The sequence below is a fragment of the Sulfurimonas sp. NW15 genome, from assembly GCF_051132285.1.
Taxonomy (GTDB): Bacteria; Campylobacterota; Campylobacteria; order Campylobacterales; family Sulfurimonadaceae; genus Sulfurimonas; species Sulfurimonas hydrogeniphila.
In genome coordinates this window covers 115,344-226,219 of record NZ_CP093237.1, presented here as the reverse complement: position 1 = coordinate 226,219, position 110,876 = coordinate 115,344, and the positions used below count along the sequence as shown (strand labels likewise).

Here is a 110,876-nt window from a genome sequence, read left to right as displayed (position 1 = left end):
AGTATGCAAAGTCTACACTGGAGAAAAAACGTGTTTTTATTCAAGAGATGTACGACAGAGGACTTTTCCCTTATACAAAAAGATATCTGCCCGGGTTTAGAAACCACTTTTCTACCATCGGGGTCAACGGGATGAATGAAATGATTTTGAATTTTACCGGAGGAGCTTATGACATCAGTTCCACACAAGGCATTGACTTTGCCACTGAGATATTGGACCACATAAGAAAAAGAATGGTCGAGTTTCAGGAGAAAACAGGCAATCTTTACAACCTTGAAGCCACACCGGCGGAGGGAACAACCTACCGGTTTGCCAAAGAGGACAAAAAAAGATACGGTGACAAAATCATACAGGCCGGTATGGATGAAAACATCTACTATACCAACTCTTCACAGATTCCTGTGGGTCTGACAGATGACCCTTTTGAAGCACTCACTCTGCAGGATGAACTGCAGACAAAATACACCGGTGGCACCGTTTTGCACCTTTACATGCAGGAGCGTCTCAGCTCAACCGAAGCCTGCCGCAGACTGGTCAAAAATGTCATCACAAATTTCAGACTGCCTTACATTACGGTAACACCGCTCTTTTCAGTTTGTCCAAAACACGGCTATCTCTCAGGAGAACACGAATACTGCCCAAAATGTGACGAAGCACTGATACAAGAATATGAAAACAACAAAAAGGAAGCATCATGATAAATAAAAATAAAATCTTAGAAGAACTTAAAGAACAGAGACAAAAATGTATAGTATACACACGCGTCATGGGATATCATCGTCCTGTTGAAAGCTTCAACCTAGGAAAAACCGGTGAACACAGACAACGCAAACAGTTCAAAGAGTAAAAAATGCATTTATGATATCACAAAGTTTACCCATTTGGACTACCCTGATCATCTAGCCTGCATCATATGGTTCAGCGGATGCAATATGCGCTGTGATTTTTGCTACAACAAAGAGATAGTCTTTGCAAAAGAAGGCAGTTACAGTATGGAAGATGTGCTGAAGTTTTTGCGAACAAGAGTCTCTTTGCTTGATGCTGTCGTTCTCTCAGGCGGAGAAGCCTCTTCCTATACCCTCACTGACTTTTGCAAAGCAATCAAAAAGCTCGGATTTTTAATCAAACTTGATACCAACGGTACAAACCCTTTACATGTAAAGGAACTCCTCGGTCTGGACCTGCTTGATTATGTCGCGCTGGATTATAAAGCCCCCCAATATAAATTCACATCTGTAACACACTCCGGCAAATTTCATGAATTCAGCCAAACACTTGACCTGCTTATCCGCAGTGGTATTGATTTTGAAGTACGTACCACACTCCATACCGATTTGCTCAATGTAGATGACATCAACTGCATTCTGTCAGATTTAAAAGAGAGAGGCTATAAGAACATCTATTATATTCAGGAGTTTGTCGAAGCAAAAAGTACTGTAGGCGGACTGCAAAAACCTTCAAAACCTTTCAACAAATCCCTCTTAAGAAGTAATTTTCCTGTTATTTGGAGATAAATTCCTTTTTCTTGACGTAAATCAATTTTTTACTGCCGTTTATAAGTTATCATTCTGTGAAATTTAAATCAGACAAAATTTGTCTTATTTAAAAAAACTGAGTATTTGTATACTCTTCACAAGGAAATATCATGACAAAAGTTATACTGACATTTACATTGGCAATGGTTGCACTACAGGCACAGGACACAGTACACTACGACAAAAAAGAAGTGAAAAAACCGGCTATTGCAAGACCATACCATCCGGGTCAGAATTAATCCGAGGCTATTGATTAAACGCTATCTGATAGCCAAGTCCTTTTACATTTATAAGGAACTCTTTGGAGGTTTTTTCTCTAAAGCGCCTTATAAATGTTCTCAATCTTTCATCACTTACATCTTCCTTCCAAATCATGTTTTTGATTGTTGCATACTCCAAAATACCTCGGTTCCCCTCATAGTTTTTGACTAACGCCTGCAAAAACAGAAGTTCCTTTTTTGAAAGTGCGATATATCTGTTGTTTTTGTATAGACTGTTGGTGGTTTTATTAAATACAAATCCGTCCAAAAAATTTAAAAGCTTTTTACCAATGCTTGCTTCGAGTGAGAGAATATACTGTAAAACCTCATCCGGATCAAAAGGTTTTATAAAGTACTTAACGACTCCGGTATCTATTGCACCCAACAATTTTTCCACATCGCTAAAAGCACTCAGTATTATAATTTTGCTCTGTGGATTTATACGTTTGATCTCCTGAGCCATCTCCAGTCCGCTTTTGTTTGGCATCATAATATCGGTAATCACAACGTCCGGAAAAACCTTCTTGTATATATGTAAGCCCTCATCTCCGTCTTTTGCCAGTAAAAAACTGTGAAAATGGTCTCCGATAGCATTTTTCAGCAACAGTGAAAGTTTTTCTTCATCTTCAACAAATAAAACTTTCAGACTTTTTAAAAATTTATTTCTCATTATCTTTTCTCTCTGTTTTGCAGCGGAATTTTTATACTGAAAGTTGTAGAACCGTTTTTGGATTTTACATCTATGGAACCGTTCAAGCCCTGTTCACAAATCATTCTCGACATAAACAGCCCAAGTCCTGTACCCGAAGAGGAGTGCTTTGTCGTAAAATAGGGTTCAAAGATTTTATAAATCTCTTTTTCTTTGATACCGCCGGCATTGTCACTAAACTCTATAAGTGCAAAATCTTTTTCTTTTTTTACACGTATATGTATCTCTTTTATCAAAACAGACGACTGTAAAAAAGCATCTTTTGAATTTTGGATAAGATTGATAATCACCTGTGTCAACTCATTTGAAATGCCTAAAATTTCCACATCTTCAAACTCGGTATGCACACTGATCATCTCTTTGATTATAATTTTTTCTAAAATGTTTAATGATTCATTGATACTGTCTGCTATTTTGAAATAGTTTTTCTGCTTTGTCGGTTTAAAAAAGTTGGTAAAATCATCAATCGTCGTCGACATATTCTGTATAATTGCCTTGCTCTCATCATACAGATTCTGCACTTCCTCTTCTTCGTTGTTAAGCGCTGCTTTTTTTAAACTAAAGAGTGTCAGACTGAGTTCTGTGAGCGGTTGTCTCCACTGATGGGCTATGTTTGCAAGCATCTCGCCCAGACTTGCAAGCCGTGACTGCCAAAACATCACTTTTTGCTTTTGTTCATTTTTGGCTATCTCTTCTTGCACCCGAAGCTCAAGCGTTTCATTGAGTTCTTTAAGCTCCTGTGTCTTCTCCTGCACCCTTTTTTCAAGATTTTCATTGAGTTCCTGCAGCTCTTTTTCTTTTTGCTCCAGACTCTTTTTGTAAAACACCTCTTTTGTAACATCATAACGAATCGCCACAAACTCTTCAATGTTGTTTTGTTTGTCAAGGATGGGAATGACGGTGGTATTGACATAAAAAGTTCTCCCGTCTTTTGCTCTGTTTTTTACGGTGGCCTTATATGTTTTTTTTGCCTTGATTGTCTCCCACAATTTCTTAAACACGGAGGTTGCGACATCAGGATGTCTGACAATATTGTGGTTTTTCCCGAGCAGTTCCTCTTTTGAATAGCCCGAAATTTTGCAAAACTCCTCATTGACAAAGGTAATGATGCCGTTGACATCCGTTTTTGAGATAATATTGCTTTTTTCAATCGCTTCTTTATACTGTTCTAACATAGTTTAATTTTAGCCAAACTAATCCCAAAGTACACTTACGCCATACTCTTCATTCAAAATTATATTTTTTGTATAGTAAATCTTTTTGCCGTATTTTTTACTGAGCAGTTCCACTTCGAGTTCCCCCTCACTTAAAAGTTCTCTGACCTCCTTGTAACCCAGCCATTTACCGTATTTTGCCAAAGAGTTCTGCCAGATTCTGAAGCTGCATGTAGATTCCGGCGTCACTTCAAACATCTCTCCGTCTTCTGTCTGCCAGTGGGCGTTTGAACAGGCATAGAGTTTTACTTTTTTTCCTCGCACCTCTTTGTCGCGTACTTCAATTGCACCGTCATCGCAATATGGGCATTTTCCTAAAATCATCATCTCACTCCTGATTTTTATGCTATTATTATAAGGCTTTTCAACCACTGCTTCGCAATTTATTGCAATTTGACATATTATAAGGATACAACAATGCAAAACAAATTTATGGATGCGATGAACTTTCGCCATGCCTGTAAAATATTTGATGAAACCAAAAAGATAAGTGATGAAGATATGCACTTTATTCTTGAATGTGGCAGAAAATCACCCTCCTCTTTCGGTATGGAAGCCTGGAAATTTTTGGTCATTACAAACGAAGACCTCAAAGCCGAGCTGAGACCGGCATGCTGGAACCAGGTACAAATCACTTCCTGTTCGCATCTCGTTGTTATTCTTGCCGGAATAGAGAGTCTCAAACCGGAGTCAGGAGAAGTCAAAAAAAGATTTTCAAGGCGTGATATGCCGCAGGAATCACTTAATATGTATATGGACCTCTATGCCAAACATTTGGAAAAAACGCTTAGCAGCGATGAAAATATTTACTGCTGGAGTGCAAGACAGACCTATATAGCTGCTGCCAACATGATGACCGGTGCTGCCTATACAGGAATAGATTCCTGTCCTATAGAAGGATTTGAAAAAGAAAAAGTCGAAGATATTTTAGGTCTTGATACTAAAAAATTTCAAGTCGCAATGGTGCTTCCTTTTGGATACAGACTCAATCCGCAACCAAAACAGATCAGACTGCCGTTCGACGAAGTAGTGGAGTTTATACTCTGAGTGTGGCAGTCAACCGTTTAGGATAAATGAAAAGTTCGAGTGCTTCGGTGACAGACTTGCAGACTATATCCGAAGCGAGCAGACTTTTTGTGCTGCAGCCCTCATCACCAAGTACACAAATGCCTATGTGCGCTTTTTGCAGCATTTTCATATCGTTGTTTCCGTTACCAACAGCCGCACATTCACTTGCATTTAATGCAATAATGTATGCCTCTTTTTCCAAAGTATGGTTTGCACTCTCCAATACCTTTACATGTAAAGCATACTCTTTTAGCTCATTTTTGACACTGCCAAAGGTGTCTGCCGTGATTACATGTAAGGTATACTCTTTGGCCAAAAGCGGCAGCAGTCTCTTTGCCTCTTCCAGTAAAATACCGTCTTTTGCAAGCGTACCGTTATAATCCAAAATAATATGTTTTATATTTCTCTGCATTTTTTTCCTTCCTGTTTTGTATAGTTTTCAAGTCTAAAGCCCGCACTGAAGTACGGGTTCCGAGAAAATCACTTAACTTTAAAATATCGTCTTTTACTACAGTACTGTTATAATCAAGAACAAATTGTTTTGTGTAGTTTTCAAGCCTGAAGCCCGCACTGAAGTACGGGTTCCGAGAAAATCACTTAACTTTGAAATATCGTCTTTTACTACAGTACTGTTATAATCAAGAACAAATTATTTTGTGTAATTTTCAAGCCTAAAGTCGGCACTGAAGTACCGATTCCGATGGATAGTACAGTTTTTCACAACCCGTACTTCAGTGTCAATGCCATTAAGTTAAGCATCTTTTTCGGAACCGGTACTTCAGTGCCGGCTTTGTTTTTTTGAAGACTAAAGCCTGGGTTCCAGGAAAATCTCAGTTTTTGTCTTAACTTAATGGCATTGATGCTTCAGTACAGATTCCTGCATACTTCTTAATCTCTCTTTTAGTCAAAGAAGACTAGTATATGAAAAAATATTTAGGACATTATACATTATGAAAGGTATAAAACTCACACAATACAGTCACGGGGCGGGTTGCGGCTGTAAAATTTCTCCAAAACTGCTTGATACTATTTTAACAACCACGAGAGAAACGATTGCTTACCCTGATTTGCTTGTCGGCAATTCTTCAAAAGATGATGCCGCGGCTTTTGATTTGGGCAACGGGACGTCTGTTTTAAGCACGACTGACTTTTTTATGCCCATAGTCGATGACCCGTTTACTTTTGGGCGCATAGCTGCCACCAATGCCATCAGCGATATTTACGCTATGGGCGGTAAACCGCTTATGGCCATTTCCATTTTTGGCTGGCCGATTGACAAGCTTGATGCGGATGTGGCACGCGAAGTTATTGACGGCGGCCGCTCAGTCTGTGAAGAAGCAGGTATTCCACTGGCAGGCGGGCACAGTATAGATTCTCCCGAACCTATATTTGGACTTGCAGTTACAGGCATAGCACAAAATGAACATCTTAAACGCAATGATACTGCCGAAATCGACTGCGAACTCTACCTCACAAAACCACTGGGGATAGGCATACTGACAACGGCACAAAAACAGGGAAAAATTGCCGAGGGCGACATAGATATTGCCGTAGAAGCCATGTGTACCCTGAACAAAATCGGTGCAGAAATCTCCGCATTAAAAGGCGTGACCGCACTTACCGATGTGACAGGTTTCGGACTGCTTGGGCACTTAAGCGAAATATGTGAGGGAAGCAGTATCAGCGCTGTTGTAGAGTTTGACAAAGTACCGACACTCAAAAATGTCAAAAAGTATCTGAAGATGGGCTGTGTTCCGGGAGGCACACGCAGAAACTTTGAGAGTTACGGAAATAAAATTTCTCCGATGTCCCAAGAACAGCAGGACATTTTATGTGACGCACAAACCTCTGGCGGACTGCTGTGTGTGGTGAAAAAAGATACAAAAGAAGCCTTTTTGGCACTTACAAAAAATGCAGGGCTTTGCCTGGAACCAATCGGATTTACATGTAAAGCAAGCAAATATCTTGTAGAGGTAGTCTGACTTTGCCCAATAATATTACAAATGTAACAGATGATTTTTTATCTATTGTCCTCAATGAAACACCTCTGCTTGATGTCCGCGCCCCTGTTGAGTTTGAAAAAGGAAAGTTTATCAATGCAACAAACCTGCCTATACTTGATGATGAAGAACGCAGACTTGTCGGCATACGGTACAAAGAGGCCGGAAATGACGCAGCCATAAAGCTGGCCGAGTCTCTTATTCAAAATGAGGGAAAAGAGAAAAGAGTCCGCCTCTGGCAGGACTACCTCAAAAAAAATCCCGAGGCAAAGCTTTACTGTTTTAGAGGAGGACAACGCTCAGGGATTGCGCAGGAGTGGCTCAAAGAGAGCAATATTGATATTACCCGACTCAAAGGCGGATACAAGGCTTTTCGCAATTTTTTGATGCAACAGAGTGAAGACATCAGTACGCAGACACCCACACTAATTTTAGGCGGCAGAACAGGCTCGGGAAAAACCATTCTTTTAAATAAACTGCCAAATGCCATTGACCTTGAAGCCGTTGCCAATCATCGCGGCTCTTCATTTGGAAGTTTTGTCAACGCACAGCCCTCGCAGATTGATTTTGAAAACAATCTTGCCTACAAACTCATACAGTTTCATCATAAAAATTTTACCCATCTTGTTTTGGAACATGAAAGCCATAATATCGGCAGAACATTTATTCCAAAACCCGTATATGACAATTTTATGCAGGGACAGCTTGTATTGCTGCAGACTCCGATTGAAGTTCGCGCACTCATAACGTATGAGGAGTATGTTCTTGGCGCACTCAAAGAGTATACATTACAATACGGGGAAGAAGGTCCGCAAATATGGGCACACAATGTACAATCAGGGCTCAAAAGAATCCAAAAACGTCTGGGTGACCAGCTTTACAGACAACTTGCACAACTCTTTGACGAAGCCTGTTCCCAAGATACCCAGGCAGAGGCAAAAACATTCTACTTGGAGTGGATTACCCTTTTGTTACAAAGATACTACGATCCGATGTATGATTACCAGATTAAAAAGAGTCCCATACCTGTTGTTTTTGAGGGAAATGCTTCTGATGTGTTGCACTTTTTACAACACCAGTTATGAAAATATGATACAATTTCCTCATGCAAAACAATTCAACACAATTAGAGCTTTTAAACAATACAAATAAAACCTTTGAAGAAGAGTTTTTCCGATATGCCAAACCTTTTGAGTACGAAAAAGGGTCTTCGCCATTTTATCCGGATGATCTGCTCAAATATTTTTATATAGTCGTTAACGGCAGAGTCAAAACATATCAGATAAACTTTCAGACAAACAAAGAACAGACTCTCTTCATCTATAAGCGCGGAGATATGTTTGATGTCATCTCCCTGCTTGACGGCAAACCGCATGAGGTTATTTATGAGGTTATCGAAGATACAAATATTTTACGCCTGCCGATTGAAAGAGTCCGCTACTGGCTTGAAAATGATGCTACTTTTAACAAAAAGTTCTTTCCCTACCTTGCTGCGCATATGCGCTATACGGAAGAACTTGCTACCGAACTTGCCCTGTATGATACAAAAGAGCGTTTTTTAAATCTTTTAGTACAGAATTTAAACCCCAATCACAGATTCCGCTACCAACTCCTGCAAAATCTCTCCAACAGTGAAATAGCAAAACTGCTCGGAACGGTCCGTCATGTTATAGAGAGAAGCATCAAACAGCTCAAAGCCGACGACATCATAGAAACCAGCAGACGCAACATAAAAGTAAAGAATCTTCAAAAACTTTTAGACAAAACCTCCCAAATGCTACTTAAGTAGCAAAAGAATTTTTCAAAACAGACTATCATTTCTTAAATAAAAATTTAAGGAGTGAGACATGTTAGTGACAAGACATAGAAATCCGATACAAAATACAAGAAGATTTGATTTGATTAACGAATTTTTTAATGCACTGGAAACACAAAGCAGCGAAGAGCCAAGAGAGGTTTTTGACTTTGTACCGGCTGTCAATACGAGAGAAGGGGACGATGCCTACTATATTGAGCTTGATCTGCCGGGTATAAAAAAAGAGGATGTGGAGATCAGTGTTGACAAAAACATCTTAACCATCAAAGGCAAAAGAGAAGTAAAAAAAGAAGAAGAGAAAGAGGACTACTACAGAATAGAGAGTGCCTACGGTACTTTTTCAAGAAGTTTTACGCTCCCTGAAAAAGTAGACAGTGAAAATATCCGTGCAACCGGAGAAAACGGGGTGGTCGAGATTACCATACCAAAACTGAAAGTCGAAAAAGATACAACGAAAAAAATTGAAATCGAGTAAGGAGGATTATCATGGATATCGTACAAACATCAAAAGAGTTAGTGGAAAAAGCGGAAGAAAAAGTTGAAAAAGGTTTGGAAGTTGTCAAAGATACATTTCACAATGTAGCATCACATCTTCCTCTGGCAAACCTTGCAAAACATCGTAATGACACCTTCACAATCGAAGTTGATTTACCGGGTGTTAAAAAAGAAGATATAGAATTAAAAGTCGAAGATGACTATCTGACTGTTACAGCGGTCAGAAAATTTAAAAACGAGGTCAAAGAGGATGATTACTATCTCTGTGAATCAAATTTTGGCGTCATCTCAAGAAGTTTTATCCTGCCTGACAATATAGACAGAGATAAAATTCAGGCAAAATTTGAAGACGGAAGACTGTACCTGACTCTTGAAAAACTCGAATCCAAAAAGACAAAGAACATCAGCATCCAATAACAAAGGGTGCTGACACAAGGAGTTAGCCATGAAAAAACTAGTAAGCAGTCTGTTGCTTTCATCTTTGCTGACCGGATCTGCATTCGCGAGTATGGATGCAATGAACCCCTATGATGCAGATTTTGCAAGAATGAACCAGTATTTCAACTCTTTAATAGAGTCACACTTAAGCAGTTCGGCATTAAATAATTTCAGTTATCCGAGAACGGACATTCAGGATGCAAAAGACAAAATAGTATTAAAGTTTGATTTGGCGGGAGTTGACAAAAAAAATATTAAACTTTCCATTGATGACAATAAAATTTTGACTGTAAAAGGTGAGAAAAAAGAGTCCAAAGAAGAAAAATCCAAAGATTTTGTCAAAAAAGAGATTTTTTACGGTGAGTTTCAAAAATCAATTCAACTGCCTGAAAATATTGATGAAAGCAAACTTGCAACAAAATTTGAAAACGGTATTTTAACCGTCACGATTCCTAAAACAGAAGTTAAAAAACCAAAAGCAAGACTTATCCCTATAAAATAATTAATTTTTTCTGCTAGAATTCCTCTATGAATTCATACGCAGAAAAATTTACCAACGCTATAAAAAACAGTTTTTTTAATAAACTTCCCAAACATGAACAGGAGTTTATCAAAGAGAAATCCTTTGAGTACAAATTTTCCTATCAGGAAATCAAACAGATAATCAATTTCGCGCGAGATCTGGGGATGTGGGATGAGAAAAGAATCACTGCAGTATTTCCCGAACATCCCCAAAGAAAAGTTGTTTTCTCCAGGCTTAAAAAAGCCTATGAAAATATACGCAACAAACCAAATTCCTACAAAAACTTTACCCTCAAAAATATCCCCCAAGAACAAAAATATACCTTTAAAACAGTACCAAAAGAAGGTTTTGGCCTTGGACTCTGCCCTGTGGCAAGTGAAAAGACACGCTGCTGCAATCTGCTCACGCTTGATGCGGTTGAGAGCTGCGGGTTTGACTGTTCCTACTGTTCCATTCAGAGTTTTTACAATCAAAATACCATTACCTTTGACAGCAGTTTTGCAGACAAACTCTTAAATCTGCAACTTGATCCAAACAAGACCTACCACATAGGTACCGGTCAGGCATCGGACTCACTGATGTTTGGCAACCGGGAGGGTGTTTTGGATGCTCTTTTTGCCTTTGCAAGAAAAAATCCCAATGTCATTTTAGAATTTAAAACAAAATCGGACAATATAAAATATCTGCTTGAAAATGAAGTGCCGAAAAATATACTCTGTACCTGGAGTCTCAATACCCAGACTATTATTGACAATGAAGAACATCTCACCGCTTCGCTTGCAAAACGTATAGTAGCCGCTCGAAAAATGGCGGACAAAGGGGTTAAAGTCGGCTTTCATTTTCATCCCATTGTAGAATACGAAGGCTATCTTGACGAATATCAAGAAGTATATGAAGAACTTATACTAAAATTCTCTCCACAAGAGGTTGCGCTTGTCAGTTTTGGGACATTGACTTTTATCAAACCGGTGATTAAACAGCTGCGCGAACGCGAGTTTAGAACTAAAATCACACAAATACCGCATGAAGACGCCAGCGGAAAGACATCGTATCCAGACAGTACGAAGGTTGAAATGTTCAAACATGCCTACACCAGCTTTGCTCCATGGCGCCGCCAGGTATTTTTCTATTTGTGCATGGAAGAGCATCATATGTGGGCAAAAACATTCGGCTACCAATACTCTACAAACAATGACTTTGAACACGCTATGCTAGGGGCATACTGTGAAAAACTCGGTCTAGATTTTTTATTATAAAAAGGAATAGTTTTATGCAAACAAAAGAAAGTTATTTTTTATCACAGCCGCATCAGCCGTTTTTTCTTTTAGGTATTATCAATGCAATCATTATGATGCTTATTTTTGCGTTAAATTATAAGGGAATCTTCTCTTTACATGCAGACTCGCTGACATTTCACAGCTACTCTTTGATATTTTTGGTTTTTACAAATTTTTTTACAGGGTTCTTATTTACAACTTTTCCGCGTTTTAATCAGACACAGGTGATAGCAAAAAAATACTATTCCAATATTTTTTATGCAAACACGCTTGCATCACTGCTTTTTCTTATCGGTATTTTCAGCTCTGAAACCCTTTTACTCGGGGCAATGGTTATAAGTCTGACAGCTCAGGTTTTTATAGTATTGAAACTAAAAAACATCTATGAAACAGGAATGGCAGCGGACAAATCAGACTCATTTTGGATACTCAATGCAAACTACTTTGGACTCTTTGGCAATTTTCTTTTTATACTCTCTTTATTTATACCGGAAATTTTACCAGTTGCCATCAGTATCTCTTTTTACATGTACCTTATTTTTCTTGCTTTTAGTGTCGGACAGAGAATGATTCCTTTCTTCTCCCATTCATTTGCGCCAAAAAATGAAAATTTTGTCAAAATTGTTTTTGTTTTGTTTATTTTAAAAAGTATCTTTGTTTCTGCAGATATAAAAAGCTTGCAGATAGTTATAGATTTACTGCTTGCCGGTTATATGTTTTTTGAGTTTAAACGCTGGGATTTACACCCTTTGCAGTCCCCTCCTATTTTATGGGTACTGCATCTTGCACTTTTTTGGCTGCCTTTGTCTTTCTTTCTTTCAGCGCTCAGTTTGGGTGCGGAGATATTTTTAGATACCTCTTTTTTCTTTTTAAATATTCATCTTCTGGCAATAGGTTTTTTAACAACACTCCTTATAGGCTTTGGAACACGTGTGACACTCGGTCACTCGGGACAACCGCCGCAGGCAGATACATTGGCAACAAAGATATTTTTGTTTATACAGATTGTTGTGTTGTTCCGTGCGCTTTACAGTATCAATATAGCTTTTGGATGGGGGCTTGGATTTTTGTTTGACATCTCTTTTACTGCCTGGCTCTTGCTCTTTTTGATTTGGGGAGGGAGATATTTTCAAGTATTGGTTTTTGGAAAGAAATTGTAGCATTGTTTTGCAAAAAGCAAAATTTTCAGATCGGGCTGGCACTTCAATGCCAATGCCATTCAATCAAGCGGTTTTTTCGGAACCCGTACTTCAGTGCGGGCTTTGCATCTTTTAAGACTTATTCCTGGGTTACAGAAAATATTTAATTTTCTCACAAGCCACGCTTTGGCGCCGGAAAACCCGGGTTCCGATAAATACGTGACTTTTACTGCATTTTGATTATAAAAGTATTGTCAGCTTCTTCAACTTTAAACTTGTGTTTGCCGCAGAATTCATCATTCATATGGTTGACCATCTCCAATGACTTCATCAACGCCTCATCTTTTGATGCTATTTCCGTACTACTTTGAAGATTACTTCTTTTAAAACAGCCACATTCTCTATCTACTATTATTTTAAACATATTCTCATCCTTGTTAAGTTTTTATGCAATAATATCACGTACAACTTGTTCTACTCTTATTCATAAATAGAATGAAATTTTTACATTTTCATCTAAGATATGCTGCTCCTTGGTTGGGATTGGTATTATAATACTTTGAAACTTTTTCTATAGCCTGGGTTTTAATTTCCAAGACACACAGCCCGCACTGAAGTACGGGTTCCGAAAAAACCGCTTGATTGTATGGCATTGGCAATGAAACATAAATTTTAAAGGAAATAACTTCAGAACCGGTCAGTGCCGTTAAGTTAAGCGGCTTTTTTAAAACTACTCCTTCATACAATTTAGACTTTTGCACCCTAACAGTCGGCACCAAAGTACCGATTCCGATTAAGCGGCTTTTCGGAACCCGTACTTCAGTGCAGGTTCCGGTAAAACAGTTGATTGTATGGCATTGGCACTGAAACATAAATTTTAAAGGAAATAACTTCAGAACCGCTCAATGCAGTTAAGTTAAGCGGCTTTTTTAAAACCACTCCTTCATACAATTTAGACTTTTGCACCCTAACAGTCGGCACCAAAGTACCGATTCCGATTAAGCGGCTTTTCGGAACCCGTACTTCAGTGCGGGCTTTGTGTTTTGTCAGGTTACACTATAGCGTTCAAACCCAAGTTCTTTGGAAACATCAAGTTTTTTCTTAACCGGATTATTTAAAGAAGAGGGAAGAATTAATGCTATAATGTCACCATATTAACACAACGGAATTACCATGAAAAAAGAGACAAGCCCTTACCTGGAACTGGGCAAAATGAATACCCTGCGTGTCGATAGAGACACAACACCCGGCCTGTACCTTATGGCTGAGGACGGCAATGATGTCCTTCTTCCCGGACAGTATGTCACAGATGATATGTGCGAAAATGCTCTTGTAGATGTTTTTTTATACACAGATTCTGAAGACAGACTGGTAGCCACTACCGACAGACCCCTTGCAATGCTGGATGATTTTGCACTCCTGGAAGTCGTGGATGTGGCTCCTTTCGGTGCTTTTATGAACTGGGGACTGCCAAAAGATTTACTTGTCCCTAAGATGTTTCAAAAAACACCTTTTGAAATCGGCGAAAAAAGATTTATTCGCATCATATATGACGAACGGACACACAGACTCGTCGGCACAGAAAAACTCGGTGATTTTTTTGATCGTAAAGTCAAAGACCTTGCACAGAACAAAGAGGCAGAAATATTAGTCATTTCCAAAACGCCGCTTGGCTTTAAATGTATTGTCAATGGTAAATATGAAGGACTGATATATCACAATGAAATATTTGAAGAGATAAAACTGGGAGACAAAAAGACTGCCTATGTCAAAACAGTGCGCAAAGACGGCAATATCGACCTTACACTCCGGCGTCCCGGCAGTAAAAAAGACGGCTCCTCTGCCCAAAAAGTTCTCAATCTGTTAGAACAGAACAAGGGTATTATGCCTTATAACTACAAAAGTGATGCCGAGCTGATTAAAAATGTATTTGGTCTGAGTAAAAAAGAGTTCAAACGTTCCTTGACACAACTTCAGGATGACGGAAAAATTACGGTCAAAGATACCGGTATATATCTCAAGGCAAAGTAATGGCAAAAAAGAAACAAACACATGATTTAAGTAAAAAAAATGTAGAATACATACAGGACAATATCTTTTACAAAGTTTTACGTTTTAACCCTTCAAATATGACAGTGGATGTAATAAAGATAGAAAAGAATGAAAAAACAAATACTGAAATGCCTTTTGCACATTTGCCTAAAGCAGTAAAAAAGAGTATAAAGCCCAATTAATCCTGGGCTCTATGGACGCATATCCATAATGAATCATGTTAAAGATATACAAGGAGAATCGCAAGTAAGATTATATACTTAAATTGTTACAATAGTGTTAACAAAACTTGAAAAAGGAGTAAAAATATGAAAAAATGCAATACACTGCAGGAAGTAAGAGACGAAGTGGATATTATTGACAAAAAACTTGTTGAACTGATATCTGAGCGCAGCCATTTAATTCGTCAGGCAGCCGGTTTCAAAGAGAGTGTGGCAGAGGTAAAAGCCCAGGACAGGATTGATGATATTATGCAGAAAGTAAGAAAAAAGGCGATTGAACTCAATGTCAATCCGAATATGATCTCTGAACTCTTTAAAATAATGATTGATGAAATGGTTGAAACGGAAATAAGTGAGTTAAGAAACGCCGGGAATTTTTAAAATTAAAAAGAGGCCGGGACCTCTTTTGCCTATTTGTATCTGTAGGTGATACGCCCTTTGTCCAAAGAGTATGGTGTCAACTCAAGTTTCACTTTGTCTCCTGGAAGTATTTTAATATAGTGCATACGCATTTTACCTGCGATATGACACAGTATAACATGTCCGTTTTCTAATTCAACACGAAAAGTTGCGTTCGGCAAAGCCTCTATAATCTTGCCGTCAACTTCAATAACATCTGCTTTAGCCATTTTAGTCCTTTATAAAGAAATTTCTTACTTTAACTCTCACGCAAGAGATAAAATTTCAGCTTTACCGTCAACAACTGCGACAGTGTGCTCATAGTGAGAACCGCGTAAACCGTCGGTACTGACAACATCCCACCCGTTATCCAAGATAACAGGTTTTGGCTCTTTTTGACATATCATAGGTTCCAGACAAAAAACCATTCCGTTTTTTATTTTCGGTCCGGATTTCGCATTTCCGCCCGCCAAATAATTAGGAATTTCAGGTTCTTCATGAGGTTTTCTTCCTATTCCGTGTCCACAAAAATTACGTAAAGGAACAAAACCGCGCTCCAATATGAACTGTTCCATTAAATAGGAAAGTTCTTTAAAGCGCATTCCTTCTTTGATATTTTCAATAGCATAATACAAAGTATCTTTTGCACAGGCTATTAAATCTTCATCTTCTTTGCTGATTTCTCCGACACCCATGCTTATTGCGGCATCACCGAACCAGCCATCAAGTTCTGTTCCAATGTCATACCCTATAACATCTCCTTCCTGGAGTTTGTAGTCACTTGGAATGCCATGAATAATAACTTCATTGAGTGAGGTGCATACCGCATTTGGGAAGCCGTACAATCCTTTAAAAGAGGGTTTTGCACCATGAGAGCGAATATAATCCTCTGCCATGGCATCCATCTCTTTTAAACTCATACCGACTTTGGTATTTTTACGAAGAAGGTCTAATGTGCCGCCGACAATTTTGTTGGCGGCACGAAGTTTTTCAATTTCTTGAGGTTTTCTAAGCGCAATAGCCATTGCTACAGACCAACTGCACTGAGAGTTTCATATTTACTCATGTATATCTGAGCTTCTATCTTTCTCATTGTGTCAAGAGCAACCTGCACAACGATCAGCACGGCAGTACCGCCAAAGAAGAACGGTACCCCCATCCCTTTTATAATCATAAAAGGCAGAGTCGCAACGAGTCCAAGATAGAGTGCTCCGGTAAATGTCAATCTGCTTGCCGTTTCATTCAAGAACTCTCTCGTAGCATCACCGGTACGGATACCGGGAATAAACCCGCCTTGACGTTTGAGATTATCCGCAATATCTTTTGCGTTGAATGTGATTGAGGCATAAAAGAATGCAAAAAACACAACAAACACAAAGGTCAAAAAGTTAAAAAAGTAACTGTTTGGATTCAGATAATCTGCAATAGCCTGCATAGCCGGATTTGTACTGCTTGAAAGCACGGTCATCGGAAACATTAAAATTGCCGAGGCAAAGATAACCGGGATAACACCCGCCAGATTCACTTTAATAGGAATATAGTTCATTACACGTTTGTTTTGGTTTTGCATCATCGTCTTTTTCGCATAGGTTATAGGCACACGACGCTCACCAAGCTCAACATAAATGATAATTCCTACCGTTGTCAGAATCAAAGCAAGAATTGCTATGACAGTAATAAAACTCATTGCACCGGTATTTACCATTTCGATTGTTTGACCAATTGCTCTTGGAATTGCCGAAACAATACCTGCGAAGATAATAAGAGAGATACCATTACCGATTCCGCTTTGTGTAATCTGCTCACCAATCCACATTAAAAGCATTGTACCTGCAAGCATTGAAACAGCAGAAAGCATGATAAATGTAGTGTGATCGGCAAGAATTGCAGAGTTGCCCGTAGGTCCGGTTAAGCTTTGCAGTCCTACACTGACACCGACAGCCTGAATTAATGTTATAACGATAGTCGCATAACGAATAATCTGCATATATTTCACCATACCGTCACGCTCTTTTTTCATTTGACCAAGTGTCGGAAATGTTGCAGCTAAAAGCTCCATAATAATTGAGGCGGTGATATAAGGCATAATGCCGAGTGAAATAATAGAGAGTCTCTGTACAGCATTTCCGCTGAACATGTTAAACAATCCCAATGCGTCTGATTGATGTGAGTCGAAGAAAGAAGCAATAACAGCTGTATCTACGCCAGGAACCGGCACATAGGCCAGTAGGCGGTAGATAAATAAAAAACCGATAGTAATAAGTATCTTATTTACTAGATTTTTATTCACAACTAGTTACCTGTTGTTGTAACGTTTTCGTCTTTAATTTTCGATGCCAAATCTTTTGCTTTGGCACCTACTAGTTTAATTTTAGTCACTGAAGAAGCAACCTTGTGAACTGAACGGATTGATTCCATTGTAATTTCACCAAGTTCTGCTACAGCTTTGATTTTTTCAACGTTTATCACATACGGTTTGATCACTTTCGAGTGAAAACCGATTTTTGGCAAACGTTTTGCAAGTGGCTGTTGCCCACCTTCAAAGTTTCTTTTTCTTTTGTAACCTGAACGAGATTTCTGACCTTTTTGACCACGAGCGGCAGTCTTACCAGTACCAGAACCTTGACCACGTCCAACACGTTTGCGAGAATGTGTTGAACCCGGAGCAGGTTGTAAATTTTCAATACCCATTTTCCTATCCTTTTATACGAGAAAGTGCTTCAATTGTAGCACGTACCAGTGTGTTTGGATTGTTTGAACCGATTGACTTTGTAAGGATATCTTTAATCCCTGCAAGTTCAAGAACAGGTCTCGCTGCTCCACCGGCAATAACACCGGTACCTTCTGATGCCGGCTTTAATAAAACACGACTGGCATTGTACTTGTGCTCAATGTCATGTGCTATTGTAGAACCTTTTATCTTAACAGTTGTTAAATTTTTAAAAGCATTGTCTACAGCTTTGCGTATAGCATCAGGAACCTCTTTTGCTTTACCAACACCATAACCTACAGTACCGTTTTTGTCACCAACAACGATAAGTGCAGTAAAACGAAAACGTCTACCACCCTTAACAACTTTTGTTACACGACCAATATTTACTATTGATTCTTCAAAATCATCTCTATTGATTTCCATCTGTGCTCCTAGAACTTGATTTCGTTTGCACGAATTGCGTCACCAAATGCAGCAATTACGCCGTGATATTGGTAACCATTACGGTCAAATACAATCTCAGAGATGTTTGCTTCTTTGAGTTTGGCAGCAAATGCCTCACCAAGTGCAGCAGCACCTTCTTTATTAGCTTTGTGACCAGTAGCCTTTGAGTGTAGTGAACAAATTGTTGTTGCAGTTGCATCATCAATTGCCTGTACACTTAAGTAACGGTTTGATTTAAATACAGAAACACGAGGAAGTTCAGCACTACCGGATATTTTTGCACGGATACGACGCTTACGTTTTAAACGATTCGCAATTTTGCTTTTTAATACTTTAGCATTCATCTATCTTCCTCCCTTATTTCTTAGCAGTTTTACCGGCTTTACGCACGATATGCTCATCTATGTATTTAACACCTTTACCTTTGTAAGGCTCTGGTGGACGGAATGATCTAATCTCTGCAGCTGCCTGACCCAACATTTGTTTGTCATGGCTTTTAAGAGTTATCACATTCTTTTCAACGCTTGCTTCCAAACCTTCAGGTAACTCATAATTGATATCATGAGAAAAACCAAGCTGAAGATTTAAAACTTTTCCTTTAACGGCTGCTCTGTAACCAACACCGTTAATTTCAAGTTTTTTCTCATAACCGGTAGTCAAACCTGTTACGATATTTTGGGCCAATGCTCTGAAAGTTCCCCAGAAAGCTCTATGCTCACGAGAGTCTGAAAGATTTTTAAAAGTTAAAGTGTTTCCTTCTACTTCGAAAGTCACATAACCTTTAGTATCTAAATCAACACTGTTTTTGCCTTTAGCAAAAGTTATAACATTTCCATTTGTAGTAACAGTAATGTCACTGGCAAATTCTACAGGATTTTTTCCAATTCTTGACATGCTATACTCCTACCATACCGTACACATAACTTCACCACCAATGCCAAGCTCATATGCTTTGTCATTTGGTAGTACGCCATGTGATGTACTTACAATAATAGTTCCGTAACCATTTTTGAAACGTTTAATATCTTCTTTACCTTTATAAACACGACGTCCAGGCTTTGAAACTCTTTTCATTTCATTGATTACAGATTTTCCATCTTCACCGTACTTCAGTACAACTTTGATAGTTTTTTTCACACCGTCTTCGATTACATTACAAGACTCAATGTAACCTTTGTCTACTAAGATATTTGCTACTGCTTCTACACTTTTAGAGTGTACCAAAGTAGTAACCGGTAATCTTCTCATACCGGCATTACGAATACGTGTTAACGCATCTGATACTAAATCATTAATTGCCATTTATATTTTCCTTGTTTGTAGTTATTTTGTTTTTGCAAAATAACTGCTGACTGCTAGCAGTTTCCTCTTGGCTTACCAAGAAGACTTTCTAACACCTGGTATTAAACCTTCATTTGCCATTTTTCTAAAACAGATACGACAAATTCCAAAATCTCTCAGTACAGAGTGTGGACGACCACAAATCTGACAACGTGTATAACCACGTACCTTAAATTTTGGAGTACGTTTTGCTTTAGCTATCATTGACTTCTTAGCCATTAGTTGCTCCCTTTACTAAAAGGCATTCCCATTTTCTCTAAAAGAGTAAATGCCGCCTTGTCTGAATCTGCAGATGTTACTATTGTAATATTCATACCATGAATCTGCATGATTGAATCATAGCTGATTTCAGGGAAAATAAGTTGTTCCTGAAGACCGAAGTTATAGTTACCGCGACCGTCAAAACCATTTCTCGGAACACCACGGAAATCTTTCACACGAGGAAGTGCGATAGAAACAAGGCGATCGAAGAAGTTATACATATTTTCACCACGAAGTGTTACACGAACACCTACAGGCATACCTTCACGTACTTTAAAACCTGCAACAGATTTCTTCGCAATCACAGTAGAAGCTTTTTGACCGGCTATAGTAGTGATAGTATCTTCAATATTTTTAATGAGTTTGTTATCTTTCATAGCAAAACCTGCACCGACAGAGATAACAATTTTGTCAAATTCAGGAATCTGCATTACATTTTTAATATCTAAAGCTGCTTGAATTTCCGGCTTAAGCGCTAAATATTTTTCTTTTAAACGAGCCATCTATTATGCCTCCACTTTGCGTACGTTTGAAACATCGATTGGCATCTCTTTTTTGATATGCCCGCCTTTTGTATTCTCTTCAGTTGGTTTAACAGCTTTTTTCGCTATTTTACAACCCTCAACGATTACTTTGTTTTTCTTAGGAAATACCGCAAGTACAGCTGCTTTTGTACCTTTGTCATCTCCAGCGATAATTTCTACAATATCGCCTTTTTTAAACTTAAATTTTGCCATTACACAACCTCCGGAGCAAGAGATACAATTTTCATGAATCCTGCGTAACGTACTTCACGACCGATTGGTCCAAAGATACGAGTACCGATTGGTTCTCTCTTGTCATCAAGTATAACTGCCGCATTGTCATCAAAACGGATTAAAGAACCGTTTTCACGTTGGACTTCTTTATGCGTTCTAACAACAACAGCTTTTACAACTTTACCTTTTTTAACTTTGGCAGTCGGGATCGCTTTTTTTACAGAAGCAACGATAACGTCACCCACTGATGCATAACGACGCTTGGAACCGCCAAGTACCTTAATACACATAATCTCTTTAGCACCTGTATTATCAGCTACATTTAAACGAGTAAAACCTTGTATCATACTACTACGCTCCTTTTACAACTGATTTAAGTCTAAAAGATTTAGTCTTAGAAAGCGGACGACACTCGATTGCAATAATCTCGTCTCCGACTTTTACTTCATTACGCTCATCATGTACCAGGTACTTTTTGAAACGTTTTACAACTTTATGATAACGAGGATGCATTACACGACGTTCAACAAGTACAGTGACTGTTTTATCGCCTGCAATTTTAATTACGTTACCTTGAATTTCACGCTTATTAGCCATCGCCCGCCCCTACTTTGCTACTGCAGCAAGTGCAGTATTGATTCTAGCAATATCTTTTTTAGCAACACGAAGTTCGCTAGTATTTTGTAATTGCATCATTTTTTGTTTAATTTTTAAAGTAAACAGTTCTGTCTTTTTCTCTTTGAGCATCGCCTGAAGCTCTGCTGCATTTTTATCTGCTAAATCAGAATATTTCATTGTTCATCTCCGCAGTAACAATTTTACATTTGAATGGAAGTTTGTGCATAGCAAGAGTCAATGCTTCACGAGCAAGCTCTTCCGGTACACCACCCATTTCAAAGATTATACGACCTGGTTTAATGTTCATTACCCACTGATCAACTGCACCCTTACCTTTACCCATACGAGTTTCAAGAGGTTTTGCAGTTAACGGCTTGGCAGGGAACACACGAATCCAAATCTTACCTTGTCTTTTAATGTGACGTGTTGCAGAAATACGAGCCGACTCAATCTGACGAGAGTTAATACGACCGGCTTCTACCGCTTTGAATGCGATGTCACCAAAAGATAATTTATAACCAGAACGAGCGTAACCTCGGTTACGTCCTTTCATCACTTTACGATATTTTGTTCTTTTTGGCATTAACATGATTATTCAGCCTTTTCACTATTTTCACGTCTGGCTGGTTTTCTGCCACGACGCTCTTTTTTCTCTTCTTTCGCTTCTGCAGGAATACCTTTAGTCAGTACTTCCCCTTTGAAGATCCATACTTTAACACCGATAATACCGTATGTTGTATGTGCCTCGGCAAAACCGTAATCAATTTTTGCACGAAGAGTATGAAGAGGAACACGTCCTTCCAAATACCATTCAGTTCTTGCCATTTCAGCACCGCCTAAACGACCTGCAACTGCAACTTTGATACCTTTTGCACCAGAACGCTGCGCACCCTGCATAACTTTTTTCATAGCTCTACGAAATGCAACACGACGTTCCAGTTGAGTCGCAACATTTTCAGCAACCAATTGTGCCGAAGTCTGTGCTTTTTTCTCTTCTTTGATATTGATAGAGATTGACTTACCAACTAACTTTTGAACAGCAGTTTTAAGTTTTTCGATATCAGCACCTTTCTTCCCGATAATGATACCAGGACGAGCAGCAACGATAGTTACACGAAGTCTTTTCACTGTTCTTTCAATGATGATGTTGGAAACACCAGCATAGTAAAGCTCTTTTTTCAAATATGTTCTTATCTTGTGATCTTCACCCAAAGCAGCAGGAGCTGTTTTAAAGTTAGGAAACCATCTTGATTCCCAGTTACGGTTGATTCCAAGACGTAAACCAATAGGATTAACTTTTTGACCCATACTATTTACCCTCTACTTCTACTAAGATATGTGCTGTTGGTTTACGAATACCAGACGCCATACCACGAGCACGTGGACGGAAACGTTTAAGTACTGGACCATTGTCAACACGACATGATGTAATTACACAATCTTCAGCTTCACTACCGCTGTTCGCAACTGCAGACGCAATTACTTTAGAGATAATTTTTGCCGCCTTGTTTGGAGTGAATTCTAAAGCTGCCATTGCCTCTTCAGCATTCATACCCTGCACTTCACGTGCAATAAGACGAGATTTGATAGGTGATACACGGATAAATTTTAGTAATGCTCTAGCCATGACTACCCCTTCTTCTGAACAGAGCCCTTGTGGCCCTTGAATGTACGAGTTGGTGCAAATTCACCAAGTTTATAACCAATATGGTTCTCTGTAACATATACAGGAACGAACTGGCGACCATTGTGAACATTTATTGTCAAACCAACCATGTCAGGAAGAATCATAGATCTTCTTGACCATGTCTTAATAGGTTTTTTCTTCGCTTCGGCTTTCATAGCCTCCACTTTTTTCATTAAATGATCATCTACGAATGGACCTTTTTTTACTGAACGAGCCATTATTAACCTACCCTTTTAGCATTTGGTTTACGGCGAGTAATAATTAACTTATCACTAGCTTTCTTACGACGAGTTTTAGCACCCTTCGTTGGTTTACCCCAAGGAGTAACCGGATGACGACCTGAGTTCGTTTTACCTTCACCACCACCATGCGGGTGATCAATCGGGTTCATCGCAGAACCACGAGTCTGTGGACGAATACCAAGGTGACGCTGACGACCGGCTTTTGCTATAACAATGTTAGCAAATTCTTCATTTCCAACAATTCCTACAGTAGCTAAACACTCACCAAGCACTAAACGCATTTCTGATGAAGGCATACGTAAAGATACATATTTGCCGTCACGACCCATAATCTGAGCTGAAGTTCCGGCTGAACGAACCATTTGTCCGCCTTTGCCCACTTTTAACTCAACATTATGAACAAGTGTACCGACAGGAATGTTTTTGAGTTTCATCGTATTACCCGGTTTAACATCCAAACCAGACTCTGCAGCTTCAACTGTATCGCCAACATTTAAACCTTTTGGTTGCAAGATGTATCTTTTTTCACCGTCTGCATATGTAATTAATGCGATACGACAGTTACGGTACGGATCATACTCAATAGTAGAGACTGTACCCGGTACACCAAACTTGTTTCTTTTAAAATCAATAATACGGTAAAGCTTTTTCGCCCCAGCCTGTTTGTGACGAGAAGTGATACGACCATTGTTGTTACGACCGGCAGTTGTCGGAAGTTTTACAAGTAATGAACGGACACTCGCTTTAGCAGTGATATCTGAACTGTCTACATTCGTATAAAAACGACGAGACGGAGTTATCGGTCTATAAGTTTTAATTGCCATCTTATACCGCCAAACTTTCTATTTGTGCACCTTCAGGGAGAGTAACATAGAACTTTTTAAAGTCATTTTGTTTCCCCTGTACACCACGGAAACGTTTTACTTTTCCGCTTTGATTCAGAGAGTTGATTTTTGTTGGAATTATTCCGAAATACTCTCTAAACACCTCTTTAAGACCTGTTTTAGTCATACGTGGTGATGTTTGAACAACTATAACACCATCTTCTTGTAAACCCAAAGTCTTTTCTGTATATAAAATAGATTTAATATCTGTAATATCAGCCATTACTTAGCCTCACTTGTCAAAGTTTCCCATACAGCTTTTTCTATCACGATTGAGCGATAGTTGGCAGCTAAGTATGCGTTTAACTCATTAGATTCAATAACATATGTCTGGTGCAGATTTTCAAACGCCAAATATGTTTTTTCATCCAATAAAGATTTAACAAAAAGTGTATCTCTTTGACCTAAAGCTTTGAACATTGCTGCCGCATCTTTAGTTTTACCAGACTCAACAGAGATGCTGTCAACGATAAAAAGAGTACCATTTTGTGCATGCTCATTCAAAGCAAAGTTTAAAGCAAGTTTTTTCTGCTTTTTGTTTACTTTTAAATCGTAGTTGCGGTTGTTTTGAGAACCAAAAGCTTTACCACCGCCTACGAATATAGGAGAACGACGAGAACCCGCACGGGCACGACCGCCACCTTTTTGAGCCCATGGTTTTTTACCACCACCGCGTACTTCACTTCTACCCTTAGTTGTCGCTGTGTTTGCACGTTGTGCAGCCTGAGCAGACTTTACATAAAGGTAAAGGTTATGAGGGTTAATTCCAGAGAAAGACTCTGGCAATGCTAACTCAGATGCTTTTTCCATTTTTTCATTTAAAACGATTGCGCTCATTATTTAGCTACCTTTACACGACCTAAAGAACCGTTAGCACCTGAAACTGAACCTAAAACCGCAATGATTTTGTTTTCAGCATCGAAAGAAACGATTTCATTTTTCACACTGTTTTGTGTATTTCCGTATTGTCCAGGCATTTTTTTACCCTTCATTACACGACCTGGCCATTCAGCATTACCGATAGAACCTGTTCTACGACCAAATCTGTGACCGTGAGATGCAGGACCACCACCGAAATTCCAACGCTTCATCGCACCTGAAAAACCACGACCTTTTGTGTTGAAAGTAGTTTTAAGTACACTTGCCTCTGCAAGCGGAGCTAAATCCAAATCACCGGCTTCGGTATTTGTTACTTCTAATGTAACAAAACGGTTAAATTCAGTCGGAAGGTTGTATTTCTTCTGTTGACCTTCTATTGCTTTATTCATTTTTTTACCACTGTTATACGCGACAATAGCAGTACCTTCATTCACTTCACATACTTTCGCATCTAAAACTCTTAACAGAGTAACTGGTTTAGACGGAACTGTGATAGTACGGCTCATACCGATTTTTTCAACAATATATTCCACGATTACTCCTATTTGTCCATAGAGCGAACTTCAACGTCCACTTCCGGTGCAAGATCTAGTTTCATTAATGAATCCACTGTTTCCGGTGTTGCAGAAACGATGTCGATCATTCTTGCGTGCATACGGATCTCAAACTGCTCACGCGCTTTTTTGTTAACGTGAACTGATTTCAATACTGTATATTTACGAATTTTTGTTGGTAAAGGTATTGGACCACGAATTACGGCACCTGTACGCTTTACAGCCTCTACGATTGACGCTACTGATCTATCTAATACACGATGATCGTAAGCTTTCAATTTTAAACGAATTTTTTCCATGTTTTTCCTTCTAAAGAACTCGTTGGATCCTAGCCCAACTATTTTAAGGGAACGGAATTATACTCAAAGAGCTCTGAATATTCAAGGATTTAGGGTCCAAAAATCGTTTTTCTTTATAATTTATTTCCTTTTAATAAGGAAATGATACAATTGGATAGTTTAAAAATTGGAAATTTTATGGAAATACTACTCGAAGAATTTTATAAAACCGACTTACATGTAGAAAAATATATACAAAGAAAAGTTTTTATAGATGACAGATCATACCAAATCAGCGGTATCACCAAAAGCGGAAAAACCCGTTTGGTCAAAAACTATCTTTTATCTTTAAAAAAGAGTTCCTATCTTTATATCAACTGCAATGATGTACGCATAGAGAGCGAAAAACTCAATGCCGCGCTCCCCTCTTTTTGCAATATCAACAAAATTGACACACTTGTTTTGGATAACTACAATCCAACCATCAAATTCGTGAATGTTTCGCAGTTGGTCATTACAAGTGAAATTCCCTACAATTTTGACTTTTTGGAGCCTTTGACACTTTATCCGCTTGATTATGAAGAATTTTTGGCATATGAGCACAAATATGACTCAAGTGCGCTCAACCACTTTTTCCAACTCGGAGGACTTGCATCTATGCATACTGTAGCACCGGATGAGCGAGTAATTTATTTGCAAAATATTTTACAGTTCGCCCTGAGCGAAATTGAATTTGACATATTGTGTTTATGTGCAAAATTCATGTCGCAGAAGCTCTCTGCCTATACATTATATGAAAGGCTTAAAAGTACGCGTAAAATTTCCAAAGACAGATTGTATGCATCTTTTGCTCTTTTGGCAGAAAAAAAGTATATTCATTTACTGGCAAAATATCAGCATACACGTGCAACAAAAAAAGTCTATCTTTGTGATACTTCTTTAAAAAGTGCCTTAAGCATTGAAAAAAACTTTGCAAAACTTTTTGAAAACATGGTCTATCTTGAACTGCTTAAATCATCTGCCGAATGTTATTATGAAGAAGGTATTGATTTTTATCTTCCCACAAACGATGAAATTATTCTTTGCAAACCTTTTGTGGATGAACGCAGACTCTTTAAGAAACTTGAAAGTATTGAAGCTTTTATATTCAGCTACGGAATTACCAAAATCACGGTCATAACCATGAACAAAGAGGGAAATATCGCGCATCCGCTCAGCAGTGTGGATATCATCCCTTTTGATATCTGGGCACTGGGAGATTAAAAAGTTGCAACAGCCGGCACTGAAGTACCGGTTCCGGGGAGATTTCCGGCTTTTTTGGAACGTGGAATGTAGTCCGGGCCGGGAACGGCAGAGTGTTGCGACAGCCGGCACTGAAGTACCGGTTCCGGGGAGATTTCCGGCTTTTTTGGAACCCGTACTTCAGTGCGGGCCGGGAGTGGCTGGCGAATTGGCTGACTTTTGTTGGCAAAGCTGTACTTTATTAACTTCTTTCATTATAATACGTTATATAAAACAAACAGGAAAAGTTTATGCAATTACCTCAAGACGAATATGAAAAAGCAATGCTGGAGGCTTTTGTGAACAAACCGGAAAAAACATTCTGGTACCAACAGGCGTTTTCCAAATTTGATGTCAATGGGATTGACACGATGAAATGGGTTTGGAGCTGGTGGGCTTTTTTTGGCGGATGGGCCTTTTTGCTTTACAGAAAACAGTATATTCCTGCACTTGTGCTCTTTGTGCTTTCCATATTGGCCACAGCCATACCCTTTGGCGGATTGCTTGTTGCCATACTTGCAGGCGGTTTTTCTACCTATTTTGTATACAAAGGCTATAAACAGAAAAAAGCCGAGATAGAAAATGCTATTGCGGATCCGCAAAAACGCATTGAAACAATGAAAGAAGTTGGCGGATACAATCAATGGGTTGTATGGGTCTATGTTCTCTTTGTTTGCCTCTTTTTCTTATATATTGTTTCTGTAATGTTTACCATGGCGAGCATGAACTGATGCATTTGCTCTGTGGTATAGACGAGGCCGGGCGCGGACCTCTGGCGGGAGATTTGGTAATGGCCGGCTGTATTTTGCACAATACCATTGTCGGACTGCATGATTCAAAAAAACTGACAGCCAAAAAGCGTGAAGCTCTTTATACCTTGATTGTCAAAAATGCAAGTTACCATATCGTCAAATTTTCTGCACAGGATATAGACAACAATGGAATATCTGCATGTTTAAAAAAAGGGCTTCTTGAAATTATGAAAAATCTGCAGGCGGAGGAGTATCTGTTTGACGGCAACCAAAGCTATGGAGTACAAAACCTGACAACTATGATCAAGGCTGACGGTAAAGTCCCCGAAGTAAGTGCTGCATCCATCCTGGCTAAAGTTGCACATGACAGAGATATTTTGGAACAGGCAAAAAAATACCCCCAGTATCAGTTTGAAAAGCACAAAGGCTACGGCACCAAGTTACATGTAGCCATGATAAAAAAGTATGGCTACTGCGAAATTCATCGCAGAAGCTATAAAATAAAGGCACTGGAATCTACACTCTTCGATTAAAAATAGACTTTTAATATTTCCTATATGTTACTTTTATACACATCATTAAAATATTTTAGCTATATTACATTTTTGTGATAAAATTATTTTAAATAAACTTAAACTGTTTCAAAAGCCCTGCTGTATGAAACTTTCATTTTCACACACGGTCAAGAACAGCACAATAATAATTTATAATTATAATTATTAAAAGATTAATGCTTTAATATTATAAATTAATTTTATATTTTAAGATTGCTTAAGACGAGCAGTAATACTATTTTCCTGATTGAAAACAAGTTTTTGTTTTTAAAGTATATTTAACTTTACAGGAGAATGAAATGAATATGAATCGTAGAGATGCCCTGAGACTTGGTGCTATAAGCGTAGCTGCAGCTGCTACAACTTTGACCGGATGCGCTTATGGTGAAGCAAAACCTTCAAAAACACAGAAGAAAACAAACAGCAGTGTAGGTATGGGCACACCGGCCCCTCTTCCTCCGGCAACCGGGAAAAGAGTAGTGATTGTAGGCGGCGGCTGGAGCGGTTTGTCTATCGCAAAATACACAAAGAAATTCGCACCCAATGCGGATGTTGTTTTAGTGGAACAAAGAACAGAGTTTATATCCTGTCCTATAAGCAACCTGTATCTTGTGGGTGAAGTGGATTTGGAGTTCTTAACACATGATTATTTACAGGCAGCCCGCGAAAACAAATATACATACTTTAATGCTACGGCTATCGGTATAGACAAAACAAACAAAATCATTAAAACAAGCAACGGAGACATCAAATATGACTATCTGGTACTGGCTCCCGGTATAGACTATGACTACAGTGCATGGAATGTCGATACAGTTACAGAACAGAGGCTTCGCACCGAGTATCCTGCCGCCTTTATTCCCGGAAGCGAGCACATGACACTCAAAGCAAAACTAGAAGATTTTGAGGGCGGTAATTTTATACTGACGGTTCCGGGCGGAAACTACAGATGTCTGCCTGCTCCTTATGAAAGAGCCTGTCTGATAGCAGATTATTTTAAGAAAAACGAGATTGAGGGCAAGGTGATCCTTCTTGATGAAAATCCGGATATAACGATCAAAAAAGAGGGATTCCAGTCCTCTTTTGACGAAATGTACAAAGACTATATCGAGTACCATCCAAACTCTAAAATTATGAGCATAGATTTAGATAAAAAAGTCGTTGTCGCGGGTGAATTTGATGATGAGTATTCTTTTGAAGATGCTGCATTTTATCCGCATGTCAGAGGCGGAAAGCTCTTGGAGGTCTGCGGCGTTGCAAAAGACAATGTATTTAACAAGAAAGTAGGAAATATTGACCCCTTTACCTATGAGGTTATAGGCGAAAAAGATATTTTTGTCTCCGGTGATGCACGTCCGATGGGTTACTCCAAATCAGGCAACACATCAAATTCTGAAGGTCACTATATCGGGAAACTTATAGCACAAAGAGTCAATGGCAAAAAAGACATTCCTTGGAAATCTCCGCTGACAGTCTGTTATTCTGCTGTTTCAGCCGGACCGATACATGCGATTTCTGTCAGGGCAGAGTATGAGTTTGAGGGCAAAAAACTCAAAGGATTTACAAATGTCGATCTTTCACAGCAATGGCGCGGCAAAACAGGCCTAAACAACGGAAAAGCTCTGAATGAATGGGCAAAAGGTATGTTTAGAGATATGTTTAACGCGTAACAGGGAGTTTTGCATGCAAAGAAGAGACTTTTTAAAAGTAGTCGGAGGTGTTGGCGTTGTCGCTGTAGCACCTTCTTTGATAGAGGGCAGACTCTATGCCGAGGATGGTACACTCTATACATCGTACAAGAAAGTACAGCTGAGTGATGCCGAGGGCAAGCCTTTGTTGGCATCACAGTTGGACAAAGAGGTTAATTATGTTTTTAACTATCCGTATGCGGGAACAAGCTGTATGTTGATTGCCCTGCCTCATCCTACAGAGAAAAATGTCAAACTGACAAGTGAAGACGGTGTCCAATATATATGGAAAGGCGGAGTCGGCAAAGAAAGAAACATTGTTGCTTTCTCATCCATCTGCCCGCACCAGCTTACACATATAAACAAAAGTGACACATTTATATCGTACCTCAAAACAGGGGGCAAAACTATGGGCTGCACCAAAAGTATGCCCTGTCATGACAAAGGAGAGGTAATCGTATGCGGTTCTCATTTATCGGTGTATGATCCAAAAAAAGGAGCGAAAGTACTTGGCGGTCCTGCGCCTCAGCCTTTGGCTTCGATTGTATTGGAGCATCATGATGATGATACCTTATGGGCTGTCGGTGTTTTGGGCCCGGATAAATTTCATGAGTTTTTCAGAGCATTTAAACCAGAACTTAAAGAGCAGTATGGCGGAAAAAGAAAAGCAAAAAAACTTGTAAAAGACAAAGCCCAGACTGTAACTCTTGCAGAGTTTACAAAAGATATTATAAGATACTAAAGGATAGCAAAGTGAAGTCACTACTCATCATGACAGCAATTTTCATCTTCTCTTCGTCTCTTCAGGCAGGCGATACGCTCAAACAGTCAGAACTTGCTTCAGATATGCGCAAAATGCTACAGGCAGTCAATCAGATTCAAACGGCAGGATTTTACTACAACAAAGAGGGCATGACAGAGGGCGTCAACAAACTAAAGAGTGCAATTGGTTCACTGACAACAACAGATGCAAGAAGTTACCTTCCTGCAAATGAAGCCTATGCGGACAAGTTCGCTCAAAAAAGAGCCAAAATGATTACAATGTATGCAGATGATATGATTGTATCTCTCAACAATGAAAACATAGATGATGCCATAGAAGATTATTCCCAGATTATCAGACAGTGTACATCATGCCACTCCCGAATAAGAGCAAATGCCTGGAAATTAAAATAAGAAGGAATCGGAGTGAAATGACCTCGGAACCGGTACTTCAGTGCCGGCTGGTGTTAGCACTGCATTGACAATCTGTCATGCCACAGGGTCCGCACTAAAGTACGGATTCCGAAAACAGTGGGTTATGCTGCGACATTCATGGCAAGCTGTGCCATTTTTTGCATATATTCTGCAACATTGTTTTTCGCTGCAACCGCTTTTTTCAATTCATTGATAAAATACTCTTTTGTTCTCTCGTCGGCAATATTAAATGTATAAAGCACCCATTCGGTGTTGAGCGCAATTTTTTCGCCGTTTTTTTCCACCGTGAATGTTTTGTAGAGATTTATGTCTGTATCGGCCAGCACATCCAGTACTTCTGTGTAAAATGCATTTACCTCGGGATTGATTAAAGAATGCAGTTCCTCTTTTGCAATTTTGGCATCCACATCGTCAAAACCGTCTCTGCCCAAGATCAGGGCATCCCCCAAAAGAAGCTGTTCTCCTATGAAATAGGGTTTTTTCTTTTCACTCAGGGCATTTGCATCTGTATATATTACATGTTCTTTCAGACCTGCCAGTTCGTCAATTAAAATTGAACTGAAAAAAGTATATACGGTATTTGCAGCCATGGTAATATCAATCTCTTCAACCGCCAGTGTCTGATTGTCTATACTCAGCGCTTTCATTAAAAAGTATCCAGTAAAATAACATTCACAGATGTTCCCGCTTCCAGGAACTTGTCATCTTCGCCTGTAATCATTAATGCACTCTCATGAAGCATATTTGTCAAAATGGCAGAACTTCCTACTTTCTTTCCTTTGAAATTCACAAAATACTCACCGTCCTCTACCACAATATTGCATGCGGTAAACTCTGTAAACCGGCTTCGTTTTGTAAAGTCTTCCTGCAGTTTTGCAGCAACAGTTTTGTACGGAACTTTTTTGCCAAGCATTTTTGCAATCAGCGGCAGTGCATACAAAATCGCAGTAACTGTTGAAGAGTAGGCAAATCCCGGCAACGCCAGAATAAACTTGTGCCCGCGCTGCGCAACCATAATATGGCGCCCTGGCTTGATACCGACACCTTTATAGACCACTTCTGCACCCAAACGGGGAATTATGTCTTTTACAAAGTCATAATCACCGACACTCACTCCGCCGGTACTCACCAAAATATCTGCAGACTCCAAAGCATTCTCAAACGTTTTCATAATAGTATCTCTGTCATCGGGAGCAGTTCCAAGCTGTATAACCTCTGCACCGGCCGACTCAAAAAGTGCTGCAAGCGTATAATTGTTTGAACTTCTTATCTGGGCAGGGTTATCCGAATTTTCGCCCAGATCAAGTATCTCACTTCCGGTTGCGATAACTGCGACACGGGGGCGAAGGGCTACTTTTACCATCACCTGATTGAGTCCGGCCATTACGCCGATTTGGGCAAAACCTATTTTTGTGCCTTTTTGAATAAGCACATCCCCTGCTCCGTATCCTTCACCGACCGGACGCACAGCATTGCCTTTTTCAACCGGTTCATTGATAATTATCTTGCCGTCACTGTAGCTGACATTCTCTATCTGAATCAGCGTATCACTTCCCTGCGGCATCATCGAACCTGTAAATGTTTTAATAGATTCCCCTGCAGACAGTACCCGTATCTCATCATGTCCCGCAGGGTTGTCACCGAGAACAGCCAGCATGCCGTTTTGCAAATCTTCATGACGCACCGCATACCCGTCCATGGAAGCGGTAGGAAACTGCGGATCATTAAATTCGGCCACAATGTCCTCTGCCAACACACGGCCTAACGCATCGCTTAAAGGCACTCTTTCATACCTGTGGTTGTTTACCTGTAAAAGCTCCAGCATATTTTGGCTTGTCTCAAAAGAGATAAAATCAGTTCCTGTTATACTCATTGTTTTGCTCCTAAAATTCCGCTGCCTTTTATTGCAGTTGAACGGTCTTTTGCATAGACTCTCTGCCCGTCTTTCAAATCATATTTCCATATCGGTGCTGATGCTTTGAAATCTTCTACAAATTCATCTATAAGTTCCAGGGCCACCCGTCTTTTTGGTGAAAAGACTGCGGCAATATATGAAGATTCATGCAGCATTACATCTCCGCGGGAGTGCGCCATTTTGACCACAGCACCTTTTTCCTCTGCTTTTTTCTGCCAGTTTTTAAACCATGCTTCCAAAATCGGTTCATAGATATCAAAACTCAGTCCTTCAATGCCGTCTTCGCTGCGTACCGTTCCGACAAAAGGGATATATGCGCCATAATTGCTTTTCGCCTCTTCTTCATACCATTCCTGCAGGATTTTCGGCACATCCAGTGAATTGTTATATAGTTGCAACAAATCTCAGCCTCCGCAAACAGGAGGAAGCAAAGAGATTTTATCTCCGTTTTTAAGCTCACACTCCAAAGAGGTCACAAGATTGTCGTTCACTGCCACCGCACAATTGTCAAGCCACTCTTTTACCTCTTCGTCTTTTTGCAAAATTGCTGCCAGTTCATTGAGATTGGCTATTTCTAATTCCAACGCCTCTTTTTGTATCGGTCCTAAAAATTCTACTCTTACCAAAACAACATCCTCATCTTAAATTACTCTAATTATATCTAAGATAAGTTAAGTGATGTATAATTACGCATGATTTTTGGAAAAATAGAATACCTCAATCTCTTGCCTTTTCATGTATTTATGAAGCGATTTACACGAAGCACACAGCAAAAGCTACAGATGGAATACAAAAAAAATGTTCCGGCAAAAATAAACGATGCTTTTTTAAACAGGCGTGTTGATGCCGCATTTATCTCAAGTATCAAAGCAAAAAAGAGCAAACATGTAAACCTTGGAATCATTGCAAAAAAAGAGGTCAGAAGCGTTATTGTTATTCCCTCGGTACAGAATAAAACAGATATTGAATCTGCTTCATCCAACCTTTTGGCAGAGCTCTTACATGTAAAGGGCGAAGTACTCATAGGAGACAAAGCATTGCGTTATGCGCTTGTAAATAATGACTATATTGATTTGGCGCAACTGTGGAATGAAAAGTATCATCTGCCTTTTGTTTTTGCGCTTTTATGTTATCACAAAAACCAAAAGCAGTACAAAAAAATAGAAAAAGCATTCCTCAAAAGAGAGATAAAAATTCCGCAGTACCTCCTGCAAAAAGCATCAAAAAAGACAAATGTTGCCCCCGCTGATATACTTGAGTATCTGCAGCTTATCTCTTATAAACTTGACTGCAAGGCAAAAAAAGGTCTCAAGAAATTTTATAAATTACTGTAACAGCCCGCACTGAAGTACGGGTTCCGAAAACGGCTGCTTAAATTTTACCGTCTAAATGATCCGCTAATCTTTGCAGTTTTATTTTATACGCATCAGTATCAAAATCCTTTACACGGGCAACACCGTCTTGTATCGCTGCTTTGGCAACCGCGGAAGCGACATACACCAAAACCCGTCTGTCAAAAGGCGAGGGAATAATATACTCGTGCCCAAACTCCATATTTTCTCTGTGATGTATCTGTTTTACATGTTTTGGAACAGGCTCTTTTGCCAGAGCGGCCAAAGCATGTGAAGCTGCAAGTTTCATATTTTCAGTAATTTTTGTTGCTCTTACATCCAATGCACCGCGAAAAATCTGCGGAAAACCGAGTACATTGTTTACCTGATTGGGGTAATCACTTCTGCCGGTTCCAATAATCACATCCGGCCGCGCTTTTTTTGCATCCGCAGGGGTAATTTCGGGGTTTGGATTTGCACAGGCAAAAATAATGGGATTTGTCCGGGACATGGATTTTACCATTTGGGGTGTGACAAGGTCAGGTCGGGAGAGCCCAAGCACCATATCTGCGTTTTTCATTGCATCTGCCAAACTTCTGTCAGCTGTCTCAAATGCAAAAAGTTTTTTGTATTTGTTGAGATCGCTTCTGCCGCTGTGAATAACCCCTTTGGAGTCAAGCATGGTAATATTTTTCACGCCCAAAGCCTTATACATTTTCCCGCAGGCAATTCCCGCTGCTCCGGCACCAATAATGACGACTTTGAGATCCTGTATATTTTTATTGCTCATTTGGGCAACATTCATCAGCCCTGCTGTTGTAATAACAGCTGTCCCATGCTGATCATCATGAAAAACAGGAACATTGCAAATCTCTTTGAGTCGTTCTTCTATTTCAAAACATCTTGGTGCTGAGATATCTTCCAGATTGATGCCGCCAAAACTGTCAGCCATCGATGCAACAATATTCACAATTTCGTCTGTATTTTTTGTGTTGAGTTCAATATCAACAGCATCAATATTTGCAAAAGATTTGAACAAAACACCTTTACCCTCCATCACCGGTTTTCCCGCCAAGTGACCGATGTCACCAAGACCCAAAACAGCTGTCCCGTCACTTATCACTGCAACCAGATTTCCTTTGTTGGTATATTCATAGGCAAGGTCTGCATCTTTTTGTATCTCCAGACACGGATATGCAACACCGGGACTGTAGGCCATTGAGAGCTCTTCTTGTGTTGTGCACGGTTTTGTCAGCAGTGTTCCTGTTTTTCCGTTTGTGTCAAACTCACTTTTGGCTTTGTGGTAATCCAGTGACGCCTGTTTAAATGATGGTTTCTCTGCCATAATTGTTATCCTTGTTATTTATATTCCAAATCTGCTGCCAACACCAGCCGGCACTGAAGTACCGGTTCCAAGAGGAAGTATCCGTTGTGAAATTATTCCGCACTCTGCAGAGACTTTTAGACCTTTGTTAGAAAAAGGACACTGTTGCCTTTTGAGTTGTAGTATATGCCCATAGAGTTTTTGCGAGAGACAAAAACTCCGCGACCATTGAATTTTTTTGAATTTCTAAAGATTGTCGCCAGCTGATTTGTGTCAAATCCCTCTCCCTCATCTGTGATTTGTGTCACTCTGTATTGGGCAGATGCAGTTTTGATATTATATATTTTTACGGTTATTTTTTTTGTACACTCTTTTTCAAGCGAAACCAGTGTCTCAAAATATTTATCCTGCTCAAGCAACTGATGTTTTATTTCAGAATCAATACCCAGATTTCCGTGCTCGTATGCATTCATAAAAAGTTCATTAAAAGCAAGCCCGCTGCAATGATTCCGACAAATACCATCATACCAGTTATTTGCTTCTTCAACGGCATCCAGCGTTGTTTCAAAAACCTTTGCACTGATCAGTGTTGTTTCATTTAATTCTAATCTGTTGATAAATATAAAAGTAAAATCATCTTCCTGTATGGCAATTTTTTCCAATACATGTTTTTTCATCTCTTCTCGGGTAAAAGAGTCTATAAAATCATTTTCAATAAAACTGTTATATACGATTCCCTCTACAGTATTGTTTTCTACTATGCCGTCACTGTAAAAAAGAAATTTATGTATATTTTTTACAGAGCAATTGTCTATCTTGTATGTTTCGCTCCACTTGCTCATCGGCGGATTGTTTGATTTGATTTTTATCACATTGCCTGCATTGTCCTCAAGCAAAAAAGGCGGCATTGCAAATTTTGCATATTCTAATTCAAAAGAGTAGTTGTCAAATAAAATATAGTCTACAGACAGAGCTTCCTCATCAAGCAAAATAGGCTTCATAAAATCCATAGACTCTTGAATCAGTATATCAAGACTGAAATTCTCATACTCTATCATTTTGTCTATCAAATGATTGACAAAGACTGTCACAGCCATGGCACTGAGTGAAGCACTCAATCCTTTTCCCATCCCGTCAACAAGAAAGTAAAAAGTTTTGTCTTCATTGATTCTTCGAGCAGAATAGGCATCCCCGCTCAGTGTGTCAAGAGGCTGATAAAAAAAGTCTACCAGTGAAATATCTTTAGAATCAATCATCTTGTAATAAAAATCATTTCTCAGGATATTAAGCTCTTTTTGAAATGCCAGCTCTTCCTGGTAGGCGGCATAGGCATCTTTCTCCTCCTGCAATGATTTATCTGTACTCTTTTCCTGCATTGTTTGAACTAAATTTTAAATTTACTGAGTTCATTTTTTAAAGCAGCGGCATCCTGAGAAAGTGTTGAGACAACAGCTTCTATCGTTGTGCGCAGCTCATTGTTTTTTGAAGAAACAACAACAATCTCATCCATCGTACTCACAAGCTCTTTTGTTTTTGTTGCTATGTATATGCTTTGGTGCATGACATCAGTGGAGCTCTCTTTTGTCTGCATCAGATTCTCTTTTGTATCATTGGATGCTACGATTAATTCCTGCGCGGATTCTGCAATCTGATCCATACTTTGTGAGGTATGCTGTGTCTCTTCGGCGATTTCAACTACATTTTGGGTAATGAGATTTACATTTGCACTGATTTCGCTTAAGGATTTTTGTGTACGCTCGGCAAGTTTTCTCACTTCATCGGCAACTACGGCAAAACCTCGACCATGTTCCCCGGCACGGGCTGCTTCAATAGCGGCGTTGAGCGCAAGCAGATTTGTCTGATCTGCAATATCTGAAATAATCTCCAGCACATCTTTGATATTTTTTGCCTGTTCTGTCAACTCGCTGACTTTTTGAACAAGCTCCTGCTGTTGTGAACTGCCCTCTTCTATAGACTCTACCACTGTGCTCAGTTTGCTTATAAACTCTTCCAAGAAATTCGATGTTGTCTGTAAATCTTCTGTCACTGTCACAGTAGACTCTTCTACCGTATCGAGTTTACTGCCGATATCTACCGCCAGTTCATTGACCACAGTGATTTTGCCGTCTTCCACTTCACTGTTTTCTTTTAAAGTAATCACGACATCCCGTAATCTCTCAGATTCATTTTGGTTTCTTCTTGAGACATCGGTAACACTCAGAACTGTCTCTTTAAAGGCACTGATCATTACATGTAAAGCTTTGGAAATTTGGGAAATTTCATCATTGCCTTCTACAATGATGTTACATGTAAGGTCAAGATCACTCGAAACGCATTTTATTTTTTCCAAAGAGCTTTGCACGCTTTTGTTTACGCCTCTGCTGATTGTCATAATGATGATAAAAATAATAATTGCAAAAGCAATATAACTTACAAGAGTAATGACTGTCCGTTTTTTATATTCTGATTCTATTTTTGCCAAAATTGCATCATTGTTTTTGGCAAGTTCATCATCTACATGTTTTAAAAGATTTATCTTTTTTGTAATGGTTTGAAACCAGACAACACTGTCAACCCCAAAATTACCTTCATTTGCTTTTGTTTGGGCAATTTCTCTCATTTTGTTTACTTTATCCACAGCAGGAGAGTTCATTGTGCTTCTGTAAAGTTGCTTTGCCCTGTCTGTCGCCATCGTTAAGAATGCATCTATATAAGCGTCCTGCTGCGCCACAAGTGTAATAAACTTGGCATACATTCTCGGAGCAAACCTGTCTGCAGAAAATGTAGCACTCAGTACCGCACGCTCTATCCCCGCTCTCTCTTTTGATTTTAAAAAGTTTGTATAGGCGTCCAGGGCTTTGACCAGTTCAGGAGTCGATGCCAGTTTTGCACTCAATCCGACAATATTTAAAATCTTCCTGTTCATCTTTGTATAATATGCAACTTCTTTTGCAACACTGATACTGAAACTGTCAACAAGATTTCTGATTTGACTGATTTTATTCATATATTCTTGCAGTCCACGAATCTGATCTTGAAGTTCTTTTGGAAAATCATTTAAATCCAATGTCTTGAGATACTCTTTGAACTCCTGGTTCCTTTTATCTGTCAGTTCTCTTTGTTTAGGAAGAATATCTGCAAATTTCTTCCCCTTCGAACCCAAATAACCGGCACTTGCCCCTCTCTCTTTTTGCGTCTCATGAATCAACAGACTCAGTTTTTGAGACATTACATTCAACATCTTTGACTGTTGTACAACAGTATCTTCTTTCAGCGCTGTGTTAACCGTCAATCCTATAATTACCAACGCAAAAGAGACAACAATTGCGGTAATAAGATTGAGTTTGCTTTTTATAGTCATTTTTTATACCTTTTTTACGTGAAATAAAGAGACAAGATTCAGATCTTCAAAAAGCTCCATAAGCTGTTCATCGCCTACTTCCACATGTAAATCAACATTGTCCTTTAAAACAAGTTTGTTTAAATACCCAATTACAGAGGAGGTGATGGATATGGAATCTTTGATTACGAGAACAATATGCCTGTGTGTTGTTCTGAGCGTATCTATCGTCTCTTTAATCTGTTGATAGTCCTGTATCGATTTGATATTTCCGTTTATAGTTACAGTATTTGCAGACACTGAAATAGTCATAAAATCTTCCTTGCTGAAAAGTATTTTTTCAAGTATATCATTATTTTGATGAGTGTTTTATAATTTTTATCCACTCTTTCATCTTTTTTTCATAGCCTATCTCTTTTAACTCCACAAAATGCATCGGTTTTGCAAGATAGTTTTGTTCGACATAGCCGCCAAAATCGTGGGGATACAAATAGTTTTCATTATTGTTTGTGATATTTTTCGGGATTTCTGCAATGTTACCCTCTTTCACACTCTTTAAAGCTTTGTTTATTGCCAAATATGCAGAATTGGATTTTGGAGAGGCACACAGATAAATAACCGCCTGTGCCAGGATAATTCTTGCCTCCGGATAGCCTATCTTGCTTACACTTGTCAGGCAGGAGGTCGCCAATGTCAGAGCCTGCGGGTTTGCATTCCCGACATCTTCGCTTGCCAGGATTACAAGCCGTCTGGCGATAAAATCGGCACTCTCTCCGCCTGCAATCAAACGTGCAAGGTAATAAATCGCTGCATCCGCATCACTGCCGCGAATAGACTTAATCAGTGCTGACGTCAGGTCATAATGTACACCGTCTTCACTGCTTCCGGCCTGCAGCGCATTGGGACGGAGCGACTGCAACAGCTCCAGAGTCACTGTTTCGTTGATGCTGGCGGCAAATTCCAACAGATTGAGCATCGCTCTTGCATCTCCGCCGCTTGAGGCTATGAGGTACTCTTTTGCATCCTCCTCAAGGACAATATTAGTTTTATTCAGTGCTCTCAGTAACAGTTTTTCCAAACCGGCATGGGAGATACTTTTGAGCTCAAAAAGCATAGAGCGTGAACGGATCGCAGAGGTAAGCGAATAAAAGGGGTTTTCGGTTGAAGCGCCTATGATGAGCACAGAATTGTTTTCCATCACCGGCAACAAAACCTCCTGCTGATTTTTTGAAAGCCTGTGCACCTCATCTATAAATATAAGCGGCTTTTGCAGAGCATTTTTATACTGATCAAATATTTTACGAAGCTGTTCGATTTTCAGCGAAGTGGCATTAAACTCATAAAAAGGGAGCTGCATAGTTTTTGCTATGACTCTGGCAAGTGATGTCTTTCCGACACCGGCAGGTCCATAAAAAAAACTGTGACCAAGTACTTCTTTTTCACATAAAACACGCAAAGGCGCATCTTTTGCTGTTAAATGCTCCTGTCCTGTCATCTCATCAAAATTTACAGGTCGCAGCAGATGTGTAAAATCCATCTCCTACTCTTTTTCTTCTTTTCTCTTTTTCTCTCTGGCTCTCTTCTTCTCTTCTTTTAAAAATTTGTAGAGTGCAGAATATTCACTGCGCGTCAAATATCTTGTTTTGCCCGTTGGCAGGTTGTTTAATTCGATTTCAGCAAAACTTACACGTTTGAGATCAGCCACCTCTGCGCCAAAGTGTGCAAAAAAGCGGCGAAGTTCACGGTTTTTTCCCTCTTTTAGCGCTACTTTGAGGATGGAGTAGTTGGGCTGATTCTTTTGAATCTTATAGCCTATAAAAGGTTTTATGTCCATTGAGATAATTTTGGAATGCGAATGCGCTCCGGCACTTGCATCATCCAGATAGATCCCGTTGAGCATGGCATCCTCCATATCCGGAGTCACCATCCCTTTGATTTTAATCTTGTAAATTCTCTCAAGATCTGACTCCATCAGCGCCGTCGCTACATGGGAGGCATCTGTCAGAAGCAGCAGTCCTTCACTTGCAAAGTCAAGCCGGCCGACAGGAATAAAATGCTTAAACTCTTTGCTTAAAGAGTCGTAAATTGTGCGTCTGCCTTTTGGGTCATTTTTGGTTACAAGCTCGCCTTTTGGTTTGTTATACACAATCACCGTGTATTTTTCCTGAGGAGAAACCTGCTTGCCGCTGATATAGACAATATCCACACCCTCTTGTATCTGTGTTGCAGGATTCGTTTCTATCTCTCCGTTTACACGCACATAACCATCCTGGACAGCTTTGTCAGCCTCTCGTCTTGAGTAGGTTGAATAGTGTGCAATATATTTGTTTAGTCTCATTATTATGAAATTCCTTTTTCTATGAGCGTATGAATATGAAGTACGCCCTGTATCTTTTTATCCTTGTCTGTTACAACCAGAAGCTGGATTTTTTTCTCTTCTATTAAAACAAGTGCATCACTCGCAAGCATCTCTTCGTCATCTATACTCATAGGATCAGATGTGGCATATTTAAGCACATCATCTTCAAGTGAAAAGTCATCTCTTAAAAGTGCCCGGCGGACATCGCCGTCACTCATAAGTGCTGCAAGCTTTCCTGCATTATCGGTTATCAAAACAGTTCCGAGCCTGCCTTCGCTTATTTTCAAAATAGCATCTTTTACTTTTGCATCTTTTGAAACTACAGGCAGATCATCGCTTTTCATCAGATTTTTCACTTTAATAAAAAGTTTTTTTCCCAAAGCGCCGCCGGGATGAAAAGAAGCAAAATCACTCTTTTTAAAATCTCTGGCCTTCATCAGAGCCACAGCCAAAGCATCACCGAGTGCAAGCGTCAGTGTTGTCGAGCTTGTCGGTGCGATATTAAGAGGACAGGCCTCTTTTTCAACAACAACCTTAATGACTATATCACTGTACTGTCCAAGCGTTGAGTGTTTGTCCCGTGTCATGCCTATAAGCGGTATGCCAAAACGTTTGATATGCGGCAAAATAGAACTGAGTTCTTCGCTCTCTCCCGAATAACTGATAGCAATAACAACATCATTTTTGTCTATCATGCCAAGATCGCCATGCAGTGCTTCTGTTGGATGCAGAAAAAAGCTCGGTGTTCCTGTCGAGGCAAAGGTAGCCGCCATTTTTGCACCGATAAGTCCGCTTTTTCCAACACCGCTCACAACAAGTTTGCCTTTGCATGCAAGTATGATTTCTACAGCTTTGTTAAAGGCATCATCAATGTTTTTTGCCGCATTGAGCAGGGTATTTGCTTCGATATTTAATGTTTCCTGTGCAATTGTTTTATAATTCATAGTCTAATTATACCTTTTTTATCATCAAGAAGATATAATACTGAAAATATGATTTTTAAGGACATGCTATGAGAAATGTTATTGGTAGATATTTGGATACTATTGATGCTTTAAGATTAGAAAACAGAATGCTCACACACAATACATTGATTTTGGGTGAAGAGGGTGCGGGCAAGACAAACCTGGCCTGCAAAATAAGGAATTTTGTCATTGACAATAATGTACCCACGCTCTATATGGACTTTGCAGATTCCCATGAGGATGATGTTGAGCTCAGATACAAAGATGAGCACTTTAACTATATTCGTTTTGAAGAGAGCGAAGCGTTTGATGAGGCTTTTGCTGCACTTGTAGCTGAAAAAAAGCATATCTATATGGCTGTCAATCCTAACTTTTTTGCCACAAAACGAGAGAAGAAAAGCAAACTTTCAAAAGTAATTTCCCAGCAGGAACTTTTGGACAACTATTACTATTTTTTCCATGATATTGAAAACCTCAATGGATTTTATACAAAATTTGAAGATTTTTTACTCTATATGCTCAGTTTCACAAATCTTCAAAAACAGGGCTTTACATTTTTGGCACAGCCGCATCCGACTTTTGAGAACCCGCATCTCAAACTGTTGTTTTCCTTTCTTTATGTAGGAAAATGTTCCAATGCCAACTATTTCAATACAGCCATTTTAAAAACACTGAAAAAAAACCACTTTTACTACCAGTACAGAACTGCCTACCCTACACTGCTCTTTAACGATATAAAAAGCAGTATGGTAAAAATAGACGAGTATGTTCCTGAAGTCTGATTATGCAAAAGATATTTGAAGAGGTTGCCCCGCTTGATCAAAGATGCTACCAAGAGTTCTTTTTAAGCGAAGATATTTTAATGGAACATGCCGCAAACGGCATGGCCTCCTATATAAGAGCCAACTTCTCAAACGAAGAGAAAATCCTCATAGTCACAGGAAGCGGCAACAACGGAGCAGACGGAATCGCTTTGGCACGGCTTTTGCATGGTGAGTATGATGTCTGCCTTTTGTATGCCAGAGACCCAAAGTCCCAAATGGCTTTGCTACAGGAAAAAAGAGCCAAGGCTTTACATGTAAAGCAGATAAAAGAATTTCAGAAGTGTGATATCCTTGTTGATGCCATTGTCGGCACAGGCTTCAGTGGAGAATTTTCTGCAGAAATTGCAAACCTTTTACATGTAATGAACACCGTCAAGGCTTTTAAAATTGCCTGTGATGTGCCAAGCGGGCTTACAAAAAGCGGTGCCTGTGCAAAAACAACCTTTTGTGCAGATGTGACGCTGACAATGGGGGCTTTGAAAAAAGCACTCTTTTTGGACGAAGCAAAAGAGCAGACAGGAAAGATTGAAGTTCTGGATTTGGGAGTTGCAAGAAAACTCTATGAAACACAGACAAACTGGCAGCTTCTGGATCTGTGTGATTTACAACTTCCGACAAGAAAAGAAAAAAATACCCATAAAGGCAGTTTTGGCCATTTAAGCCTGCTTTGCGGTGAAAAACCGGGAGCTTCCATCATGAGTGCTCTGGGTGCTCTTAGATTTGGTGCAGGGCTTGTCACCCTTGTCGGATATGAAAATCATCAGATGTTGCATATTCCTCATTCCCTCATGTATGCCCATGCTCTGCCGGCTAATACAACTGCAATTGCCTGCGGTATGGGACTGGGAACAGAATTCAGTGATGCTGAACTTAAAGAGCTGCTAAATAACGATCTTCCTCTTCTGGTGGATGCGGACCTGTTTGCGATGCCTCTTGTTTTGGAAATTTTAGAGCGTAAAAATATTGTGCTCACACCGCATCCAAAAGAGTTTGTATCACTTTTAAAACTCACAGAACTTGCCGACATCACTGTAGGGGAACTGCAAAAAAAACGATTTTTCTATGTGGAACTCTTTTGCAAAGCCTACCCGGATGCAACCCTTCTCTTAAAGGGGGCAAATGTTATTATCGGTGCAGGAGATGCGTTTTTCATAAACCCTCACGGCAGTGCCAAACTTGCCAAAGCAGGAAGCGGCGATGTACTGAGCGGACTCATAGGCTCTTTGCTGGCACAGGGAAAAACCCCACTCGATGCTGCAATACACGGATCTCTTGCACACACAAAACTGGCACAAAACTACTCCGGTGCTGATTTTTCTCTTACACCGGAGAATTTGATACAGGGAATTGGGAATTTATAAGATTGCTTATGTTATAAATCGTATAATTTCTCTTATAAGCTTTTTTCGGAACCCGGACTTCAGTCTCAATTCCATTAAGTTAAACAGTTTTTCGGAACCCGTACTTTAGTGCGGGCTTTATATCTTTAAAGACAAAGGCCCAGGTTCCAGAAAAACATCAGGTTTTTTCTTAACTTAATGGCACTCAGACTAAAGTCTAAGCTGAGTGTCTTTAAGAAACTTGCTTCCGAAAAATATCATACTCTTTACTCCACAGCATTGTGAAGGGAATACAACAAAAAAGGACAGATAAAAAATGGATAACAAATTAAAAATCGGAAAATATGAACTCGGTTCAAGACTTATTGTCGGAAGCGGGAAATATGACTCTTTTGAAACAACAAAAGAAGCAACACTTGCCAGCGGAAGCGAACTGATCACCGTTGCGGTCAGACGTCTTAATATTACAGATCCTGACAAGGAAAATCTGCGTGATACTTTTGCCGGAACAAATGTAAAGTTTCTGCCAAACTCCGCGGGATGTGTGACTGCCGAAGAAGCAATTACGACATTTCGTTTGACACGCGAGGCTACGGGTATTGATCTGATCAAACTTGAAGTCATCGGTGATACGCAAAAAACACTCTACCCGGATGTGCTTGAAACCATAAAAGCCTGTGAGGTTTTGGCAAAAGAAGGTTTTACAATCATGGCATACACTTCGGATGATCCGATTATGGCAAAGCGTCTTGAGGATGCCGGAGCAGATGCGGTTATGCCTCTTGCCGCCCCTATCGGAAGCGGCCTGGGTATTCAAAACCCATACAATATTGTATTTATCCGCGATGCAATAAAAGTGCCGGTAATTGTGGATGCGGGCATCGGCTGTGCCAGTGATGCCGCCTATGCGATGGAACTTGGTGCTGACGGTGTTTTGACAAACACAGCCATAGCCCAGGCACAAAACCCTATGGTAATGGCAGAGGCTATGAAGCATGCCGTACAGGCGGGAAGAATGAGCTACCTTGCAGGAAGAATTCCAAAACGCCCTTACGCAACCGCATCATCTCCGGTAGACGGCATGATACAGTTTTAGTCCCGTAAAAGAACAAAGTTCTTTTACTTTGCTTTTAGCGGTGGAGCGGGTGTTTGTAATCTGACGGGTTGGCTGCCTTGTACACCAATCCGCCTACTGCCAAAAGCAAAACAACTGCGATAATAATATTTTTTACCATAAAAACCTCCTTATTTGATATCAAATTTTTCAGAAAGATGTGTCATCAAAAGAAGTTTTCCCATTCCCTCAAAAAATTTTTCAATTCCCATCTCTTTTGCAACTACCGCTTTTTTCAAAGCACTCAAAAATACCAGCCGTGACTCTTCTGATGCCTGCATATACGTTTCTATAATATAGATAAAACTCAAAGAGTGTACTTTGCCGTTCACATCAAAATCTATAGCAGAGACCGGATTTATTCCCTCCTTTTCCAAGATTTTTATACACTCGTCTTTAATTTTGTCCATCATATAATCCCCATTAGTGAAAGCATCACCACAAACATGGCGACAGGCGTAATATAGCGAAGAGAAAAGTACCATGGACCAAAGGCCCATTTTAACTGTGGTTTCATTGTTGCTTCCACTTCCGAACGCGGCATGACATAACCGACGAAAATCGCCATCAAAAGCCCGCCAAGAGGCAACATAATCGCAGCAGTCACATAGTCAACCCAGTCAAAAAAGTTTTTGCTGCCCCATGTCAGATACTCTTTTGCACCGTCTATGTTTGAGAGAATGGCAAAAATACCGAAAAACCAGAAAAATGTCCCCACAGAAAGAGTCGACTTGAGACGATTCCAGCCAAATCGGTCTATAAAATACTGTACCATAGGCTCAACAAGAGAAACAGAAGATGTCAATCCTGCAAAGGCCAAAGCAATAAAAAACAAAATGGCAAAAATATTTCCGATAATGCCCATCTCATAAAATGCAGCCGGCAAAGAGATAAAGACAAGTCCCGGACCTTTTGCAGGACCCGAACCGTACTGGTACAAAAAGGTAAAAAGCATCAGTCCCGCGACTATGGCTATTGTCGTATCCAAAAAGACAACCCAAAAAGCGCTCTTGACAATATTTGCATTTTTTTCAAGTGATGCCGCATAGGTCATTATGGCACCCATCCCAAGACTCAATGTAAAAAAAGCATGCCCGACAGCGACCACAAAGGCTTCGGAGGTAATCTTGGACCAGTCAGGAGAGAACATAAAGGTGACCGCTTTTGAAAAACCGTCCAGTGTAACTGCATACGCAAACATCGAAGCCAAAATAATCATCAGTGCCGGCATCAAAAACATATTGAGCTTTTCTATACCGCCTTTTAAACCCTTGTGCAGGACATAGGTAATCATAACAAAGGAAAGCGTATGGTAGAAAAACTGTGTCCAGAAATCAGCATGAAGCATCTTTGTAAAGGTTGTTTCTGCTTCGGCAACCGTCGAGGGAAGATAGGTCAGCGAGGTAACTATATAGTTGAATATCCATCCGATGACTACAGAATAGAATATCATGATAAAAAGACCTGCCAGCCCCTGAAAACCGGCAAATTTCCATAAGTTTTTATGTTTTGGTGCCAACACTTCAAAAGAGGTCACGGTATCACGTCTGCCAAGATACCCGATGAGCATTTCCGCTGTCATAATGGAAAAGCCGATAAGCAGTACCGTGATGAGATAAACAAGGACAAAAGCTCCGCCGCCATACTCTCCTGTAATATAAGGAAATTTCCAAATATTTCCAAGTCCTACAGCACTGCCTGCTGCTGCCATTATAAAACCAATCCGACTAAATCTAGCTATTTTCATGCGTAACTTTCTGTATTGAAGTAGTCTAATTATACTGAAAAAATCAGTTTTTTAAAAAGAATTCCAAAATACTATTGACATTTTGAATCAAATTAACTATAATTTCGCCTCATTAATCAGCATAACTGCTTGTTTAATGTGTGCAGGTCGGGGTGTAGCTCAGTATGGTTAGAGTACCTGGTTTGGGACCAGGGGGCCGAAGGTTCGAGTCCTTTCACCCCGACCACTTTAAATTTTTACTTTATATTTTATATAACAATATGGTGGGATTAGCTCAGCTGGTTAGAGCACTGGTTTGTGGTGCCGGGGGTCGCGGGTTCGAATCCCGTATCCCACCCCATGAAAAAATATAAAAAATTAAATAATATAACAAATGTAGTAGCGTCCGTGGCTCAACTGGATAGAGTTTCGGATTTCGGCTCCGAGGGTTATAGGTTCGAATCCTATCGGGCGTACCATTTTAGCCTCCTTAGCTCAGCTGGATAGAGCAACGCCCTTCTAAGGCGTAGGCCACACGTTCGAATCGTGTAGGGGGTACCACTAAATTTTTTATATTATTTTGTCAGAAGTGACGTTAAAAACTTATCCACGCGGATGTGGTGAAATTGGTAGACACGCCAGACTTAGGATCTGGTGCCGCAAGGTGTGAAGGTTCAAGTCCTTTCATCCGCACCACTTAATTATTTATTCTTTTAAATCTTCGCCAATTCTAATATCAAGTGCAATTTCCACCTAATTTAACTAGCTAACTTTTTACTCATTTCACTAAAAAACACCTCATATGGAGTTTTGTATCCAAGGATTTTTCTAGGTCGATTGTTAAGTCTGTTCTGAATCATAATGATTTCATCCTTTGAGACATTTAAAAAAGTACTTTTCTTAGGTAAATACTGACGAATTAAACCATTTGTGTGTTCATTGAGTCCTCTTTCCCAGGAGTGATATGGATTAGCAAAGTAAAAATCTGTGTTCAGTGCAGCTACTACTTGTTTATGATATGCGAATTCCTTGCCGTTGTCACTTGTAATTGTATGAGTGATCTTTTTCATTGGTGTGAGCATCTCTATAAGCGCTTGGGTTACTACTTCGGCATGTTTAGTTGGTACATTTTTAATGATAGCAAATTTTGATTTTCTGTCAACTACAGTAACTAAAAATCCTTTATGATCTTTACCAACTACAGTGTCAATTTCCCAATCTCCGATGCGAGACTTTTCCTCTACAATCTTTGGTCTCTTATCTATCATGATACGGTCTATAATAGTACCTCTCGCCATATAGTCATTACTTCGCTTATGATACTTCTTGTTTTTGTGTCGGAGATACTGGTAGAGTTTACCACCATTCTTTTTGTTGGTATAAATGTAGCGATAGATAGTCTCATGAACTACTGATACCCCGGTATCGAGTTTCATACGACCTGATATCTGTTCTGGTGACCAGTCCTGTTTCAGCTTCGCTCTGATATATTTCTCGAGAGGTTTCGTGAGTGAGTGTCTCTTTCTTTTTTGCATCTCAGTTTTTGTTGAAATAATCTGAGCTAGTTCTGCATTATAGCCTCTTATATTATCATTATTTCTTCTAAGCTCTCTGCTTATTGTTGATGGGTGCACACCAAGTTCATTTGCAACTTCTTTTTGGTTTAATCCAGCCTTTTGCAAAGCTGAAATATGGTATCGTTTCTCTAGGGTTAATTGTTTATATCTCATGCTACTTCTTATTTTTTGGTTGAAATAGATTAGCAGGTTATCAGTTAACCCTACCTTTCAACTTACTTTTAAAAAATTGCACTTGATATTAGAATTGGCGCTTTCAAAAAAATCAACACAGCTGTCTAGTATTAAATTTTCGTTTCTTTGTCCTTTGCAAGAGAAGCTAAAGAAGTTGTCTGCAGCATATTTTCAATATTTGTCTTGGGTTCAACCCATTGCGAATGCAGGGCACAGGGATTTGACGCGTCACACATTTCAAAACCCAAAATACACCGGTCAAATTCCAACGGTTCACCTATTGCTTCAAGAATATCACATAAAAATATTTGCTCAGAATCCTTTGCCAGGTTAAAACCTCCGTTGCGTCCTTTTGAGGCATGTACCAAACCCTGTTTTTCAAGTTGGGTCATAAGTTTCGTAAGGTATTTATAAGGAAGCTCCAACTCTTTATGCAAAAAAGAGACTGAATGTGCCTTATTTGGGTAACGGTCCAGGTAGGACAAAGCGCGAATAGCATATTCAGTTGTTTTAGAAAAGTGCATAAAATACCTCGAAAAATTGAGTTTATTGATTGTAACTTATAAATCATAACAGATTGCTTTTTAGTTAAACAACAATATACCACTTTAAGGTAGCATATATATAATTCCGCATAAATTAAATTAAGGAATATCCTATGAGCTTATCTCAAGAGACAGTAACAGCTGTTAAAAAAACAATCCCGTCAGTCGGAAAAAATGCCGAAAAAATAACAACACGTATGTATGAAATACTTTTCAGCAAATACCCTGAAACAAAACCTTTGTTTGCAAATGCACAAGGTGATCAGCATAAAAAACTCGCAGGTGCTATTGCAGCTTTTGCCGCAAATATTGACAATCTTGGCGCTTTATCTGCAGCAGTTGAAAAAATGGCAAATACACATGTACTGACAAAAGTAAAGCCGGAACACTATCCTATGGTTGCCGATGCTTTAATCACCGCTATGGGCGATGTTTTAGGTGATGATTTCACTGATGAATACAAACAGGCATGGATCGAAGCATATACATTTTTGGCCAATATTTTAATGCAACGCGAAAAAGAGCTTTACAGCCAACAAAATAGTTAAATTAACCTTAGGTTCAAACCTAGGGTTTTAAAAACTCTTCTACATCATTTACAATTTCATCAATTGCCACAGTCGCTTTTTTATACAGCACTTTTGAATACAATTCATCATTTATTGCACTGCTTTTTTCTAAATTATTGAGTATGGAATATCTGATATTTCCCTGCAAAAAAGCATCTGTATTGATAACATTGCCGCTTGTTCCTATAACAACCAACATTTCACAATCCTGCAGTTCATTGTACAGATCCTGGTATTTCGGAGCCTGTTCTGCAAAAAAGACAATATTCGGGCGTAGTTTATTTGAACATTGAGGACAGTTCTTATATGCTTCACGTAATTTCCTATAGCCTATATTATCTGTAAAACCGCAGCTTTCACACCTGACTTCCGGTAAAAACCCATGCAAATGTAAAACATCTCTGCAGCCTGCACGTTCAAACATATCATCAACATTTTGCGTGATCACGGCTATTTCATTTGGATATTTTTCCTTTATTTTACTTATTTCACTGTGTGCTTTATTTGGTTTTTTATCTTTTATCTCTTCTCTTCGTTTGTCATAAAACCCTATCGTAGCCTCATAATTCCAGTCCAGGCAACCGGCATAACAGATCTCTTCAATTTTGTAATTTTCCCAAAGTCCGCCGCTGTCCCGAAATGTTGAAATTCCACTCTCCGCACTCACTCCTGCGCCGCTGAATATTATTACTTTTGCCATGATTTCCTCCAACCTGTCATTTTATGCCATTGTAATCCATACATCAGAATCACTGCATAACAAATAATGCCTATCAGATAAGACATCTGCATATCCTGTGTCAGTTGTGCCACTTTTCCAAAAACAAGCGGTACAACTGCTCCGCCTGCTATTGCCATAATGAGTAATGCACTTCCTTTGGCTGTGTGCTTGCCCAAATTTTTTAATGCCAAAGGCCAGATTGTCGGCCAGACAAGGGCATTTGCCAGACCGAGCATTGCCACAAAAGCCACGCTGTCAGGAAGGCCCGTTATAATGTGTGACTCAGTCGTAGAGCTAAAGGCCACTCCAAACAAAAAAACAATACCAAACAAGGCAGAAAGAACAAGTGCTTTTTCCTGCGATAAATATTTTGGTATAAAAAAGACACCTGCAAGATAGCCGACAACCATAAATCCCATAGTGTATGCAGTTAAGGCAGTTGCATTGGACATACCCAGACTTTGCCCGTACAGCCCAATCGTATCACCGGCTATAACTTCTATGCCGACATAAAAAAAGAGTGCCAAAGCCCCCAATACAACCCGGGGAAAAGCAAGAATACCTGCCTTATCATACGGATCATCTTCAAACTTCACATCAGGCAATGAGGAGAACCAGACAAAACAACTCAACAAAAAAAGTATCCCTGCCATTGCCATGTAGGGGCTAATGAGCTTATGTGCCAGTTCTTGTGTATTTATACTTTCCAGGTCTACGCCAAAACCGATGTCTGCCAATATAAATGCGGTAAAAAGAAGCGGAGCCAAAACACCTGCACTTTTGTTGATGAGTCCCATTATACTGATACGCATTGCCGCTGATTCTATCGGCCCTACCAAAACCATATAGGGATTTGATGCCGTTTGTAGTATTGTGAGTCCTGTTCCAAGTGTAAAAAGTGCTGCCAGAAAAACCAAAAATTCACCGCTCAGTGCTGCGGGAATAAAAAGCAAAGCACCAAGACTCATGACCAGAAGTCCCAGTGCCATCCCTTTTTTATAGCCTGTTTTTTCCAAAATCACAGCCATTGGCAACGCCATTACAGTGTAAGCAATATAAAAAGCAAAGGTCACAAAGAGCGCTTCAAACTCATTTAAATGACAGATAACTTTCAGATAGGGAATCAGAGAGCCGTTGAGCCAGGTTACAAAACCGAATATAAAAAACAAAACACCTATAATGCTCATTGCCAAAACACTTGACTGTTTATGCATTGCTGATTTCCTGCAGATACTTTGCCACACCGTCCTCATCATTTGTATGTTTTAACACTATGTCAGCACACTCTTTTACCTCTTTTTGAGCATTTGCAACCGCTACGGAAGTCTTTGCAAGCCTAAACATACCTATATCGTTAAAATTATCGCCAAATACTGTTAGCTTTTTCAAATCAAAACCGACCGCTTCACTGACACTCTGTATGCCATGGGATTTATCGGCATCTTTATGCAAAAGTGTCAAAAAATAGCATCCCATATAGGCTTCGGGTGCCAAAATATACTTCAGTTCCTCCCCAAAAACAGCTCTGAGATTTTTTTCCAACTCCCTTAAAAGTGCTTCATCTCCCATATAAACGATTTTAAAATTGTTCTGCATGGCTCGTAAATTTTCAAACACCTGTGTATGGTCATCATTCACATAGCGTTTTATTATTTCACTTTGATAGCTGTTGAGCGTTGTAGAATAAGAAAATGCTTCATTAAGTTCATCATCAACCAAAGAAAGTACAAAAGGATAAATGCCGAGTTTTGTACCCTCTTCTATGATAGTGTCGCCTGCTTCTTTGGTCACAAACTTTGTATCAATGATCTTTTTATCCATTGTCGCTATGAGTGCACCGTCAAGCAGTATCATCGGCGCATTCACATGCACACCTTGTAAAAACTGTGCCGTTTTTTTATAGGTTCTTGCTGTTGCAACAGATAAAATCGATCTGTCTGCATACGAGTTCCATATATTTTTAGTATAATCACTCAAAGACAAATCACTCCGTAAAAATGTGTGATCCAGGTCCGTTATGTAAATATTTTTCATACATATAGTATATCAAAATTGTGAAAATAAATTTGACAAGAACTAAATTTCAATACAGGAAGGCACTAAATGTCGAGTCGTAAAAAAGCAGTAGTCACCGGAGCAAGCAGCGGCATAGGAAAAGCTATAACAAACAGACTGCTAACACTCGGGTTTGAAGTGTTAGGTGTTAGCAGAAGTATACAGGAGAAGGATTTCAGTCATGTAAACTTTCAGGCAGTTACATGTAACCTCGCAGAAGAAAAAGAGACAATAAAACTATGTGAAAAGCTTAAAAAAGAAAATCTCTTTTTACATGTAAACTGCGCAGGTTTCGGCCGTTTTGAACCGCATGAAGAGTTACATGTAAACACTATCACCGCCATGACATTTTTAAACCTTACCGCTCCGATGTTACTCACAAATGCCTCACTGCGTTCTCTCAAAGAAAATGAAGGCTACCTCATCAATATCAACTCCATTGAAGCCTTACGGGCAAGTAAATTTGCAGCCGTTTACTCAGCCACAAAAGCAGGTCTCAAAGCTTTTGGCGATGCCCTTTTCGAAGAAACCAGAAAAAGCAGACTCAGTATAACAAACATAAATCCGGATATGACACAAAGCAACTTTTATGATGAGCTGCGTTTTGATGTCAGTCCAAAAGAAGATGAGAGGCTGATTGCTGCGGATATTGCCGATGCTGTAGAGCATATACTCACCATGCGAAAAGGTGCCGTGGTCACTGAGTATACTCTCAGAAGTTTACATTTTGGAATTGCTAAAAAAGCTAAGAGGTGATGTCAAACTTATTATTTGTCATTGGAGCAGTTGCACCTAAAAAATCTTGATGCTGGCGTAACTTTTTTAAAGTCTCTCCTGTTTCACTTTTCAGTTGCCTTACAACTTTTAATGCCTCTTTTATAAGTAAAGCAGCAGATTTCATCTGCTCTATTGTCTCAAACTTTGGCATTTGTGATACAAGTATATCAATGCGTTGTGCATTTTTTTCTATAATGGCAATCTGCAGTTTAGTATGCCACATCAGTTGTTTCTCTCCATCCTGCAAGCAAACCTTTGAAAACATTACTTACCTCATCAATTTTTGCTGTATTGTTTTCAATATTTGCATAACTTAATAATTGGATCTGATAATTATAAAGTCCGTCCAGATATACAGCAACCTCTCCCTGCGATTTATCCAGCACTGCAATCAGTTCTACAATTACTGAAACGGCACGATTTATCCAATATACTTTTTTCGCATTATCTTCATCCAAAATAGCTTTTTTTGCCTGTGCATTAAAACGTAAAACACCCTCATACATCATTTCTATTAATTTTTCCGGTGATTCTATATTGACATTGTTTTGATTGTAAATATTATAAGCTGCATTACTGTACATCGCAGATTCCTTTTGTTTTTCTTCATTGTTCATTCAATGTATATCGGCAACATTATGAATAACTTGAACATAAATTTATAAAAAAACATTGTCAATTATGCTAAAGTTTTTATCGCTTAAGACGATATAGTTATAATTATTGAAAGAAGGAATTTATTATGGCAGGAAACATCAGTTCACTCGGTATAGGTTCAGGTGTTTTAACAGCAGATGTTATCGACCAACTCAAAGCAGCCGACACGGCAAAAATAATTGACCCTATTGACAGAAAAATTGAAACAAACAATCAAAAACAGCAATCATATGACCTCCTCTCTTCATATATGAATAGCTTTAAGGGAAGTACTTTTGCCCTTAGTAACGATACTCTTTTTGACAATAAAACAGTTGATGTAAGCGGAGCTGCCGAAGTTACGGTTGATGCCGGAGCCAATGTTGACTCTTTTACTCTCGAAACAGTTACATTAGCCAAAAAAGATATTACAAAACTCGGTGCACTAAACAGTAAAACTACGCCCATCGCTTCTGCAGCCGGCGTTTTGAACCTTGATATCAACGGCACGACCTATAACATTAACTATGATGCGACAACAACACTTGAAAGCCTGACACAATCCATAACAGATATTGCAGGAACCCAGATAGATGCCTCCATTTTAGAGACAAGCTCCGGAGCATTCAGTCTTGTACTCTCCTCTAAACTAACTGGCGCAAATCAAGCTATCACGATAACTGACACAGATGACGGAACCAATGGAACAGGTTCACTTGATGCGGCTCTTTTTGACACGACTGTAACAGACGGCTACCAGAAAATACAAAACGCTACAGATGCTGTTTTTAAATTCAACGGAATCACAGCAACACGCTCAACCAATGAAATAAGTGACTTGATTTTAGGTGTAACTATTACGCTCAAAACGGAGGGGGACATTTCCAATGTTACCATCAATCAAGATACTCAAAAAATTGTTGATGAAATGCAAATGTTTGTTGACAACTATAATACCTTAATGACCAACCTTAACGATATGACCATTTTTGACAAAGAGCAGGGAAAGCGGGGAATCTTCCAGGGAGACAGCTTTGTTAACGGGCTAAAAAGAGATATCGCAGGTACTGTAACAAGCCGTTTTAGTTCAGGGTCTCTTATGGACTACGGAATTGATATAGACAGATACGGAGTAATGAGTTTTGACAGTAGTGTTTTGGAGTCAAAACTGCAAACTGATTCCGCAAGTGTTAAAACTTTTTTTGCAGGAGGAACGGACAGCAACGGCAATACCGTAACAGGTTTCTTTACAAATCTCGATGATAAAGTAAAACAATATACCGGGTATGGCGGGCTTCTCCCAAATTTTGACAGTGGACTGACAAAAGATGCCAAAAATTTAGCCGATGCAAAAGAAAAAGCCCAGGCTTCTCTTGATACAAGATATGAAATTATGACCAAAAGATTCACTGCATACGACGGAATAATCAGCAGACTCAACTCCCAGTTTTCATCACTGCAGCAAATCATCTCAGCGCAACTTAACAGTAACAACTAGCCATCTTGCACTTATACGTACAGATATTCTATCTGTGCCAAGGCATAACTTTCTACAGTTCCAATATCCCTGTGATACACTCTGTTTTCATAAGTGTATATCTTTCCCATAAAATGAGGTAAAACATCCAGACTAAAATCTATATTTTTTTTATGCAAACTTTTCAGAAAAGGAAACAGCGTCGGCTCACAGATATAGACAGCACCGTTTGCCAAATTTGAAGGCGGGTTTTCTACTTTTTCAAAAAAATGCTGTACTATTTCTTTTTCATCCAATTCAACTATTCCACAAGATGACGGTGTATCTGTCTTAAATGTCATCATTGTGATCTCACAGATTTTCGGACGCGTTTTGTGTGCGTTGACAAATGCCTGAAAATCACAAAATGACAAGTTGTCGGCATGAATCAAGAAGAATGCCTCCTCATCAAAAAAATTTTGATTTTGCAGCAGTGTTCCTCCTGTATTAAGCAGTTGCTCTTCATGTACAAGCGTTATTTGTTCACAAAAAGAACTCTTCTCCTTCCATGCCAACACCTGTTCGGCAAGATAGGATGTATTTATCAAAAACTCATCAACTCCTGCTGCACTCAAATTCTCAAGCCAGTAATCCAGCAAAGGCTTCCCGTGAACAGGCACCAGACACTTTGGAATAAAATCCGTAACGGGACGCAGCCGTGTACCCAGTCCGCCTGCAAGCAACAAGGCCTTCATTTATTCCAGTTCCTGTAAAAGTTCATCTTTTTGAATGGGAATATTGCCGACCCGGCTTACCTGAATCGCAGAGGCCAAAGAACCCAAATAGGCACTCTGCCAGATATTTGCACCCACAGCCAGTGCCATCGCGCTACATGTAAGCAGAGAATCTCCTGCTCCGCTGACATCACGGACTGCATTTCCCAAAGCGTTTATGTTATCTGTCAATAAATCATCTTCCCAATTGTTATATATTAAAATACCCTCTGCTCCGAGTGTTGTAAAAACATATTTTGCCTGTGCTTTTTTTACCAGTTTGTCCGAAAGCACCACCAAACCCGATTCAAAATCATTTAAAGAGAGTCTGATTTCTCGCTCAGTAGGCGTGACCAGCGTCATATTGTTAAATTTTGAAATATCCCCGACCTGTGAAGAGCTTTGAGAATCAGCGGCCATTAATATACCTGCCTCACGCCCCATTGTTGTAATGGTATCAATAATCTTTTTACTCAGTACACCGTAACTGAAATCTGAAAAAATAATCAAATCCGTACACTCTATATTTTCTTTGACGTCTTGAAGAATTTTTTCCTCTATATCTGTTGCAATACTGTGCTGCTTGAGATGATTGACACGCAGCAGTGTTTTTGTATTGGCACGAAATCTTTGTTTGAGAGTAGTGGGTCTTGTCGTGTCTTTATATAATTTCGCGTCAATATCGAGTTTTTTAAGCCCCTCGTCCAAATAGTTAAAATTTTCATCATCTCCGACAACAGAAACAAACTTTACGTTTGCACCGAGCGTTTTTGCATGACTGGCAACGATGGCGGCGCCTCCTATGAATTTATCGCTTACAAGAGGCGTTACGACGATAGTCGGGTCCTCCTGACTCATCCCCAAAGGCTCACAAATAATGTACTCATCTACAATGGAATCACCTATGACCAAAACATTAAGTTGTGAAAATTTTTCTATAATGGCATTTAAATGCGCCATATCAAAAGAGTGGCGTTGCAAATACGAACTGTTATGTTCTACTTTATAATTGAGTGCAGCGAATTCCTGCTTTAATAAATCTATAGAAGAAAAACCTATCTCTCCGGAGCTAAAAAGAAGTTTGCCGCCATAAGCACTGATAACCTCCAGTTCCGCATTTGATTTATTTGCGAACTCTTTTCCCTTGACAACAATCTCAGGTCTGTTTTGCTTAATGTACTCAAGTGCCGGAACATCCAGAATAAACGCTTCATCCACATAGCTCGTAGCATTGATGGACTCCAGTCTGATATCTTGAGAAATACCTTTTTGGCTGATTTTATCACTGTTGACACCGACAACAAGGTAATCCCCGCTCTCTTTGGCAAATTTCAACAATCTCAAATGCCCGGGGTGCAGTACATTGAAATCACCCGATACAAATACTTTTTTCATAGCCATACTAAATAAAATTGAGATGCTGCGGCAAATCGCCGCTTGGACGTGTCAGCGCATGTTGTCCTTTTTTATAGGCATCAAGCACTTCATTTGTCTTATCCTGCAAACATAATGTTTCGCACATCGAGCAGGCATCAAACTTGTCCGATGCCAAAAAATCCATCACTTCCCAGTATCTCTCACTTTTGAGTATATCTTTAAAACGCACTCCCGGTTCTGTTATATTAGCTATATGGTACTGCTTGTATTTTTCATTGAAAAAGCTCCCGCACGGGGCTATCAGACCTGTTCCGGACATTTGCAGGTGAAAAGGCGTTCCATGACATCTGCTGTAGTTCCTTTTGCCCTTGGAAAGAATTTTGGACCATTTAGCTTTGACGAGATATTCCTCGTCACTGTAGCTCTCTGCTTCTTTTAAGAGATCAACCAGGTCATCATATTTGTCATAATCAACCCCCAGGGTTCCCTCTTCATCGTCACTGCAATGTTTAATAACAAGATAATCAGGTCGCAACTCTTTTCCGAGTTTTGCAAGAGGAATAATCTCATCCGCATCCTGCGGCATCAAGACCATCTGCATCCCGATAGTCACATCAAGATTCATCTCTTTTTTTATCTTCATTGCCATTTTGATGTTTTCGCAGGTTTCATAATACTTCTCAACCGGAACACCCATTATCTCGCTGTAACGTTGTGGTGTTCCCGCACTGAAGTTAAAGCGCAAATATGTCAAAGCCGGCAAAATTTTTCTAAGTACTTCTTCTGTGAGTGTATTTCCATGGGTGGCTATAGCCATATCCAAACCGACTTTTTTGCCATAAACGATGACATCTTCGTATATAGGATTTGCCGTACTTTCCCCGTCACTCACGAGACTGATGGCTTTGACTCCCACCTCGGCACAGTCATCCAAAAAGTTTTTCATAATTTCAAAAGTAATCTTATGCGGTTTGTTTCTTTGCATATTTGCATAACAAAAGACACAGTTATACTGACAAGCCTGTGTCAGTGCCATATCAATGGTGATAGGGACAATTCTTTCCCCTCTTTTCCATTGCTCCAAGCGCTCTTGATGCCATAGTATTTTAGATCCATCTAGTATTAATTCTGACATTTATTCTCCATTTATAAGCATCGTAAATATGTAGGTCCGTCATAGGCAAACATATTTTTTATATCTTCTTGCAGCGTCTCTTGTGTCGGTGCAAATATTTTAAAATTTTTAAATATTTTCATCATGGCTATGTCATCATCATCCATACAATGACTTCTGCCCAAACTAGAAAAATAATTATCGGCACCTACACCGATAAGTTTAACATTCATTTTGTGTTCATTTAAATCATAACGAATCTGCTCATACGCACGCATTACCAAAAAAGGCACCTGAGAATAAACAAGCGGCTTCAATCCTGCCAAATACATTCCCGCACTCATGCTCATGGTTGCCTGCTCGCATATTCCCGTGTTAAAAGTTCGCTCTTTATGATTGTCAAAAAAATCATCCAACACGGCAAATCCCATATCGCCGACCAGCAGGACCATCTTTTCATCATTTTTAAAATAACTATATATTTCTGCCATAACTTCTTTTTTGCCGACTAATTTACTCATCATCACACCCCAAAACATATCCGTCTTGCGTCGGGCATCGAAAATGATGGGCTATAGAATTTTCACAAACCGCTACGCCCTTGCCCTTGAGCGTATCACAAAACACAATGGAGAAGTTGTCATTTTTTGTATGAAAAAAGTTCTCTAAGCTTACATGTAAAGCATCTTCGTTGTGCCCGTCTATTTTTGAGAAATTATCCGTATAACTGTGCAAGACTTTTGCCAGTCTCTCATTATCAAGCCCCACATCTGCCACTCTGTCCATCGCCTGCAGTTCGTTTGCATCGACAATCAAAAGAAGATTGTCAAGTTGGAATCTGTATGCAAGCGCCAAGGCTTCAAAATTGCTTCCCTCCTGCATCTCTCCGTCTCCGACGATACAGACAATCTTGTTTGTTTTGTTTTGCATTTTAAAAGCCTGTGCCATCCCAACGGCTATAGGCAGTCCGTGTCCGAGTGAGCCGGTAGAGGCTTCTATCATATAGTCCAAATTTTGTGTCAAACATCCTTTAATGGATGCTCCCCTGTAAAAATTATCCAGTTCTTCTTTTGGCAAAAAACCAAGCTCGTTTAAGATCACATAGTACGCATAGGCACCATGCCCTTTGGAAAATATGAGCCTGTCACGGCTTTCATCCTGAGCATTTTTTTTGTTATAGTGCAAAAAATCTCTAAAGAGGACACTCAGCATTTCGACGGTACTCAGTGAGGGTGCCAAGTGTCCTGCTCCTGTTTTGCAGGAGAGTTCTATTGTTTTTTTTCTTATCTCTTTTGCATCTAACAAAATTATTTCTCCCCCAGATACAAGAACCACTCTTTAGTCGCTTCTTGAATGCTTTTTTCATCCCAAAGCGGAGCTTCCCGCCAAGAATCTATATTTTCAAGCATTATTTTCACGCCCTCTTCAAAGCTTACTTTTGGTTTCCAGCCTAGCATAGTTTTTATTTTTGAAATGTCCGCATAAGTGCTCTCAGGTTCTCCCGGTCTTTTTGGAATGTAGTGTTTTTCTCCGCCTAAAAGCTCGGCAAGGTAATTAATGCTGTAAGTATTGTCACTGCCTACATTAAAAATCTCTTGACTTATAGGGCTTTTTGCTGCCATGAAACATGCATCGACTATATCACTCACATAGGTAAAATCTCTTGTCTGCTCTCCGTCACCCACTATTGTCAGTGGTTTGTTATTTAATAATTGTGCCAAGAACACCCCAAATACAGCACCGTATGTCCCTCCTGTTCTATGACGCACTCCATAGACATTAAAGAACCTCATCGACACTACGGGCATATTATATAACTGCCCCCAGTGCATGACATACTGTTCGGCTACTGTTTTTGTGTGGGCATACGGGTATTCCGGTTTTATGGGAGTATCTTCGGGTGTCGGATAGACATCGGGAATACCATAGCAGGAGCTTGATGCGGCATAGACAAATTTTTTAAGGTTTTTGCTCTTTTTCGCCGCTTCAAGCACATTGATTGTGCCGTCTACATTGGCTCTGTGGTATTTCACAGGGTTGTTAATTGATGGAACGATATCCGCCAAAGCCGCATAATGAAACACATAATCCACATCTTTAAAATAGCTCTCCAAATCCACTTTGTAATCGCCCAAATCAACTTGAACAAAGTCTATGACACCCTTATGGTGTGCAATATTCTTAAGCCGTCCATTTGCCAGATTATCCAATACCGTTACATGGAAACCCTCTTTGACCAACAAATCAACCATATGCGAGCCGATAAACCCGGCTCCTCCCGTAACTACTGCTTTCATATCATCCCTTATATAAAATTGTCATGTGCTTGCGGATTTTTCAATCTGTCCAGATAGCGATTGACCTCATCCATTCTGCAATTGACTCTGCAATTTTTAATATCCAACTCATTCTGCACAAAATTATACGATTCTCTGCGTTTGTCACTTTCCCAAATTTCACTAAAGCTGTTGTCATAAATATTGCCGTAACAAAAGCGCTCATCCCCAAGGTAAGCACTGCAGCCGAAAACTTTTCCGTCAGCGGCAATGTATCCCCAAAAAAACGGAGTCGCGTGGCAGGTAGAGTAGGAATGCTCTTTTTTCACATATTTTTTCATCGTATTTGCACGAAAAACTATATGAAAATTCTCATCATTAAAGCTTTTTAGTTCCTCTTCAACATCGAGCATTTGAGAGTAGTCTATGTCTTTGTATCTGTCTGTCTCACTGAAATTATGTTGCGAATAGGGTTTTATCACCAAATAGTCAGCCCCGAGCTTTTTGACTTTTTGAGCTAAAATCACCGCTTCATCTCTGTTTTCGGGAAGCAGAAGCATCTGTACGCCAAGCGTACATGTAAGCTTGTTTTGTCTTCTGTACTCCAAAGCATACGCTAAATTATTCATGACCCTTTCAAAATCAAGCTCTTTTGTTTGATGAATTGCGGCATAGCTTTGAGCCGTTCCTGCATTGAGGCTCACTTTTATCCAGGAACAGTTCTCAATGCAACGCTCAATGTTTTTTTTATTGAGCGGAACAAAGTTTGTTGTTATGGAGGTATCGATACCCACTTGTGAGCAGTGTTCTACTATAAGGTCTAAATCTTTAAACAACAGAGGCTCGCCTTCTCCTGCAAACATCACACTTTTCACACCATGGGCTGCCATATCACTCATGCTGTTTTTTAAAACTTCAAAATCTATACCGATATTTTCATAGCCCATATAATCAAGCGCGCAAAATGTACACCGGTGATTGCATCCGCCATACGGTGACACTTCCACATACACAGGGTAGATTTTTTTGAGTCTCTCCCAGTTATCATCTGCTTCAAGCCATCTTGCAACCCGGACAGGATGTAAACTCATTTTATGGGAATCTATTGCATATTTATCTGCCATTTATTTATTATCTTCTATAATTTTTAAAATTTTTTTAGCAAAAGATTTATAAGTATGATTCTACAATAATCGACTAAAATCTTTCTCTGGTATATCGGCAGTAAGTATTTTTTCTAAATCTTGTGTTGTTTTATAGTAACACAAGGCCTCTTCATAAGAGTCCTCATCAGATATTTCTCGGCAATCATATACTATAGGGATAGCCCCACAAGCAGAAGCTTCAAAAGTTCTTTGTTGCAAAGTATATTGCTGATGTGGAGCAAAAGCAAAAGTAGCACTGTTATATACATTTGCTATCTCTTTCCCATATTTGAGTGAACCTTTATAATAGGGTGTTAGTTCTTCGTATACATCCCATCCATGTCCATATATTTCTATTTTATAATCACTGTTAATTTTACATAATTTCAACAGTCCAATATCTCTTACGATATAAGGAATCAGTCTAGTACTCACAAAATTCACATTTAATTCATATTTTTCAGATATTAAAGCAGTTAGTTCATCAGTAAAACTATCACCCTCTAAAAATATTTTTTCAAGCTCTTTTACTGCTAATTTTATATTTTCTTTATATGGAATACTTTTTAAATATGAACTTCCTATAAAAACTATTTTTTTCTCTCTCTTTATCTCTGGATTATTTTTGTAAATTTTCTTATTAATGCAAAATCCCTGTCTTTCAAAAGGTATTCCTTTTCTTTTTAACATCTCATCAAATATAGGAAGTAAAGAGAAAACAAAATCTCTCTTGCGTATTTGTACTTGTTTTCCATCCATTAAAAATGGCATAGGATCTTGAAACCATACAAAATTAAATACATCATCAGCTATCTGCCATGTATTCATAGCATTTAAATTAATTGTTACATGAGGATTAAACAAAAAAATATTTTTCGAACAATTCATATCTTCGGTACCCTTTTGCAAGTCAAAAAACACACTGTAACCCATACTTTCCAAGGTTTCAGCAATTGCTTTTGCTACATATTGCAATACTTGTGAATTATTATGCGCTGTTAGATAAAAGCGCCAAGGTTCGTTAAAATTTAATTTTCTGTTTTTAAGTGCTTTTACATATTCTTCATTTAGTATTTTTCTTATACTGTTTGTTTGTGTTAATAGAGACTGAAAACTATCTTCAATCTCCTCTTTTACCTCATCAGAAATATCTAAATTGGTAAAATCAATTTTAGTAGGAAGTCGATGAACTCCCTTAGATAAAGTATCTACAAAACTCTCAAAAGGAAGATGAATTAGATTCTCAAAGTCTGTCTCAATTTTTTCACCTGCATAATAACATACTTGTAGTGCAGACAAATTTTGTCTGTTTTGTTGTGAAGCAATGCGTATTGCTTCTTCGAAATCCAAAAAATATGTATCTTCAAACACTTATTAACCCTTCTTTTCAAATTAATTTAGATAAGATTATCGAATAATTACTTATAAGGATATTTACAATGAAAAAATTTGCTAAAAAATATATTAAGCATCTCATATCTGTACTTCAAAGTAGTGACTTAGAAGCAATTGAAAAAATTGTCACTTTGCTTGATAAAACAAAGGGAACAATATATATCATTGGAAATGGGGGAAGTGCTGCCACAGCTTCACATATGATAAATGATTTAGGAGTAGGACTCAAAAGAAGAAATATAAAAAGTTTTGATGTAGAAAGTCTCAGTGATAATACTCCTGTTTGTACAGCACTTGCCAATGATATTGGGTATAAAAATATATTTTATATGCAACTCAAAGATAGAATAAAAAAAGAAGATATCCTCATTGCCATTTCCTGTAGCGGCAACTCAAAAAACATAACAAAAGCTGTCAAGTATGCAAAAAAAGAGGGTGCTACTATTATTGGGCTCACAGGTTTTGATGGCGGAAAATTAAAAAAACTCTCAGACATCAATTTCCATGTAGCAACAAAGAAAGGAGCATATGGCATAGTGGAAGATATGCACAGTATTATAAACTATATAATCTATAGCTATTATATTGACTTAGAAAGTAAATAATTGGCTATTTCAAGATCTAATTTCGTGTCGATATCAATTGATTTTTTTTGATCCATCACATAAGCATAAATATTATCTTTTAAAAAAAAACTTTTTTTTTCTAAAAGTTTCGCGACTTTTATAATATAAATTGAGCCGTTTAGCCTATAATATGTTTCTAAATCCTGACTTCTTTTATTCAAAATTTCTTTATGTAAAAAAGTCGCCATACTTTTATCTTTTGGCAGAGTATTAGACCAAAGTGGTGAGTGTTCCATTTCACATACACTTATAACTGCATCTGCATTTTTAGTATGCAAGAACTCTATTGCTTTGTCAATATCTTCACTTTTTCTCAAAGGGCTTGTTGGTTGCAACAAAATAATATATGTATATTGTTTTTCAAAATTTTTTATCAGATGTTCAACAACCTCAAAAGTTGTAGCTGTATCAGTAGCGAGTTTTACAGGGCGTTTCATGATTGAAGCATTTTGTTCTTTCGCAATATTAAGAACCTCATCATCATCACTTGAAACAACAACTTCGTCAATATATTTGCTTTGTTTGGCAGCTTCTATACTCCACGAAATTAATGGTTTACCTGCCAAATCCAGAACGTTTTTACGAGGTAACCTCTTGGAACCGCCTCTTGCAGGAATTATGGCTAAAAAAGTTTTATCATATAACATTAGAATATCTCACTGTACTCATTTTGAGCCTGTTCAAAATCACTCATCCGTCCAATATCAAGCCAATACTCATGAATAGGAAAGGATATAGTTTTGAGTTCATTTTTTATAATATCTTCAAAAAGTGTCGGCATATCATAAAACTCATTTTTTGGAATATATTCAAAGACCTGAGGAGAAAGAACATAAATACCGGCATTGACAAAAAACTTGTGCACAGGCTTTTCCTCTATAGATATTATTTTGCTTCCCTCAGTCTGTATCACCCCGTAAGGCACCTGATAGTCATACTCTCTCACACACATCGTACCCACAGAATTCTCAAACGAGTGATAGTCCAAAAGATGCTCAAAGTTTACATTGGTCAGTAAATCTGCATTCATAACAAAAAAAGGCTCTTGCGGACGTTCTTTTATCAGCGAAAGTGCTCCAGCTGTACCTAATCGTTTATCCTCTTGAATATAATTAATATTGACACCAAGTGTACTTCCATCGCCAAAATACTTTTTAATCATATCTGCTTTGTAATTGACACTGATGGTAATGTTAACAAAACCGTATTTTGCAAAGTTTTCTATAATTGTCTCTAAAATAGGCTTGTTTCCAACTTTTAAGAGGGGCTTGGGTACATCCTGCGTGAGTGGTCTCAGTCTTGTTCCAAGTCCTCCTGCCATTAAAACAACTCTGTTTTTTTTCGCATTTGTTTTGAGCAGTTTTGCCAAATCTTCAATCTTGACAAGTTTTCCTTCATCATCAACAATAGGAATCTGATAAATCTGCTTACGAATCGCTTTTTGGATAATAAGTTCTTTGGAATCATTTATATTTGCAAGCGTTGGTTCCTTAAAGTAAAGATTTTCAATACTAGAGTCCAAAGAGAGTCCATTTAAAAGCCCACGGCGGATATCTCCATCAGTAAGCGTTCCTACAACTTTTTCATTTTCCCCAAGTACTATGGCAATACGCATAGCACCTTTGTCTATCACTTTGAGTGCTTCTTGGATAGTTGAATTTTTATGTAACAAAATCTCTTTATATGTACTCATAACATACCTCCTACATCATAAAATTTTTTCTCTAAAATATGTTCAAGTTCTACTGTTTTTAGGCACTCTTTTATCTTTTTACTCGGTTCTTTGCCCTCATAAGGGTTCTTAACTCTTTTGAGACTCTCTAAAAAAGAGGGATCATAAATCTTCTCAAGACCTTGTCTAATGGCATTAGCCTCTATATCTACAGTTATAATACTCTTTGCCTGAATCCGCCCCTCTTGTCTCTCTCCAATATTGAGTGTTGGAATTTTAAAACTTGGAACCTCTAAAATTCCACTTGAACTATTGCCAACCACCCCATCAACAAACTCCAAGGCAGAAAAATAACGAAGCTGTCCAAGAGATGCAAAAACAATGCTGTTTTTATGACTCTTTACATACGCATCTATCATTACATTAATGATCTGTCCGCCCTCATCAGCATTTGCTTTGGTAAAGATGATTTTTGTCTCTTTTAAACTCTCTAAAGCTTCTAAAAGTGTACTAAATTGCTCTTTTGGAATTTTCTCTGAGAGTGTTTGAGGATGATAGGTTACAAGTAGATTTTTTTTGCCAAGTTTGAAGCCAATACTTTTTTCAAACTCTTGTTTATTTAAAAGCTGCAAAGTCTTTATGCTTTGTACCCCTAAACTACCAACATTAAACACTCTTCTTGGCTCTTCTCCCATTTGTATAATTCTTTTGGCGTATACCTCTGTTGATGTAAAGTGTAGATGTGAGAGTTTGGTAATGGCATGGCGGATGGCATCATCAATTGCCCCTTGTGTAAGCTCTCCACCATGAATATGGGCTAGAGGAATATGCAACATTAAACAAGCAGTAGCAACACTCAGCATCTCATAACGATCTCCCAAAATAACCATTATATCAGGGCAAAGTTGTACCAAAACTTCTGTTATATCTTTTTGTAGTTGTGCCATTGCCAAAGATAGACACTCCCCGCTCTCACAAGATAAATCCATTGAAATCTTTGCATCAATATCAAATTCTTGCTCTATCTCTTTGTAGGTGTTACCAAAGTTTTCCTCTAAATGTGTACCAGTTACTATAAGCTGTAGTTGCAGAGTATCATCATTCTCGATCTCTTTAAGCAGTGGTTTCAAGAGTCCATATTCTGCACGAGTTGCAGTGACTACAGCTATTTTTCGTTTCATATCATCTCATCTTTTGCATAATCTTTTTGTGCAACAGTTCCAATGACTGTATCCCACTTCATAGGGCTTATTCCTTTGGCAGGGCGTTTTGTTGTGAGATTTCTTTCGCTGAATATCTCTCCTTTTTTAATATCTCTTGCTGCTACGATGGATTTTCTTGCAACCTCTATGTTTGGTGTTTCACTTTTGCTTGGTTTTTTTTCACCGCTTCCAAGTGCTGTTTCAATATTTCTTATAGCTGTGACCATGGCTTTGAGTTCATTTGGCTCCAACGAAGCTTTATGGTCAGGTCCCTCCATACTCTTATCAAGGGTAAAGTGCTTTTCTATTACACTCGCTCCCATTGCCACAGCGGCAATATCCACCTCAATTCCAAGTGTATGGTCACTATAGCCATATGCCACATCAAACCTTTTACCAATTATTGGCATTGCTCTTAAATTTACATCCTCCATTGGGGTTGGATACATTGTATTTGCATGTAGTACCGTAATCTTTTGCTTTGGTGTACCTGCTTTTGTTAAAACATTTAAAGCATCCTCTATTTCTCGCATACTTGCCATACCGCTAGAGAGAATTACCTCTTTTGAGAGTTTGCCAATCTGGCGTAAATATGGTAGATTTGTAATCTCTCCGCTTGGTATTTTAAATATTTTCAATCCCAAATCATTAAGCATCTCTATGCTTTCATTATCAAAAGGGGTGGAGAGAAACATAATATTTTTACTTTTTGCATAATTAATGAGTTGATGGTGTGCGTCTACATCCAGTTCAAGTTTTTTAAGCATATTGTACTGAGAGTCATCTGTCTCTTGCATATTTTCTTGTTGATACTGTGCTTTTTTTGCATCACGACTGACAAGCTTTTCTGCCTTAAAAGTTTGAAATTTTATAGCATCAGCACCGGCACTGCTCGCTACATCGATGAGTTTTTTTGCCAACTCCAAAGAACCGTTGTGATTGACTCCCGCTTCTGCGATGATAAAAACATTCATTTCACAACACTCCCCATTTTGACAAATCCCTCTACTCTATAACCCTGTTTCACAACAGCGCCACTCCCTATAAAACTATGTTCTTTTACATGTACATCACCATTAAGAAGTGCATTTGTACTTACATGTACATGATTTTCTATGGTACAGTCATGCTCAAGAAGTGCTTTGGAATTGATGATGCAATTTTCACCCACACGCACCCCCGCGTTGATAAGTGTATGGTGCATCACAACAGTACCAGCTTCTATTTTTGCGTGTTTGGATACATAGGCAAAAGGGGAGATAATAATGGGAATGGTAAAGCCTAAATTTTTGAGTTTTTCAAAAAGTTTGATGCGTACGGTGTTTGACTTGATGTGTCCAACAGTGACAAAAGCGTATTCATATTGCTCGCGCAACTTCTCTAATTCGTCATCTGTACCGATAAGCTTATACCCTAAAACACTCTTGGACTCACCTACATACTTCTCAATAATACCTGCAATTTTAAAATGACCTTCAGCCTCAATAACATCGATAACAGACTTACAATGCCCACCACCACCGAGTAAAATTATCTCTTTTTTCATAGCACACTACTTGGTATATTGATAATGCGTTCACTCAAAAATTTTGAGTTTTGAAGTCCATCATTTTGACAATTTTGAAACATCTCTAATTCACTCATCAATCTCCAAATCGGCCGGCTCATCACACCATTTTCATTGAGATACTTAAGATATGTATCCCTTTGCTTTTTATCTTTTAATATTATGGCATTGAGCCAGTAGTTACTTTTTGCATCTTTTGGTTCTTTAATAAAATCTATATCGTCAAACTGCTTAAAAAACTGCATATATTCTTGACTTAAAAACCGTTTATTTTGTAAAAATGTTTCAAGTTGTTCCATCTGTGCAACTAAAAGGGCTGCATTAAGGTTTGGCAGACGGTAGTTATAGGCGATGGTGTTGTGTTCGTATTCATAAGGGTGAGGGAGTTTTGCTGTGGTTGTGAGATGTTTAGCTCTTTTTGCAAGTTCTTCATCATCGGTGATGATGACACCGCCTCCGCCACTTGTAATGATTTTGTTGCCATTGAAACTAAACACAGCACTTTTTCCAAAAGTTCCTGTGTGTCTACCTTTGTAAAAACTCCCCAAAGACTCCGCAGCATCTTCTATGAGTGTAAGGTGCCACGCCTTACAAATCTCTGCGATTGTATCAATTTTGCAAGGATGCCCAAAGGTGTGCATCGGTACGACAGCTTTGATAGTTTTGTTTGTAGCAGTATTGAGGCAGACACCATTTTGAACTTCGCAGTTCTTCTTTAAAAATGACTCCAAAGCATCAGGGCTCATCCCCAAGGTATCAAGCCCAACATCTACAAAAACAGGCTCTGCTTGGCAATATTTTATGGCATTACATGTAGCGACAAAAGTGAGGGCCTGGGTGATCACTTCATCTCCCGCTTTGACATCAGCAAGAAGGAGACTTACATGTAAAGCACTTGTGCCATTGACTGTAGCTATGGCGTATTTGCTTCCCACATAAGAGGCAAACTCCTCTTCAAATCTATTAACAAACTTTCCGACAGATGAGACAAAAGTAGAGTCGATACATTCATTTAGATATTTTTTTTCATTCCCTCGAAATCGTGGTTCATGCAGGGGGATGAAATCTGTTGTATTGTAGAGGTTCTGAATAAAGTTTACAATTTTTTGCATCACATTTTTCCGTCTAAATATTTCTGCTTATCTTCATACTCAAAGTTTGGGAGAAGTTTAAAAAACTCTGCAACTATCTCCTCTTTACTCCATTGCAGATTTTTTTTAAAATCTTCAATCTTTTGGCTGAATGCATTGAGTGCATTCTCATCAAAATCAAGCTTGTTTTTGATGATGCCAATATTTTCATAGCTCTCTACATCCAACACTTCATTTTCAGTAAAAAACTCTTCAAAATCTTTCTCCCCTGTGGTATCACTTTTTGTAAAAAGGCAAGGCCATTTTCCCTCTTCTGGAAGTGTTTTTGCCAGAGTTCTTGCTTCCTCTTCACTTTTGCAGATGTAAGGCTCATATCCCTTTACATATAAGTATTTTACAGCAATATCTGCAAAAGAAACAAGGTGTAGCGATTCTGAGAGTTTTGGGAAGAAAATATCACGATTTTCCCCAAAGACAGCACTCATCAGGCATAACTCACCACTCTCTTTCGGTGTGACAAAGTAGCGTTTTATATCATCCGGCGCTACAAGGGGTTGCTGTTTTTCAAGACGCATATTAAAAGAGTGCAAAAGAGAACCATCACTAAAAGCAACATTGGCAAAACGTGCCATAGAGACATTGATTTGTTGTGATTTTCTATGCACATACATCTCCATAATTCGCTTGCTCGCCCCCATCATATTGACAGGATTTGCAGCTTTATCAGTTGAAACACAGAAGTATTTTTTTACTCCGTGTTCAATAGAATGTTGTAAAGTTTTGTCAGTATTGAAAATATTGGTTTCAATCATCCGCATTAAAGTAAAGGAATCTTTTTCACTGCGTACATGTTTGAGTGCTGAAAGATTGAGTACATAGTCATATTTTCCATCCTGTGCAATAAAAGCATCGTACTCAATTGAACCGATATCGAGTGCGTAAGTCGCAAATTCTCCTTCTATATAACCAAATGAGCTTCTAATGTCACGAACCAATTCAGTCAAATTATTTTCCGAAATATCAACAACGTGCAGCTTTTTTGGATTACGAGAAAAAATTTCTTTTACAACAGCACTCCCAATACTTCCTGCTCCGCCAAGCACCAAAAATTTCGCATCACTTACAATTTTGTCTAAGTCATTTTTGTATGTTTGTATGTCATCATCAAATAATGCTTTTTCCCTGCCTATTAGTTTTAAAATATCCATACGTATCAATTAGCAACTTTCATACCATTAATTTTGGTATATTTTATGCTTGCAATACATATGAAAGGATATTTATGCAAAATATAGAAGAGCAGGCTATTAAAAATTATCAAAAAAATATTGAGTTTTTTAAAGAATATAATGAAAAAGTTTCTAATAAAATTCTAGCTTTAGAAAGTTTGCTCAATAACGGAAAACTCTCTGCCAAATATGATCTTGTATATGAAAATGGCTATTTTGATGTTGTAGAACTTTCAAGCGGTGCAAAACTATACAATACGAATTCTCAGGACTTCTCACAAAAAATTGTAGACAATATCAACTTAAAAAAGAATGACCAAAGCTTTAGAAGTTTACGAAAAATAAACTTTGAAAAAGCTTCTTTTGAGACAATAAAAAATGCAAATGCCTATACGAACTTTGCAACTACAGCAGAAATATATGAACTTTATCATAAAAATATTAACGACTCCAGTCATATGAAAGAACTTGACAAGTTTATATTTTTAGGAGTGGGTCTTGGGTTACATATTCCAAAAGCTATCAAAAAATATGATTTTCAAGTAGTGCTTATAGTAGAAGACAATCTGGAACTTTTTCGCCTTTCTCTTTTTACAATTGATTATAAACAGGCACTTATGGATACAACAAGTTTTTTTTCAATTGCTGATAATGCAGGTAGCTTTAGAGAATGTTTTAACGGTTTTTATACCAATGCTTTTTTCAAAAACCAATTCATAAAGTTTCATCTTTTTTCCTCTGCATATGAAGCAAAAATTCGAGAGATTCAAGCTATTCTTATCTCCCGACCAGAAGCAACTTATTCTCATAATCGTCTTTTAGAAAAAAACAGAAAAGTTTTGGACAGAATCAATGCAGAATATAAATTTCTTGATTTGCGTAAAAGAGAAAGTGATACAATATTTCAAGAAAAGGCATGGCTTGTTTTAGGAGCAGGACCCTCTCTTTATAAAAATGCACAATGGGTAAAAGACAATCAAGACAGATTTATAATTGTCGCTGCTTTTACAGCACTCAATACACTTAAACGTGTCGGTGTCACTCCAGATATTGCTGTTCAAATTGATGAAAATGTATATACAACACATGAAATGCTTAAAAATTTGGGCGATTTAAGCTTTTTGGATGATACACTCCTCTTTTTTAGCGCTTCTGTTTCTGGTGAGCTGTTTGAGCACTTCAAAAAAGAAAACATTTATCTGCATGAGGATAGAACAAAATACAAACTCTCCCGTAGCACCTTAACAGTTTCTAGCGTGGGAGACTCCATCCATGCATTTGCACTTATCTTTAATGCACCGGAAATTTATCTTTTAGGGATAGACTTGGCACTTAGTGATGATGGGTTATCCCATACGCCTGATCATTTTAAGGCGCGCTCCATCGAAAATAAGAAAATACAAACAAAAGAAAATCAAGATTTTCACCTTGGCGATGCTGTCCTGCAAATAACAGGCAACTTCAAAGAAAAGGTTAATTCTACTCCTTTGTTTATGCTTTCCATCCCTGTTATTAACTACTTTACACGAAAGTACAAAACACCCATCCAAAATATCTACAATCTTTCAGATGGATGTAAACTTGATCAGACAATCCCAACCCCTCTTAAAGATGTAACGTTACCACAAAAACAAAACAAAATACTTTTGAGAAAAGAAATGAAAAAATATTTTGACACTTTATCTACAACAGAACTTGATCAAAATGAAATAGATGGTATTTACTGTCGTATTGGACAGATTAAAGATTACTTGGCCCTTCTTGAAACATTTAAAAATGCTCCGCACAGTGACAGCTTAATGTTTAAACTTAATCTTATAGAAATGGTAAGCGCAATGTGTAATCACGAGTGCATCTTTGAACTCAGAGATTTAATGACCATATATTATATGAATACTACACCCTATGCAGATGATTTTTTTAATACAAAAGAGTTAAAAAACCCAAAAAAATTCACAAAAAAATTTCATGCTATTTTTGTAAAAAATGTTAAAAAGATTATAGAGACCTATGAAAAAGATCTACATGTACTCAAAGTGCTGGAAAAAGAAAATTCCCAAGCATAAAGCTTGAGAATTTATAAAAACTACTGAAGTAGTCTTAAAACATTTTGTTGAACGGCATTTGCCTGACTCATAGCATATGAACCTGACTGTGCAAGAATATTCAATTTAGAGAAGTTTGCACTTTCCGCAGCAAAGTCGACATCTCGAATTTGAGATTCTGCAGCTGTGACATTCACCTGTGTAATCGATATATTTCTCACTGTAGATTCAAGCTGATTTTGAACCGAACCAATATCTGAACGTGTTGCATCTATATCTTTTAGTGCATACGAAGCAATAGTAATTGCTTTTTGTGCATCTCTACGAGTAGTTACATCAACTGTTGACAAGTTGTTATTTAAACCGGCAGCAGTATTTGCAATAATTGCAGTTGATTTTCCATCTGTAACACCATCACCAAGTGTCATACCAGCTAAATCACCAGCAGAATCTATACGGATTCCATACTCCGGATTATTTACAGTCGAGCCTGTTGCTTCAATGATTGAAGCTCTTACATCCGCACCTGCAACCTGTGCCTGTTGATTAAACTTGTCAACAACAGCCTGCGCTATCTCATATCCGGAAAGATCAGCACCAGAAGCAAAAGAGATAGTAGATGTAGATACTGTAGCAGTCGTCCCATCAGCATTTACAACTGTAACAGAAAGTGAAGCTGATCCACCAGCACTGTTTGCAGCACCACTAAGTCTTGAAAAACCAACACTTGTTTCAGCTAAAGAAAACTCAGCTACTTGTGAGGTTTGTGTATCACTAATGGAAAGTTTTACAGTCTCTCCGGAATATGCACCAATTTGGAATGATTTATTTTGGTATGCACCGTTTAAAAGTGTCTGACCATTAAATGAAGTCGTTGAAGCAATGTTCTGTGCCTCTTCAAGAAGTCTGTCAATATCCGCCTGAATTTTTTTACGAGAATCTAATGTTTGCCCGTCAGACGCTGCTTGAATTGCTTTCGTTCTGACAGTATCAATAATTTTAGTATACTCATCCAAAGCACCGTCAGCAGTCTGTGCAACACCAATCCCGTCATTTGCATTGTTGATAGCCTGACCGAGACCCTGTGCCTGTTGACGCAGTGAGTTGGCGATTGCCATACCAGAAGCATCATCTGCCGCTTTGTTAATACGCAGACCTGAAGATAAAGCATTTAAACTTTTGTCTAAACCCAAGTTTGTCTGTGTTGCATTACGCAATGCATTCATTGCCGCAACGTTTGTGTTAATTCTAAAACCCATAATAAATCCTTTTCTATGGAAGAGCTTTCGCTCTTTGTATTTTTTGTTCTCTAAAAGGCATCCTTGCCTTGAGACTGTAACAATATCGTCAGTCAAAAAAATAACTTTAATTTTTTTTGCAAATTTTATAAATTTAAAAATATTTCCTTATTTTATTCTTTTTCGCTACACTTCCAAAACCAAAAACCAAATCACTATACTATATATAGGAAAACTATTTGAACTTAATAATCGTCGAATCACCCGCAAAAGCCCGTACTATCAAGAACTTTTTAGGCAAAAACTATGATGTCATTGCCTCAAAAGGACACATCCGGGATTTGCCAAAATCCCGTTTTGGAATTACAATTGATGAAGAAACTCATGAAATCATTCCCAAATACTCTGTCGCCAAAGAAAATGCGCCAACTGTCAAAGAGATAAAAGAAAAAGCCAAAAAAGCCGACACAATTTACATCGCGACCGATGAGGACCGCGAGGGAGAAGCAATTGGGTGGCATATTGCCCATGCTATCAAAAAAGACCCCGAAACACTCCCGCGTATTGTCTTTCATGAGATTACAAAAACAGCCATCAAGCATGCACTTGAGAATGCAAGAAAAATAGACATGGACATGGTAAATGCCCAACAGGCCCGTCGTCTGCTTGACCGTATTGTAGGCTACAAGCTCTCGCCTCTGCTTGCTTCTAAAATTCAAAAAGGCTTAAGTGGCGGGCGTGTGCAAAGCTCGACACTCAAGCTTGTCGTAGATCGTGAACGCGAAATCAAAGCCTTTGTTCCTCAGGAATACTGGACCATTGACACTCTTTTCAAGCCAAATATCGAAGCCAATCTTATCAAACACAAAGAGCAAAAAATCTCCAAACTCTCCATAGAGAACAAAGAACAGGCAGAGGCAATTGCCCAAAGTGTCAAAAATGATGACTTCAAAATTGCAAAAATTGAGACAAAACAGCGAAAAAGTGCCACACCGCCGCCATTTATGACCTCAACCCTGCAACAGGCTGCTTCAAGCAAACTCGGATTTACCCCGAAAAAAACCATGATGGTCGCCCAGACTCTGTATGAAGGTGTCAAAACTCCAGACGGTACTTCAGGGGTCATTACCTATATGAGAACCGATTCACTCAACCTCGCACAAGAAGCCGTGGGTGCAGTTCGAGGCATCATTGAGAGCCGTTACGGCAAGAAATACCTGCCGAAAGAACCAAAGGTTTATACGAAAAAATCAAAAGGCGCACAGGAGGCACACGAGGCCATCCGCCCGACTATGCTGCAGTTTACACCCGAAGTGGCACAAAAATTTTTAAAAGCTGATGAAATCAAACTCTACCGCCTCATATATGAGCGTTTTATGGCATGTCAAATGGAAGATGCGCTCTTTGAGCAGCAAAGCATTATCTTTAGAGGCAATGAAAATGAATTCCGTGCAAGCGGACGAAAACTCATTTTTGACGGTTTTTATGCGGTCACGGGAGCAGAAGACAAAGACAAACTTTTACCTACTTTAAAAGAGGGTGACAAAGCTGAAATTCAGAGTGTAAAACCCGAACAGCATTTCACAGAACCGCCATCGCGTTACTCTGAAGCAAGTCTGATTAAAAAACTCGAATCAGAAGGCGTCGGGCGTCCATCGACCTATGCCCCGACAATTGCGACACTCTCCAACCGTACCTATGTGACCATAGAAAAAAAGCAGATTATCCCGACAGAAATCGCTTTTACCGTGACAGAGATTCTGGAGAAAAACTTTCCAAATATCGTTGATATTAACTTTACGGCTGAAATGGAAGAAGAACTCGATGAAATCGCCGAAGGCAAAGTGGACTGGCAGAAACTGCTCCTTGAGTTTTATGAAAAATTCATGAAGCAGATAGAAGCAGGAAAAGAAAACATTGTCTCGCTCAAACTTGCCAAACCGCTTGGGCGCACCTGCCCTAAATGCGGCGAACATGAACTGCTTCTGAGAAGCGGACGTTTTGGAAACTTCATCGCATGCTCCGGTTTTCCAAAATGCAAATATACAGAGCAGTGTGACGAAGAGGGCAATCCTGTTGAGAAAAAAGAGACAACTGCCGATGAAAAGTGTGACAAATGCGGTGCGGATATGATAGAAAAGAATGGCCGCAACGGAAAATTTCTTGCATGTTCAAACTACCCTGAATGCAAAAATACAAAAAGTATTAATGTCGAAGAGAAAGTGAGTGAGACTCCTTGTCCTGACTGCGGCGGAAAAATCAGCCTGAAAAACTCTCGCAGAGGCCCTTTTTGGGGCTGTGAAAACTATCCTGACTGCAAATTTATCTCAAAGTTTGAGCCGACAACCATTAAATGTAAAGAAAAAGGATGCACAGGTGTACTTGCGCCTCGTACCTACAGAAATAAAGAGGTGTACGAATGTGTGAAGTGTAAAGCGCGTACACCAAGAGAAGAGATAGACAAGGCTTAAAATCCCTACTCAGTCGGCACTACAGAAAAAAATTTAGTTTTTTTCACAAGTCATGCTTTAGCATAGAAAGTACCGATTCCGCAATACCCTCGGAACCCGTACTTTAGTGCGGGCGAAAGTGGCAGAGAAGTTACAGAAGCAGAGGATAAAAAATTGAAAATAGGCATACTCTCCGATACACATAAAAAAGTCAAAAAGGCAAAAGCCGCCCTTGATTTTTTGGTGCAAAACGGAGCCGAGTTTATTATACATGCCGGAGATATTGTCGAAAAAGAGGTACTGGACCTGCTTGAAGCATGCGGGAAAAAATATATAGCCGTTTACGGAAACAATGATGCCCATTTAGTACAATATCATAACAGGTACCACCTGGTTCAGGAACCCTACTATTTTAAACTGGCAAATACAAAATTCAAGTTGATGCACCTGCCTTTTTATATGAGCAGAGATGCCGAGGTTGTCATCTTTGGACATACACATCAGTTTGAAGTAGAGTTTGCAGGGGGTACACTCTTTTTAAACCCCGGTGAAGTGTGCGCACGAAACAAACCGCTTTCTGAGTGTGCCATGCTTGAAGTTTTAGAAAAAAAATTTATAGTAAAATACTATACAAAAAAGAAAGAGCAGGAGCAGTATATGCTCACAAAAACTTTTTCTTATGAAAGGCAAAAAAGTGAGTGAAAAAATATTTTTATGTTCCATTTGTAATATCAACAGCGGTACATGTAAAGAAGACTGTAAGTTTTGTTCGCAAAGTGTGCGCTACAAAGCAGATATAGAACGTTACAAACAAAAGCCTGTGGATGCCATCTGTCAAGAAGCCATTACGGCAAGAGACAACGGAGCCCTTGGATTTTGTCTTGTCACTGCAGATAAAGGTTTAACTGACAAAACACTCAAATTTGTTTGTGATGTTGCCAAAGAGGTACAAAAAGTCGCCCCTGAATTACGTCTCATCGCCTGTAACGGCACAGCAAGTGTTGAGCAGCTCCTCACACTCAAAGAGGCAGGTATCAAAGCCTATAATCACAACCTTGAGACAAGTGAAGCCTTTTATCCGCAAATTTGTACAACCCATCCCTGGAGTGAACGATATGAAACCTGCCAAAATGTCAATAAAGCCGGCTTGGTACTCATAAGCGGTGGAATTTTCGGGCTAGGTGAATCACAAGAAGACAGAATTTCTATGCTCGAATCTCTCAAATCACTCAACCCTGCTTCGGTTCCTGTTAACTTTTATCATCACAACCCTGCACTTGAACTTGAACCAAATCCTTTAACAGTGGATGAAGCCCTCGCACTCATCAGGTTGACACGCGAAACACTTTGTGATGCCGAGAGGATTATGGTTGCCGGCGGTCGCGAACTTATGTTTAAAGAACGTCAGGCAGAAATTTTTCAAAACGGAGCAAATTCCATCGTGATAGGAAACTACCTCACCACAAAAGGACGTGTTATGAGTCAGGATCTGGCAATGTTGCAGTCTCTTGGTCTTGATATTGCAAAAAGTGTGCAATAAAAGCCCTGCACACGGGTTATAACCCGAATTGTTAAAAAAAAAGGAGAAAAGTATGACTGATAATATTATACTGATTGTTACCATATCACTTATCATCATTTTTTCTCCGTTTTTTGCCAAAATTTTACGGCTTCCTACAACACCCATTGAAATTATTTTAGGTTCTCTTTTAGGATATGTAGGCTTCTTGCATGATGAACATCTTTTTGACTTAGTCGCTGAATTCGGGTTTTTATATCTGATGTTTATTGCAGGAACAGAGATCAATTTAAAAAATGTACTCAAAACACCTGTCTCTGTTATGAAAAAGGTTGTTGTCTATCTTGCAGTACTTTATGGATTCTCCATCGCCTTTTCCGTACAGTTTGATTTGGGAAAAATCTTTATCGTTTTGTTACCTCTCATATCTGTAGGACTTGTCGCCACACTGGCCAAAGAGTATGGAAAAACACCCTGGATTGCTCTTTCCATGACAGTCGGGGGCATAGGTGAAGTTGCAAGTATTGTGATACTTACTATAAGCTCTGCAGCACTGAAGTCTGGTTTTGGATTAGGACTTTTTCAAACAATCATGGCCCTTTTGGCATTTTTGCTTTTTATGTTTCTTCTTTTTCGCTCTATGCAGCTTCTGTTTTGGTGGTTTCCCAAAGTCGCTATTGCCCTTATGCCTCACAATGACAACAAAGAACAGGACATCCGTCTCTCTATGGGAATATTTTTTCTGCTTATAGGGGCTATGCTCTTTTTGCATCTTGAACTTGCTTTTGGGGCTTTTTTAGCCGGTATCTTCATTCCGACTTTCTTTGAGCACAAACATGAATTGCCTGAGAAGCTTGCTTCTTTCGGATTTGGATTTTTAATCCCTATATTTTTCATTCATATCGGGAGCTCTTTTGACCTCAACGCCCTCTGGATCAACGGACTCATACGGGAGGCTGTCATCATCACAGTGGTAATGATTCTTATGCGGCTTATTGCCTCTTTGGTGTTTATAAAAGAGCTCGGACTAATTGACACGGTTCTTTTTGGACTTTCCCACTCTATGCCTTTGACCCTGCTTATTGCGATGGCCACTCTGGCATATACCGCCAACTCTATTGATCAGTTGCACTATTATGCTTTTATTTTGGCCGCACTGTTTCAGGTTATCAGTGTCATGATTATTATCAAACTCATACATATTTATAAAATGCGAAAAGCAAAAGACTAAATTTCACTTTTTCCTTTAATATATCTGGCAATATCATAGCCGTGATTGAGTCCAAGCGCAATGCTTCCGCCGCTCTCCTGAGTAATATCTCCGGCAACAAAAAGTCCTTTGATGTTTGTCTCATAATGTTCATCATGTACAGGTTTGCCGTCTTTTTCTTCTATGCCCGAACTTGCCAAAAATGTACTTGGTGTCGTTCCGCCTATGGCATAGATAACTCTGTCAAATGTTTCAGGTTCTCTTTCGCTGAAAAGCACTTTGACTCTGCCCTTGTCATCTTCGAGACCGTTGATATTTATACCTAAAATCGGTCGGACATCTCCCTGTGCAATCGCATCGGCAATATTTCTTTGATTCGTAGGATTTGCCCGGCGGAAACTCTCCCGTCTGTAACAAATGGACACATCATTATGCTCACTTAAATCAACTGCATACTCTACAGCACTGTCACCGCCTCCGACAACAAGAATCTTTTCTCCCTGTGAGCATTCATCTGTTGTATAGTTAATTTTCTTTCGTATAGTTGGGGGGATTTTGTAGCTCGGTTTGTTTGGCTTCCCCATCCGTCCGATGGTCACAACTACATTTTTTGCCTTAATGCTCCTACCTGCCATGTGGACTTCAAAGTAGTCTTCTTTTTTTTCTATAGACTGCACTTCCACCTCTGTTTGCAGTTCTACGAGATGTTCTTTTAAAATTTCATCAAAAAAATCGAGTGTCGTCTCTTTGGTACCGTCTATAAAATGGATACGGCCGTTGAGTTCGACTTTTTGTCCTTTCCATTCCAAATCCACACGCTTGTTTTCTTTGTAATATTTACGAATAGTCGAGTTGTGATTTGTGTCTTTTTCAAGCAGCACAATATCACGGACACCCTGAAGGTAACTTTCAACAGCAGTGGCAATCCCCGCAGGTCCGGCACCGACTATAGCCAATTCATATATTTTTTCCATAAAAACCGCCTCTATGATAATCTAATCATAGTTTATCACATTTAGGCTAATTTATCAGGAAACTTTGTCATAAATTTTTGCAGTTTTGGCGCGATAACCACCTGGCAGTAGCCTTGCGAAGCATTTAAATTATAATAGTTCTGATGATACGGCTCTGCCGGATAAACCTCGGGCAAAGGGCTTACCTCAGTTACTATCTTATCGGAAAAGTCCTGCTGATGTTTTGCAATAGAATCTTCAATCACTTTTTTTTGTGCTTCATCCCCATAGTAAATAACAGAACGGTACTGTGTTCCTTTGTCTGCGCCCTGGGCATTGAGCGTAGTCGGATCATGAATTTCAAAAAATATATCCAAAATCTCACTCAGACTGATAACATCTGCGTCATAGGCAATATCAACAATTTCGGCATGTCCGGTTGCACCTGAACAGACGTTTTCATAACTCGGGTTGGCTCGGGCACCTCCGGCATAGCCGCTCACCGCCGAGAGTACCCCCTTGACATTTCTGTACACCGCTTCTATACACCAAAAACACCCGCCGCCTAGTACAATTCGCTCTTTTTTCATTTGTTTTCTCTCTTTTTTAACTCATTATAGAGTTTTTGCATAAAAGGCTTTTGAACATATCCACTTAAATTCTCAAGCTCAGTTTTTTTGCCGTTTTTAAAATCAAGAGCCATGGACGTAGAAGCATCATAAGGCACTTTTTTTGCCGTTTCCAAAGACTTTTGCACCTCATCGAAAATATCTATGCCCTGTGTCTCTTTTGCAAATTCGGCAATTTCTGTTAAAAGTCTTTCTGCCTCCTCATAATGTTCTTCGTAAATCGTGCCGATACCTGTATTGTAATATGAGGTCAATGTCGCAAAAGCGGCAATAAATATATATTTTCTATACAAGGCTTCTTTGATATTTTGCGGTGTTTTGTAACGCAGGCCGGCTTTTTGAAATATATCTGCCACAGTTTGGACAGCCGCCTCATCTTCTCCTCCAAAGAGTGCTGCAAAGACTTTTCCTTTTTTGCGAATCACACCCGGGGATTCAATATGCGAAAGGATGTAGATGCAGCCGTCAAGCACTCTGGCATCACAGCATGCACACAATACATCACCGTTATTGACCCCGTTTGAAAAAGAGAGCAGAATCGAGTCTGCGTTGATGTGATTTTGCATGCGTTTGCAAGAAGTTCCCAAATCATAACTTTTGACACAAAACATCACAACATCATATATGCCCTCCGCTTCATCCGGATGCTTTACATGTAAAGGAACACGCCACTCTATTTCATCTTCTGTAATCTTTATTCCCTCTTTCTGTATGGCTTTGAGATGTTCTCCCCGTGCAAAACCCGTCACATCCAAACCGCTTTTTGCAAAGGACGCCGCCAAATATCCGCCGACACCGCCTAAACCGACTATTGCAATTCTCATATATATTTCCTCTGTTTCAATTTTTAAGATACCCCGCCCGCACTGAAGTACGGGTTCCGAACAATACACCTTCCGCTTTTCCGGAATCGGTACTTCAGTGCCGACTGTTGCAACTTTCAAGCCATTCTCAGCCCGCACTGAAGTACGGGTTCCGAACAATACACCTTCCGCTTTCCAGGAATCGGTACTTCAGTGCCGACTGTTGCAACTTTCAAGCCACTCTCGCCCGCACTGAAGTACGGGTTCCGAACAACACATCTTCCGCTTTCCAGGAATCGGTACTTCAGTGCCGACTGTTGCAACTTTCAAGCCATTCTCAGCCCGCACTGAAGTACGGGTTCCGAACAACACATCTTCCGCTTTCCAGGAATCGGTACTTCAGTGCCGACTATTGCAACTTTCAAGCCACTCTCGCCCGCACTGAAGTACGGGTTCCAAACAATACACCTTCCGCTTTTCCGGAATCGGTACTTCAGTGCCGACTATTGCAACTTTCAACCCACTCTCGCCCGCACTGAAGTACGGGTTCCGAAATGCCGGCTTTTTTACATAACTATTATATAATAGCAAAAGTAAAAAAGGAGTCATATGCCGCGTATAGACAGTGAAAAATTTTACACAGCAGCACTTCAAAAGCACGGCATCTCCGCATGCGGTCTGCACTGGTCCTCTGATGCGCATCAAAGTATACGGTTTGACAAAATTTTAGAGATGCTCGGCGATGATCTTACACAGAGTACCATCGTCGATGCAGGCTGCGGTTTTGGAGATTTTTACAGATTTTTACAAAACAACGGTGTACATGTAAACAAATATATCGGCATAGATTCGCTCCAGGAGATGTGCGACATTGCCCGCGAAAAAACAGCGTGTGAAATCATCCGTGCCGATATAACAAAAGCCAGACTTCCTGTGGCAGACTATTACATCTGCAGCGGTGCACTCAATATACTCACACCTTTTGAAACACAGCTTTTTGTACGCAACTGCTTTGCCTCTTCAAAAAAAGGTTTTATTTTCAATGCCCTCTACGGCGACAAAGAGAGTGATGTTTATAATTATATAAATATAGACACCATCCATACCCTTGCAAAAAGCTTACATGTAAAGCATACCCGTTTGACAGAGGGCTACATAGAACATGACATTACCGTAGGATTTTTCAAATAATGTGTGCAGTTTTTGGCATAATCGGCGAATATAATGAGAATCAGGCAAAAAGCGCCTTGTCTCTTCTTGTGCATCGTGGACCTGATTACTGTGGTATTGTGCAAAAGAAAAATCTCTTTTTTGCCCATCAGCGCCTCAGCATTGTTGATGGCCATCACAGAAGCCATCAACCGCGCAGATACAACAATATTTTGCTCTCATTCAACGGAGAGATATATAACTTTAAAGAGTTAAAAAGAGAACTTGATTTTGACTTTCAGACACACAGCGACAGTGAAGTCATCATCGCCGCTTATCTGAAATGGGGCGTTGATTTTGTCCAGCATCTGCGCGGTATGTTTGCCATTGCTTTAATGGATGATGACACACTTTACCTTTTTCGTGACAGACTCGGAAAAAAACCGCTTTTTTATATGCAAGGGGAAAGTTTTGTTTTTGCCTCGGAAATCAAAGCGCTCAAGCCTTTTTTGTCTACATGTAAACTCAACAATGATGCTCTGCTCTCTTATCTCTCTTTTTTGGCGCCGACTCCGCCGCATACTTTTTACGAGGGTATTCAAAAACTTTCTGCAGGCGAGTACCTTACATGTAAAGAGGGTCGTGTTACATGTAAACGCTACTTTGACCTGCTTGATGTCACTCCAAACATTATAACAAACAAACACGAAGCTTTGCGTGTGTTAGGAGAAGAGTTAGAATATTCCATTCATCTGCGCTTAGACTGTGATGTTCCTATGGCATCACTGCTTTCTGGTGGTATAGACTCTGCAACACTCAACTATTTTGCCAAACAAAACAACACACATTTGCAAACATATACACTCGGTTATAAAGAATTTGCAAAATATGATGAGAGAAAAAATGCCAAAGCAAGTGCTGAGTTTTTAGGTTTGGACAACATCCAGGTGGAAATAGATGAAGATGATTTTATCCGTGCAAGCGACAAAGTGTTAGATACACTTGACGAACCGCTTAATGATCCTGCTGCCGTGCCTTTGTATCTGTTGTTTGAGCGTATTCAAAAAGACGGATACAAAGTTGTACTCAGCGGAGAGGGTGCGGATGAGCTTTTTTTAGGCTACCGACAGTATTTTGAGTATCTAGACATTGAAAATGCCGCAGGTTTGGCACACAAAAACTGGCTCAAAAAATATTTCCGTGCCAATTTTTCAATGAACAGAGAGTGGGAGTGGTACAAGCGGATTTTTGACGACTCGCTTCTTTTTCGTACAAGCGGTGAAAAATTTACGGACCTGCAAAAAAACCAGCTTCTCAGGCGCAATGTCAAAGATAACGAAAGCCTCAAATACCTGCAAAGTTACAGAGAACGCTTTGAAGCCTCTGCCCACAGTGATGAAAGTATTTGGTACAGCTATATTGACCTCAATATTTTTCAGGCGGAGCATTTTTTAACCAAACTTGACCGTGTTTCCATGGCACACTCCATAGAATCCCGTACCCCGTTTTTGGACCATAAACTGGCATCTTTAATTTTTGGCATAGATCCAAAGCTGCGTTATGAAGACGGCATCACAAAATCACTCTTAAAGCAAATCATGACAGACAAACTTCCTGATAAGATACTCACACGGAAGAAAAAAGGCTTTTCCAATCCTTATATGGAGTATCTCATCAGTTCCAAAAAAATTGATCTCATTCAAGAGGTCAATGTGCAAACAGGGATGTTTCACAAAAAAAAGTTAGACGAATATATAAACACCGCATCAAGGGGGAGTTTTAAGCAGCATGTATGGGGACTTTATGTACTATCGTATTGGATAAAGAAAAATCTGCTTTAGTCCGGGCTGAGAATAGCAGGAAGAAGCAACAGTCGGCACTGAAGTACCGATTCCGGAAAAGCGGAAGATGTGTTGTTCGGAACCCGTACTTCAGTGCGGGCTGAAAGTGGCTGAAAGTACCGATTCCGAGAACTCAATAATATTTACAAAGAAACAGAGGAAATGCAGAATGATCAAAAAAATAAAAAAATATGCAACGACAAATACCCTTGTCATCTTCGGTATTGTTTTGGGTGTTTTGTTTGGCATTTTTTTTCCCGAACTCGCCCTCAAACAAAAGATGATAGGAACCGCCTTTGTCTATTTTTTGAAAATGCTTGTCGTGCCTCTTGTTTTTGCCAGTATATTTGTCGCTATTCTTGGGCTCGGTTCTATTGAACATTTAAAACGGATGGGCCTCAAAACCATAGGGCTGTATGTTTTGACAACCGCTCTTGCCGTTACTGCCGCCATTGCTGTCATGAATATTTTTCACATTGGCGAGCATGTCAGCAGCAGTGGTCTTGCCTATGAAAAAGCGGCAGCACTGGCTCCTTTTTCTTTTGAGAATATGATTTTAAGCTTCATTCCTACCAATATATTTCATGCTCTTTCTGAGGGCAAGATGATGCAGATTATTATATTTGCCATTCTTTTTGGTGTAGCATCTCTCTACCTTGTTCCAAAACAAAAAGAGGCGCTCAGCACCCTCTTTACAGCCATCAGTGAAGCTATGCTCAAAATGGCAGAGTGGGTGATACTCCTTACTCCCATCGGTGTTTTTTCGCTCATCTCCTATGTTATTGCCGAGCAGGGAATTGATGTTGTCTTTGGGCTTTACAAATATGTTTTAGTCGTTATCGGTGTCATCATTTTTCATGGACTTGTTACTTTACCTGCAGTCCTGCGTTTTTTTACAAAAGTAAATCCCTACAGCTATCTCTCAGATGTAAGAGAAGCCCCGATTATGGCATTTTCCACAGCATCTTCTGCGGCTACGCTTCCTGTGAGTATGCGTGTTACCGAAGAGATGGGCGGTATAGACAAAAAAACTGCCTCTTTTGTTCTGCCTTTGGGGGCTACCGTTTCCATGGACGGTACAGCGGCCTATTTGAGTGTAGCTGTTTTATACATTGCCAATTTGGCGGGAGTCGCTTTGAGTTTGGGAGATCAGATTCTTTTAGGGATTACCGTTGTCGCGCTCAGTGTCGGTGTTGCGGCCCTGCCGAGTGCCTCGCTTGTTATGATGGTGATTATACTCAACCAGCTTGGACTGCCTGTTGAATACATGGCTTTGATTGTAGCCGTGGACAGAATTCTTGATATGTGTCGTACCTCACTCAATGTCACCTCTGATTTGATTGTTACAAAAATAGTTGATGAATTTGAAAAACGACGATAGACGCTATGCGTATCTGCTCATTTTTTCCATGCTGCTCTGGGGCGGCGGATGGACAGCTTTAAAAATTCTCACCACAGCAATGCCGGTGGATGTCGTCATCTTTTGGCGGTTTTTTCTGATGAGCCTCGCATTTTTGCCCATTCTTTACTTTTTTAAAATTCCACTGACACTGACTCAGGGCTCATTCAAATATATCCTCGGCAGTTCTTTTTTAAATATAGCCTTTATGGTTTTTTCTTTTTTAGGCATAAAGTACGGTCTTGCGGGTGCGGGCAGTGTCATCATCACAACCTTCAGCCCTATTATGACCTTTTTGCTTGTTGCTGTGATTTTTAGGAGCAGACTCTCAACACGGCAGTATTTCGGGCTTTTGCTCGGGCTGGTCGGCGGCTATGTTTTACTCCAGCTTAACAATTTTTCTCTTTTTTTACACGGCTCAAATATCTACTTTTTACTCTGTGCCCTCATCTGGGCAGGAGTCACTCTGCTTTCGCAGCATTCGCAAAAACATATACATCCGGTCTATTACAGCTTTTTAATTTCTCTCATAGCTACTTTTTTCAGTTTTTTATATGCCTTCAATGCAGACCTTGGTGCTGTTTTTACCCAGGGAGTAAAATTTTGGACTGCCCTGATTTATCTTGCCGTTTTGGGACAGACTGTCGCAACAACCATATTTTTTATTGCCAGCGGGAAACTCGGCAGTCAAAGGACAAGCTCTTTTATGTTTTTAGTGCCTTTTTTTGCTCTTTTTTCTGCCTGGTTTATTTTGGACGAACCCTTACAGTTACATATAGTTATTGGTGGACTTATCAGTATGTTTGCGGTATACTTTATAAACAAAAAGTAAAACTGACGATAAAAATAGCCAGTTTAATCTAATTTTAACATCAAATCAGATAATATACCTTATAACTGTAACAAATAAAAGGGCCAAAAGATGAAAAAAGTACTTATATTGGGAGGCGGTTTTGCAGGTGTTGATGCTGCAATCCACTTAAGAAAACTGAATTATGATGTTACTTTAGTCAGTAACAGAGACTATTTTTACATATATCCTACTTCCATCTGGATACCGACACATGAAAGTGAATTCCAAAACGTCTGTGTTGATTTGCGAGAATTGCAAAATGCACACGGGTTTACCCTTGTTATTGACGACGTGACCGAAATATCAAAAAAAGAAAACAGTGTTACTTTGAAAAACTCAGGAACTCTTGATGATTATGACTATCTTGTCATTGCCATGGGTGCTGCAAAAATGAAAGCACCGGGCATAGAAAACACACTTTCTATCTGTGGCGCACCAGAACAGTCATTACAAATCAGAGATGCTCTAGACGTCCTTGTCAAAAAAGGAAGCGGCAAAATCTGTATGGGCTTTGGAGGCAATCCGAAAGACAGTTCGGCAGTGCGTGGCGGACCGGGATTTGAGCTCCTCTTTAATGTGCACAATATGCTCAAAGCAAAAGGCATCAGAGATAATTTTGAGCTGACTTTTTTCGCTCCGATGGCTGAACCCGGCAAACGGATGGGCCCCCAGGCTCTGAAAATGATGGATGTTATGTTTAAAAAGCTAGACATACAAAAACACTTTGGCAAAAAAATCAAACAGTTTGAAAAAGACGGTATTGTATTTGAAGATGACACAAAGCTCGCCTCCGATTTTACCATGTTCATTCCTGCCGGTGACGGGCATGAAGTCATAAAGAATTCGGACTTGCCGACAAATGAGGCCGGCTTTGTCAAAACAGATGACTTTTCCTGCGTCTTAAACGAGGATGGCTCTTTAAGTAATATTTATGCCATTGGGGATGTTGCAGCACTCGAAGGATACGACTGGCGGGCAAAACAGGGTCATATTGCCGAGGTAATGGCAAAAAATACAGCACACAATATCGATCAGCGTGACAACGGCGGCATTGATTTTAAAGGCTACCATGAGCATTTGAATATTTTATGCGTTATGGATACCGGAGACGGTGCAGCCTTTGTCTACAGAGACGAAAAGCGTGCATTTATGCTGCCAATGCCTGTCATTGGACACTGGCTGAAAAAAGCCTGGGGATTATACTGCCGCAATTCTAAACTCGGTAAAATTCCTAGAATTCCCGGGATGTAAAAGTAGCTGTCCTAAAGAGTGTTGCACTCTTTTCAGCGTTCTTTCAGCTTCCGTTTGAGTTTCATTTTTCTTTTTGCCAGCTCTCTCATATCTTCGGTTGTATCGCTCTCATCCATGATCTCCAAGCCCAGTATTGTTTCTATACAGTCTTCAAGAGTGATTATTCCCTCTGTCTGGTCATAATTGTCTGTCACTAAAAACATATGGTCTTTTTTCTTTATAAACATATCCAGTGCTTTGCTTACCGGTATGTTTTCATTGATAATAAATATCTCTTTTTTGATATAAGACAAAGGTACATTGTCATCTTGAAGTGCCTGTTTAAATATCTTTTTTGTCAGCACCAGCCCTGTTACATTTTCTATGGAACCTTTAAAAATCGGTATCCGGGAAAATTTAAAAATTGCCGGCTGGGTCTTGATAACATCTTTGATGAGCATATCTTCATCCAAAGCAAAAACAACGCTTCGCGGCGTGAGAATTTCACTCACTTTGATATTGTCAAGATTCAGTATATTTTCAATGACATCTGACTCTTTTTCATCTATCACCCCTTCATCTTCACTCATCAACATACTCTCAAGAAGTTCCTGTTTTGTTAAAGAGTTGGAATCCTTTTTCCCTTTGGATATTTTATTTGTAACAGCCAGGGTCGTCAGTATTATAGGGTATGTAATCCATATAAAAACCCGAATAAAATATGCTGCCACAGGCGCCAGCTGTTTCCAGTAAATTGCCCCAATTGTTTTTGGAATTATCTCAGATATAAACAAAATTGCAAAAGTTAATACAACTGATACATACACAACGGCATCATTCCCAAATATTTTTGAAGCCTGTGCACCTACTGCCGCAGCACCGAGAGTATTAGCAATGGTATTTAAAATAAGCACCGAAGCAATTGATTTGTGAATATCTTCTTTGTGATGACGAAGAAGCTTTCCTACAGCAGGTTTCTCTTTTTCTAACACTGCCACATAAGACATATTGATAGAGAGTAATACCGACTCTAATATTGAGCACAAAAACGAAATGCCGACAGAAAGAAGAAAAAATATGAGTAATAGTTCCAAGTTTTACAGTTCCTTTAAAGTAATATATATTTTGCCAATGCCAAAAAGCTGAAAAAGCCGACAACATCAGTCACTGTTGTTAAAATAACAGTACTCCCTATAGCAGGGTCTATGCCAAGTATTTTGAGCAACAAGGGAATCATTGCTCCAAAAAATCCGGCCATTAACAGATTAATTATCATACTTAATCCAATAACTACTCCAAGCATCGGTATATGAAACCACAACCATGCTATTATACCCATTACTACAGCAAAAAGCAGACCATTCATCAGGGAGATGACAACCTCTTTTTTTATGGTTCTAAAGGCATCTGTCTGCGATATTTCACCCAAAGCGAGTTGGCGTACAACAACTGTCAGACTCTGCGTTCCGGCATTGCCTCCCATAGAAGCGACTATGGGCATTAAAACAGCAAGCGCAACCATGGAGTTAATCGTGTCTGAAAACAAACCGATAACCAAAGAAGCGGCAATGGCTGTTAAAAGATTGATTCCCAGCCATGTTGCACGCTTTTTCGTCGCCTTGAGAACATCTTCATCCTCTTCCGCTTCGTCATCAACACCGGCAAGATTATACATCTGCTCTGTTGCATGTTCATTAATGATGTCATAAATATCGTCAGAGGTGATACGACCGACCAGAATTCCTTCATCATTGACAACCGGCATAACTGAAAGGTCATACTCTTTAAAATAGTTGACAACCTCTTTGATATCTTCCGTATCTCGTGCACTTTTAGGCTCAAAAGACTCTTCACTCTGCTCAATATTTTCTTTGACAGTCTTTGAAAAATCAAATATAAGCAGGTCATCCAGACCTACAGTATACAAAAGTCTGTTGTTGCTGTCTACTATAAACAGATTTTGAACATTTTCGAGTTCATTCTCTTTTCTTAAACGGGCAAACCGTTTAATGACATCCTGAACAATTTCATCCTCTTTTGCAGTAAACACCTCAAGCTGCATGTAAGCACCGGCTTGATTTTCATCATACTTTTTGAGTTTTGCAATTTCATGTTTGTCTTCGGCATCAAGTTTGTGAAATACTTCTGAAGCTTTATCTTCATCAACATCTTCCAACTCCTGCATAAACTCAAGCTGATCATCCGATTCAAGTTCACTTACAGCATGAGAAAGTTCCTCTGCATTAAAATTTTCGACCACATCATCAAAATATCTGTCAGGCAGAGCCAGTGCAACATCGCCTACAAGGTCTTTTGGAACCAGTTTTATAGCCTCACTGAAATCTTTGTCATTTAAGCCTTTTAAAATTTTTGCTATTTCAGCCGGGTGCATTTCACTGCTGCTGTGTGATTGTAAATATTTATTCAGTTCTTTCATCTGTTATCTTATGTTCTTTTTAAAAATCATACACAAAACTTGTCTTTTGGGTAAAATCATATTTTTTTACTCCAATAGCAGGCCTTGTGTCCTGATTGTATGTCAATTCAAAATTAATTGAAAGCTGTTTGTATATTGTTACTCTTAATTCTGCTGCGTTGGATGCTATGGTATCACTCACCACATCTGCTCTGGGCTGGTAGTAGCCAATGTATGAAAATCTCACATTCCTGCTAAATCTGTTTTTATATGCAATATACATATTTAATCTTAAATTATGCTCACTCGGATCAACATTTGTCGTATAGCTGATATATTCGCTAAAACAGCCTAATCCCACATAAATGTTTCCATACCCCTGCATTTGTGTATGGTATCTCAGGCCAAGACCGGCTAACAGCCTTTTTTCTATCTTTGTAAACTTGTTTGTCTGGGACTGTACAAAAGCTTCCCAGTTCAAATGTTTCTTATAGAGTGTATGAATATAGCGCAGATGCGCATACGTGTTTTGTCTGTTTAACACTCCTGATGCTTTCGCGTAATTAAATGCTATATCGCTCCATGTCACATAGGAGCTGTTATTGTCATATATCATACGCAATCCTGCACTGTACTCATCGGTATCGGTATTGCCACGTGTTGTGGAAAAAGAGCCTTTAACACCGCCACTCAGCCCTGGCTGTTTTCCTATATCCACTGGTGCTATGGTAATGACAGCCTCCAAATTAACCAAAAACAGTACCAATATAATCAAAAACTTCATCTACAACCTTGTATTTTATAAAAGTGTAATTATATATCCGCCACGGATATAATCCAGTTTATAGCTGTAATACCCGTCGAGTTCTATCACAACCCTGTAGTAGCCTTTATGTGTTCCCAGTCGTATTTTTGTAAAAAGCGACCCCTCTTTTAAACTTTTTATCAGGCTGCCTATATCGGTATCACGCTTAAAATCACAGACAATTCTATGTGGTTTTACCAACAAAAAATTTCTCAGCATTTTATCTTTTGTCACAATCTTGAGTTTGTTCTTTTTGACATAAAATGCTATGAACTTTAATGATGCGACTTTTTTGTATTTTATTTTTACACTGCTTTTTTTTATCTGTTTTTCAATAAACTGTGTACTGTCGGATTCATTATAGTTTTGTGAAATAAAAACAGGCAAATGCCAGTCTATCGCATTTTGGATAGTGACTTTTTTATGTGCAATCGAACCGTCCAGGTTTTTATATGTCACGGTAACACTTTCAATCGTTCGTGCAGTTGAAGGTAATGTCACAGTGGCTCTTTTGAGCATCGGCAGTTTTGTTGTCTGATTGGATGTTAAAGAGATATCCTGTCCACTCTGTACCGGGAAAAAGGGATTTTCTCTTGCATGAAGCATCATAAAAAAGAGACTTAAAAACAACAAAACTCTTATCATAATAACAAACCCTATTTTTTTAATACATTATAGCAAATTTATATGATTATTGTGCAGAAATTTCTTTGAGTTCAAAATACTCGCGTTGAAGCTCAGCATTTTCTTTTTTCAAATGCACCACTTCATTTTGAAGATAGTTCTCATACTCCTGCAAACCAAAGAGAACTTCAAGGGAGTTTGTACCGTACAAAAGTACACCCAAATATATCCCCAGTCCTATCACCAGAGCAAACAGGAGAAAAAACTTTTTTAAAGAGAGTCCCAGATATTTTTGAGTAATTGTCTGGGATGTGTCAATCTCTTCAAAAAGTTCTTCTTTGTTCATCAGGTACCTAGCTAAACAGTGCCGAACCTAAATACTCACTGTAGACTGTTTCATTTTCAATTTCCAGCAAACGATTGTATTTTGCAGTTCTTTCACCTCTCGCAGTCGAACCTGTTTTAATCTGACCACAGTTAAGTGCCGTAGCAAAATCAGCGATAAACGCATCTTCACTCTCACCTGAACGATGGCTCATTACACAAGTGTAACCGTTTCTTTGGGCAAGACGAACTGTCAGCATAGTCTCACTTACCGAACCGATTTGGTTTGGCTTGATTAAAATAGAGTTTGCTATACCTTTTTGAATACCCTCATTCAATATAGCGGCATTTGTAACAAACAAATCATCACCGACAATCTGAATTTTATTGCCGAGTTTTTCAGTCATAAGCTTAAATCCGTCCCAGTCATCTTCGCTTAATCCGTCTTCAATTGAGACAATCGGATACTTTTGACACAGATTTTCATAGTAGGCTACCAGCTCTTCACTGCTGAGTGTGCGATCTTCTGACTCCAGTCTGTATCCGCCCTCTGTAACAATCTCGCTTGCTGCAACATCGAGTGCAATCCCAATCTCTTCACCTGGTTTGTACCCTGCTTTTTCAATCGCTTCCATGATAACCTGAATAGGCTCCTCATTCGAACTCAGATCCGGTGCAAAACCACCCTCGTCGCCAAGTGCTGTACTGTGTCCTTTTGCAGCTAAAATAGATTTCAGGTTATGGTACACTTCAGCAGCGGCGCGTAAAGATGTTGCAAAATCTTCAAAGCCGACAGGCATAATCATATACTCTTGAAAGTCTACATTATTGTCAGCATGGCTTCCTCCATTGATGATATTGAGCATCGGTGTCGGCATAACCATTGCATTGGCTCCGCCCAAATAGCGGTACAAAGGAATATCAAGACTCTGTGCAGCTGCACGTGCAACCGCCATAGAAACACCAAGAACAGCATTTGCCCCGAGATTTCCATAGTTTTGTGTTCCGTCAAGCTCTTTCATTGTTGCATCAACGACAGCCTGGTTAAAAGGACTCATCCCGATAAGCACATCAGAAATCTGAGAATTCACATTTTCAACAGCCTTTAAAACACCTTTGCCCATGTAGCGATCACCGCCGTCACGCAACTCCAAAGCTTCACGTTTTCCGGTACTTGCCCCGGAGGGTACTATTGCGCTTGCGGTTGTTCCGTCACTCAGTCTTACTGTCGCTTTTACTGTCGGATTCCCGCGGGAGTCCATTACTTCAATTGCACTTACATCATCAATAAACATATATCATACCTTCTTAAAAATTTTAAATATTCAAAGGCTTTTTATGCGTCGGCTTCTGCTATATCAGAAGTATCCATCGTCATAAGAGAGCTCATGCCCATCGCCTGTTTAACCTTCTCTTCAATCTCAGCTGCAAGTTCCGGCTCATCTTTAAATTTTGCCTTGACATTTTCACGGCCTTGACCAAGTTTGGTCTCTCCATAAGAAAACCAAGCCCCGCTTTTGTCTATTATGTCTAATTTTACACCATAATCAACGAGCTCACCCTCTTTTGAGATTCCTTCTCCGAACATTATATCAAATTCTGCCTGACGAAAAGGAGGGGCCACTTTATTTTTAATTACTTTTGCTTTGACTCTGTTACCGATTTGACTCTCCCCCTGCTTCAGTGAAGCTATACGACGCACGTCTATACGGACAGAAGCATAAAATTTTAAAGCATTCCCGCCTGATGTTGTCTCAGGTGAGCCATACCCCATCATACCGATTTTCATACGAATCTGGTTGATAAATATAATCGTACAGTTCATTTTGCTCAGCACACCTGTGAGCTTTCGCAATGCCTTAGACATAAGACGGGCCTGAACACCGACCTGCTGATCATTCATCTCACCTTCAAGTTCAACTTTTGGTGTCAATGCGGCCACGGAATCTATAACGATCAGATCAATAGCACCGCTTCGCGCAATCGTCTCTACAATATCAAGTGCCTGCTCAGCATAATCAGGCTGAGAAACCAGAAGATTGTCAATATCTACGCCAAGATTCTTCGCATAGATGACATCAAGTGCATGTTCTGCATCTATAAAAGCGCATACCCCTCCGGCCTTTTGGCATTCAGACGTAATTTGGAGCGCCAAAGTTGTCTTACCGGAACTCTCCGGCCCGTATATCTCAACGACTCTTCCCTGCGGTACACCGCCTATTCCAAGTGCCAAATCAAGCCCCAAAGAACCTGTACTTATAGACCGGATCGGCACAATATCCTTATCACCAAGGCGCATTAAAGCACCTTTGCCAAAGGCTTTATCTATCTGCTTCATCGCCAAGTCTAATGATTTTTGTTTGTTTGCATCCATTTTGGACTCACTTATTATGAAATTTAGACTTATTTTATGTAAAAATTTGCAATATGCTTAAATTTATGTCATTTTGCCATATTTTTAATCATATTCTTTTTCCATAGAATTTGATGAAATTTTAGCTAAAAAACATAAAAAGAAGTAAATAAAAATAATTTACTTTTCACCTGCAGTTTTTTCTGCTATTGCTACGGCAGCTTCATCTCCATGCACAATAACCAGTATTTTGTTCTCCTGTATCATATCTCCGTATTTTTCCGCCAAAGATTTTTCTATGCCCAAATCAACAAGCCAGGCCGTCATCGCTCCGGTTGCGCCAAACATTACAGCCCCTGCTGCCATCCCGGCGATAGATGCAAGTATTCGCCCCGTTGCCACTATGGGTCCGACTCCCGGAGCCCAGAAGAGAATACCGCCCATCAGAAGTCCCCAGAGTCCGCCCCAAAAAGCACCCTGCTCACCCCAAAAAATTATATTTTCACTGTGTTTTTTATACTCAAATTCATTTTTTTCTTCCTGTTCTCCTTTGGCAATGACAGAAATATATTTTTTCAGTACACCGTTTGCCAGCAGTTTATTGACAAATTCTGCTGCCTCATCGTAGTTATCATAGACTTTTACCAATGCTTCTTTGCTCATAACTGTTCTCCTTATATTAAAAATAATGTTATTTAATTATACTCCCATTATTATTAATTTAATCAAAAAGTTCTTTTTATCTATTTTTCGATAAAATAAACCCATGAAAAAAACTCTTATTGCACATTCACCTGACGCAGACGATATTTTTATGTACTATGCCATTAAATTTGGCTGGGTAGATATGAAAGATACCTGCTTTGACAACATCGCCAAAGACATACAAACCCTAAATGAGGATGCACTCAACGGTGTTTATGATATTGTAGCCATCAGTTTTGCTCTTTATCCTCATATAAGAGAAGAGTATGCTCCTCTTCGGACGGCTGTAAGTTTCGGTGAAGGTTATGGCCCTAAACTTATCAAAAGAAAGGGTCAGCGACTCAGACGAAATTTTAAAGTGGCTCTCAGCGGAAAACATACAACCAATGCAATGCTTTTTCGCATCGCCTACCCTGAGGCACGCATAAGCTATATGAATTTTCTGGAAATAGAGAATGCCGTCAAAGAGGGGAAAGTGGATGCCGGAGTACTGATACATGAAAGTATATTAACTTTTGCGGACGAACTTGAAGTAGAACGCGAAATGTGGGATATCTGGCAGGAACTTGCCGGCAAAGAGTTGCCGCTGCCTCTCGGAGGTATGGCAATCCGTCGCTCTTTGCCTCTCAATCGTGCAATAGATTATGAAAAAACACTGACAAAAGCAGTGCAGGTTGCCCGTGACCACAAAGAGAGACTCTCACACATGCTTATAGAGCGTGACCTGGTCCGCATAGATGCACAGACACTTGCAAAATATCTTGAACTCTATGCAAATGATGACTCCATCACCCTCAGCGATATTCAATACGAAGCCATCGACAAACTCTTTGAAATAGGCTATGAACACGGCTTTTACGACAAACCTGTTGCGATCAGAGACTATCTGATCCCTACAGAGTATACGGCACTGAGAGAGTCATAAATGGAAGCAAAACTCGTAGCACTTGGCGTACAGACATTTCAGATTGCACTCTATCTTGCACTTCCCGGACTCCTTACAGGTATGTTTTTGGGACTTGCTGTCAGTATTTTCCAGGCTACAACACAAATCAATGAAATGACGCTCTCTTTCATTCCAAAAATAATCGGTGTGGTTATCGTCATCGTCCTTACAATGCCCTGGATGCTCAACGAGATGACAGACTTTTCTGTCGGTGTATTTAATATGATTCCCACCTTTGTCGAGTAATGCAGTTTAAAAGTATCGATTTTTCAAAATATTCCTCTTTTAAAATAGGGAATGTTGTTGATGTTGCTCTTTTAGAAGAAGATTTTACAGATCTGGCAGACTACACTCTCATAGGGTCCTGCAACAATACTCTTATAGGACCCAATCCACCAAAACTGATGATGCTCGATAAAAAATACAACTATATAAAAATAAACAACGGTCTTTTAAAAATCGGCGGAGCAACACCCTCGGGTAAAATTGCCTCTTTTTGTAAAAAGCACAATATCGCAAACTTTGAATTTCTTTCCCATCTTCCGGGAAAACTCGGTGGTCTTGTTTATATGAATGCCGGACTCAAAGAGTTTGAAATTTTTAACAATCTTATCAGTATTACCACCCCCTCCGGATTACATGTAAAAGAGGAGATACAATTTGGTTACAGAAAAACAAATATCAAAGAACCCATACTTGAAGCAGCTTTCTCTTTAGCATATGGTTTTAGTCAGGAAAAAGTAACAATGTTTAAAAAAATGCGTGCCAATCAGCCTGCAACCCCGAGTGCAGGCAGCTGTTTCAAAAACCCCGAAGGTGATTATGCCGGCAGACTGATAGAGGCGGTAGGACTCAAAGGCAAAAGAGTCGGCAATATAGAGTTCAGCAGAGTCCATGCAAATTTTTTAGTCAATCACGGAAACGGCAGTTTTGAGGATGCCGTTTTTCTTATAACTGAAGCACAAAAAAAAGTTTTTAACAACTTTGGAATAAAACTAGAGTTAGAAATCGTAATTTTAGACACAAAAACAAAAATACTCTTTTAACTTGCATGCAACCGCTGTTTTTTTCACTCTCAGCCCACCCTGAAGGATGGGTTCCAAATAATCCCGGAAACCCGTACTTTTCAGTGCGGTCTTTGTCTCTTTCAAAACTAAGGCCCAGATTCCGAAAGGATATCGAACTTTTATCTTAACTTAATGGCATTGAGACAGAAGTCTGAATTCTCAATGATTCCCGGAACCCGTACTTCAGTGCGGGCTAAAAGCTTGCAGGCCAAAAAACGCCTCTTAAAAACGCAGCATTAAACCTGCATAGAATCCTGAAAAATCCATATCTGTTTTCACATCTTCCCCGTCTTCGTCTATTTTTATTTTTTGTGTTCTGTAGCCTATTTCAATGGCAGGCTGCACAATCGGTGAGATGTCAAAGGTATAGTCTATTTTTGCACGTATGTCATAAATAGTCGAAGAACCCGTAGTCACATACTTTGCATCACTCTCAAGAGCAATGTTTGTTGTCGGAATTTCCACTCTTACCCTTGCATAAAGAAGCGGAATAGGTGCGGTATAGGAATCCTGATAACCCGGAAACACTCCGTTTTGTGCCACTGTGTAGTCCATGTTCATCACTTTTATATCCAGCCCCAGATCAACTGTTGTCCAAAAAGTGTTGTCCAGTATATTATAGTAAGGAATAATATCATACTCTTTGATATCCAAAACACTGTTTGATGACCCAGGTATAGTCACGCCACCCCATGAACCTGTTGCCGTACCCGTTGCATGGATACTGACATACTCAAGTCTGATATTCGGAACAACCGGAATCGGATGTTTTACAAGCATCCACACATAGGCGGATGTGTCTTTTTTTTCATCAAATGTATTTGTACCTGTGACACCGCCGCCAGCGTTATAATCAGCTGTACCGGACGGTGTCTGTGCCCATGCACCCGCACCGATTTCGACTCTTGCCATGTCGGCACAAAGCGAAGCGCTCAAAATTGTACTTACAGCAATAGCAGATAAGATTTTTTTCATGTTTAACCCCGTTGTAATAATTTTCTTTATTATATCAGAGATTCTTGGGAGAAGTATTAAAGTTTGTTGATTAGATAGCGTTTGCATTTTGAATAAATCAAAATGCAAACAGAAGGAGAAACAAAATAAGACATACTCATTTTGCTTTTTTGCCACCAATGGCGGCAAGAAGAGAAACTGACTACTTTTTCGCAGCTTCTATTGCAGCATCATACTGAGGCTCTTCAGTGATTTCCGGAACGATTTCTTTATAAGTTACAATTCCGTTTTCATCAATTACGAAGATAGCACGAGCAGTTACACCTGCAAGTGGAGAACCGCCTAAAAGTACACCGTATGCGTTAGCAAAGTCTTTGTTTCTGAAATCTGAAGCAACAGTTAATTTATCGATTCCCTCAGCTGAGCAGAAACGTCCTGCAGCAAATGGAAGGTCCATAGAAACAACAACAGTTTTAACACCGTCAAGTTCTGCAGCTTTTGCATTAAAGTTACGAGTTTCTGTAGCACATACACCTGTATCAAGTGAAGGAACTACGATAATAAGTTGTTTTGTACCTTGAGCACCACCAACTTTTACATCACCCAAACCATCTGAGTTTACTACATTAACTTCTGGTGCTTTATCACCTACATTTACTTCATTTCCTAATAACTCTACGTCTGTACCTTTGAATTTAGTTGTTGCCATATTCAATTTCCTTTATTTAACACTCATTTTGAATGTTTGATTTTTCTTGTTGGAATTGTACAATTAAAATACTAATATTTATCTTATTAAAGCTCAGAAAACCTTGCTTTAAGTTAAATTTAATTTATCACATCTTTACCCTTGCTGCTACACTCACTTCTTCCAAGGAAGTAAACATCCCCTGCTTGTACATATCCACTGCAACCCGCCCTATCATAGCCGCATTATCCGAACAGTACTCTAAATCGCTCAAAAGTAGTTGTGCATTATAAGGCTGCAGCAGCTTTTTTATTTCCCCTCGCAGATACAGGTTTGCACTTGCGCCTCCGACAATGGCAAAGTTTTTCGGAGGGTTTGTCTGAAAATATTTTTTAAGTTTGTGTACAAGATGTTTGCTTGCAGTATATTCAAAAGAAGCCGCTATATCTTTATAGTCTTGCGGTTCAGATTTTTCAACAGCAAGCCGAACCGCATTTTTCAGTCCCGAATAGCTAAAAGCAAATTTTGGTGTTCGCAGCAGAGGAACGGTAAAGTCATATCTTTTTCTGTCGCCCTCTTTTGCAAGTTTTTCTATAACCGGTCCGCCGGGATATCCCATCCCCATCATCTTTGCGACCTTGTCAAAACTCTCACCGAAACTGTCATCCATACTTTTTGCAACTGTTGCAATGTCTGTCAGACTTTTTACTTCCATCACTTGTGTGTGTCCGCCTGAAACAAGCAGAACCGTCAAAGGAAAAAGCGTCTCTTTTTCAATAAAAAGCGAATAAATATGTCCGGTAAGATGATTGACCGCAATAAGCGGAATATCAAGTGCAACACTCACTGCCTTTGCCAGGGTAACCCCCTCTATCAGCGTAACGGCAAGTCCCGGGCTCGTTGTCACCGCAACCGCTTTTATCTTTTTAAAATAGGGCTCACACTGCTCCAAAATCTTTGGCAAAGCCTCTGCATGCAGGCGTGCTGCCAGTTCCGGAACAACACCGCCGTATACGCTGTGCTCAATCTCCTGAGAAATTTTTTTATGAAAAACGAGCCTGTTTGTTGCTATTTCTGTTACAGCAATTGCACTGTCATCACAGGAACTTTCTATACTTAAAACCATCTGTTCTTTCCTACATATTTTCGCACTTCTTGATCTATAAGGAATATATCGCTTACATGTAAAGGGAGTGCATCACTGAAATTTTCATACGCATTGATAATAATTTTACTGATATCCATAAAACCTATTTTTTTGGCGATAAACATCTCAATAGCCGCCTCATTTGCCGCATTGACAACAACGCCTCTTTGCGGATTTTTCAGCAGATCTTCTTTAATCTGCCAGACAGGATAGCGCTCCGGACTGATTTGGCGAAACTCCAGACGTCCCACCTGTACAAGATCAACATGCGGTAAAATCGCTTCATCCATTTTTTCATCCAGCGCATAGGCTATGGGCAACTGCATACTCGCATTGGCAAAATGTGCTGTGGTTGAGCCGTCTTTGAAGTCTATCATCGCGTGAATCAAAGACTGTGTCTCAATAATGGCATCATATTCTCCCTCGCCAAAGAGCCAGCGTGCTTCGAGCAGCTCAAACATTTTATTGACCATGGTTGCCGAATCAATTGTGATTTTTTGCCCCATTGACCAGTTTGGATGCTTTTGTGTATCTGAGAGTGTTGCTGTATGCAGTCTTGTTATCTCCCAGTCACGAAAAGCTCCGCCGCTTGCTGTAATCGTCATTTTTTTTACCGGTCTCTCCTGCAACAGATACCACAACCCGAAATGCTCACTGTCAATGGGCTGAATTTTTGATGTATCAATGAAACTGCCGCAGGCAACGAGTGACTCTTTGTTTGCCAGGGCCACTTTTTTATCACACTCTATGGCTTTGAGTGTCGGACGCAGGCCTAAAAAACCTACCAGTGCATTTACTACAAGTTTGGAGGTTGCTTCTTCTATTACATGTAATATAGCTTCTTCTCCACTATAAACACGAGAATGATTTACTTTTGCAACATCTGCTTTATTTGCTACAACGACAATTTTTGGCTTATGTTCTTTAATCTGCTTATTTAAAAGTGTAATATTTTTACCACAAACCAACACCTCAACTTTTATACCAAAACGTCTGGCAACCAGCAAAGCATTGACACCGATGGAACCTGTCGAGCCTAAAAGTATCAACTAGACCAGTCCGCGAAGCAGTACAAGCATGACAATCGCACCAAAAAGGTAGCCGTCAATTCTGTCAAGTATGCCGCCATGCCCCGGAAGCAGATCACCACTGTCTTTTACCCCGGCACTGCGTTTGAGCGACGACTCAAACAAATCGCCGAATATTGAGCTCAGAGCAACCATAAAAGAGATGACAAGAGCAATCCAGAAATCAACAGCAAAAACACCCAAAAATGCGCCGACAAATGTTGCAAGGGCTACACCGCCTATGACACCTTCAAGGGTTTTGTTCGGACTTGTCTCACAAAATTTTGTTTTTCCTATGCTTTTGCCTACAAAATAGGCACCGATATCAGTCAGGGCAACTACACCCAGCAGCCAGACTAGTGACAGTACGCCATACTCTTCATACATTGTTAAAATAAAAAGCAGCCCTGCCGTCGGATAGATAAACGGTAAAAAGTCAACCCATTTCAGGTTTTTATCATACGCCACAGCAGATGCATAGCCGACGCCTGCAAGCACAAACAAATCATCCCCGTAAGGGTAAAAAGCGGCTATAAGCCATAAGGCTGCTGCATATGGCAGAAGATTATCTTTTTCTACACCAAAAAGCACCACAGCCTCTTTAAAAGCCAAAATGTATACAGTCCCGAGAAAAAGCCACATAACAAAAAAATTGTCTATCAATCCGACAATCAGCACAACGGCCAAAAGTGCCAATCCTGTGACTATCCGCTCTCTACTATCTCGTAATATGCTCATAAAAAATTCCTGTAAATTTTTGAATTATTATACCAAATCAGACTTTAATATCTAATAGATGCAGTGGTTCGTCCGGTTCGTCCTCACTCTTTTCTTCAACAATTTCATGCCCCTGGTTTTTTGGAAGATTGTTTGTTTCCTGATCCGCTTCTTCTCTTTGGTGTTCACGGTCTGGGTCTATTGCATGACTCTCTTCGGTAGGACGGACCTCTTCTATCTCTTTTTCTTTCTCCTGCACAGCAGCCTGTGCGGCAAGGTTTTGCAAATCAAAGCGGACATATTGATTGCCCTGCAAAGGTGTGACGGCAGGCGTCATCTGGTTTACCAAGACTACATTTCCGATCGCTCCGACACTCATAGGCTCCTCCTTCCTTTTGGTTCACAAAACCGGTACTGTAGTGCCGGCTGTTGTTACTTCTTCACCATTCTCAGCCCACCCTAAAGGATGGGTTCCAAAACTTTCCGGAATCGGTACTGTAATGCCGGCTATTGCTACCTTTTCGCCATTCTCAGCCCATCCTAAAGGATGGGTTCCGAACTGTAGTAACTTTTCGGAATCGGTACTTCAGTGCCGACTGTTGCTACCTTTTCGCCATTCTCAGCCCACCCTAAAGGATGGGTTCCGAACTGTAGTAACTTTTCGGAATCGGTACTTCAGTGCCGACTGTTGCTAGGCTCTTGTATCTACCTCTATTGTCTTATACTTATTATACAACACATTTGCCCCGTTTTGTATCGTGACTTCCCGTCTTGGAGTATAATCGACCAAAAAGCGGTCTTTTGAAGCGGTACTGAATTCTACACAAAGTCTTGCCGCTGCCAAAATGATGTTTTGCGGGAGATTCTGCTTGTCAGTGGTAATGATGACATGGGCGGAAGGACGGTCTTTCATATGCAGCCATATATCTTTTGCGCGTGCATTTTTTAAAAGTTCGACATTGCCTTTTTCATTTTTTCCCAGTTGCACTTTATAGCCTTCTATCCAAAACACTTCTATGGAGTCATTTTGCCTGACTTTTTTGTTTTGTACTTTTTTGGGCAAAAGCATCTCTATCTTTGCCACATCTTTTGCCTCTTTGATTACATGTATAAAGCGCTTGAGATGTTCTATTTTTGAGCGTAGAGATTCCTCTTCTATATGCAGATGCTTGGCACGTTGTTTTGCTTTTTTACTTTTGGAAAAGAACATTTCACTTATCATAAAAGGAGTGGGATAGCGTTTTTGCAATGCTATGTGCACTTTTGAACCGTCATAATCTTCCAGTTCTATTTCTCTTGCATAGGGCTTGATGTTTTGCACATTTGAGAGCACCAAATTGCCCAAATGCCCATTTTCCTGTGCCTCTTTTTCCAGGCTCTCCTGTGAATCAAGTTTCGCATAAAGTTTTTGCAGTTTTTGCAGTTTTTTCTCAAGCTGTGAAATTTTTTGCTTTTTCATTCCCTCAAGTTTTGCATTTTGCTCTTTTTCATACACTTCATATAAAAATGCTTCCACATCCTCAAGCGGATACTCTTTTGCCACAAAAGGCGCAGGCGGAACATCCAGCAGTTTTTGCCCAACCCGAACCTCCCGAAAAGAGGAAAACAGATCAACATGACGCAGTGCTTCAAGCACAATATTCTCTTCATCCAGAATAATGACATTGGTATATTTTCCCGTAAATTCTATCTGCAGGTAGGTTGTTTCTTCTTTATAAGCAGAAGCCAGAGAGGTTTTAATGCGTATAATTTTATCATCATTGAGCAGTTCTGCATGTAAGACGTTTGCACGGTTGAACCGTTTGGCTAAAATGACATCAAAAGGGGCATTATAGACCTTGGAACGCGGGTACTCTTCACATTTGAATATGCTTGAATTCGAGCGTTGCATGTTAAAATAGAGCGCATCATTTTTGTCAAAAACAATTTTGATGATGCTGTCGCTTACCCGAAATGCAGCAGATATTTTTTTAAAATTTTGTAAATAATCAGTAATTTGTTCTAAATGTGAAAGTTTCATAAGAGTATTTTAGCTAAAATTTCAAAAACAAAAGAGGATTCCCCAAAATATGCCTAAAGGTTTCGGTAAAAACTACTTTACATTAGCAGCAATCCAGGCATATATCTCTTTAACAAAGATTATTGCTCTGTCCAGTTCTATATGTACACTTGACGGCAAACCTCTTAAAATTAAAATCAATTCTCCTCCTGCAACATAACTCTACCCAGCAATTTCTCTAAAAACTAAGATGCTTCTCGAAACCTAGGATTTAGCCTTTCAAGACGCACAGCCCAGACTAAAGTCTGGATTCCGGAAAATATGTCTAACTTAATAATATTGAGATTAAAATCTTGCTTTCAAAAAAAGCACAAACCATAAAACGAAAAGGATACATATGCAAAAAACAATACAACTCTCACTTCTCAGTGTCGCTCTTTTGAGTCAGCTTCATGCCCAGGAAATTACTCTTGCGCCATTAGAAATCACTGCAACTGCGATAAAAACAGATGAGTTACAGTCTACGGATGCCGTAGAAGTTTACACAGCCAAAGATATAGAAAAAGCCCATGTGCAGAATATTTATGAATTTTTAAACCAGCAGACTTCTGTAATTACAATGCCCTCTTACGGAAACCCTTTTTCTCAGAAAATTGACATGCGCGGTTTTGGTATTGGAGACGGATATGAAAACATTGTCATAAAAGTAAACGGAAGAAGATTAAACAATATCGACGGAGTACCACAGCTTTTGGCAAGTATTTCTCCTGATGCGATTGAGAAAATAGAAATCATCAAAGCAGGCGGCATAGTTGAAGCCGGAGACGGTGCAAATGCCGGCGTTATCAATATAATAACAAAAAAAACAGACCGTACGCAGGTAGGATTCTATGCAGGAAGCTATAATACTTTTGACGGAACTTTCAACATAGGGCATATCGACGATAAACTTTCCTACAATCTCAATGGAGAAGTTCAAAAGCACGGAGGTATTCGATATATTGACAACAATGGCAACAAGGCTGAAAATAAATTTTCAAATTTCAGTTTTGACATCGCCTACCAGGCACTTGAAAACCTAGAGCTCAGAGCAAACGCCCTGACATCAGATATAGATGTCTGGTATGCAAGCAGTCTGACACTGGACCAATACAATGAAGACCCGACACAAAAAAGCAACTCTTTTTTCGCAGGTGTCCATCAAAAAGCCAGCAGTGATGTCATCGGAACAGGTCTTACCTATGATATTACAGATACGCTCTCTTTGGATATGAACTACAATCATGAGTATAAAACTTCAAACTACATTACCTATAACAGTGAATTTGCATACAGCTACAACTCGGCAGATACTGTTTTAAAGTATATCAAAGAGAACTATGAAGTTATCGGAGGAGGCTATCTGTTTGACGGCACAAGAAAAGCTTCTACAAATCGAACAACTAAGAAAAATCAAGCTGCATTTGTCAAAACAAACATCTATCTAGGAGCAACAACACTCAAAGCCGGCTACCGGTACGAAAAAGTCTCCTATGAATATGCTCCCTCTGCAGGAAACATACTCAGTCAAGATGACACACTGCATGGTATAGAACTTGGATACAACTATATGCTGGACAAGGAACAATCACTGTTTTTTAATTATGCAAAAGGGTATCAGGCACCAAATATCGATCGTTTCTTTAATTATGGCGGAACGTTTAACCAGTTTATCAAACCGTCAAAGTCAAACAGTTTTACACTCGGTTACAACAAAATCACAAGAACAAACAAACTGAAATTATCAATATATTATATTGGTATGAATGATGAGATCTACTACTATGCGGATCCAACCTATGTAAATTCAAAAAATACAAATATTGACAAATCACATAAATACGGTTTTGATCTGTATGACAAATATCTTTTTTCTCAAAACTTCAATGCAGTCTTTAACTATAATTATGTGCAGGCAATTATAGATGATGAAATTGAAAACGGCGAAGACTATTCAGGAAATGAATTACCGGGTGTCAGCAACCACAACATCAAAGCAACGCTCAATTATCTGCCAAACAGATTTACAACCCTGGCAATAACTGAAGTATACCGTTCGAGTGCCTACGCCGCAAATGACTTTAACAACAACTTGGCACAAAGACAGGAGGCATACACAAGTACGGATGTTTCCTGTACCTATGCAAAAAAAGATTACGAAATTTTTGTTAAAATAAACAATCTTTTTAATCAAAAAAACGGTTTATGGATCAGAGATGATGCCATTTACCCTGTAAACTTTACGACAACGGCTATTTTTGGCTTTAACCTAAAATACTAAAAGGAAAAACCCGTGAGTATAAAAATTTTTCTCCTTATCCCCTTTTTTATACTCAATCTTTGGGCAAATGAGAGAGTTGTCTCTCTGAGCCCATCCATCACCGAAATAATTTACGGTCTGCATCGCGACAATTTACTTGTTGCTACGAGCAGTTATTCGCTTTATCCAAAAGCAGCACAAAAACTGCCTGTCATCGGAGGATACCAAACGCCTAACATAGAAAAAATTATAGCATTTTCTCCTACACTTGTCATCGGACAGACTTTCAATCAAAACACATTAAACAGACTGAAAAAATTTCATATAAAAACACTGATGCTCAGACTCAAAACCTTGTCTGACATACAAAATTCCATAAAAAAACTCGGCGAAACCCTCGCTGCGCAAAAGAACGCGAAAAAACTTAATACAAACATAACTAATGCACTAACAAACGCAAAGAAATCCAAACATCCGCACAGTGTCATGATCGTTTACGGGCTCAAAGAAGATTTGCGAAACGGCATTTATATAGCGGGGCATGACATCTTTTTTAACGACATTATCAAAGCCTGTGGCAACACAAACGCCTACACCGCACATACAACAAACCAGCCTGTTTTAAATTATGAAAATGTTATTGCTTTAAACCCGGAGCAGATCATCATTTTACATTCACATGCCACCGAGCCCAATGTCAATGTGAAAAAAGCTTTGCAAAACTGGTATGCTCTGCCAACCAAAGCCGCAAAAAACAAAAAAATCTCTGTTGTAGATGAAGATTATCTGCATATTCCCTCACAAAGAGTGGCTTTAACCATTCAGCGACTCTGCAGGCAAATGAATGATTAAGCTCAGTGCACTTACATGTAACTATAAAAACAAAACTGTTTTTGAAAACATTTCATTGGAGACAGATACCCACCTGAGTATTCTCGGTGCAAACGGTTCTGGCAAGAGTACACTGGCAAAAGCCATCTGTTCTCTTGTGCCATACAAAGGTGAAATATTGCTTGAAGATACAAACATACAGGCACTTTCTCTCAATGAAAAAGCAAAACTCATTACTTATATTCCTGCAAAACTCGAAATTTATGATCCGGACATATCAGTAAGAGACTTTGTGGTTTTAGGCAGATTTGCCTATAAAAAAAGTTTTTTTGACTACTCTGATGAAGATAAAAAAATTGCAAAAGAGATGCTCTCCTTTTTAAATATTTCGCATCTTGGCCGACATCTTGTCAGTGAACTCAGTTCAGGAGAACAACAGTTGGCTCTCATTGCACAGGCACTCACGCAGCAAAGCAAAATCATTATTTTTGATGAACCTACAGCAAATCTCGATCCGCACAATTCAAAAATAATTGCAAATCATATAAACGAGCTCAAAAAAAGACATACTGTTATACTTATCACCCATGATCTGCATCTTGCCGCCTACATTAATACGCCAGTTCTTTTTCTAAAAAACAAATCGGCAGTTTACTACGAAAAAGAGTTTTTTCATGATACTACACTCGAACAGCTTTACGGTGTTAAATTTGCATCCTTGGCGGTAAAGTATGATTAGAAAACTTATCTGGCTGGCATTGACAGCGGTATTTTTACTCTCGGCTTTTGTCGGTTCTGTTGATTTGCATCTGCAAAATATCTTTCATCCAAACTCTCTTGATGCACAGATTTTCTTTGCTCTGCGCCTTCCCAGGGTGCTTTTCACTTTTTTTGCAGGTGCTGTTTTGGCACTCAGCGGACTGCTGTTTCAAACGCTCTTTAGAAATGCCCTGATGACGCCATACACTTTGGGAATATCGAGCGGAGCGGTTTTGGGTGCTGGCATTGCCATAAAACTTTCACTCGGCACTCTCCTTTTCGGTTTTGCCGCCATTTCTGTTTTTGGATTTTTTGGCGCTTTGTTTACTGTCTTTTTACTCCTGTATCTTTCCCGGTTTTTACGCCAGAGTCATGCAGAATCTCTTTTACTTTTAGGTATTGCACTTTCGCTTTTTTACAGTGCCCTGTTGATGGTCATCTTCTATCTTGGCAGTGCGATGCAAAATGATATGCTCATTCGTTTTACAATGGGTTCTCTCTCCGTTATCGGCTGGCAGTATCCTCTTATCATCAGCTTTTCCGCCATCATACTCTTTATCGCTGTTTACATGTACCGGTTTGAATTGCAGCTTCTGAGTATTTCGCAAGACCAGGCCCAACTCAAAGGAGTCAATACAAAAAAAGTCACTGTTATTTTGCTTGTCATCTCCTCTTTTGCTATCGGTACTCTTGTCAGTATCAGCGGACCTATCGGTTTTGTCGGATTAATTGTGCCTCATATTGTCCATAAACTCTATCCTGTAAACATCAGCAAAAGAATCATAAAAACAACACTCTTTGGCGGTCTTTTTTTGGTACTGTGTGATACAGTTTCACGAACACTGCAGACACAAAGTGAATTGCCTATCGGAATCATTACCGCCATTATCGGCGGGCCGTTTTTTATCTATCTTATCATCTCAAGAGCGCAAAAACGCTAACAAAGGAATCTATATGGGTTATGAAACATGGGTGCAAGAACATGCAGAAGCACATAAAAAAATAATTGACAAACTCCTACAGCAGGGGCTAAACAAACAGCAGATCATCGACTACTTTGATTTTGAAAACATGAAAGAAAAAGAGAGTGATTTTTGTCCGCTTTATGCCAAAAATAAAAAATGCCATGATATGGAGAGCCTCAACTGCTATCTTTGTTCCTGTCCGAATTTTCGTTTTAATGACAAGGGTTTTAAAAAAACAGAAGACAAAACACAGTTTAGTTATTGTGCAATCGAGTCAAAAGACGGCAAACAGGGCATTTACGGCGAAGCAATCCATCAAGACTGTTCCGGATGCAGTGTACCGCATCACAGAGCCTATGTCGAGAAACATTTTGACCTGGACTGGGCAAAGATTATGAAAGTCTGCCAGGTTTAAATGGGTGTCAAAACAGAATTAACGCTTGAACAACTGCGTCGGATTTTTCCCGACTATGGTTTTAAGCAAATTATCCCCACAACAAACGGCATAATGGATACAACCTACATTGTAAAAAACAGCAAAAACAGCTATATTTTAAAAAAATATGAAAGAGAGACGAGCAAAAAGGTGCAAACAGAACAGGCACTTTTAAAGCATCTCTTTACATGTAAACTCAATACACCGCAGTTTTTGGAAGAAAAAAACGGCTGGTATCTCTACTCAAAACTCCAGGGCAGTATGCCAAAAAACATACAACTCTTCCATATTCGCGCACTCGCAAGATTTTTGGCACGATTTCATACTGTGAGTAAAGATTTTACGGATGCATCTCCTTTTTTAAACGCATACAATATCAACAGTATGCTGGATTTTGTAAAGAAAAATCATTTTTATTATTATAAAAAGCTCTGCTCACTGCAAAATTTACGCCAAAAGAACGAAGGTTTCATCCATGGAGACATTTTCAAAGACAATACCCTTTTTCACAAAAACAACATAGCCGTATTTGATTTTATAGACGGCGGTTTGGGAGAGTTTGCCTTTGACGCGAGCGTAGCCCTGCTCTCTTTCAATCCAAAAAACAGGCAACTCTACACAAAAATGTTCTTGGCAACATACAACCAAAAAAGAAATAAAAAAATCACCACAGCAAAGCTACAAAAACAGCGTAACATAGCAGCAAACTTCTATGCCCTTCTGCGAATAAACCATGACAAAAAAACAAAACGTGCCAAAGAAATGTGTAGTACCTTCTAAAAGTTACTGACACGGAATTTTAAACGGTCTCTTTGTTATGTCTTTATGCAACATCTTCGAATGATACTTCAAGCATACTCTCAATGTTTAAATGATAATCAATAGCTTCCCATTCAATACCTGTATTCATGCAGATGAATTTATACTCTTTGAGTTGAGAGATAGAAGCCTCTTTGAGAGGTT

134 protein-coding genes, 5 tRNA genes and 1 pseudogene (2 of these 140 cut by a window edge) are annotated in these 110,876 nt (G+C 39.3%); 55 read left to right on the top strand and 85 right to left on the bottom strand.

Going from position 1 to position 110,876, the window contains the following annotated elements; translation table 11 throughout:
• From MLC52_RS01220 to MLC52_RS01205, 4 genes are all read left to right on the top strand, one after another.
• Window positions 1-698: the final stretch of a ribonucleoside triphosphate reductase gene (locus MLC52_RS01220; protein WP_434580897.1), read on the top strand. The gene continues 1,411 nt to the left of window position 1, outside the view; only the last 698 of its 2,109 coding nucleotides appear in the window; the start codon falls outside the window, past its left edge; its stop codon occupies window positions 696-698.
• Window positions 698-847 carry an anaerobic ribonucleoside-triphosphate reductase gene (gene nrdD, locus MLC52_RS01215; protein ID WP_151901559.1) on the top strand — a complete coding sequence of 50 codons (150 nt, stop codon included), beginning with the start codon at window positions 698-700 and terminating at the stop codon, window positions 845-847. The genes MLC52_RS01220 and nrdD overlap by 1 nt, the downstream gene beginning before the upstream one ends.
• On the top strand, window positions 813-1,514 hold the full coding sequence (locus MLC52_RS01210) for an anaerobic ribonucleoside-triphosphate reductase activating protein (RefSeq protein WP_434580895.1): 702 nt from the start codon (window positions 813-815) through the stop codon (window positions 1,512-1,514). Before nrdD ends, MLC52_RS01210 begins: the two co-directional genes overlap by 35 nt.
• 131 nt (window positions 1,515-1,645) lie before the next feature.
• Window positions 1,646-1,774, top strand: a complete 129-nt coding sequence (locus MLC52_RS01205; protein WP_255613235.1) for a hypothetical protein — start codon at window positions 1,646-1,648, stop codon at window positions 1,772-1,774.
• 7 nt (window positions 1,775-1,781) lie between these two features.
• On the opposite strand, the gene MLC52_RS01200 is transcribed toward MLC52_RS01205, so the two are convergent.
• Genes MLC52_RS01200 through MLC52_RS01190 form a run of 3 tightly spaced genes read right to left on the bottom strand, consistent with a single transcriptional unit; the run spans window position 1,782 to window position 4,045 of the window.
• Entirely contained in the window at window positions 1,782-2,465 is a 684-nt protein-coding gene (locus tag MLC52_RS01200) for a response regulator transcription factor (protein ID WP_434580893.1), read from the bottom strand.
• Entirely contained in the window at window positions 2,465-3,679 is a 1,215-nt protein-coding gene (locus tag MLC52_RS01195) for a PAS domain-containing sensor histidine kinase (RefSeq protein ID WP_434580891.1), read from the bottom strand. Before MLC52_RS01195 ends, MLC52_RS01200 begins: the two co-directional genes overlap by 1 nt.
• 18 nt (window positions 3,680-3,697) lie before the next feature.
• Complete coding sequence (locus MLC52_RS01190) at window positions 3,698-4,045, bottom strand: hypothetical protein (RefSeq protein WP_434580889.1); 348 nt, start codon at window positions 4,043-4,045, stop codon at window positions 3,698-3,700.
• A gap of 90 nt (window positions 4,046-4,135) precedes the next feature.
• Here MLC52_RS01190 and MLC52_RS01185 point away from each other — a divergent pair, with 90 nt between their 5' ends.
• A complete protein-coding gene (locus MLC52_RS01185) occupies window positions 4,136-4,765 on the top strand; it encodes an NAD(P)H-dependent oxidoreductase (protein WP_434580887.1) in 630 nt (209 codons plus the stop codon).
• Here the strand turns inward: MLC52_RS01185 and MLC52_RS01180 are convergent.
• Window positions 4,755-5,198: an HAD family hydrolase gene (locus MLC52_RS01180; protein WP_151901230.1), complete on the bottom strand. Its 444-nt coding sequence runs from the start codon at window positions 5,196-5,198 to the stop codon at window positions 4,755-4,757. The two genes, MLC52_RS01185 and MLC52_RS01180, sit on opposite strands and share 11 nt — an antisense overlap.
• A gap of 535 nt (window positions 5,199-5,733) precedes the next feature.
• Here MLC52_RS01180 and selD point away from each other — a divergent pair.
• From selD to MLC52_RS01140, 8 genes are read left to right on the top strand one after another with little or no spacing between them, the layout of a single operon-like run.
• Window positions 5,734-6,768 carry a selenide, water dikinase SelD gene (selD, locus tag MLC52_RS01175; protein WP_434581614.1) on the top strand — a complete coding sequence of 345 codons (1,035 nt, stop codon included), beginning with the start codon at window positions 5,734-5,736 and terminating at the stop codon, window positions 6,766-6,768.
• A 2-nt stretch (window positions 6,769-6,770) separates the two neighbouring features.
• Window positions 6,771-7,871 (top strand): tRNA 2-selenouridine(34) synthase MnmH, encoded by a 1,101-nt coding sequence (gene mnmH / locus MLC52_RS01170; RefSeq protein WP_346389195.1) that lies wholly within the window; start codon window positions 6,771-6,773, stop codon window positions 7,869-7,871.
• Between the two features lie 20 nt (window positions 7,872-7,891).
• Window positions 7,892-8,575, top strand: a complete 684-nt coding sequence (locus MLC52_RS01165; RefSeq protein WP_434580885.1) for a Crp/Fnr family transcriptional regulator — start codon at window positions 7,892-7,894, stop codon at window positions 8,573-8,575.
• 58 nt (window positions 8,576-8,633) lie between these two features.
• Window positions 8,634-9,077 (top strand): Hsp20/alpha crystallin family protein, encoded by a 444-nt coding sequence (locus MLC52_RS01160; protein WP_434580883.1) that lies wholly within the window; start codon window positions 8,634-8,636, stop codon window positions 9,075-9,077.
• 11 nt (window positions 9,078-9,088) lie between these two features.
• Window positions 9,089-9,514, top strand: a complete 426-nt coding sequence (locus MLC52_RS01155; protein WP_151901234.1) for an Hsp20/alpha crystallin family protein — start codon at window positions 9,089-9,091, stop codon at window positions 9,512-9,514.
• Window positions 9,515-9,542: 28 nt separating this feature from the next.
• The gene (locus MLC52_RS01150) at window positions 9,543-10,037 is read left to right on the top strand and encodes an Hsp20/alpha crystallin family protein (RefSeq protein WP_151901235.1); all 495 of its coding nucleotides are present in this window, start codon (window positions 9,543-9,545) and stop codon (window positions 10,035-10,037) included.
• 26 nt (window positions 10,038-10,063) lie between these two features.
• Window positions 10,064-11,314 carry a radical SAM protein gene (locus MLC52_RS01145; protein ID WP_434580881.1) on the top strand — a complete coding sequence of 417 codons (1,251 nt, stop codon included), beginning with the start codon at window positions 10,064-10,066 and terminating at the stop codon, window positions 11,312-11,314.
• 14 nt (window positions 11,315-11,328) lie between these two features.
• The gene (locus MLC52_RS01140) at window positions 11,329-12,495 is read left to right on the top strand and encodes an NnrS family protein (RefSeq protein ID WP_434580880.1); all 1,167 of its coding nucleotides are present in this window, start codon (window positions 11,329-11,331) and stop codon (window positions 12,493-12,495) included.
• A 205-nt stretch (window positions 12,496-12,700) separates the two neighbouring features.
• Here the strand turns inward: MLC52_RS01140 and MLC52_RS01135 are convergent, their stop codons facing one another.
• A complete protein-coding gene (locus MLC52_RS01135) occupies window positions 12,701-12,898 on the bottom strand; it encodes a hypothetical protein (RefSeq protein WP_434580879.1) in 198 nt (65 codons plus the stop codon).
• Window positions 12,899-12,986: 88 nt separating this feature from the next.
• Window positions 12,987-13,220, bottom strand: coding sequence for a hypothetical protein (locus MLC52_RS01130; protein ID WP_434580878.1), 234 nt, complete (start codon window positions 13,218-13,220; stop codon window positions 12,987-12,989).
• A gap of 427 nt (window positions 13,221-13,647) precedes the next feature.
• On the opposite strand from MLC52_RS01130, the gene MLC52_RS01125 reads away from it, so the two are divergent.
• The 3 genes from MLC52_RS01125 to MLC52_RS01115 all read left to right on the top strand — a co-directional run bounded on the left by MLC52_RS01125 (window position 13,648) and on the right by MLC52_RS01115 (window position 15,128).
• Entirely contained in the window at window positions 13,648-14,505 is an 858-nt protein-coding gene (locus MLC52_RS01125; protein WP_346389191.1) for a CvfB family protein, read from the top strand.
• On the top strand, window positions 14,505-14,708 hold the full coding sequence (locus MLC52_RS01120) for a hypothetical protein (protein WP_434580877.1): 204 nt from the start codon (window positions 14,505-14,507) through the stop codon (window positions 14,706-14,708). The genes MLC52_RS01125 and MLC52_RS01120 overlap by 1 nt, the downstream gene beginning before the upstream one ends.
• 126 nt (window positions 14,709-14,834) lie before the next feature.
• Window positions 14,835-15,128 carry a chorismate mutase gene (locus tag MLC52_RS01115; protein ID WP_151901264.1) on the top strand — a complete coding sequence of 98 codons (294 nt, stop codon included), beginning with the start codon at window positions 14,835-14,837 and terminating at the stop codon, window positions 15,126-15,128.
• A 29-nt stretch (window positions 15,129-15,157) separates the two neighbouring features.
• Here the strand turns inward: MLC52_RS01115 and infA are convergent, their stop codons facing one another.
• The 23 genes from infA to rpsJ form a co-directional block, all read right to left on the bottom strand.
• A complete protein-coding gene (gene infA, locus MLC52_RS01110) occupies window positions 15,158-15,376 on the bottom strand; it encodes a translation initiation factor IF-1 (RefSeq protein WP_151901263.1) in 219 nt (72 codons plus the stop codon).
• A 36-nt stretch (window positions 15,377-15,412) separates the two neighbouring features.
• Window positions 15,413-16,171, bottom strand: coding sequence for a type I methionyl aminopeptidase (gene map, locus MLC52_RS01105; RefSeq protein WP_151901262.1), 759 nt, complete (start codon window positions 16,169-16,171; stop codon window positions 15,413-15,415).
• A gap of 2 nt (window positions 16,172-16,173) precedes the next feature.
• A complete protein-coding gene (secY, locus tag MLC52_RS01100; protein ID WP_418640939.1) occupies window positions 16,174-17,436 on the bottom strand; it encodes a preprotein translocase subunit SecY in 1,263 nt (420 codons plus the stop codon).
• A gap of 2 nt (window positions 17,437-17,438) precedes the next feature.
• Window positions 17,439-17,837: a 50S ribosomal protein L15 gene (gene rplO, locus MLC52_RS01095; RefSeq protein WP_151901260.1), complete on the bottom strand. Its 399-nt coding sequence runs from the start codon at window positions 17,835-17,837 to the stop codon at window positions 17,439-17,441.
• Between the two features lie 4 nt (window positions 17,838-17,841).
• The gene (rpsE, locus tag MLC52_RS01090) at window positions 17,842-18,282 is read right to left on the bottom strand and encodes a 30S ribosomal protein S5 (protein ID WP_151901259.1); all 441 of its coding nucleotides are present in this window, start codon (window positions 18,280-18,282) and stop codon (window positions 17,842-17,844) included.
• An 8-nt stretch (window positions 18,283-18,290) separates the two neighbouring features.
• Window positions 18,291-18,647: a 50S ribosomal protein L18 gene (gene rplR / locus MLC52_RS01085; protein ID WP_151901258.1), complete on the bottom strand. Its 357-nt coding sequence runs from the start codon at window positions 18,645-18,647 to the stop codon at window positions 18,291-18,293.
• A gap of 13 nt (window positions 18,648-18,660) precedes the next feature.
• Window positions 18,661-19,197, bottom strand: a complete 537-nt coding sequence (gene rplF, locus MLC52_RS01080) for a 50S ribosomal protein L6 (protein WP_151901257.1) — start codon at window positions 19,195-19,197, stop codon at window positions 18,661-18,663.
• A gap of 9 nt (window positions 19,198-19,206) precedes the next feature.
• A complete protein-coding gene (gene rpsH / locus MLC52_RS01075; protein ID WP_151901256.1) occupies window positions 19,207-19,605 on the bottom strand; it encodes a 30S ribosomal protein S8 in 399 nt (132 codons plus the stop codon).
• 72 nt (window positions 19,606-19,677) lie between these two features.
• Window positions 19,678-19,863, bottom strand: a complete 186-nt coding sequence (locus MLC52_RS01070) for a type Z 30S ribosomal protein S14 (protein ID WP_151901255.1) — start codon at window positions 19,861-19,863, stop codon at window positions 19,678-19,680.
• The gene (rplE, locus tag MLC52_RS01065; RefSeq protein ID WP_151901254.1) at window positions 19,863-20,408 is read right to left on the bottom strand and encodes a 50S ribosomal protein L5; all 546 of its coding nucleotides are present in this window, start codon (window positions 20,406-20,408) and stop codon (window positions 19,863-19,865) included. Before rplE ends, MLC52_RS01070 begins: the two co-directional genes overlap by 1 nt.
• A 3-nt stretch (window positions 20,409-20,411) precedes the next feature.
• Window positions 20,412-20,642, bottom strand: a complete 231-nt coding sequence (rplX, locus tag MLC52_RS01060) for a 50S ribosomal protein L24 (RefSeq protein ID WP_151901253.1) — start codon at window positions 20,640-20,642, stop codon at window positions 20,412-20,414.
• Window positions 20,642-21,010 (bottom strand): 50S ribosomal protein L14, encoded by a 369-nt coding sequence (gene rplN, locus MLC52_RS01055; RefSeq protein WP_013326030.1) that lies wholly within the window; start codon window positions 21,008-21,010, stop codon window positions 20,642-20,644. Before rplN ends, rplX begins: the two co-directional genes overlap by 1 nt.
• Window positions 21,011-21,014: 4 nt before the next feature.
• Entirely contained in the window at window positions 21,015-21,260 is a 246-nt protein-coding gene (gene rpsQ / locus MLC52_RS01050; protein ID WP_151901252.1) for a 30S ribosomal protein S17, read from the bottom strand.
• 9 nt (window positions 21,261-21,269) lie between these two features.
• Window positions 21,270-21,458: a 50S ribosomal protein L29 gene (rpmC, locus tag MLC52_RS01045; protein WP_151901251.1), complete on the bottom strand. Its 189-nt coding sequence runs from the start codon at window positions 21,456-21,458 to the stop codon at window positions 21,270-21,272.
• Complete coding sequence (rplP, locus tag MLC52_RS01040; protein WP_151901250.1) at window positions 21,445-21,870, bottom strand: 50S ribosomal protein L16; 426 nt, start codon at window positions 21,868-21,870, stop codon at window positions 21,445-21,447. Before rplP ends, rpmC begins: the two co-directional genes overlap by 14 nt.
• Window positions 21,871-21,872: 2 nt before the next feature.
• Complete coding sequence (gene rpsC / locus MLC52_RS01035; protein WP_151901249.1) at window positions 21,873-22,589, bottom strand: 30S ribosomal protein S3; 717 nt, start codon at window positions 22,587-22,589, stop codon at window positions 21,873-21,875.
• Between the two features lies 1 nt (window position 22,590).
• The gene (gene rplV, locus MLC52_RS01030) at window positions 22,591-22,908 is read right to left on the bottom strand and encodes a 50S ribosomal protein L22 (RefSeq protein WP_013326025.1); all 318 of its coding nucleotides are present in this window, start codon (window positions 22,906-22,908) and stop codon (window positions 22,591-22,593) included.
• 2 nt (window positions 22,909-22,910) lie between these two features.
• Window positions 22,911-23,186, bottom strand: a complete 276-nt coding sequence (rpsS, locus tag MLC52_RS01025) for a 30S ribosomal protein S19 (protein WP_151901248.1) — start codon at window positions 23,184-23,186, stop codon at window positions 22,911-22,913.
• 2 nt (window positions 23,187-23,188) lie between these two features.
• Window positions 23,189-24,034 (bottom strand): 50S ribosomal protein L2, encoded by an 846-nt coding sequence (rplB, locus tag MLC52_RS01020; RefSeq protein ID WP_151901247.1) that lies wholly within the window; start codon window positions 24,032-24,034, stop codon window positions 23,189-23,191.
• Between the two features lies 1 nt (window position 24,035).
• Window positions 24,036-24,317 (bottom strand): 50S ribosomal protein L23, encoded by a 282-nt coding sequence (locus MLC52_RS01015; RefSeq protein ID WP_151901246.1) that lies wholly within the window; start codon window positions 24,315-24,317, stop codon window positions 24,036-24,038.
• Window positions 24,317-24,931, bottom strand: a complete 615-nt coding sequence (gene rplD, locus MLC52_RS01010) for a 50S ribosomal protein L4 (protein ID WP_188109991.1) — start codon at window positions 24,929-24,931, stop codon at window positions 24,317-24,319. Before rplD ends, MLC52_RS01015 begins: the two co-directional genes overlap by 1 nt.
• Window positions 24,931-25,506, bottom strand: a complete 576-nt coding sequence (gene rplC, locus MLC52_RS01005; RefSeq protein ID WP_151901244.1) for a 50S ribosomal protein L3 — start codon at window positions 25,504-25,506, stop codon at window positions 24,931-24,933. The genes rplD and rplC overlap by 1 nt, the downstream gene beginning before the upstream one ends.
• A gap of 8 nt (window positions 25,507-25,514) precedes the next feature.
• A complete protein-coding gene (gene rpsJ / locus MLC52_RS01000) occupies window positions 25,515-25,826 on the bottom strand; it encodes a 30S ribosomal protein S10 (RefSeq protein WP_013326019.1) in 312 nt (103 codons plus the stop codon).
• Between the two features lie 177 nt (window positions 25,827-26,003).
• Between rpsJ and MLC52_RS00995 the strand changes: the two genes are divergently transcribed.
• The 6 genes from MLC52_RS00995 to MLC52_RS00970 all read left to right on the top strand — a co-directional run bounded on the left by MLC52_RS00995 (window position 26,004) and on the right by MLC52_RS00970 (window position 31,256).
• Window positions 26,004-27,068, top strand: coding sequence for an ATP-binding protein (locus MLC52_RS00995; RefSeq protein ID WP_418640938.1), 1,065 nt, complete (start codon window positions 26,004-26,006; stop codon window positions 27,066-27,068).
• Between the two features lie 269 nt (window positions 27,069-27,337).
• Window positions 27,338-27,817, top strand: a complete 480-nt coding sequence (locus MLC52_RS00990) for a hypothetical protein (protein WP_434580868.1) — start codon at window positions 27,338-27,340, stop codon at window positions 27,815-27,817.
• Window positions 27,817-28,371, top strand: a complete 555-nt coding sequence (locus MLC52_RS00985) for a ribonuclease HII (protein ID WP_434580867.1) — start codon at window positions 27,817-27,819, stop codon at window positions 28,369-28,371. The genes MLC52_RS00990 and MLC52_RS00985 overlap by 1 nt, the downstream gene beginning before the upstream one ends.
• 320 nt (window positions 28,372-28,691) lie before the next feature.
• Window positions 28,692-30,062, top strand: a complete 1,371-nt coding sequence (locus tag MLC52_RS00980; RefSeq protein ID WP_434580865.1) for an FAD-dependent oxidoreductase — start codon at window positions 28,692-28,694, stop codon at window positions 30,060-30,062.
• A gap of 13 nt (window positions 30,063-30,075) precedes the next feature.
• On the top strand, window positions 30,076-30,822 hold the full coding sequence (locus tag MLC52_RS00975) for a sulfur oxidation protein (protein ID WP_346389185.1): 747 nt from the start codon (window positions 30,076-30,078) through the stop codon (window positions 30,820-30,822).
• A gap of 11 nt (window positions 30,823-30,833) precedes the next feature.
• A complete protein-coding gene (locus MLC52_RS00970) occupies window positions 30,834-31,256 on the top strand; it encodes a hypothetical protein (RefSeq protein WP_346389184.1) in 423 nt (140 codons plus the stop codon).
• 122 nt (window positions 31,257-31,378) lie between these two features.
• On the opposite strand, the gene MLC52_RS00965 is transcribed toward MLC52_RS00970, so the two are convergent.
• From MLC52_RS00965 to MLC52_RS00950, 4 genes are read right to left on the bottom strand one after another with little or no spacing between them, the layout of a single operon-like run.
• Window positions 31,379-31,924 carry a hypothetical protein gene (locus MLC52_RS00965; protein WP_418640932.1) on the bottom strand — a complete coding sequence of 182 codons (546 nt, stop codon included), beginning with the start codon at window positions 31,922-31,924 and terminating at the stop codon, window positions 31,379-31,381.
• Window positions 31,924-33,150 carry a molybdopterin molybdotransferase MoeA gene (locus MLC52_RS00960; protein WP_151901269.1) on the bottom strand — a complete coding sequence of 409 codons (1,227 nt, stop codon included), beginning with the start codon at window positions 33,148-33,150 and terminating at the stop codon, window positions 31,924-31,926. Before MLC52_RS00960 ends, MLC52_RS00965 begins: the two co-directional genes overlap by 1 nt.
• Window positions 33,147-33,593, bottom strand: coding sequence for a molybdopterin synthase catalytic subunit (locus MLC52_RS00955; protein ID WP_434580862.1), 447 nt, complete (start codon window positions 33,591-33,593; stop codon window positions 33,147-33,149). Before MLC52_RS00955 ends, MLC52_RS00960 begins: the two co-directional genes overlap by 4 nt.
• 3 nt (window positions 33,594-33,596) lie before the next feature.
• Window positions 33,597-33,818: a MoaD/ThiS family protein gene (locus MLC52_RS00950; protein ID WP_151901271.1), complete on the bottom strand. Its 222-nt coding sequence runs from the start codon at window positions 33,816-33,818 to the stop codon at window positions 33,597-33,599.
• A gap of 66 nt (window positions 33,819-33,884) precedes the next feature.
• Here MLC52_RS00950 and MLC52_RS00945 point away from each other — a divergent pair, with 66 nt between their 5' ends.
• Entirely contained in the window at window positions 33,885-34,526 is a 642-nt protein-coding gene (locus MLC52_RS00945; protein WP_434580860.1) for an MqnA/MqnD/SBP family protein, read from the top strand.
• Between the two features lie 37 nt (window positions 34,527-34,563).
• Here MLC52_RS00945 and MLC52_RS00940 read toward each other — a convergent pair whose 3' ends face one another.
• The 8 genes and pseudogenes from MLC52_RS00940 to MLC52_RS00905 all read right to left on the bottom strand — a co-directional run bounded on the left by MLC52_RS00940 (window position 34,564) and on the right by MLC52_RS00905 (window position 42,490).
• Window positions 34,564-35,868, bottom strand: coding sequence for a malic enzyme-like NAD(P)-binding protein (locus MLC52_RS00940; protein ID WP_434580858.1), 1,305 nt, complete (start codon window positions 35,866-35,868; stop codon window positions 34,564-34,566).
• Window positions 35,869-35,984: 116 nt separating this feature from the next.
• Window positions 35,985-37,223 (bottom strand): PP2C family protein-serine/threonine phosphatase, encoded by a 1,239-nt coding sequence (locus tag MLC52_RS00935; protein ID WP_434580856.1) that lies wholly within the window; start codon window positions 37,221-37,223, stop codon window positions 35,985-35,987.
• An 8-nt stretch (window positions 37,224-37,231) separates the two neighbouring features.
• Window positions 37,232-38,095 (bottom strand): methyl-accepting chemotaxis protein, encoded by an 864-nt coding sequence (locus tag MLC52_RS00930; RefSeq protein WP_434581613.1) that lies wholly within the window; start codon window positions 38,093-38,095, stop codon window positions 37,232-37,234.
• A gap of 261 nt (window positions 38,096-38,356) precedes the next feature.
• A pseudogene (locus MLC52_RS00925) lies at window positions 38,357-39,076 on the bottom strand (nitrate- and nitrite sensing domain-containing protein); the annotation flags it as partial.
• Window positions 39,077-39,211: 135 nt separating this feature from the next.
• Complete coding sequence (locus tag MLC52_RS00920) at window positions 39,212-39,499, bottom strand: hypothetical protein (RefSeq protein WP_151901276.1); 288 nt, start codon at window positions 39,497-39,499, stop codon at window positions 39,212-39,214.
• Between the two features lie 40 nt (window positions 39,500-39,539).
• Window positions 39,540-40,724 carry a replication-associated recombination protein A gene (locus tag MLC52_RS00915; protein ID WP_434580854.1) on the bottom strand — a complete coding sequence of 395 codons (1,185 nt, stop codon included), beginning with the start codon at window positions 40,722-40,724 and terminating at the stop codon, window positions 39,540-39,542.
• Between the two features lie 3 nt (window positions 40,725-40,727).
• Window positions 40,728-41,525, bottom strand: a complete 798-nt coding sequence (locus tag MLC52_RS00910; protein ID WP_188109992.1) for a pseudouridine synthase — start codon at window positions 41,523-41,525, stop codon at window positions 40,728-40,730.
• A 2-nt stretch (window positions 41,526-41,527) separates the two neighbouring features.
• Window positions 41,528-42,490, bottom strand: a complete 963-nt coding sequence (locus MLC52_RS00905; RefSeq protein ID WP_434580852.1) for a KpsF/GutQ family sugar-phosphate isomerase — start codon at window positions 42,488-42,490, stop codon at window positions 41,528-41,530.
• 68 nt (window positions 42,491-42,558) lie between these two features.
• Here MLC52_RS00905 and MLC52_RS00900 point away from each other — a divergent pair, with 68 nt between their 5' ends.
• The 3 genes from MLC52_RS00900 to MLC52_RS00890 all read left to right on the top strand — a co-directional run bounded on the left by MLC52_RS00900 (window position 42,559) and on the right by MLC52_RS00890 (window position 45,771).
• Complete coding sequence (locus MLC52_RS00900) at window positions 42,559-43,293, top strand: ATP-binding protein (protein WP_151901280.1); 735 nt, start codon at window positions 42,559-42,561, stop codon at window positions 43,291-43,293.
• A 2-nt stretch (window positions 43,294-43,295) separates the two neighbouring features.
• Window positions 43,296-44,696, top strand: coding sequence for an NAD(P)H-hydrate dehydratase (locus MLC52_RS00895; RefSeq protein ID WP_434580850.1), 1,401 nt, complete (start codon window positions 43,296-43,298; stop codon window positions 44,694-44,696).
• 295 nt (window positions 44,697-44,991) lie between these two features.
• Complete coding sequence (locus MLC52_RS00890; protein ID WP_346389172.1) at window positions 44,992-45,771, top strand: thiazole synthase; 780 nt, start codon at window positions 44,992-44,994, stop codon at window positions 45,769-45,771.
• Window positions 45,772-45,920: 149 nt separating this feature from the next.
• On the opposite strand, the gene MLC52_RS00885 is transcribed toward MLC52_RS00890, so the two are convergent.
• Window positions 45,921-46,202: a hypothetical protein gene (locus MLC52_RS00885; RefSeq protein ID WP_230973273.1), complete on the bottom strand. Its 282-nt coding sequence runs from the start codon at window positions 46,200-46,202 to the stop codon at window positions 45,921-45,923.
• Window positions 46,199-47,536, bottom strand: a complete 1,338-nt coding sequence (locus MLC52_RS00880; RefSeq protein WP_151901283.1) for a sodium-dependent transporter — start codon at window positions 47,534-47,536, stop codon at window positions 46,199-46,201. The genes MLC52_RS00885 and MLC52_RS00880 overlap by 4 nt, the downstream gene beginning before the upstream one ends.
• Window positions 47,537-47,684: 148 nt before the next feature.
• Between MLC52_RS00880 and MLC52_RS00875 the strand changes: the two genes are divergently transcribed.
• From MLC52_RS00875 to MLC52_RS00855, 5 genes are all read left to right on the top strand, one after another.
• A tRNA-Pro gene (locus MLC52_RS00875) sits at window positions 47,685-47,762 on the top strand.
• A gap of 37 nt (window positions 47,763-47,799) precedes the next feature.
• Window positions 47,800-47,876: transfer RNA gene (locus MLC52_RS00870), tRNA-His, on the top strand.
• A gap of 41 nt (window positions 47,877-47,917) precedes the next feature.
• Window positions 47,918-47,994: transfer RNA gene (locus tag MLC52_RS00865), tRNA-Arg, on the top strand.
• Between the two features lie 5 nt (window positions 47,995-47,999).
• A tRNA-Arg gene (locus tag MLC52_RS00860) sits at window positions 48,000-48,076 on the top strand.
• 50 nt (window positions 48,077-48,126) lie between these two features.
• Window positions 48,127-48,211: transfer RNA gene (locus MLC52_RS00855), tRNA-Leu, on the top strand.
• Window positions 48,212-48,273: 62 nt separating this feature from the next.
• Here MLC52_RS00855 and MLC52_RS00850 read toward each other — a convergent pair.
• Window positions 48,274-49,245: an IS30 family transposase gene (locus MLC52_RS00850; protein WP_434580847.1), complete on the bottom strand. Its 972-nt coding sequence runs from the start codon at window positions 49,243-49,245 to the stop codon at window positions 48,274-48,276.
• Between the two features lie 131 nt (window positions 49,246-49,376).
• Window positions 49,377-49,790: an RrF2 family transcriptional regulator gene (locus tag MLC52_RS00845; protein ID WP_151901302.1), complete on the bottom strand. Its 414-nt coding sequence runs from the start codon at window positions 49,788-49,790 to the stop codon at window positions 49,377-49,379.
• A 134-nt stretch (window positions 49,791-49,924) separates the two neighbouring features.
• On the opposite strand from MLC52_RS00845, the gene MLC52_RS00840 reads away from it, so the two are divergent.
• A complete protein-coding gene (locus MLC52_RS00840) occupies window positions 49,925-50,359 on the top strand; it encodes a globin domain-containing protein (protein ID WP_151901303.1) in 435 nt (144 codons plus the stop codon).
• Window positions 50,360-50,378: 19 nt separating this feature from the next.
• On the opposite strand, the gene MLC52_RS00835 is transcribed toward MLC52_RS00840, so the two are convergent.
• The 3 genes from MLC52_RS00835 to MLC52_RS00825 are packed head-to-tail and all read right to left on the bottom strand — an operon-like array spanning window position 50,379 to window position 53,135.
• On the bottom strand, window positions 50,379-51,080 hold the full coding sequence (locus MLC52_RS00835) for an SIR2 family NAD-dependent protein deacylase (protein WP_434580845.1): 702 nt from the start codon (window positions 51,078-51,080) through the stop codon (window positions 50,379-50,381).
• The gene (locus MLC52_RS00830; protein ID WP_434580843.1) at window positions 51,068-52,315 is read right to left on the bottom strand and encodes a sugar MFS transporter; all 1,248 of its coding nucleotides are present in this window, start codon (window positions 52,313-52,315) and stop codon (window positions 51,068-51,070) included. Before MLC52_RS00830 ends, MLC52_RS00835 begins: the two co-directional genes overlap by 13 nt.
• A complete protein-coding gene (locus tag MLC52_RS00825; protein ID WP_434580841.1) occupies window positions 52,308-53,135 on the bottom strand; it encodes an HAD-IIB family hydrolase in 828 nt (275 codons plus the stop codon). Before MLC52_RS00825 ends, MLC52_RS00830 begins: the two co-directional genes overlap by 8 nt.
• Window positions 53,136-53,204: 69 nt before the next feature.
• On the opposite strand from MLC52_RS00825, the gene MLC52_RS00820 reads away from it, so the two are divergent.
• A complete protein-coding gene (locus tag MLC52_RS00820) occupies window positions 53,205-53,912 on the top strand; it encodes an SDR family oxidoreductase (protein WP_151901306.1) in 708 nt (235 codons plus the stop codon).
• On the opposite strand, the gene MLC52_RS00815 is transcribed toward MLC52_RS00820, so the two are convergent.
• Both MLC52_RS00815 and fliS read right to left on the bottom strand, forming a co-directional pair.
• Window positions 53,902-54,156, bottom strand: coding sequence for a hypothetical protein (locus MLC52_RS00815; RefSeq protein WP_151901307.1), 255 nt, complete (start codon window positions 54,154-54,156; stop codon window positions 53,902-53,904). The genes MLC52_RS00820 and MLC52_RS00815 overlap by 11 nt on opposite strands.
• Window positions 54,143-54,517, bottom strand: coding sequence for a flagellar export chaperone FliS (gene fliS / locus MLC52_RS00810; protein ID WP_151901308.1), 375 nt, complete (start codon window positions 54,515-54,517; stop codon window positions 54,143-54,145). The genes MLC52_RS00815 and fliS overlap by 14 nt, the downstream gene beginning before the upstream one ends.
• Window positions 54,518-54,675: 158 nt before the next feature.
• Here fliS and fliD point away from each other — a divergent pair, with 158 nt between their 5' ends.
• Window positions 54,676-56,067, top strand: coding sequence for a flagellar filament capping protein FliD (gene fliD / locus MLC52_RS00805; protein ID WP_434580839.1), 1,392 nt, complete (start codon window positions 54,676-54,678; stop codon window positions 56,065-56,067).
• Between the two features lie 11 nt (window positions 56,068-56,078).
• On the opposite strand, the gene MLC52_RS00800 is transcribed toward fliD, so the two are convergent.
• Genes MLC52_RS00800 through MLC52_RS00765 form a run of 8 tightly spaced genes read right to left on the bottom strand, consistent with a single transcriptional unit; the run spans window position 56,079 to window position 64,081 of the window.
• On the bottom strand, window positions 56,079-56,780 hold the full coding sequence (locus MLC52_RS00800) for a nucleotidyltransferase family protein (RefSeq protein WP_346389156.1): 702 nt from the start codon (window positions 56,778-56,780) through the stop codon (window positions 56,079-56,081).
• Window positions 56,781-58,193, bottom strand: a complete 1,413-nt coding sequence (locus tag MLC52_RS00795; RefSeq protein ID WP_434580838.1) for a PfkB family carbohydrate kinase — start codon at window positions 58,191-58,193, stop codon at window positions 56,781-56,783. It lies immediately after the preceding gene.
• A gap of 7 nt (window positions 58,194-58,200) precedes the next feature.
• On the bottom strand, window positions 58,201-59,310 hold the full coding sequence (locus tag MLC52_RS00790; RefSeq protein ID WP_434580837.1) for a radical SAM/SPASM domain-containing protein: 1,110 nt from the start codon (window positions 59,308-59,310) through the stop codon (window positions 58,201-58,203).
• An 11-nt stretch (window positions 59,311-59,321) separates the two neighbouring features.
• A complete protein-coding gene (locus MLC52_RS00785; RefSeq protein WP_346389153.1) occupies window positions 59,322-59,810 on the bottom strand; it encodes a transketolase in 489 nt (162 codons plus the stop codon).
• On the bottom strand, window positions 59,803-60,594 hold the full coding sequence (locus MLC52_RS00780) for a transketolase (RefSeq protein ID WP_434580835.1): 792 nt from the start codon (window positions 60,592-60,594) through the stop codon (window positions 59,803-59,805). The genes MLC52_RS00785 and MLC52_RS00780 overlap by 8 nt, the downstream gene beginning before the upstream one ends.
• A gap of 2 nt (window positions 60,595-60,596) precedes the next feature.
• Window positions 60,597-61,586 carry an SDR family oxidoreductase gene (locus tag MLC52_RS00775; protein ID WP_434580833.1) on the bottom strand — a complete coding sequence of 330 codons (990 nt, stop codon included), beginning with the start codon at window positions 61,584-61,586 and terminating at the stop codon, window positions 60,597-60,599.
• An 8-nt stretch (window positions 61,587-61,594) separates the two neighbouring features.
• Window positions 61,595-62,689: a radical SAM protein gene (locus tag MLC52_RS00770; protein ID WP_434580832.1), complete on the bottom strand. Its 1,095-nt coding sequence runs from the start codon at window positions 62,687-62,689 to the stop codon at window positions 61,595-61,597.
• Between the two features lie 60 nt (window positions 62,690-62,749).
• Window positions 62,750-64,081 (bottom strand): glycosyltransferase family protein, encoded by a 1,332-nt coding sequence (locus tag MLC52_RS00765; protein WP_434580830.1) that lies wholly within the window; start codon window positions 64,079-64,081, stop codon window positions 62,750-62,752.
• A gap of 68 nt (window positions 64,082-64,149) precedes the next feature.
• Here MLC52_RS00765 and MLC52_RS00760 point away from each other — a divergent pair, with 68 nt between their 5' ends.
• Window positions 64,150-64,710 (top strand): SIS domain-containing protein, encoded by a 561-nt coding sequence (locus MLC52_RS00760; RefSeq protein WP_434580828.1) that lies wholly within the window; start codon window positions 64,150-64,152, stop codon window positions 64,708-64,710.
• On the opposite strand, the gene MLC52_RS00755 is transcribed toward MLC52_RS00760, so the two are convergent.
• From MLC52_RS00755 to MLC52_RS00725, 7 genes are read right to left on the bottom strand one after another with little or no spacing between them, the layout of a single operon-like run.
• A complete protein-coding gene (locus tag MLC52_RS00755; RefSeq protein WP_346389147.1) occupies window positions 64,686-65,378 on the bottom strand; it encodes an acylneuraminate cytidylyltransferase family protein in 693 nt (230 codons plus the stop codon). The two genes, MLC52_RS00760 and MLC52_RS00755, sit on opposite strands and share 25 nt — an antisense overlap.
• Window positions 65,378-66,424: a nucleotidyltransferase family protein gene (locus tag MLC52_RS00750; protein WP_434580826.1), complete on the bottom strand. Its 1,047-nt coding sequence runs from the start codon at window positions 66,422-66,424 to the stop codon at window positions 65,378-65,380. The genes MLC52_RS00755 and MLC52_RS00750 overlap by 1 nt, the downstream gene beginning before the upstream one ends.
• A complete protein-coding gene (gene neuC, locus MLC52_RS00745) occupies window positions 66,421-67,584 on the bottom strand; it encodes a UDP-N-acetylglucosamine 2-epimerase (RefSeq protein ID WP_434580825.1) in 1,164 nt (387 codons plus the stop codon). Before neuC ends, MLC52_RS00750 begins: the two co-directional genes overlap by 4 nt.
• Window positions 67,581-68,579, bottom strand: coding sequence for an N-acetylneuraminate synthase (gene neuB, locus MLC52_RS00740; RefSeq protein WP_434580824.1), 999 nt, complete (start codon window positions 68,577-68,579; stop codon window positions 67,581-67,583). Before neuB ends, neuC begins: the two co-directional genes overlap by 4 nt.
• Window positions 68,576-69,151, bottom strand: coding sequence for an acetyltransferase (locus tag MLC52_RS00735; RefSeq protein WP_346389143.1), 576 nt, complete (start codon window positions 69,149-69,151; stop codon window positions 68,576-68,578). Before MLC52_RS00735 ends, neuB begins: the two co-directional genes overlap by 4 nt.
• Window positions 69,148-70,284 carry a LegC family aminotransferase gene (locus MLC52_RS00730; RefSeq protein ID WP_346389142.1) on the bottom strand — a complete coding sequence of 379 codons (1,137 nt, stop codon included), beginning with the start codon at window positions 70,282-70,284 and terminating at the stop codon, window positions 69,148-69,150. The genes MLC52_RS00735 and MLC52_RS00730 overlap by 4 nt, the downstream gene beginning before the upstream one ends.
• A complete protein-coding gene (locus MLC52_RS00725; protein ID WP_434580822.1) occupies window positions 70,284-71,471 on the bottom strand; it encodes a UDP-N-acetylglucosamine 4,6-dehydratase in 1,188 nt (395 codons plus the stop codon). The genes MLC52_RS00730 and MLC52_RS00725 overlap by 1 nt, the downstream gene beginning before the upstream one ends.
• Before the next feature lie 74 nt (window positions 71,472-71,545).
• On the opposite strand from MLC52_RS00725, the gene MLC52_RS00720 reads away from it, so the two are divergent.
• Window positions 71,546-73,558, top strand: coding sequence for a 6-hydroxymethylpterin diphosphokinase MptE-like protein (locus MLC52_RS00720; protein WP_434580820.1), 2,013 nt, complete (start codon window positions 71,546-71,548; stop codon window positions 73,556-73,558).
• A gap of 20 nt (window positions 73,559-73,578) precedes the next feature.
• Here the strand turns inward: MLC52_RS00720 and MLC52_RS00715 are convergent, their stop codons facing one another.
• Window positions 73,579-74,796, bottom strand: coding sequence for a flagellin (locus tag MLC52_RS00715; RefSeq protein ID WP_434580818.1), 1,218 nt, complete (start codon window positions 74,794-74,796; stop codon window positions 73,579-73,581).
• Between the two features lie 218 nt (window positions 74,797-75,014).
• Here MLC52_RS00715 and topA point away from each other — a divergent pair, with 218 nt between their 5' ends.
• The 4 genes from topA to MLC52_RS00695 all read left to right on the top strand — a co-directional run bounded on the left by topA (window position 75,015) and on the right by MLC52_RS00695 (window position 79,975).
• On the top strand, window positions 75,015-77,246 hold the full coding sequence (gene topA / locus MLC52_RS00710; protein WP_434580816.1) for a type I DNA topoisomerase: 2,232 nt from the start codon (window positions 75,015-75,017) through the stop codon (window positions 77,244-77,246).
• A 153-nt stretch (window positions 77,247-77,399) separates the two neighbouring features.
• On the top strand, window positions 77,400-77,927 hold the full coding sequence (locus MLC52_RS00705; RefSeq protein ID WP_434580815.1) for a metallophosphoesterase family protein: 528 nt from the start codon (window positions 77,400-77,402) through the stop codon (window positions 77,925-77,927).
• Window positions 77,920-78,765 (top strand): biotin synthase, encoded by an 846-nt coding sequence (locus MLC52_RS00700; protein ID WP_151901334.1) that lies wholly within the window; start codon window positions 77,920-77,922, stop codon window positions 78,763-78,765. Before MLC52_RS00705 ends, MLC52_RS00700 begins: the two co-directional genes overlap by 8 nt.
• Window positions 78,766-78,817: 52 nt before the next feature.
• Window positions 78,818-79,975 carry a cation:proton antiporter gene (locus MLC52_RS00695; protein ID WP_434580813.1) on the top strand — a complete coding sequence of 386 codons (1,158 nt, stop codon included), beginning with the start codon at window positions 78,818-78,820 and terminating at the stop codon, window positions 79,973-79,975.
• Here the strand turns inward: MLC52_RS00695 and MLC52_RS00690 are convergent.
• Genes MLC52_RS00690 through MLC52_RS00680 form a run of 3 tightly spaced genes read right to left on the bottom strand, consistent with a single transcriptional unit; the run spans window position 79,972 to window position 82,360 of the window.
• A complete protein-coding gene (locus MLC52_RS00690) occupies window positions 79,972-80,928 on the bottom strand; it encodes an NAD(P)-binding domain-containing protein (protein ID WP_434580811.1) in 957 nt (318 codons plus the stop codon). The genes MLC52_RS00695 and MLC52_RS00690 overlap by 4 nt on opposite strands.
• A gap of 41 nt (window positions 80,929-80,969) precedes the next feature.
• On the bottom strand, window positions 80,970-81,497 hold the full coding sequence (gene msrA, locus MLC52_RS00685) for a peptide-methionine (S)-S-oxide reductase MsrA (RefSeq protein WP_434580809.1): 528 nt from the start codon (window positions 81,495-81,497) through the stop codon (window positions 80,970-80,972).
• Complete coding sequence (locus tag MLC52_RS00680; RefSeq protein ID WP_434580807.1) at window positions 81,494-82,360, bottom strand: ketopantoate reductase family protein; 867 nt, start codon at window positions 82,358-82,360, stop codon at window positions 81,494-81,496. Before MLC52_RS00680 ends, msrA begins: the two co-directional genes overlap by 4 nt.
• Before the next feature lie 588 nt (window positions 82,361-82,948).
• On the opposite strand from MLC52_RS00680, the gene MLC52_RS00675 reads away from it, so the two are divergent.
• From MLC52_RS00675 to MLC52_RS00655, 5 genes are all read left to right on the top strand, one after another.
• Complete coding sequence (locus MLC52_RS00675) at window positions 82,949-83,530, top strand: class I SAM-dependent methyltransferase (protein WP_346389135.1); 582 nt, start codon at window positions 82,949-82,951, stop codon at window positions 83,528-83,530.
• Window positions 83,530-85,329, top strand: a complete 1,800-nt coding sequence (asnB, locus tag MLC52_RS00670; protein WP_434580805.1) for an asparagine synthase (glutamine-hydrolyzing) — start codon at window positions 83,530-83,532, stop codon at window positions 85,327-85,329. Before MLC52_RS00675 ends, asnB begins: the two co-directional genes overlap by 1 nt.
• Before the next feature lie 169 nt (window positions 85,330-85,498).
• The gene (locus MLC52_RS00665) at window positions 85,499-86,710 is read left to right on the top strand and encodes a dicarboxylate/amino acid:cation symporter (protein WP_346389133.1); all 1,212 of its coding nucleotides are present in this window, start codon (window positions 85,499-85,501) and stop codon (window positions 86,708-86,710) included.
• Window positions 86,688-87,560, top strand: a complete 873-nt coding sequence (locus tag MLC52_RS00660) for a DMT family transporter (protein WP_434580803.1) — start codon at window positions 86,688-86,690, stop codon at window positions 87,558-87,560. The genes MLC52_RS00665 and MLC52_RS00660 overlap by 23 nt, the downstream gene beginning before the upstream one ends.
• A 90-nt stretch (window positions 87,561-87,650) precedes the next feature.
• A complete protein-coding gene (locus tag MLC52_RS00655; protein WP_434580802.1) occupies window positions 87,651-88,832 on the top strand; it encodes an NAD(P)/FAD-dependent oxidoreductase in 1,182 nt (393 codons plus the stop codon).
• Between the two features lie 32 nt (window positions 88,833-88,864).
• Here the strand turns inward: MLC52_RS00655 and MLC52_RS00650 are convergent, their stop codons facing one another.
• The 8 genes from MLC52_RS00650 to MLC52_RS00615 form a co-directional block, all read right to left on the bottom strand.
• Window positions 88,865-89,905, bottom strand: a complete 1,041-nt coding sequence (locus tag MLC52_RS00650) for a CNNM domain-containing protein (RefSeq protein WP_151901348.1) — start codon at window positions 89,903-89,905, stop codon at window positions 88,865-88,867.
• A gap of 14 nt (window positions 89,906-89,919) precedes the next feature.
• On the bottom strand, window positions 89,920-91,248 hold the full coding sequence (mgtE, locus tag MLC52_RS00645) for a magnesium transporter (RefSeq protein WP_151901349.1): 1,329 nt from the start codon (window positions 91,246-91,248) through the stop codon (window positions 89,920-89,922).
• A 19-nt stretch (window positions 91,249-91,267) separates the two neighbouring features.
• Complete coding sequence (locus tag MLC52_RS00640; protein ID WP_434580800.1) at window positions 91,268-92,011, bottom strand: DUF481 domain-containing protein; 744 nt, start codon at window positions 92,009-92,011, stop codon at window positions 91,268-91,270.
• Window positions 92,012-92,026: 15 nt separating this feature from the next.
• Window positions 92,027-92,677, bottom strand: a complete 651-nt coding sequence (locus MLC52_RS00635; protein WP_434580799.1) for an AMIN domain-containing protein — start codon at window positions 92,675-92,677, stop codon at window positions 92,027-92,029.
• Between the two features lie 46 nt (window positions 92,678-92,723).
• The gene (locus MLC52_RS00630) at window positions 92,724-93,002 is read right to left on the bottom strand and encodes a hypothetical protein (RefSeq protein WP_151901352.1); all 279 of its coding nucleotides are present in this window, start codon (window positions 93,000-93,002) and stop codon (window positions 92,724-92,726) included.
• Window positions 93,003-93,009: 7 nt separating this feature from the next.
• Window positions 93,010-94,275, bottom strand: coding sequence for a phosphopyruvate hydratase (gene eno / locus MLC52_RS00625; RefSeq protein ID WP_434580796.1), 1,266 nt, complete (start codon window positions 94,273-94,275; stop codon window positions 93,010-93,012).
• A 41-nt stretch (window positions 94,276-94,316) separates the two neighbouring features.
• Window positions 94,317-95,354, bottom strand: a complete 1,038-nt coding sequence (recA, locus tag MLC52_RS00620) for a recombinase RecA (RefSeq protein ID WP_151901354.1) — start codon at window positions 95,352-95,354, stop codon at window positions 94,317-94,319.
• Window positions 95,355-95,513: 159 nt separating this feature from the next.
• The gene (locus MLC52_RS00615) at window positions 95,514-95,996 is read right to left on the bottom strand and encodes a hypothetical protein (protein ID WP_346389128.1); all 483 of its coding nucleotides are present in this window, start codon (window positions 95,994-95,996) and stop codon (window positions 95,514-95,516) included.
• Between the two features lie 103 nt (window positions 95,997-96,099).
• Here MLC52_RS00615 and MLC52_RS00610 point away from each other — a divergent pair, with 103 nt between their 5' ends.
• Genes MLC52_RS00610 through MLC52_RS00600 form a run of 3 tightly spaced genes read left to right on the top strand, consistent with a single transcriptional unit; the run spans window position 96,100 to window position 98,030 of the window.
• Complete coding sequence (locus MLC52_RS00610; RefSeq protein WP_434580794.1) at window positions 96,100-96,963, top strand: menaquinone biosynthesis family protein; 864 nt, start codon at window positions 96,100-96,102, stop codon at window positions 96,961-96,963.
• Window positions 96,964-97,230 carry a flagellar biosynthesis protein FliQ gene (gene fliQ, locus MLC52_RS00605; protein WP_151901357.1) on the top strand — a complete coding sequence of 89 codons (267 nt, stop codon included), beginning with the start codon at window positions 96,964-96,966 and terminating at the stop codon, window positions 97,228-97,230.
• Window positions 97,230-98,030 carry a UDP-N-acetylmuramate dehydrogenase gene (locus MLC52_RS00600; RefSeq protein WP_434580792.1) on the top strand — a complete coding sequence of 267 codons (801 nt, stop codon included), beginning with the start codon at window positions 97,230-97,232 and terminating at the stop codon, window positions 98,028-98,030. The genes fliQ and MLC52_RS00600 overlap by 1 nt, the downstream gene beginning before the upstream one ends.
• Before the next feature lie 243 nt (window positions 98,031-98,273).
• On the opposite strand, the gene MLC52_RS00595 is transcribed toward MLC52_RS00600, so the two are convergent.
• The 7 genes from MLC52_RS00595 to MLC52_RS00565 all read right to left on the bottom strand — a co-directional run bounded on the left by MLC52_RS00595 (window position 98,274) and on the right by MLC52_RS00565 (window position 104,644).
• The gene (locus tag MLC52_RS00595; RefSeq protein ID WP_434580790.1) at window positions 98,274-99,026 is read right to left on the bottom strand and encodes a TIGR04219 family outer membrane beta-barrel protein; all 753 of its coding nucleotides are present in this window, start codon (window positions 99,024-99,026) and stop codon (window positions 98,274-98,276) included.
• Window positions 99,027-99,207: 181 nt separating this feature from the next.
• Window positions 99,208-99,714, bottom strand: a complete 507-nt coding sequence (gene tpx / locus MLC52_RS00590; protein ID WP_151901360.1) for a thiol peroxidase — start codon at window positions 99,712-99,714, stop codon at window positions 99,208-99,210.
• 127 nt (window positions 99,715-99,841) lie between these two features.
• Window positions 99,842-100,819 (bottom strand): tRNA (adenosine(37)-N6)-threonylcarbamoyltransferase complex transferase subunit TsaD, encoded by a 978-nt coding sequence (gene tsaD, locus MLC52_RS00585; protein WP_346389125.1) that lies wholly within the window; start codon window positions 100,817-100,819, stop codon window positions 99,842-99,844.
• Window positions 100,810-101,889, bottom strand: coding sequence for a 1-deoxy-D-xylulose-5-phosphate reductoisomerase (gene dxr, locus MLC52_RS00580; protein WP_434580789.1), 1,080 nt, complete (start codon window positions 101,887-101,889; stop codon window positions 100,810-100,812). Before dxr ends, tsaD begins: the two co-directional genes overlap by 10 nt.
• Entirely contained in the window at window positions 101,890-102,645 is a 756-nt protein-coding gene (locus MLC52_RS00575; RefSeq protein ID WP_151901363.1) for a phosphatidate cytidylyltransferase, read from the bottom strand.
• Window positions 102,646-102,682: 37 nt separating this feature from the next.
• Window positions 102,683-103,003 carry a hypothetical protein gene (locus tag MLC52_RS00570; RefSeq protein ID WP_151901364.1) on the bottom strand — a complete coding sequence of 107 codons (321 nt, stop codon included), beginning with the start codon at window positions 103,001-103,003 and terminating at the stop codon, window positions 102,683-102,685.
• Between the two features lie 312 nt (window positions 103,004-103,315).
• Entirely contained in the window at window positions 103,316-104,644 is a 1,329-nt protein-coding gene (locus MLC52_RS00565; protein WP_434580787.1) for an NFACT RNA binding domain-containing protein, read from the bottom strand.
• Window positions 104,645-104,693: 49 nt separating this feature from the next.
• Between MLC52_RS00565 and MLC52_RS00560 the strand changes: the two genes are divergently transcribed.
• From MLC52_RS00560 to MLC52_RS00530, 7 genes are all read left to right on the top strand, one after another.
• Entirely contained in the window at window positions 104,694-104,843 is a 150-nt protein-coding gene (locus MLC52_RS00560; RefSeq protein ID WP_434580786.1) for a hypothetical protein, read from the top strand.
• A gap of 177 nt (window positions 104,844-105,020) precedes the next feature.
• Window positions 105,021-106,943, top strand: coding sequence for a TonB-dependent receptor (locus tag MLC52_RS00555; RefSeq protein WP_434580784.1), 1,923 nt, complete (start codon window positions 105,021-105,023; stop codon window positions 106,941-106,943).
• A gap of 12 nt (window positions 106,944-106,955) precedes the next feature.
• Window positions 106,956-107,774: an ABC transporter substrate-binding protein gene (locus MLC52_RS00550; protein WP_434580782.1), complete on the top strand. Its 819-nt coding sequence runs from the start codon at window positions 106,956-106,958 to the stop codon at window positions 107,772-107,774.
• Entirely contained in the window at window positions 107,767-108,492 is a 726-nt protein-coding gene (locus MLC52_RS00545) for an ABC transporter ATP-binding protein (protein WP_434580780.1), read from the top strand. The genes MLC52_RS00550 and MLC52_RS00545 overlap by 8 nt, the downstream gene beginning before the upstream one ends.
• Window positions 108,485-109,453, top strand: a complete 969-nt coding sequence (locus MLC52_RS00540) for a FecCD family ABC transporter permease (RefSeq protein WP_434580778.1) — start codon at window positions 108,485-108,487, stop codon at window positions 109,451-109,453. Before MLC52_RS00545 ends, MLC52_RS00540 begins: the two co-directional genes overlap by 8 nt.
• Before the next feature lie 13 nt (window positions 109,454-109,466).
• Window positions 109,467-109,892 (top strand): hypothetical protein, encoded by a 426-nt coding sequence (locus MLC52_RS00535; RefSeq protein WP_434580776.1) that lies wholly within the window; start codon window positions 109,467-109,469, stop codon window positions 109,890-109,892.
• Complete coding sequence (locus MLC52_RS00530) at window positions 109,893-110,693, top strand: phosphotransferase (RefSeq protein ID WP_434580774.1); 801 nt, start codon at window positions 109,893-109,895, stop codon at window positions 110,691-110,693.
• Window positions 110,694-110,736: 43 nt separating this feature from the next.
• On the opposite strand, the gene MLC52_RS00525 is transcribed toward MLC52_RS00530, so the two are convergent.
• Window positions 110,737-110,876: the 3' portion of a DUF2442 domain-containing protein gene (locus tag MLC52_RS00525; protein WP_434580772.1), read on the bottom strand. It continues 121 nt past the right edge of the window; only the last 140 of its 261 coding nucleotides appear in the window; the start codon falls outside the window, past its right edge; the stop codon is at window positions 110,737-110,739.

Bases quoted from the DNA above. Each gene is read 5' to 3' on its own strand.
- MLC52_RS01120 (WP_434580877.1), top strand. From the start codon at position 14,505: ATGGCAAAAAAGAAACAAACACATGATTTAAGTAAAAAAAATGTAGAA.
- MLC52_RS00615 (WP_346389128.1), bottom strand. From the start codon at position 95,996: ATGAGCAAAGAAGCATTGGTAAAAGTCTATGATAACTACGATGAGGCA.
- tsaD (WP_346389125.1), bottom strand. From the start codon at position 100,819: ATGGTTTTAAGTATAGAAAGTTCCTGTGATGACAGTGCAATTGCTGTA.
- MLC52_RS00830 (WP_434580843.1), bottom strand. From the start codon at position 52,315: ATGCATAAACAGTCAAGTGTTTTGGCAATGAGCATTATAGGTGTTTTG.
- rplR (WP_151901258.1), bottom strand. From the start codon at position 18,647: ATGAATGCTAAAGTATTAAAAAGCAAAATTGCGAATCGTTTAAAACGT.
- MLC52_RS00730 (WP_346389142.1), bottom strand. From the start codon at position 70,284: ATGCAAAAAATTGTAAACTTTATTCAGAACCTCTACAATACAACAGAT.
- MLC52_RS00845 (WP_151901302.1), bottom strand. From the start codon at position 49,790: ATGCACTTTTCTAAAACAACTGAATATGCTATTCGCGCTTTGTCCTAC.
- MLC52_RS01155 (WP_151901234.1), top strand. From the start codon at position 9,089: ATGGATATCGTACAAACATCAAAAGAGTTAGTGGAAAAAGCGGAAGAA.
- MLC52_RS00895 (WP_434580850.1), top strand. From the start codon at position 43,296: ATGCAAAAGATATTTGAAGAGGTTGCCCCGCTTGATCAAAGATGCTAC.
- MLC52_RS00715 (WP_434580818.1), bottom strand. From the start codon at position 74,796: ATGGGTTTTAGAATTAACACAAACGTTGCGGCAATGAATGCATTGCGT.
- MLC52_RS00530 (WP_434580774.1), top strand. From the start codon at position 109,893: ATGGGTGTCAAAACAGAATTAACGCTTGAACAACTGCGTCGGATTTTT.
- MLC52_RS00850 (WP_434580847.1), bottom strand. From the start codon at position 49,245: ATGAGATATAAACAATTAACCCTAGAGAAACGATACCATATTTCAGCT.
- MLC52_RS01195 (WP_434580891.1), bottom strand. From the start codon at position 3,679: ATGTTAGAACAGTATAAAGAAGCGATTGAAAAAAGCAATATTATCTCA.
- map (WP_151901262.1), bottom strand. From the start codon at position 16,171: ATGGCTATTGCGCTTAGAAAACCTCAAGAAATTGAAAAACTTCGTGCC.
- infA (WP_151901263.1), bottom strand. From the start codon at position 15,376: ATGGCTAAAGCAGATGTTATTGAAGTTGACGGCAAGATTATAGAGGCT.
- MLC52_RS00920 (WP_151901276.1), bottom strand. From the start codon at position 39,499: ATGACTATTTCAGTGTCTGCAAATACTGTAACTATAAACGGAAATATC.
- MLC52_RS00555 (WP_434580784.1), top strand. From the start codon at position 105,021: ATGCAAAAAACAATACAACTCTCACTTCTCAGTGTCGCTCTTTTGAGT.
- MLC52_RS00565 (WP_434580787.1), bottom strand. From the start codon at position 104,644: ATGAAACTTTCACATTTAGAACAAATTACTGATTATTTACAAAATTTT.
- MLC52_RS01205 (WP_255613235.1), top strand. From the start codon at position 1,646: ATGACAAAAGTTATACTGACATTTACATTGGCAATGGTTGCACTACAG.
- MLC52_RS00725 (WP_434580822.1), bottom strand. From the start codon at position 71,471: ATGGATATTTTAAAACTAATAGGCAGGGAAAAAGCATTATTTGATGAT.
- MLC52_RS00985 (WP_434580867.1), top strand. From the start codon at position 27,817: ATGCATTTGCTCTGTGGTATAGACGAGGCCGGGCGCGGACCTCTGGCG.
- MLC52_RS01185 (WP_434580887.1), top strand. From the start codon at position 4,136: ATGCAAAACAAATTTATGGATGCGATGAACTTTCGCCATGCCTGTAAA.
- rplX (WP_151901253.1), bottom strand. From the start codon at position 20,642: ATGGCAAAATTTAAGTTTAAAAAAGGCGATATTGTAGAAATTATCGCT.
- MLC52_RS01160 (WP_434580883.1), top strand. From the start codon at position 8,634: ATGTTAGTGACAAGACATAGAAATCCGATACAAAATACAAGAAGATTT.
- rpsJ (WP_013326019.1), bottom strand. From the start codon at position 25,826: ATGGAAAAAATTCGTTTAAAATTGAAAGCTTACGATCATCGTGTATTA.
- MLC52_RS00735 (WP_346389143.1), bottom strand. From the start codon at position 69,151: ATGAAAAAAGAGATAATTTTACTCGGTGGTGGTGGGCATTGTAAGTCT.
- tpx (WP_151901360.1), bottom strand. From the start codon at position 99,714: ATGGCAACAACTAAATTCAAAGGTACAGACGTAGAGTTATTAGGAAAT.
- MLC52_RS00945 (WP_434580860.1), top strand. From the start codon at position 33,885: ATGATTTTTGGAAAAATAGAATACCTCAATCTCTTGCCTTTTCATGTA.
- rplP (WP_151901250.1), bottom strand. From the start codon at position 21,870: ATGTTAATGCCAAAAAGAACAAAATATCGTAAAGTGATGAAAGGACGT.
- MLC52_RS00630 (WP_151901352.1), bottom strand. From the start codon at position 93,002: ATGAACAAAGAAGAACTTTTTGAAGAGATTGACACATCCCAGACAATT.
- MLC52_RS00665 (WP_346389133.1), top strand. From the start codon at position 85,499: ATGATCAAAAAAATAAAAAAATATGCAACGACAAATACCCTTGTCATC.
- MLC52_RS01165 (WP_434580885.1), top strand. From the start codon at position 7,892: ATGCAAAACAATTCAACACAATTAGAGCTTTTAAACAATACAAATAAA.
- MLC52_RS01115 (WP_151901264.1), top strand. From the start codon at position 14,835: ATGAAAAAATGCAATACACTGCAGGAAGTAAGAGACGAAGTGGATATT.
- MLC52_RS00815 (WP_151901307.1), bottom strand. From the start codon at position 54,156: ATGTGGCATACTAAACTGCAGATTGCCATTATAGAAAAAAATGCACAA.
- MLC52_RS00885 (WP_230973273.1), bottom strand. From the start codon at position 46,202: ATGATGGACAAAATTAAAGACGAGTGTATAAAAATCTTGGAAAAGGAG.
- MLC52_RS00835 (WP_434580845.1), bottom strand. From the start codon at position 51,080: ATGGCAAAAGTAATAATATTCAGCGGCGCAGGAGTGAGTGCGGAGAGT.
- MLC52_RS00570 (WP_151901364.1), bottom strand. From the start codon at position 103,003: ATGAGTGTCGGAGCGATCGGAAATGTAGTCTTGGTAAACCAGATGACG.
- rplN (WP_013326030.1), bottom strand. From the start codon at position 21,010: ATGATACAAGGTTTTACTCGTTTAAATGTAGCTGATAATACAGGTGCT.
- MLC52_RS00990 (WP_434580868.1), top strand. From the start codon at position 27,338: ATGCAATTACCTCAAGACGAATATGAAAAAGCAATGCTGGAGGCTTTT.
- MLC52_RS00820 (WP_151901306.1), top strand. From the start codon at position 53,205: ATGTCGAGTCGTAAAAAAGCAGTAGTCACCGGAGCAAGCAGCGGCATA.
- recA (WP_151901354.1), bottom strand. From the start codon at position 95,354: ATGGATGCAAACAAACAAAAATCATTAGACTTGGCGATGAAGCAGATA.
- MLC52_RS01070 (WP_151901255.1), bottom strand. From the start codon at position 19,863: ATGGCTAAGAAGTCAATGATAGCTAAAGCAAAACGTACTCCAAAATTT.
- rpsQ (WP_151901252.1), bottom strand. From the start codon at position 21,260: ATGGCTAATAAGCGTGAAATTCAAGGTAACGTAATTAAAATTGCAGGC.
- MLC52_RS00940 (WP_434580858.1), bottom strand. From the start codon at position 35,868: ATGGCAGAGAAACCATCATTTAAACAGGCGTCACTGGATTACCACAAA.
- MLC52_RS01135 (WP_434580879.1), bottom strand. From the start codon at position 12,898: ATGTTTAAAATAATAGTAGATAGAGAATGTGGCTGTTTTAAAAGAAGT.
- MLC52_RS00750 (WP_434580826.1), bottom strand. From the start codon at position 66,424: ATGAGTACATATAAAGAGATTTTGTTACATAAAAATTCAACTATCCAA.
- MLC52_RS00660 (WP_434580803.1), top strand. From the start codon at position 86,688: ATGAATTTGAAAAACGACGATAGACGCTATGCGTATCTGCTCATTTTT.
- mgtE (WP_151901349.1), bottom strand. From the start codon at position 91,248: ATGAAAGAACTGAATAAATATTTACAATCACACAGCAGCAGTGAAATG.
- MLC52_RS00775 (WP_434580833.1), bottom strand. From the start codon at position 61,586: ATGAAAGCAGTAGTTACGGGAGGAGCCGGGTTTATCGGCTCGCATATG.
- MLC52_RS00840 (WP_151901303.1), top strand. From the start codon at position 49,925: ATGAGCTTATCTCAAGAGACAGTAACAGCTGTTAAAAAAACAATCCCG.
- MLC52_RS00980 (WP_434580865.1), top strand. From the start codon at position 28,692: ATGAATATGAATCGTAGAGATGCCCTGAGACTTGGTGCTATAAGCGTA.
- MLC52_RS00595 (WP_434580790.1), bottom strand. From the start codon at position 99,026: ATGAAAAAAATCTTATCTGCTATTGCTGTAAGTACAATTTTGAGCGCT.
- MLC52_RS01125 (WP_346389191.1), top strand. From the start codon at position 13,648: ATGAAAAAAGAGACAAGCCCTTACCTGGAACTGGGCAAAATGAATACC.
- MLC52_RS01015 (WP_151901246.1), bottom strand. From the start codon at position 24,317: ATGGCTGATATTACAGATATTAAATCTATTTTATATACAGAAAAGACT.
- MLC52_RS00785 (WP_346389153.1), bottom strand. From the start codon at position 59,810: ATGAGTAAATTAGTCGGCAAAAAAGAAGTTATGGCAGAAATATATAGT.
- MLC52_RS00825 (WP_434580841.1), bottom strand. From the start codon at position 53,135: ATGAAAAATATTTACATAACGGACCTGGATCACACATTTTTACGGAGT.
- MLC52_RS00535 (WP_434580776.1), top strand. From the start codon at position 109,467: ATGGGTTATGAAACATGGGTGCAAGAACATGCAGAAGCACATAAAAAA.
- MLC52_RS00690 (WP_434580811.1), bottom strand. From the start codon at position 80,928: ATGGAAAAAATATATGAATTGGCTATAGTCGGTGCCGGACCTGCGGGG.
- MLC52_RS01200 (WP_434580893.1), bottom strand. From the start codon at position 2,465: ATGAGAAATAAATTTTTAAAAAGTCTGAAAGTTTTATTTGTTGAAGAT.
- MLC52_RS00655 (WP_434580802.1), top strand. From the start codon at position 87,651: ATGAAAAAAGTACTTATATTGGGAGGCGGTTTTGCAGGTGTTGATGCT.
- MLC52_RS00935 (WP_434580856.1), bottom strand. From the start codon at position 37,223: ATGCAGGAAAAGAGTACAGATAAATCATTGCAGGAGGAGAAAGATGCC.
- MLC52_RS00800 (WP_346389156.1), bottom strand. From the start codon at position 56,780: ATGAAGGCCTTGTTGCTTGCAGGCGGACTGGGTACACGGCTGCGTCCC.
- rplF (WP_151901257.1), bottom strand. From the start codon at position 19,197: ATGTCAAGAATTGGAAAAAATCCTGTAGAATTTGCCAGTGACATTACT.
- MLC52_RS00635 (WP_434580799.1), bottom strand. From the start codon at position 92,677: ATGATAAGAGTTTTGTTGTTTTTAAGTCTCTTTTTTATGATGCTTCAT.
- fliQ (WP_151901357.1), top strand. From the start codon at position 96,964: ATGGAAGCAAAACTCGTAGCACTTGGCGTACAGACATTTCAGATTGCA.
- MLC52_RS01150 (WP_151901235.1), top strand. From the start codon at position 9,543: ATGAAAAAACTAGTAAGCAGTCTGTTGCTTTCATCTTTGCTGACCGGA.
- MLC52_RS00600 (WP_434580792.1), top strand. From the start codon at position 97,230: ATGCAGTTTAAAAGTATCGATTTTTCAAAATATTCCTCTTTTAAAATA.
- MLC52_RS00610 (WP_434580794.1), top strand. From the start codon at position 96,100: ATGAAAAAAACTCTTATTGCACATTCACCTGACGCAGACGATATTTTT.
- rpsS (WP_151901248.1), bottom strand. From the start codon at position 23,186: ATGGCTCGTTCAGTAAAAAAAGGTCCATTCGTAGATGATCATTTAATG.
- MLC52_RS00790 (WP_434580837.1), bottom strand. From the start codon at position 59,310: ATGTCAGAATTAATACTAGATGGATCTAAAATACTATGGCATCAAGAG.
- eno (WP_434580796.1), bottom strand. From the start codon at position 94,275: ATGTTTATTGATGATGTAAGTGCAATTGAAGTAATGGACTCCCGCGGG.
- rplO (WP_151901260.1), bottom strand. From the start codon at position 17,837: ATGGGTATTGAAAATTTACAACCTGCTCCGGGTTCAACACATTCTCGC.
- fliS (WP_151901308.1), bottom strand. From the start codon at position 54,517: ATGTACAGTAATGCAGCTTATAATATTTACAATCAAAACAATGTCAAT.
- MLC52_RS00880 (WP_151901283.1), bottom strand. From the start codon at position 47,536: ATGAAAATAGCTAGATTTAGTCGGATTGGTTTTATAATGGCAGCAGCA.
- MLC52_RS01145 (WP_434580881.1), top strand. From the start codon at position 10,064: ATGAATTCATACGCAGAAAAATTTACCAACGCTATAAAAAACAGTTTT.
- MLC52_RS00755 (WP_346389147.1), bottom strand. From the start codon at position 65,378: ATGTTATATGATAAAACTTTTTTAGCCATAATTCCTGCAAGAGGCGGT.
- MLC52_RS01190 (WP_434580889.1), bottom strand. From the start codon at position 4,045: ATGATGATTTTAGGAAAATGCCCATATTGCGATGACGGTGCAATTGAA.
- MLC52_RS00795 (WP_434580838.1), bottom strand. From the start codon at position 58,193: ATGAAAAAAGTATTTGTATCGGGTGATTTCAATGTACTGCACCCCGGG.
- neuB (WP_434580824.1), bottom strand. From the start codon at position 68,579: ATGAATGTTTTTATCATCGCAGAAGCGGGAGTCAATCACAACGGTTCT.
- MLC52_RS00680 (WP_434580807.1), bottom strand. From the start codon at position 82,360: ATGAGAATTGCAATAGTCGGTTTAGGCGGTGTCGGCGGATATTTGGCG.
- MLC52_RS00640 (WP_434580800.1), bottom strand. From the start codon at position 92,011: ATGAAGTTTTTGATTATATTGGTACTGTTTTTGGTTAATTTGGAGGCT.
- MLC52_RS00975 (WP_346389185.1), top strand. From the start codon at position 30,076: ATGCAAAGAAGAGACTTTTTAAAAGTAGTCGGAGGTGTTGGCGTTGTC.
- MLC52_RS00905 (WP_434580852.1), bottom strand. From the start codon at position 42,490: ATGAATTATAAAACAATTGCACAGGAAACATTAAATATCGAAGCAAAT.
- MLC52_RS00995 (WP_418640938.1), top strand. From the start codon at position 26,004: ATGGAAATACTACTCGAAGAATTTTATAAAACCGACTTACATGTAGAA.
- MLC52_RS00575 (WP_151901363.1), bottom strand. From the start codon at position 102,645: ATGAGCATATTACGAGATAGTAGAGAGCGGATAGTCACAGGATTGGCA.
- MLC52_RS00890 (WP_346389172.1), top strand. From the start codon at position 44,992: ATGGATAACAAATTAAAAATCGGAAAATATGAACTCGGTTCAAGACTT.
- rplD (WP_188109991.1), bottom strand. From the start codon at position 24,931: ATGAGCGCAATCGTTTTAAATGAAAAAATGGAAAAAGCATCTGAGTTA.
- fliD (WP_434580839.1), top strand. From the start codon at position 54,676: ATGGCAGGAAACATCAGTTCACTCGGTATAGGTTCAGGTGTTTTAACA.
- MLC52_RS00695 (WP_434580813.1), top strand. From the start codon at position 78,818: ATGACTGATAATATTATACTGATTGTTACCATATCACTTATCATCATT.
- rplE (WP_151901254.1), bottom strand. From the start codon at position 20,408: ATGGCTCGTTTAAAAGAAAAATATTTAGCGCTTAAGCCGGAAATTCAA.
- rplV (WP_013326025.1), bottom strand. From the start codon at position 22,908: ATGGCTAGAGCATTACTAAAATTTATCCGTGTATCACCTATCAAATCT.
- MLC52_RS00900 (WP_151901280.1), top strand. From the start codon at position 42,559: ATGAGAAATGTTATTGGTAGATATTTGGATACTATTGATGCTTTAAGA.
- MLC52_RS00545 (WP_434580780.1), top strand. From the start codon at position 107,767: ATGATTAAGCTCAGTGCACTTACATGTAACTATAAAAACAAAACTGTT.
- MLC52_RS00540 (WP_434580778.1), top strand. From the start codon at position 108,485: ATGATTAGAAAACTTATCTGGCTGGCATTGACAGCGGTATTTTTACTC.
- MLC52_RS00910 (WP_188109992.1), bottom strand. From the start codon at position 41,525: ATGAGACTAAACAAATATATTGCACACTATTCAACCTACTCAAGACGA.
- MLC52_RS00720 (WP_434580820.1), top strand. From the start codon at position 71,546: ATGCAAAATATAGAAGAGCAGGCTATTAAAAATTATCAAAAAAATATT.
- MLC52_RS00960 (WP_151901269.1), bottom strand. From the start codon at position 33,150: ATGAGTATAACAGGAACTGATTTTATCTCTTTTGAGACAAGCCAAAAT.
- msrA (WP_434580809.1), bottom strand. From the start codon at position 81,497: ATGAAAAAAGAGCGAATTGTACTAGGCGGCGGGTGTTTTTGGTGTATA.
- MLC52_RS00760 (WP_434580828.1), top strand. From the start codon at position 64,150: ATGAAAAAATTTGCTAAAAAATATATTAAGCATCTCATATCTGTACTT.
- MLC52_RS00965 (WP_418640932.1), bottom strand. From the start codon at position 31,924: ATGAAAGCGCTGAGTATAGACAATCAGACACTGGCGGTTGAAGAGATT.
- MLC52_RS00915 (WP_434580854.1), bottom strand. From the start codon at position 40,724: ATGGATTTTACACATCTGCTGCGACCTGTAAATTTTGATGAGATGACA.
- MLC52_RS00770 (WP_434580832.1), bottom strand. From the start codon at position 62,689: ATGGCAGATAAATATGCAATAGATTCCCATAAAATGAGTTTACATCCT.
- MLC52_RS00675 (WP_346389135.1), top strand. From the start codon at position 82,949: ATGCCGCGTATAGACAGTGAAAAATTTTACACAGCAGCACTTCAAAAG.
- MLC52_RS01180 (WP_151901230.1), bottom strand. From the start codon at position 5,198: ATGCAGAGAAATATAAAACATATTATTTTGGATTATAACGGTACGCTT.
- MLC52_RS00560 (WP_434580786.1), top strand. From the start codon at position 104,694: ATGCCTAAAGGTTTCGGTAAAAACTACTTTACATTAGCAGCAATCCAG.
- asnB (WP_434580805.1), top strand. From the start codon at position 83,530: ATGTGTGCAGTTTTTGGCATAATCGGCGAATATAATGAGAATCAGGCA.
- rplB (WP_151901247.1), bottom strand. From the start codon at position 24,034: ATGGCAATTAAAACTTATAGACCGATAACTCCGTCTCGTCGTTTTTAT.
- rpsC (WP_151901249.1), bottom strand. From the start codon at position 22,589: ATGGGTCAAAAAGTTAATCCTATTGGTTTACGTCTTGGAATCAACCGT.
- rpmC (WP_151901251.1), bottom strand. From the start codon at position 21,458: ATGAAATATTCTGATTTAGCAGATAAAAATGCAGCAGAGCTTCAGGCG.
- rpsH (WP_151901256.1), bottom strand. From the start codon at position 19,605: ATGGCAATTAATGATTTAGTATCAGATGCGTTAACACGTATTCGTAAT.
- MLC52_RS00930 (WP_434581613.1), bottom strand. From the start codon at position 38,095: ATGATCAGTGCCTTTAAAGAGACAGTTCTGAGTGTTACCGATGTCTCA.
- rpsE (WP_151901259.1), bottom strand. From the start codon at position 18,282: ATGGAAATCAATAGAGATGATTTTGAAGAATCAATAGTAAATATTGGT.
- neuC (WP_434580825.1), bottom strand. From the start codon at position 67,584: ATGAAACGAAAAATAGCTGTAGTCACTGCAACTCGTGCAGAATATGGA.
- MLC52_RS01140 (WP_434580880.1), top strand. From the start codon at position 11,329: ATGCAAACAAAAGAAAGTTATTTTTTATCACAGCCGCATCAGCCGTTT.